70 protein-coding genes (1 of these 70 running past the window's edge) are annotated in these 83,011 nt (G+C 72.4%); 35 read left to right on the top strand and 35 right to left on the bottom strand.

Annotation, left to right across the window (positions count from 1 at the left end):
* The 5 genes from EU555_RS21085 to EU555_RS21065 form a co-directional block, all read right to left on the bottom strand.
* Positions 1–175: nucleotide-binding protein (locus EU555_RS21085; protein WP_167858624.1), on the bottom strand; the 175-nt coding region annotated here is incomplete at its 3' end.
* A gap of 159 nt (positions 176–334) precedes the next feature.
* Positions 335–1,153 (bottom strand): septum site-determining protein MinC, encoded by an 819-nt coding sequence (minC, locus tag EU555_RS21080; protein WP_135417193.1) that lies wholly within the window; start codon positions 1,151–1,153, stop codon positions 335–337.
* Positions 1,154–1,276: 123 nt separating this feature from the next.
* A complete protein-coding gene (locus EU555_RS21075; protein WP_135417192.1) occupies positions 1,277–1,672 on the bottom strand; it encodes a helix-turn-helix domain-containing protein in 396 nt (131 codons plus the stop codon).
* Positions 1,673–1,740: 68 nt separating this feature from the next.
* Complete coding sequence (locus EU555_RS21070) at positions 1,741–2,058, bottom strand: helix-turn-helix domain-containing transcriptional regulator (RefSeq protein ID WP_135417191.1); 318 nt, start codon at positions 2,056–2,058, stop codon at positions 1,741–1,743.
* On the bottom strand, positions 2,058–2,384 hold the full coding sequence (locus EU555_RS21065; protein WP_135417209.1) for a type II toxin-antitoxin system RelE/ParE family toxin: 327 nt from the start codon (positions 2,382–2,384) through the stop codon (positions 2,058–2,060). The genes EU555_RS21070 and EU555_RS21065 overlap by 1 nt, the downstream gene beginning before the upstream one ends.
* Positions 2,385–2,490: 106 nt before the next feature.
* On the opposite strand from EU555_RS21065, the gene EU555_RS21060 reads away from it, so the two are divergent.
* On the top strand, positions 2,491–2,826 hold the full coding sequence (locus EU555_RS21060; protein ID WP_135417190.1) for a hypothetical protein: 336 nt from the start codon (positions 2,491–2,493) through the stop codon (positions 2,824–2,826).
* Between the two features lie 4 nt (positions 2,827–2,830).
* Here EU555_RS21060 and EU555_RS21055 read toward each other — a convergent pair whose 3' ends face one another.
* Positions 2,831–3,841: an ABC transporter substrate-binding protein gene (locus EU555_RS21055; RefSeq protein ID WP_135417189.1), complete on the bottom strand. Its 1,011-nt coding sequence runs from the start codon at positions 3,839–3,841 to the stop codon at positions 2,831–2,833.
* A gap of 128 nt (positions 3,842–3,969) precedes the next feature.
* Positions 3,970–4,221 (bottom strand): DUF6356 family protein, encoded by a 252-nt coding sequence (locus EU555_RS21050; RefSeq protein WP_135417188.1) that lies wholly within the window; start codon positions 4,219–4,221, stop codon positions 3,970–3,972.
* 144 nt (positions 4,222–4,365) lie between these two features.
* Between EU555_RS21050 and EU555_RS21045 the strand changes: the two genes are divergently transcribed.
* Complete coding sequence (locus EU555_RS21045; RefSeq protein ID WP_135417187.1) at positions 4,366–4,827, top strand: Lrp/AsnC family transcriptional regulator; 462 nt, start codon at positions 4,366–4,368, stop codon at positions 4,825–4,827.
* A 101-nt stretch (positions 4,828–4,928) separates the two neighbouring features.
* Entirely contained in the window at positions 4,929–6,392 is a 1,464-nt protein-coding gene (locus tag EU555_RS21040; RefSeq protein WP_135417186.1) for an MDR family MFS transporter, read from the top strand.
* Positions 6,393–6,395: 3 nt separating this feature from the next.
* On the opposite strand, the gene EU555_RS21035 is transcribed toward EU555_RS21040, so the two are convergent.
* The 16 genes from EU555_RS21035 to EU555_RS20960 all read right to left on the bottom strand — a co-directional run bounded on the left by EU555_RS21035 (position 6,396) and on the right by EU555_RS20960 (position 27,593).
* Positions 6,396–7,355: a tyrosine recombinase XerC gene (locus tag EU555_RS21035; protein ID WP_135417185.1), complete on the bottom strand. Its 960-nt coding sequence runs from the start codon at positions 7,353–7,355 to the stop codon at positions 6,396–6,398.
* Between the two features lie 76 nt (positions 7,356–7,431).
* A complete protein-coding gene (locus EU555_RS21030) occupies positions 7,432–8,310 on the bottom strand; it encodes an aldose 1-epimerase family protein (protein ID WP_135417184.1) in 879 nt (292 codons plus the stop codon).
* Positions 8,311–8,370: 60 nt separating this feature from the next.
* Positions 8,371–10,035: a DEAD/DEAH box helicase gene (locus tag EU555_RS21025; protein WP_135417183.1), complete on the bottom strand. Its 1,665-nt coding sequence runs from the start codon at positions 10,033–10,035 to the stop codon at positions 8,371–8,373.
* A gap of 429 nt (positions 10,036–10,464) precedes the next feature.
* Positions 10,465–14,265: an ATP-binding protein gene (locus EU555_RS21020; RefSeq protein WP_135417182.1), complete on the bottom strand. Its 3,801-nt coding sequence runs from the start codon at positions 14,263–14,265 to the stop codon at positions 10,465–10,467.
* A gap of 95 nt (positions 14,266–14,360) precedes the next feature.
* Positions 14,361–14,912: a gluconokinase gene (locus EU555_RS21015; RefSeq protein ID WP_135417181.1), complete on the bottom strand. Its 552-nt coding sequence runs from the start codon at positions 14,910–14,912 to the stop codon at positions 14,361–14,363.
* A 334-nt stretch (positions 14,913–15,246) separates the two neighbouring features.
* On the bottom strand, positions 15,247–16,650 hold the full coding sequence (lpdA, locus tag EU555_RS21010; protein ID WP_135417180.1) for a dihydrolipoyl dehydrogenase: 1,404 nt from the start codon (positions 16,648–16,650) through the stop codon (positions 15,247–15,249).
* Between the two features lie 76 nt (positions 16,651–16,726).
* Entirely contained in the window at positions 16,727–17,479 is a 753-nt protein-coding gene (locus EU555_RS21005) for an SDR family oxidoreductase (protein WP_135417179.1), read from the bottom strand.
* 169 nt (positions 17,480–17,648) lie between these two features.
* Positions 17,649–18,920 carry a 2-oxoglutarate dehydrogenase complex dihydrolipoyllysine-residue succinyltransferase gene (odhB, locus tag EU555_RS21000; RefSeq protein WP_135417178.1) on the bottom strand — a complete coding sequence of 424 codons (1,272 nt, stop codon included), beginning with the start codon at positions 18,918–18,920 and terminating at the stop codon, positions 17,649–17,651.
* 31 nt (positions 18,921–18,951) lie between these two features.
* Positions 18,952–19,290: a YciI family protein gene (locus tag EU555_RS20995; RefSeq protein WP_135417177.1), complete on the bottom strand. Its 339-nt coding sequence runs from the start codon at positions 19,288–19,290 to the stop codon at positions 18,952–18,954.
* A 26-nt stretch (positions 19,291–19,316) separates the two neighbouring features.
* Positions 19,317–22,271 (bottom strand): 2-oxoglutarate dehydrogenase E1 component, encoded by a 2,955-nt coding sequence (locus EU555_RS20990; RefSeq protein ID WP_135417176.1) that lies wholly within the window; start codon positions 22,269–22,271, stop codon positions 19,317–19,319.
* 216 nt (positions 22,272–22,487) lie between these two features.
* Positions 22,488–23,372, bottom strand: coding sequence for a succinate--CoA ligase subunit alpha (gene sucD, locus EU555_RS20985; protein ID WP_135417175.1), 885 nt, complete (start codon positions 23,370–23,372; stop codon positions 22,488–22,490).
* A gap of 18 nt (positions 23,373–23,390) precedes the next feature.
* Complete coding sequence (locus EU555_RS20980; RefSeq protein WP_135417174.1) at positions 23,391–23,765, bottom strand: hypothetical protein; 375 nt, start codon at positions 23,763–23,765, stop codon at positions 23,391–23,393.
* 6 nt (positions 23,766–23,771) lie between these two features.
* Positions 23,772–24,968 carry an ADP-forming succinate--CoA ligase subunit beta gene (gene sucC / locus EU555_RS20975; RefSeq protein WP_135417173.1) on the bottom strand — a complete coding sequence of 399 codons (1,197 nt, stop codon included), beginning with the start codon at positions 24,966–24,968 and terminating at the stop codon, positions 23,772–23,774.
* A gap of 76 nt (positions 24,969–25,044) precedes the next feature.
* A complete protein-coding gene (gene mdh, locus EU555_RS20970) occupies positions 25,045–26,007 on the bottom strand; it encodes a malate dehydrogenase (protein WP_135417172.1) in 963 nt (320 codons plus the stop codon).
* A 250-nt stretch (positions 26,008–26,257) separates the two neighbouring features.
* Positions 26,258–26,944, bottom strand: a complete 687-nt coding sequence (locus EU555_RS20965) for a TetR/AcrR family transcriptional regulator (RefSeq protein ID WP_135417171.1) — start codon at positions 26,942–26,944, stop codon at positions 26,258–26,260.
* An 88-nt stretch (positions 26,945–27,032) separates the two neighbouring features.
* Positions 27,033–27,593 carry a DUF533 domain-containing protein gene (locus EU555_RS20960; RefSeq protein WP_135417170.1) on the bottom strand — a complete coding sequence of 187 codons (561 nt, stop codon included), beginning with the start codon at positions 27,591–27,593 and terminating at the stop codon, positions 27,033–27,035.
* A gap of 388 nt (positions 27,594–27,981) precedes the next feature.
* Here EU555_RS20960 and EU555_RS20955 point away from each other — a divergent pair, with 388 nt between their 5' ends.
* The 6 genes from EU555_RS20955 to EU555_RS20930 all read left to right on the top strand — a co-directional run bounded on the left by EU555_RS20955 (position 27,982) and on the right by EU555_RS20930 (position 35,340).
* On the top strand, positions 27,982–29,748 hold the full coding sequence (locus EU555_RS20955; RefSeq protein ID WP_135417169.1) for an SLC13 family permease: 1,767 nt from the start codon (positions 27,982–27,984) through the stop codon (positions 29,746–29,748).
* Positions 29,749–29,841: 93 nt separating this feature from the next.
* The gene (gene ccmI, locus EU555_RS37500; protein ID WP_135417168.1) at positions 29,842–30,993 is read left to right on the top strand and encodes a c-type cytochrome biogenesis protein CcmI; all 1,152 of its coding nucleotides are present in this window, start codon (positions 29,842–29,844) and stop codon (positions 30,991–30,993) included.
* Between the two features lie 197 nt (positions 30,994–31,190).
* The gene (gene ccmE / locus EU555_RS20945) at positions 31,191–31,691 is read left to right on the top strand and encodes a cytochrome c maturation protein CcmE (protein ID WP_135417167.1); all 501 of its coding nucleotides are present in this window, start codon (positions 31,191–31,193) and stop codon (positions 31,689–31,691) included.
* 168 nt (positions 31,692–31,859) lie between these two features.
* Complete coding sequence (locus EU555_RS20940) at positions 31,860–33,857, top strand: heme lyase CcmF/NrfE family subunit (RefSeq protein ID WP_135417208.1); 1,998 nt, start codon at positions 31,860–31,862, stop codon at positions 33,855–33,857.
* Positions 33,858–33,874: 17 nt separating this feature from the next.
* The gene (locus EU555_RS20935; RefSeq protein WP_135417166.1) at positions 33,875–34,342 is read left to right on the top strand and encodes a cytochrome c-type biogenesis protein; all 468 of its coding nucleotides are present in this window, start codon (positions 33,875–33,877) and stop codon (positions 34,340–34,342) included.
* Complete coding sequence (locus EU555_RS20930) at positions 34,339–35,340, top strand: P1 family peptidase (protein ID WP_135417165.1); 1,002 nt, start codon at positions 34,339–34,341, stop codon at positions 35,338–35,340. Before EU555_RS20935 ends, EU555_RS20930 begins: the two co-directional genes overlap by 4 nt.
* A 256-nt stretch (positions 35,341–35,596) precedes the next feature.
* Here EU555_RS20930 and EU555_RS20925 read toward each other — a convergent pair whose 3' ends face one another.
* On the bottom strand, positions 35,597–38,098 hold the full coding sequence (locus EU555_RS20925; RefSeq protein WP_135417164.1) for an esterase-like activity of phytase family protein: 2,502 nt from the start codon (positions 38,096–38,098) through the stop codon (positions 35,597–35,599).
* A 179-nt stretch (positions 38,099–38,277) separates the two neighbouring features.
* On the opposite strand from EU555_RS20925, the gene crcB reads away from it, so the two are divergent.
* The 4 genes from crcB to EU555_RS20905 all read left to right on the top strand — a co-directional run bounded on the left by crcB (position 38,278) and on the right by EU555_RS20905 (position 43,249).
* Positions 38,278–38,652 (top strand): fluoride efflux transporter CrcB, encoded by a 375-nt coding sequence (crcB, locus tag EU555_RS20920; RefSeq protein WP_205820967.1) that lies wholly within the window; start codon positions 38,278–38,280, stop codon positions 38,650–38,652.
* Positions 38,653–38,784: 132 nt separating this feature from the next.
* Complete coding sequence (locus EU555_RS20915; RefSeq protein ID WP_135417163.1) at positions 38,785–39,138, top strand: Rdx family protein; 354 nt, start codon at positions 38,785–38,787, stop codon at positions 39,136–39,138.
* Positions 39,139–39,195: 57 nt separating this feature from the next.
* Positions 39,196–41,796: a sensor histidine kinase gene (locus EU555_RS20910; RefSeq protein ID WP_135417162.1), complete on the top strand. Its 2,601-nt coding sequence runs from the start codon at positions 39,196–39,198 to the stop codon at positions 41,794–41,796.
* 139 nt (positions 41,797–41,935) lie between these two features.
* On the top strand, positions 41,936–43,249 hold the full coding sequence (locus EU555_RS20905) for an adenylate/guanylate cyclase domain-containing protein (RefSeq protein ID WP_135417161.1): 1,314 nt from the start codon (positions 41,936–41,938) through the stop codon (positions 43,247–43,249).
* Positions 43,250–43,279: 30 nt separating this feature from the next.
* Here the strand turns inward: EU555_RS20905 and EU555_RS20900 are convergent, their stop codons facing one another.
* Positions 43,280–43,618 (bottom strand): GcrA family cell cycle regulator, encoded by a 339-nt coding sequence (locus tag EU555_RS20900; RefSeq protein ID WP_245524407.1) that lies wholly within the window; start codon positions 43,616–43,618, stop codon positions 43,280–43,282.
* 250 nt (positions 43,619–43,868) lie between these two features.
* Here EU555_RS20900 and EU555_RS20895 point away from each other — a divergent pair, with 250 nt between their 5' ends.
* Entirely contained in the window at positions 43,869–45,515 is a 1,647-nt protein-coding gene (locus EU555_RS20895; protein WP_135417160.1) for an inorganic phosphate transporter, read from the top strand.
* 247 nt (positions 45,516–45,762) lie between these two features.
* Here the strand turns inward: EU555_RS20895 and EU555_RS20890 are convergent, their stop codons facing one another.
* The gene (locus EU555_RS20890) at positions 45,763–46,176 is read right to left on the bottom strand and encodes a group III truncated hemoglobin (protein ID WP_135417159.1); all 414 of its coding nucleotides are present in this window, start codon (positions 46,174–46,176) and stop codon (positions 45,763–45,765) included.
* Positions 46,177–46,382: 206 nt separating this feature from the next.
* Between EU555_RS20890 and EU555_RS20885 the strand changes: the two genes are divergently transcribed.
* Both EU555_RS20885 and EU555_RS36290 read left to right on the top strand, forming a co-directional pair.
* Positions 46,383–47,531: an oxidoreductase gene (locus tag EU555_RS20885; protein ID WP_135417158.1), complete on the top strand. Its 1,149-nt coding sequence runs from the start codon at positions 46,383–46,385 to the stop codon at positions 47,529–47,531.
* Positions 47,532–48,000: 469 nt separating this feature from the next.
* Positions 48,001–48,150 carry a hypothetical protein gene (locus EU555_RS36290; RefSeq protein WP_167858623.1) on the top strand — a complete coding sequence of 50 codons (150 nt, stop codon included), beginning with the start codon at positions 48,001–48,003 and terminating at the stop codon, positions 48,148–48,150.
* A gap of 71 nt (positions 48,151–48,221) precedes the next feature.
* Here EU555_RS36290 and atzD read toward each other — a convergent pair whose 3' ends face one another.
* Entirely contained in the window at positions 48,222–49,325 is a 1,104-nt protein-coding gene (gene atzD / locus EU555_RS20880) for a cyanuric acid amidohydrolase (RefSeq protein WP_135417157.1), read from the bottom strand.
* Positions 49,326–49,756: 431 nt separating this feature from the next.
* Here atzD and EU555_RS20875 point away from each other — a divergent pair, with 431 nt between their 5' ends.
* The 10 genes from EU555_RS20875 to EU555_RS20830 all read left to right on the top strand — a co-directional run bounded on the left by EU555_RS20875 (position 49,757) and on the right by EU555_RS20830 (position 62,969).
* Entirely contained in the window at positions 49,757–50,962 is a 1,206-nt protein-coding gene (locus tag EU555_RS20875) for a glycosyltransferase family protein (protein ID WP_135417156.1), read from the top strand.
* A gap of 19 nt (positions 50,963–50,981) precedes the next feature.
* Positions 50,982–52,226: a glycosyltransferase gene (locus EU555_RS20870; protein WP_135417155.1), complete on the top strand. Its 1,245-nt coding sequence runs from the start codon at positions 50,982–50,984 to the stop codon at positions 52,224–52,226.
* Positions 52,223–53,320, top strand: a complete 1,098-nt coding sequence (locus EU555_RS20865; RefSeq protein ID WP_135417154.1) for a glycosyltransferase family 4 protein — start codon at positions 52,223–52,225, stop codon at positions 53,318–53,320. Before EU555_RS20870 ends, EU555_RS20865 begins: the two co-directional genes overlap by 4 nt.
* On the top strand, positions 53,317–55,440 hold the full coding sequence (locus EU555_RS20860; protein WP_135417153.1) for a glycosyltransferase: 2,124 nt from the start codon (positions 53,317–53,319) through the stop codon (positions 55,438–55,440). Before EU555_RS20865 ends, EU555_RS20860 begins: the two co-directional genes overlap by 4 nt.
* Entirely contained in the window at positions 55,437–57,314 is a 1,878-nt protein-coding gene (locus EU555_RS20855; protein WP_135417152.1) for an ABC transporter ATP-binding protein, read from the top strand. The genes EU555_RS20860 and EU555_RS20855 overlap by 4 nt, the downstream gene beginning before the upstream one ends.
* A gap of 16 nt (positions 57,315–57,330) precedes the next feature.
* Positions 57,331–58,212, top strand: a complete 882-nt coding sequence (locus tag EU555_RS20850) for a hypothetical protein (RefSeq protein WP_135417151.1) — start codon at positions 57,331–57,333, stop codon at positions 58,210–58,212.
* 242 nt (positions 58,213–58,454) lie between these two features.
* Positions 58,455–60,287, top strand: coding sequence for an ABC transporter substrate-binding protein (locus EU555_RS20845; RefSeq protein ID WP_425375137.1), 1,833 nt, complete (start codon positions 58,455–58,457; stop codon positions 60,285–60,287).
* Positions 60,284–61,309: an ABC transporter permease gene (locus tag EU555_RS20840; protein ID WP_135417150.1), complete on the top strand. Its 1,026-nt coding sequence runs from the start codon at positions 60,284–60,286 to the stop codon at positions 61,307–61,309. Before EU555_RS20845 ends, EU555_RS20840 begins: the two co-directional genes overlap by 4 nt.
* On the top strand, positions 61,306–62,472 hold the full coding sequence (locus tag EU555_RS20835) for an ABC transporter permease (protein WP_135417149.1): 1,167 nt from the start codon (positions 61,306–61,308) through the stop codon (positions 62,470–62,472). Before EU555_RS20840 ends, EU555_RS20835 begins: the two co-directional genes overlap by 4 nt.
* Positions 62,473–62,474: 2 nt before the next feature.
* On the top strand, positions 62,475–62,969 hold the full coding sequence (locus EU555_RS20830; RefSeq protein ID WP_135417148.1) for an NUDIX hydrolase: 495 nt from the start codon (positions 62,475–62,477) through the stop codon (positions 62,967–62,969).
* Here EU555_RS20830 and EU555_RS20825 read toward each other — a convergent pair.
* The 4 genes from EU555_RS20825 to EU555_RS20810 form a co-directional block, all read right to left on the bottom strand.
* Complete coding sequence (locus tag EU555_RS20825; protein ID WP_135417147.1) at positions 62,966–63,160, bottom strand: hypothetical protein; 195 nt, start codon at positions 63,158–63,160, stop codon at positions 62,966–62,968. The two genes, EU555_RS20830 and EU555_RS20825, sit on opposite strands and share 4 nt — an antisense overlap.
* Before the next feature lie 605 nt (positions 63,161–63,765).
* Positions 63,766–64,056 carry a hypothetical protein gene (locus EU555_RS20820; RefSeq protein ID WP_135417146.1) on the bottom strand — a complete coding sequence of 97 codons (291 nt, stop codon included), beginning with the start codon at positions 64,054–64,056 and terminating at the stop codon, positions 63,766–63,768.
* A 167-nt stretch (positions 64,057–64,223) separates the two neighbouring features.
* The gene (locus tag EU555_RS20815) at positions 64,224–64,409 is read right to left on the bottom strand and encodes a YegP family protein (protein WP_099904877.1); all 186 of its coding nucleotides are present in this window, start codon (positions 64,407–64,409) and stop codon (positions 64,224–64,226) included.
* A 433-nt stretch (positions 64,410–64,842) separates the two neighbouring features.
* Positions 64,843–66,396, bottom strand: coding sequence for a DEAD/DEAH box helicase (locus EU555_RS20810; RefSeq protein WP_135417145.1), 1,554 nt, complete (start codon positions 66,394–66,396; stop codon positions 64,843–64,845).
* A gap of 324 nt (positions 66,397–66,720) precedes the next feature.
* On the opposite strand from EU555_RS20810, the gene EU555_RS20805 reads away from it, so the two are divergent.
* A complete protein-coding gene (locus EU555_RS20805; RefSeq protein WP_135417144.1) occupies positions 66,721–67,794 on the top strand; it encodes an NAD(P)H-dependent flavin oxidoreductase in 1,074 nt (357 codons plus the stop codon).
* A 38-nt stretch (positions 67,795–67,832) separates the two neighbouring features.
* Here EU555_RS20805 and EU555_RS20800 read toward each other — a convergent pair whose 3' ends face one another.
* Positions 67,833–68,798: a C45 family autoproteolytic acyltransferase/hydrolase gene (locus EU555_RS20800; RefSeq protein WP_135417143.1), complete on the bottom strand. Its 966-nt coding sequence runs from the start codon at positions 68,796–68,798 to the stop codon at positions 67,833–67,835.
* A gap of 243 nt (positions 68,799–69,041) precedes the next feature.
* On the opposite strand from EU555_RS20800, the gene EU555_RS20795 reads away from it, so the two are divergent.
* Complete coding sequence (locus tag EU555_RS20795) at positions 69,042–69,293, top strand: hypothetical protein (protein ID WP_135417142.1); 252 nt, start codon at positions 69,042–69,044, stop codon at positions 69,291–69,293.
* Positions 69,294–69,371: 78 nt separating this feature from the next.
* Here the strand turns inward: EU555_RS20795 and EU555_RS20790 are convergent, their stop codons facing one another.
* Both EU555_RS20790 and EU555_RS20785 read right to left on the bottom strand, forming a co-directional pair.
* Positions 69,372–70,823, bottom strand: coding sequence for an MFS transporter (locus EU555_RS20790; protein WP_135417141.1), 1,452 nt, complete (start codon positions 70,821–70,823; stop codon positions 69,372–69,374).
* A gap of 105 nt (positions 70,824–70,928) precedes the next feature.
* Positions 70,929–71,327, bottom strand: coding sequence for a PaaI family thioesterase (locus tag EU555_RS20785; protein ID WP_135417140.1), 399 nt, complete (start codon positions 71,325–71,327; stop codon positions 70,929–70,931).
* Positions 71,328–71,401: 74 nt separating this feature from the next.
* Between EU555_RS20785 and EU555_RS20780 the strand changes: the two genes are divergently transcribed.
* From EU555_RS20780 to EU555_RS20755, 6 genes are all read left to right on the top strand, one after another.
* Positions 71,402–72,103 carry a histidine phosphatase family protein gene (locus tag EU555_RS20780; protein WP_135417139.1) on the top strand — a complete coding sequence of 234 codons (702 nt, stop codon included), beginning with the start codon at positions 71,402–71,404 and terminating at the stop codon, positions 72,101–72,103.
* Positions 72,104–72,290: 187 nt separating this feature from the next.
* Positions 72,291–73,487, top strand: coding sequence for an ABC transporter substrate-binding protein (locus EU555_RS20775; protein ID WP_135417204.1), 1,197 nt, complete (start codon positions 72,291–72,293; stop codon positions 73,485–73,487).
* 115 nt (positions 73,488–73,602) lie between these two features.
* Entirely contained in the window at positions 73,603–74,631 is a 1,029-nt protein-coding gene (locus EU555_RS20770; protein WP_135417138.1) for a cyclase family protein, read from the top strand.
* A 7-nt stretch (positions 74,632–74,638) separates the two neighbouring features.
* Entirely contained in the window at positions 74,639–75,790 is a 1,152-nt protein-coding gene (locus EU555_RS20765; RefSeq protein ID WP_135417137.1) for an NADH:flavin oxidoreductase/NADH oxidase, read from the top strand.
* Between the two features lie 263 nt (positions 75,791–76,053).
* A complete protein-coding gene (locus EU555_RS20760) occupies positions 76,054–77,004 on the top strand; it encodes a 3-hydroxyacyl-CoA dehydrogenase family protein (RefSeq protein WP_135417136.1) in 951 nt (316 codons plus the stop codon).
* Positions 77,005–77,070: 66 nt separating this feature from the next.
* Positions 77,071–78,066, top strand: coding sequence for a glucokinase (locus EU555_RS20755; RefSeq protein ID WP_135417135.1), 996 nt, complete (start codon positions 77,071–77,073; stop codon positions 78,064–78,066).
* Positions 78,067–78,334: 268 nt separating this feature from the next.
* Here EU555_RS20755 and EU555_RS20750 read toward each other — a convergent pair whose 3' ends face one another.
* Positions 78,335–80,851 (bottom strand): glycogen/starch/alpha-glucan phosphorylase, encoded by a 2,517-nt coding sequence (locus EU555_RS20750; protein ID WP_245524405.1) that lies wholly within the window; start codon positions 80,849–80,851, stop codon positions 78,335–78,337.
* A 680-nt stretch (positions 80,852–81,531) separates the two neighbouring features.
* Here EU555_RS20750 and EU555_RS20745 point away from each other — a divergent pair.
* Positions 81,532–83,011, top strand: partial view of an alpha-amylase family glycosyl hydrolase gene (locus tag EU555_RS20745; RefSeq protein WP_135417203.1) — the 5' portion only. It continues 125 nt past the right edge of the window; 1,480 of the gene's 1,605 nt are visible here — the first part of the coding sequence; it begins with the start codon at positions 81,532–81,534; the stop codon falls past the right edge of the window.

Here is an 83,011-nt window from a genome sequence, read left to right as displayed (position 1 = left end):
CGTAGACGACGCGGCGCTCGGCGCCCATGATGAGGTCGAGGTTGCGCAGGCCGACGTCGAAGTCGACGACGCAGACGTTCTGGCCGGACTGGGCGAGGGCGGCCCCCAGGGCCGCCGTCGTGGTGGTCTTGCCCACCCCGCCCTTGCCCGACGTCACCACGATGATCTTGGCCATTACTGTGCTCCCCCCAGAGCGAAGGATGAGGCGGCGTCCGGGTCACGGTCCGGTCCGCGCGCGGATGGGGTTTCGGTGGTCTTGGGTGCCGGGCGGGTCGGGGCGTTCGCCCGCGGGACCCCGCCCGGTCGTGGTCGTGTCGCGCCCCGGCGGGGCTCTCTAGTCCAGGGTCGCCATGCGGAGGGTCTCGCCCTCCAGCCAGACCTGGACCGCCTTCTTGCGCAGCTTCGGGTCGGTGGTGTCGGCGGTGCGGAACAGGCCGTCGATGCCGATCAGCTCCGGCTCGAACCGGCGGCAGCAGATCCGGGCCCGGGGGTTGCCGCCCGCACCCGCGATGGCGCGGCCGCGCAGCGCCCCGTAGACGTGGATCGAGCCGCCGGCCAGGATCTCGGCGCCCGAGGCCACCGAGCCCATCACCGTCACGTCGCCCTCCGGGTGATAGACCGACTGGCCGGAGCGCAGGGGGGTCTCGAGGACGAGGGAGTTCGGCTTGCGGGGCTCCGGGGGTTTCGGCGCTTCGGGCTCCGGCGGAGCCGCCATCTCGGTCGGCCGGCCGCCGCTCAGGAGCGGCGGCAGCGCCGGGCCGAGCCAGGCCGGCTCGGCCTTCTCGACCCCCATGATGCGGATGCCGCGCTGCTTGAGCTCGTCGACGAGGCCGGCGATGTCGGGAGCCGTCTCGGCCCCGGCATCCTTGTCCTCGGCGGGCTCGGCCGCCTCGGGCCCGGCCAAGTCCCCCCGGAGGGAGTGTCCTCCCCGGGGGGAGTCCTTGGCCAGGCCCGAGACGTCCAGGATCACGGCGCGCTCGGAGAAGAGCGTCGGCGAGCGCTGCACCAGGGCATCCAGGTGCGAGAACCAGTCGCCGAGCGGCGTCTCCGGCGCGAGCACGAGCGCCCGGAAGGAGCGGCCGCGCAGCGGGAGGGAGGGGCGTGTGAGGCTGATGCTGGTCACGGCGGTTGACGAGTTGTTACCGACCGCCATGAAGCGCGCAGCGTGGTTACCGGATCGTTAATGCGGCCCGGCTCCGGCGAGAAATCGGCAAGAGGTGGGCCGGCGGGACACGGGGGAGCCCGGCTTCGGGGCACGTCCCTCAGGCCAGATCCCTCAGGCTACGTCCCGCGCCAGCCGGTAGGGCGCGGCCAGGACCGCGATGGGCAGATTCCAGGCGGCACTGACGGCGCGGATCTGGTCGAGGGTGAGGTGCCGCTTCCGGTTCAGGATCTCGGAGGCGCGGGACCGGGACCCGAGGAGGTCCGCCAGTTCCGCCTGCGACCGGCCCATATCCTCGATGGCGAAATGCAGAAGGTCGACAGGGTCGGCAGCCTCGACCGGGAAGTTCCGGGTCTCGTCATCCTCGACCAGGGTCGCCAGGACGTCGAGCGTATCGCCCTCGGGCGTGCCCGGTGCGCTGCCCCACAGACGCTCGATCTCCGCGAGAGCCTCGGCGTGGTCGGCGTCGGTGCGGATGGGACGGATGGGACGGATGGGACGGATGGTCATGGGAACGATCGAGAGCGGCTGTCGCAACAGGGTGATGGTTTCTACCAGTGATCAGGATTCGACCACGCTCATCGGTCGACCGAGACAGCCAGATTGATTCCGGCTGCCTTCTGCACGGTGGCCAGCACGCCAAACAGGTTGCTGGCGGTCGGATTACCCGCTGGGCTGAGCATCCGCATCAAGCTCTTGGATGACGAGCCTGTTGTCTCGGCCAGTTGTTCAAAACCGATCGTCGCGTTGATGTAGTCACGCAAGATCGCCTTGCCGGTATCGAGATCACCGGCGAGGAATTGGCCGATCGCTTCCGTCAACAGCGCGTCGCGGAAGGCTGGATCACGCTCGGCACGTGCCTTGACAGTTTCCTTGAAGCTACGGGTCAGGACCATCACCCCCCATCCTCTCGACGTTGCTTGTAGTCTCTCCAGCGCGTCTGCGCCTCGGAGATGTCGTCCTGTTGTCGGCGCTTGGTGGCGCCGCAAAGGAGAATGATCAGCTTGTCACCGTCGCGACCGAAATACAGCCGGTAGCCGGGCCCCCAGTCGATCCGGTATTCGTGGACGCCGCCTCCGACTGCCTTGGCGTTCGAGAGATTGCCCTGCTCCATGCGGCTCAGGGCGACGATGACCTTGGCCGCAGCCCGGCTATCCAGGCCATCGAACCAGCTTGCGAACGGGCTCCGTCCGCGAGCATCTATGAACTCCCGGATCTCCACCTGAAATGGTGCCATAAATGTTACCATTCAAGCCGCAGGCCCTTCTTCGGCGGCGACCCAGCGGAGTTGCACGTTCAGGGCCATCCCACCCCATGCGGGACGAGACATGATCCGGATCCTCGCCACCGCCGCGCTCCTCGGGCTCGCGGCCCTGCCGGCGCAGGCCCGCGGGCGGGCTCCCGTCGGTCCGGTCGTCCCCGGGCTGCCGGGCTACGATTGCCGGATGTGGTCGCCGTTCGACCATGATTCCGTCGGGCCGCAGCTGCGCCCCGGCGCCCGGCCGGTGCGGGCGGCGAACGGCTGGGGCCGCACCGCCTACGGCTACGGCACCGGCGGCGCCTCGGCCTCCGGGGCCGTCGCGTTCCCGGCCAACAGCGCGGCCGAATGCGACATCGGCGAGCTGACCGTCGGCCGCAAGGGGCTCGACATCCTGCCGCGCTGATGCGTCAGGTGCCCGGCTGGCCGTGCACCGCCTTGTAGAAGAAGTCCTTCCACTCCTTCGGGCGGTTCTTCAGCACGCCGGCCTTCACCAGGTGGTCGGCCTGCAGCATCGTGCCGTAGGGCGTGGTCGAGAACACGACGCCGGGCTGCTTCATCATGGCGACGAGCTCGTCGGGCTCGAACTTCTCCTTGGTGGCCCCGAGGTAGAGCTCGGCGGCGCGCTTCGGGTCGTCGCGGATGAGGGCGTTGGCCTCGTCGATGGCGGCCAGCACCGCGGCGGTGGTCTTCGGGTTCTGCTCCATGAACTTGCCGCGGCCGAACACGATGGCGTTGCTCAGAGGCCCCCCGACCACGTCGTAGGAGTTGAGCACGACGTGGATCTTCGGGTCCTTCAGCTCGATCTGCTGGTAGGGCGGCAGCGAGAAGTGGCTGTTGACCTCGCTGGTGCCGCCGAGGAGCGCGCCGACCGCGTCCGGATGGCCGAGCTGGATCGTGATCGGGTCGAGCTTGTTGCGGCCGGCCTCGCCGAGCTGACGCTCGGCGGCGATCTGCAGCATCACCGCCTGGGCCGAGACCTTCACGGTCGGCACCGCGATCCGGTCCTTGGCCGAGAAGTCGGCGAGGGTCTTCACCGCCGGGTTGCGGGTGACGAGGAGCATCGGCGCGCCGGCCGACGCCGCCAGGCCCTTCACCTCGCCACGGGTGCGGTCCCAGGCGAGCAGCAGGTTGGTGGCGCCGCTGGTGACAAAATCGACGTTGCCGGAGATGAGCGCGTCGACCGAGGCGCCGCCGCTCGTCAGCGTGACCCAGCTCACCTTGACCTCGCCGAGGCCGGCAGCCGCGACGTGCTTCTCGACCAGGCGCTGCTGCTCGGCCAGCACCATCGGCATGTAGATCAGGCCGGGCTGGCGGGTGAAGCGGACCTCGCCGGTCTCGGCCCGGACGGGCGCGGCGAGCGAGGTGACGAGGCCGAGCGCGACGGCCAGCGCGCCGGCGGCGCGCCTGAGGAACGGCATGGGCGATGACTCCCTGGTTCTCGGGCCCTGTCCGGACGCTCAGGTCGAGCGCCCGCCGGGACCGTATGGAGAGCCAGGGTCCGGAAATGCCCCGGAGACGTCAACCCGCGACGAAGGGAGGGGGAGTATCAGGCCGAGACGGCGGAGGCGGCGTCGGTCCGGTGCTGGGCCGCACGGGTGCGGTTCGCCACCATGCGGTCGTGCAGACGGTTGATCGTGCGCGAGCCGGTGCTGGTGAAGGCGAAGGGCAGGATCCCGTGCACCAGGCAGGCGAGCCCGCCGGCGATCATGCGCAGGCCGAAGCCCGTCGCGACGCCCATATGCTCGAAATAGGTCTCGCCGACGGAGGCGGGGTGCTCGGAGAAGGACAGCTTCGACATCGGTTTCCTCAAGGCCTCGTCGATCCCGAAAGGCAGCAAGAGAATCGCACGGCTCCCCAGGAGCCGGATTGCGAATTTGCCCCGATCTTCGTAAATTCGCGCAAGCCGATTGCGCGAGAGTGCGGAACCCTGGGAAATTTTCGCGTGGATGCGTTCGACCGGAAAATCCTGTTGTGCCTGCAGGAGAACGCGGCCGAGCCGCTCGAGGCGATCGCGGCCCGGGTCGGCCTGTCGGCCTCGCCGTGCTGGCGGCGGATCCAGAAGCTCGAGGCGCAGGGGGTGATCCAGCGGCGCGTGGCGCTCCTCGATCCCGACCGGATGCGGGTCGGCGTCACGGTCTTCGTCTCGGTGCGCACCAACCGGCACACCGCCGACTGGGCCGAGCGGTTCTGCGCCGCCGTGGTGACGATCCCCGAAGTGGTCGAGTTCTACCGGATGAGCGGCGAGACCGATTACCTCCTGCGTATCGTCGTGCCCGACATCGCGGCCTACGACCGGGTCTACAAGCGGCTGATCCAGTCGGTCGACCTCTACGACGTCAGTTCGGCCTTCGCGATGGAGCGGATCAAGTACACCACCGCACTGCCGGTGACTTACGCCGAGTAGGACACGACGGCGCGGGTCTGGCCTGCGCGCGGCACCGCTTGCTTTCCGGGCCGATCGGTATAGCTGCGCCGATCAGCCCCCGCCTGCCGAAAAGCCCCGCCATGACGACCTCCCGGACGACGCGCCGTCCCCTCGTGATCGCCGCCGTGATGGCCGCGATGGCGATGGTGGCGATCGAGGCCACCATCATCTCCACGGCGATGCCGGGCATCGTCGGCGAGCTCGGCGGGCTGTCGCTTTACGCCTGGGTCTTCTCCGGCTTCCTCCTGACCCAGACCGCCGCCACGATCGTGTTCGGCAAGCTCGCCGACATCCATGGGCGCAAGCCCGTGCTGCTGACCGGCATCGCGGTCTTCCTGGTCTCGTCGGTCCTGTGCGGCTTCGCCTGGTCGATGCCGGCGATGATCGCCTTCCGGCTGATCCAGGGCATCGGCGCCGGCGCGATCCAGCCGGTGTCGCTCACCATCGTGGGCGACCTCTACAGCGCCGAGGAGCGCGGCCGCATCCAGGGCTTCCTCGCCAGCGTCTGGGCGATCTCGGCGGTGGTCGGGCCGGTGGCGGGCGGCTTCATCATCGCGCACGCCTCGTGGTCGTGGATCTTCTGGATCAACCTGCCGGTCGGCCTGGTGGCGACCGCCCTGTTCGTCGCCTTCCTGCACGAGGGCGAGCGGCGCGAGCGCCGGCCCGTCGACGCGCCGGGCGCCGCCCTGTTCACCGTCACGGTGGCGGCCCTGATGGTCGGGCTGACGGAGGCCGGCGAGGGGCGCTGGACCGTCGTGGCGGTGGCGGCCGGGCTCGGCCTCGTCGCGGCCGTGCTGCTGGCCTTCCAGGAGCGCCGGACGACGGAGCCGGTGATCGACGCGTCGCTCTGGCGCCGCCGGCCGATCGCCGCCGCCAACGCCACCTCGCTGCTCGCCGGCATGGCGCTGATCGGGCTCACCACCTTCCTGCCGATGTACGTCCAGGGCGTGCTCGGGCAGACGCCGGTGGTGGCCGGCATGGCCCTCACCGTGATGGTGCTCGGCTGGCCGGTGGGGGCGACGCTGGCGGCGCGCAACATCCACCGCTTCGGCCTGCGGCGCATCCTGGTCTTCGGCAGCCTGCTGCTGCCGCTCGGGGCGCTGGCCTTCGTGACGCTGCAGCCCGGCAGCCCGCCGGCCCAGGCCGGCGCCGGCTCGCTGATCATGGGCTTCGGCATGGGGCTGCTGAGCAACGCCGCCCTGATGCTGATCCAGGAGATCGTGCCCTGGACCCAGCGCGGCAGCGCCACCGCCTCGAACATCTTCTCGCGCAACCTCGGCAGCACGCTCGGCGCCACGGTGTTCGGCGCGGTGCTCAACCACGGCCTCTCGGGCGCGGGCAGCGCCGTCACGGCCGACAGCCTGCAGCGGGCGCTCGCCGCCGGTGGCCTGGCCGGCGAGGCCGCGAGCGTGCGCGTGGTGCTGCAGCACGCCCTGCACCAGACCTTCTGGGCGGTGCTGCTGTTCTCGGCGCTCGCCTTCGCGGTCGCCCTGATGGTGCCGCACGTCACCCTCGGGCGCACCCGCGAGGCGCCGGCGGAGTAGGGCTCAGGAGGCGCGCGCCCGCGGATGGGCGGCGTCGAAGGCGTCGAGGAGGCGGGCGGCATCCACCTTGGTGTAGACCTGCGTGGTCGCCAGGGAGGCGTGGCCGAGAAGCTCCTGGATCGCCCGCAGGTCGCCCTGGCGGGCGAGGAGATGCGTGGCGAAGGAGTGGCGCAGGGCGTGCGGGGTCGCGCTCTCGGGCAGGCCCAGGGCCCCGCGCATCGACGCGACGGCGAGCTGCACGATGCGCGGCGAGAGCGGACCGCCCTTGGCGCCGACGAAGAGCGGTCCCTCCGGAGGCAGGGCATAGGGGCAGAGGGCGAGGTACTCGGCCACCGCGGCCTGGACCTGGGCGATCACCGGCACGCTGCGGGTCTTCTGGCCCTTGCCGATCACCGTCACCACGTCGGTCCCGGGGACCGGCGCGTCGCGCCGCGTCAGCCCCAGCGCCTCCGAGATGCGCAGGCCCGCGCCGTAGAGCAGCGCCAGCACCGCGGCGTCCCGGGCCAGCACCCAGGGCGGGCGATCCTCGCCGGCCCGGATGTCGGGGCTCGCCATCGCGACCGCGGCGGCGACGGGGAGCGGGCGCGGCAGGCGCCGCTCGACCTTGGGCGAGCGCACCGCCGACAGCGCCGCGACGCTGCCGTGGCCCTCGCGGTCGAGGTGGCGGGCGAAGGAGCGCAGGCCCGCGAGCGCCCGCATCAGGCTGCGCCCGCCGACGCCCTCCTGGCGCCGCGCCGCCATGAAGGCGCGCAGGTCGCGGGGCTTGAGGCGGATCAGGGCCGGGATGTCGGGATTGGCGCCGGTCCGGGCGAGATGGGCCAGGAACTGCCGCAGGTCGCGGCGGTAGGCCTCGACGGTGTTGGGCGACAGCCGCCGCTCCGCCGCGAGGCCGCCGAGCCAGGCGATGGCCGCCGCCCGCACGTCGGGCGCGCCGGGCAGGAGCAGGTCGGTGGCATCGGACATCGGGGCCGGGCTCCGGTCGCGGGGGGATCGGCCGGCGAGTAGGGCCCGGGTCCGGTTGACGGGCGGTTACGCGTCCTCAGGCCGGCGTGAAGCGCAGGGTCACGCCATGCCGGGCGCTCTGCCCCGGCGCGAGCAGGCGCTGCGAGTCGCGCTCCGCCAGCTCGCCGGAGAAGCCCGCCCAGTCGGCATGGCCGGTCCAGCATTCGAGCGACAGGAACGGCGCGGTCGGCTTGGTCCAGACCGCGAGATGGGGAAAGTCGTCGGCCTCGAGCGCGATAGCGGCGCCCGAGGGTGCGGTAAAGTGCATCGTCCGGCTCCGCGCGTTCAGGAACACCAGCGCCTCGGTGAACAGGTCCGGGTCGAGGGGCAGGGTATCGCCCAGGAGCGGCAGCGCCCGCTCGGTCCGCACCAGAAGGCCGCCGGCCCCGACCTCCGGCACCGCCGGCCGCTCCGGCTGATCGAAGCGCACCGCGTAGCCGCCCCCGGCGGCGCGCGTGCCGCCGGCGAAGGGCCAGGGGAAGGCCGGGTGGAAGCCGAGGCCGTAGGGCAGCGGCTCAGAGCCGGGATTATGGACCTCGCAGGCGAAGGCGAGCGCGCCGTCCCGCACCGTGGCGGTGATGTCGAGCCGGAAGGCGAAGGGGTAGGCCCGGCGGGTCTCCGGGGTGTCGGCGAGGCGCAACGCGACGCTGTCCTCGGCCTGCGCCACCACCGTGAAGCGGCTGTCGCGGGCGAAGCCGTGCTGCGCCATCGGGTAGGCCCGGCCCGCGACCGTCACGGCGCCCCCGGCGGAGGCGCCGACGACCGGGAAGAGCCAGGGCGCGTGCCGGTTCCAGTGCGCCGGATCGCCCTCCCACAGGTACTCGGTGCCGCCGACCCGCCAGGAGACCGGCTCGGCCCCATTGAGCGCGAGGCGGGCGGTGGTGTCGCGGTGACGGATCTCGACGGTATCGCTCATCGGGGCCTCGTTTCATCCGAGGCCCCTGTTACCGGCTGTCGGCCGGTCCGGGAATGGCCCTCACCCGCGCCGGGCGTTGCGCCGGGGCTGGCGGGGGCGGGGCAGGTCGGCCTCGCCGGCGAGCGGCTCGACCTGGAGGTCGGCCGGGCCGGTGCGGGGGAAGCTGTGGGCGAAGCGCTCGGCGGCGCCGCCGCGGACCTCGAACTTGGTCTCGCGGTCGAAGATGCGGATCGCGCCGATCTCCTCGCGGGTCACGTCGCCCCGGCGGCACAGCATCGGCAGCAGCCGGCGCGGGTCGGCATTGTCGCGCCGGCCGACATTGAGGCGGAACCACACGCTCGACCCGAACGGCGCCCGCGGCCCGTCCCGCGCCGGCGTCTCGCGCCGGGGCGCGAGGCCGCGGCCGGTGGCGAAGCCCGGATCGGTGACCTCCTCGGGAGAGGGCATGCGGGCGCGGTAGGCCCGCACCAGGGCGGCGGCGATGTCCTCCGGCGAGCGCTGGGCGAGCAGGGACTGGGCCATCGCCCGGTCCTCCTCCGTCGGCTCCTCGGTGACGAGGGGGTCCTGGAGCAGGCGCTCCTGGTCGAGGGCGCGGATCTCGTCGGCCGGCGGCGGGCCGGACCAGACCGGCACGACGTTCGCCCGCACCATCAGCTCCTCGGCCCGGCGGCGGCGCGACGGCGGTACCAGGAGCACGCTGATACCCTTGCGCCCGGCCCGGCCGGTGCGGCCGGAGCGGTGCTGCATCACCTCGGCGTCGTGGGGCAGCTCGGCGTGGATGACGAGGCCGAGGCCCGGCAGGTCGATGCCGCGGGCGGCGACGTCGGTGGCGACGCAGACCCGGGCGCGGCCGTCGCGCAGGGCCTGGAGGGCGGCGTTGCGCTCGCCCTGGCCGAGCTCGCCCGAGAGCGCCACCGCCTGGAAGCCGCGCTCGGTCAGCACCGCCTGGAGGTGGCGCACCGCGTTGCGGGTGTTGCAGAACACGATCGCGGTGCGCGCCTCGACCTGGCGCAGGGTGTTGACGACGACGAGCTCGGTCTCCCGCGGCAGGATCCGGAAGGCGCGGTACTCGATGTCGGCATGGCCCTTGGTCTCGCCGGCCACCGCGATGCGCAGGGCGTCGCGCTGATAGGCTTCCGCCAGCGCCACGATGCCCTTCGGCAGGGTGGCGGAGAAGAGCAGCGTGCGCCGCTCGGCCGGGGTGGTGCCGAGGATGAACTCGAGGTCCTCGCGGAAGCCGAGGTCGAGCATCTCGTCCGCCTCGTCGAGGACCGCGGCGCGAAGAGCCGTCGGGTCGAGGTTGCGCCGCTCGAGGTGGTCGCGCAGGCGGCCCGGCGTGCCGACCACGATATGGGCGCCATCCGCCAGCCAGCGGCTCTCGCGCCGCGGGTCCATGCCGCCGACGCAGGAGACGACGCGGGCGCCGGCCGGGCCGTAGAGCCAGGACAGCTCGCGGTGGACCTGGAGCGCGAGCTCGCGGGTCGGCGCGATCACGAGCGCGAGCGGGGCGCCGGGCGCCGCGAAGGTCTCGGCGTCGCCGAGCAGCGTGCGGGCGAGCGCGAGGCCGTAGGCGACGGTCTTGCCGGAGCCGGTCTGGGCCGAGACGACGAGGTCGCGCCCCTCGGTCTCGGGCTCGAGGACGGCGGCCTGGACCGGCGTCGGGTCTTCGTAGCCGCGGCCGGCGAGGGCCTGGGCGAGGGGGGCGGGCAGGGCAGGAAAAGGCACGTGAGATCGATCCCGGGTGAGGCGACGCGCGGGGATCGGATCGGCTCCGGAGGCAATGGGCCTCGACAGAGGGCCGGCCGCATGGCGGCGGGCGCTCGCGGCGCGCGGGGAATCCCTACGGTCTTTTCGTGGAGGAGGGTGCTGTTACAGGGGTTCGGGGCGCAGGTCCACCCCGGGGGCGCACGGCACGCGTCTGCGCATGGCGGCGTCGGCGTCCGATGCATGCACCGTCATGCATTCGAGATCGCGCCGGAGATTGAGCGCGTCCCCCAGCCATCCCATTTCAAGACATAGCGCGGGATCCCCTCTCCAGGCGATCCCAGGCCTGCCCGGGATCGCTGCAAGGTGTGGGAGAGGGGGTCCCGGGCCATACTTTCATGGATTGCCCGTTTTACATGGGATCCGAAGATCTGATCAGAGAGAAACGCATTACCCCTCGATCATCGCCCGGATCCGCCGGGCCAGCATCTCGATCGGGAAGGGCTTGGTGATCATCTGCATGCCGGGCGCCAGGAACCCCGCCATGGCGGCGTTCTCGGCGTAGCCGGTGATGAACAGCACCTTGAGGCCGGGGCGGTGCTCGCGGGCGGCGTCGGCGAGCTGGCGGCCGTTGAGGCCCGGCAGGCCGACATCGGTGACGAGGAGGTCGATGCGGGCGGACGAGCGCAGCACGGCGAGGCCCGACGGACCGTCCTCGGCCTCCAGCGCCCGGTAGCCGAGGTCGCGCAGCACGTCGACGATGAGGGCGCGCACCGCCGGCTCGTCCTCGACCACCAGCACGGTCTCGCCGCTGCCGGCGACCGGCGGCCCATCGAGGGCCTGCGCGGGAGTCTCGGCCTTGGCGAGGGGGCCGGCATGGCGCGGCAGGTAGAGGGCCACGGTGGTGCCGCGGCCGACCTCGGAGGTGATGGCGGCGTGGCCGTCGGACTGGCGGGCGAAGCCGTAGATCATCGACAGGCCGAGGCCCGTGCCCTGGCCCAGCGGCTTCGTGGTGAAGAACGGGTCGAAGGCGCGGCGCACCACCTCGGGCGGCATGCCGATGCCGGTATCGGTCACGGCGAGCCGGATGTAGGCGCCCGGCGCCACGTCGCCGTGGGCCGCCGCGAAGATCGCGTCGAGCTCGACGTTGCGGGTCTCGATGGTGAGCCGCCCGCCCTCCGGCATCGCGTCGCGGGCGTTGATGGCGAGGTTGAGGATCGCGCTCTCGAGCTGGTTGGCGTCGCAGAGCGTCGGCCACAGCGCGTCGGCGAGGCGGGTCTCGAGGGTGACGGTCTCGCCGAGCGTGCGGCGGACGAGGTCCTCCAGGGACGCCACCAGGGCGTTGGCGTCGACGGGGCGCGGATCGAGGGGCTGGCGCCGGGCGAAGGCGAGCAGCCGGTGGGTCAGCGCCGCGGCCCGGTGGGCCGAGGTGAGCGCCGCATCGATGTAGCGCGGGGCGACGTCGAGGCGGCCCTGGGAGAGCCGCGTCGACAGCATGTCCAGCGAGCCGACGATGCCGGTGAGCAGGTTGTTGAAGTCGTGCGCGATGCCGCCCGTCAGCTGGCCCACCGCCTCCATCTTCTGCGACTGGCGGAAGGCCTCCTCCAGCTCGCGCTGCGCGGTGACGTCGCGCCCGACCGCGTGCAGGTGCTCCTCCCCCGGCACCGCCGTCCAGGACAGGGTGCGGTAGGAGCCGTCGGCATGCCGGTAGCGGTTCTCGAACAGCAGCGTGGCCTGGCCGTCCTCGAGGCGCCGCGTCTCCGCAAGCGTGCGCGCGCGGTCGTCCGGATGCACGAGGTCGAGGAACGAGCCGCCGATCAGGGCGTCGATGTCCCAGCCCAGCACCGTCGTCCAGGCCGGGTTGAGGGCCGTCACGGTGCCGTCGAAGCGCGCGATGATCATCACGTCCCGCGACAGGCGCCACATCCGGTCGCGCTCGCGGGTGCGCTCGGCGACCTGGGCCTCCAGCGTCTCGTTGACCCGCCGCAGGGCATCGGCGGCCTCGCGCCGCACCCGGGCGAGGCGCAGGTTGGTCTCGACCCGGGCGAGCAGCTCGCGCGCGGAGAACGGCTTGATCAGGTAGTCGTCGGCGCCCGCGGCCAGCCCCTCGATGCGGGCCTCCTCGCCGGCCCGGGCCGAGAGCAGGATCACCGGGATGGCGCGCAAGGACGGGTCGGCCCGGAGCGCCGCGAGCAGGCCGAACCCGTCGAGCCCCGGCATCATCACGTCGGTGAGGACGAGGTCCGGGGCATGGCGCCGGGCGGCCGCGAGCGCCGCGGTGCCGTCGCCCACCGCCTCGACGTCGTGGCCGCTGTCGCCGAGCAGGCGCCGGACATAGGCCCGCATGTCGGTGTTGTCGTCGGCGAGCAGCACCCGGCCGGTGAGGCCGGCCAGCGTGGCCGGGCCTGGCGCCTCGCCGAGGTCTTGCGGCGGGGCGGCCTCGTCGCCGAGCCAGCGCGTCGCCTCCTCGACGAAGACGTGGGAGCGGGTCGCCGTCGAGATCCCGTCGCGCGCGGCGCGGATGCGGTCCTGCGGCAGGTGGGCCTGGCCCAGCGGCAGGCTCACCGTGAAGGTGCTGCCCTCCCCTAAGGTGCTCTCGACCCCGACCGTGCCGCCGTGGAGCCGGGCGAGCTCCTGCACGAGGGCGAGCCCGATGCCCGATCCCTCGAAGCTGCGCCCCTGCGCGCCCTCGACGCGGTGGAAGCGCTCGAACAGCCGCGGCAGCTCGGCCTCCGGGATGCCCAGGCCCGTATCCGCCACGGTGAGCCGCACCTGCCCGTCCTCGGCGTCCAGGCGCACGGCGATGCGGCCCTCAAGGGTAAACTTGAAGGCGTTGGAGACGAGGTTGAGGACGATCTTCTCCCACATCTCCGGGTCGACGAAGACCGGCTCCGGCAGGGCGGGACACTCGACGTCGAGGACGAGGCCGGCCTTGTCGGTGGCCGAGCGGAAGCTCGAGGCGAGTTCCGCGGTGAACCGGGCGAGGTCGAGGGGCTCGAAGGCGGCCTGGGTCCGGCCGGCCTCGAGGCGCGAGAAGTCGAGGAGCGCGTTGACGAGCTTCAGGAGCCGCAGGCCGTTGCGGTGGGCGAGTTCGACGAGGCGGCGGGTGTCCGGATCGATCGTGGCGGGCGAGGAGTCCAGCACCTCCGTCAGGGGACCCAGCATCAGGGTCAGCGGCGTGCGGAACTCGTGGCTGACGTTGGAGAAGAACACGGTCTTCTGCCGGTCGAGCTCGGCGAAGGCCTCGGCGCGCTTACGCTCGGCCTCGTAGGCGTTGGCGTTGCCTAAGCCCGTGGCGATCTGGCCGACGAACAGCGCGACGAAGCCGCGATATTCCTCGTCCACCGGCCGGAACGGGCTGAGCCCGGCGACGAACACCCCGGCCGGCCGGCTCTGGCCCTGCTGGGCGATCGGCAGCACCAGGGCGTGGGTGGGGGCCCGGTTCCAGGATCCCGCCGGCAGGTCGGCGAAGAGGGGCCCGAGCTCGGCCACCGGCACCACAACCGGCCCCTGGTCGGGGCCGAGGAGGCCGAGGGCCTGCGCCGCCGCCTCCGCCGCCCGCCCGGCGGCCGGGTGCTCCGGCCCGATCCCCGCCCGGGCGAGCAGGGCCGGCTCGTCGCCCGTCAGATAGGCGAGCGCCACCGGCAGGTCGCGGGTGCCCGCCCCGAGGCAGGCGGCGACGACCCCGCCGACCTCCGCCACCGTGCGGGCCGCCGCCATCCCGGCGCCGAGGTCGCGCAGGGATCGCAGGCGCCGCTCGCCGATCACCCGCTCGGTCTCCTCCGAGACGACGCAGAGCATGCCGGTGACGGTGCCGGTATCGTCGGCGAGCGGGCTGTACGAGAAGGTGTGATAGGTCTCCTCGCTGAAGCCGCGCCGCTCGAGGAAGAGCAGCAGCGCCTCGTCCCAGGTCGCCCGGCCGGTACTCAGCACCTGGGCGATGCGCGGGCCGATATCGGGCCAGATCTCGGCCCAGACCACGTCCGAGCGCGAGCCGAGCGCCCAGGCCTCCTTGACGCCCAGCGTCGGCTTGTAGGCGTCGTTGCAGAAGAAGGTGAGCTCCGATCCCCACGCCATCCACATGGCGAAGCGGGAGCCGAGCATGATCCGCACCGCCGTGGTGAGGGATTGCGGCCAGCCCTCGACCGGCCCCAAGGCCGTCGCCGCCCAGTCGCGGGCGCGCAGGCGGGCGCCCATCTCGCCGCCGCCCGGGAAAACGGTCTCGTACGAGGTGGGCGGATTACCGGGCATGGATGGCGTCCAGCATGCCCTGGCGATGGCACGGGCGCCGCGAACTGTCAAAAACCAGGCACAACGGGCATCGAAATCGCGGAGGACGGCGCGATTCAGGCGCCGCGCACGGTCTGTCCGGTCAGGGCGGCGGCGATCTCGGCCACGATCGCCTGCGGGGTGGCGCCGACCGAGACCACCAGCGGGCTCTCCTCGGCCGCGGGCTCCTGGAGGGTGCGGAACTGGCTGTCGAGCAGGCTGGTCGGCATGAAGTGGCCGTGGCGGGCGGCCATGCGCCGGCCGATCAGCGCGCGGTCGCCCTTGAGGTAGACGAGGCGCACGTCCGGCCGATCCCCGACCAGGATGTCGCGGTAGTCCCGCTTGAGGGCCGAGCAGGTCACGACCCCGTGCCGGCCTTCGGCACGGACCCGGTCGATCCAGGCCGCGATGGCGGCGAGCCAGGGCCGGCGATCCTCGTCGGTGAGCGGGGTGCCGGCCTGCATCTTCTCGACGTTGGCGGCCGGGTGGAAGTCGTCGCCGTCCTCGAACTCCCAGCCGAGCCGGCCGGCGAGCAGGCTCGCCACGGTGGTCTTGCCCGAGCCCGAGACGCCCATCACCACGACGACCGCCGGGGGAGTCGGGTTGCCGTTCGCTGCCGCACCGTCCATCGCCGTGGATCCTCCCCGTTATCGACTGATCCGCTCGGCCTGGATGCAGGATTGTCCTGCCTTGGGCGGACCGCCGTACTCGTACGATTCAGAACAGCACACACGGCGCCGAGCGCGTAACCCTCCCTCTCTGCGGGGGAGGGTGGTCCCGGCGTCAGCACGGGCCGGGACGAAGTCCCGCAAGAGGGGCAGCGCGACGCTTCTCCAGGGTGGCGCCCATCACAATGGTCGCGCGACCGCTTCGGAGGCGGTCTCCCCTCTCCCGCCCTGCTTCGCAGGGCACCCTCCCCCGCAGCGGGGGGAGGTTTCGGGCGCCAGCCTCCGAGGCCTTGCCTCACATGTGCAGCGCGCGCTTCTCCACCGCCAGCGCCGCCTCCTTCACCGCCTCGGTCAGGGTCGGGTGGGCGTGGCAGGTGCGGGCGATGTCTTCCGACGAGGCGCCGAACTCCATCGCCACCGCGACCTCCATGATGAGGTTGCCGGCGTCGGGCCCGACGATGTGGACGCCGAGCACCCGGTCGGTCGCGGCGTCCGCCAGCACCTTCACGAAGCCGTCGGTGGTGTGGTTCACCTTGGCGCGGCCGTTCGCCGTGAACGGGAACTTGCCGGTGTTGTAGGCGATCCCGTCCTTCTTCAGCTCCTCCTCGGACTTGCCGACCGAGGCGACCTCCGGCGTGGTGTAGACCACGTTCGGGATCACGCCGTAATTCACGTGGCCGGCCTTGCCGGCCAGGATCTCCGCCACCGCGACGCCCTCGTCCTCGGCCTTGTGGGCGAGCATCGGACCGGCGATCACGTCGCCGATGGCGTAGATGCCGGTGACGTTGGTGGCGTAGCGGTCGTCGGTCAGGATGCGGCCCTTGTTGTCGAGCTGGACCCCGACCGTCTCGAGCCCGAGGCCCGCGGTGTAGGGCACGCGGCCGATCGCCACGAGCACCACGTCGGCCTCCAGCGTCTCCGCGGCGCCGCCGGCGGCGGGCTCGACCGTGACCTTGGCGCCCTCGTTGGTGCGCTCGACGCCCGTGACCTTCTGGGACAGGCGAAAAGTGATGCCCTGCTTCGCGAGGATGCGCTGGAACTGCTTGCCGACCTCGCCGTCCATGCCCGGCAGGATGCGGTCGAGGTACTCGACCACCGTCACCTCGGCGCCGAGCCGCCGCCAGACCGAGCCGAGCTCGAGGCCGATCACCCCGGCGCCGATGACGACGAGCTTGCCCGGGACCTTCGCCAGCTCGAGGGCGCCGGTGGAGGAGACCACGACCTGCTCGTCGATGATGACGCCCGGCAGGTTGGCGACGTCCGAGCCCGTCGCGATCACGACGTTCTTGGCCTCGAGGATCTGGTTGCCGCCGTCCTCCGACAGCACTTCGACCCGGCCGGCACCGGCGAGCCGCCCGGTGCCCTGGAAGGCGTCGACGCCGTTCTTCTTGAGCAGGAACGCGACGCCCTTGGTGTTGCCGTCGACGCCCTCCTGCTTGAACGACATCATCTTGGCCAGGTCGAGCTGCGGCTCGCCGACCGTGATGCCCAGCACGGGGAGGTGCTTGGTGGCCTCCTCGAACGCCTCGGAGGCGTGCAGCAGGGCCTTCGACGGGATGCAGCCGACGTTGAGGCAGGTGCCGCCATGGGTCGGGCGCTTCTCGACCACGGCGGTCTTCAGGCCGAGCTGGGCGGCGCGGAGCGCGCAGACGTAGCCGCCGGGGCCGGTGCCGATGACGACGAGATCGTAGGAGGACATTCGGGACTCGCGGGGTTGGGAGCGGCGGACCCGGACGGCGCCGCCGCTGGATGAGTGAGCGGGTGTGAGGGAGCGGCTAGCGGCCGCCCGAGATCGTCAGGGTCGCGCCGGTGGCGTAGGAGGCCTCGTCCGAGAGGAGCCACAGCACCGCGGCCGCGACCTCGTCGGCGGAGCCGGCGCGCTTCATCGGCACCAGGGGGCTGAGGCGGTCGAGCCGGTCGGGCTGGCCGCCACTGGCGTGGATCTCGGTCTCGATCAGGCCCGGGGCGACGCCGTTGACGCGGATCCCCTCGGCCGCGACCTCGCCGGCCAGCCCGGTGGTGAAGGTGTCGATGGCGCCCTTCGAGGCGGCGTAGTCCACGTACTGGTTCGGCGCGCCGAGCCGCGCGGCGACCGACGAGATGTTGACGATGACGCCTCCGTGCCCGCCGTGGCGGGTCGACATCCGCCGCACCGCCTCGCCGGCGCACAGGAACGAGCCGATGACGTTGGTGGTCATCATCCGGTCGAGGCGCGCGAAGGTCATCTCGTCGACCCGCGCGGCGTAGTCGACGACGCCCGCATTGTTGACGAGGCCGCCGAGGGTCCCGAGGCCGTCGGCCGCCTTGAAGAGCGCCGGGATGTCGGCCTCGACCGCGACGTCGCTGCGGACGGCGAGCGCGGTGCCGCCATGGCCCTCGATCTCCCGCACCAGGGCGTCGGCGGCGTCCTTGGCGGCGACGTAGGAGAAGCAGACCCGCCAGCCGGCCCGCGCCGCCCGCAAACAGACGGCGCGGCCGATGCCGCGGCTGCCGCCCGTGACCACCAGGACCTTGTCGGTCTTGTCCATGATGCCGTGCTCCCTGGTGCGAGAGATCCCGAACAGTCGGGCCGTCCGATGCACTATCCTGGGACGATCAGGGCGCGGGTCTCCCCGCTCCGGTGTGGGAGAGGGGAGACCCGCGCCTTTCATTTCTCCGATCTGCCCCTCTCGGAGGAGGGGCAGCACTGGTTGACCTTCAGAGGTCGAGCACGAGGCGCGCCGGGTCCTCCAGGGCCTCCTTGACCCGCACCAGGAAGGTCACGGCCTCCTTCCCGTCGACGATGCGGTGGTCGTAGGACAGGGCGAGGTACATCATCGGCCGCGCCTCGATCTTGCCGTTCCGCACCACGGGACGCTCCTCGATGCGGTGCATGCCCAGGATGCCGGATTGCGGCGCGTTGAGGATCGGGGTCGACATCAGCGAGCCGTAGATGCCGCCGTTGGTGATCGTGAAGGTGCCGCCCTGCATGTCCTCGATCGACAGCTTGCCGTCGCGGGCCTTGCGGCCGAAGCCGGTGATGGCCTTCTCGATCCCGGCGATCGAGAGCTGGTCGGCGTCGCGCACCACCGGCACGACCAGCCCCTTGTCGGTGCCGACCGCGATGCCGACGTGATAGTAGTTCTTGTAGACGATGTCCTGGCCGTCGATCTCGGCGTTCACCGCCGGCACGTCCTTCAGGGCGCCGATCACCGCCTTGGTGAAGAAGCCCATGAAGCCGAGCTTGGCGCCGTGCTTCTTCTCGAACACGTCCTTGTACTGCTGGCGCAGGGCCATCACCGCGCCCATGTCGACGTCGTTGAACGTCGTCAGCATGGCGGCGGTGTTCTGCGCGTCCTTCAGGCGCCGGGCGATGGTCTGGCGCAGCTTGGTCATGCGCACCCGCTCCTCGCGGGAGGCATCGTCCGGCGCCGAGGGCGCGCGGGCGACCTGCGGCGTGGGCGCCGGGGCGGGCGAGGAGGCGCCCGACGAGATCGCCGAGAGCATGTCGCCCTTGGTCACGCGGCCGTCCTTGCCGCTGCCCTTGAGCGAGGAAGGGTCGACGCCGGATTCCTGCGCGAGCCGCGCGACCGCCGGGCCGTGATCGCCCGAGGCGTGACCCTTCGGGGCGGCATCGCCGTGGCTGCCGTAGGAGGCGGAGGAGGACTTGGCGGGCGCCTCGGCGGCGGCCTTCGGGGCTTCCTTGGGAGCCTCGGCCTTCGGGGCGGCGGCACCGTTGCCGGCGCCAGCGCCGCCCTCGACGATCGAGCCGAGGAGCGCGCCGGGCTCCACCGTCTCGCCGTCCTTGGCGACGATGTCGCCGAGCTGGCCCGAGGCCGGGGCGTTGACCTCCAGGGTGACCTTGTCGGTCTCGAGCTCGACCAGGGGCTCGTCGGCCTTCACGGTGTCGCCGGGCTTCTTGAACCAGCGGCCGATCGTGGCCTCGCTCACGGATTCGCCCAGGGTCGGGACGCGGATTTCGGTGGCCATGGCATCGCGCCCCGGAGCGGGGCGCCTCCTCTCACTGAGCGGGAATGGGGGACGTGGCGGGAACGGGGGCCGCGGCCGGCGCGAGGCTCAGCTGCGGCATCGGGTGGATCTCGTAGCGGAAGCCGAGGCCGGCGGCGGCGACCGGATCGGCCTGGGTGAAGGCCTGGGCCTCGCCGGCATCGGCGACGCTGATGAGGCCGAGGCCCCAGGCCCCGGCCGGATCGAGGACCGGGCCGACGGCCAGGACCGTGCGGCCGAGGGCGCCCTGCCAGTAAGCGGCGTGGGCGTGCATCGCCTCGGCCTCCCGGGGCGTCATGTCCCCGGGAAAGGTCGCCCGGGGGGCGACGAGGCGGCAGAAGAAGAAGGCCATGGTGACGTTCTCCCGTCCGGCGGGCGTCAGACCGCCAGGGCCTCGTTGAGGAAGGCCTGGAGCTGGTCGAGGTGCTTCGACATCAGGCCGACGGCGGTCGAGGCCGAGGCCGGGCGGCCGATGTAGCGCGGGCGCTTGGAGGCGGAGCCGGCCTGGTTGAGGACCCATTCGAGGTAAGGCTCGACGAAGGCCCACGAGCCCATGTTCTTGGGCTCCTCCTGGCACCACACCACCTCGGCGTTGCGGAAGCGCGAGATCTCCGTGGCGAGCGACTTCAGCGGGAACGGGTAGAGCTGCTCGACGCGCATCAGGTACACGTCGGAGATGCCGCGCTTCTCGCGCTCCTCGTAGAGGTCGTAATAGACCTTGCCCGAGCAGAGCACGACGCGCCGGACCTTGTCGTCCTTGGCCAGCTTGATGCTGTCCTGGGCCTTCTCGGCGTCGTCCCACAGCACCCGGTGGAAGGTCGAGCCCTCGGCGATGTCGGCGAGGGACGAGACCGCCCGCTTGTGGCGCAGGAGCGACTTCGGGGTCATCAGCACCAGCGGCTTGCGGAAGTCCCGCTTCAGCTGCCGGCGCAGGATGTGGAAGTAGTTCGAGGGCGTCGTGCAGTTGGCGACCTGCATGTTGTCCTCGGCGCACATCTGCAGGTAGCGCTCCAGTCGCGCCGAGGAGTGCTCCGGACCCTGGCCCTCGTAGCCGTGCGGCAGGAGCATCACCAGGCCAGACATGCGCAGCCACTTGCGCTCGCCGCTACTGATGAACTGGTCGACCACGACCTGCGCGCCGTTGGCGAAGTCGCCGAACTGCGCCTCCCACAGCACCAGGGAGTTCGGCTCGGCGAGCGAGTAGCCGTACTCGAAGCCGAGCACCGCCTCCTCCGAGAGCATCGAGTTGATGACCTCGTAACGGCTCTGGCCGTCCTTGATGTGGTTGAGGGGCGTGTAGCGCTCCTCGTTCTCCTGGTCGATCACCACCGAGTGGCGCTGCGAGAAGGTGCCGCGCTCGACGTCCTGGCCCGACAGGCGGACCCGGTGGCCTTCCGTGAGGAGCGAGCCGAAGGCCAGCGCCTCGGCGGTCGCCCAGTCGAGGCCCTCGCCGGTCTCGATCGCCTTGGCGCGGTTGTCGAGGAAGCGCCGGATGGTGCGGTGCAGGTGGAAGTCCGGCGGCACCGTGGTGATGGCTTTCCCGATCTCCCGCAGGGTCTCGGCCTGCACGCCGGTGCGGCCGCGGCGCGGGTCGTCCTCGTCCTCGCGCACCGCCTTCAAGCCCGACCAGCGGCCGTCGAGCCAGTCGGCCTTGTTGGCCTTATAGGCGGTGGCGATGTCGAACTCGCTGTCGAGGGTGGCGCGGAACTCGGCCTTGCGGTCGTCGAGCTCCTTCTGGCTCACCACGCCGCTCTCGATCAGCCTCTGGCCGTAGGTCTCGAGGGTCGAGGGGTGCTTGCGGATGATCTGGTACATCCGCGGCTGGGTGAAGGCCGGCTCGTCGCCCTCGTTGTGGCCGAAGCGGCGGTAGCAGAGCATGTCGATCACCACCGGCTTGTGGAACTTCTGCCGGTACTCGGTGGCGATCTTGGCCGCGAAGGTGACGGCCTCGGGGTCGTCGCCGTTGCAGTGGAAGATCGGCGCCTCGACCATCTTCGCCACGTCGGACGGGTAGGGCGAGGAGCGCGAGAAGCGCGGATCGGTGGTGAAGCCGATCTGGTTGTTGATGATGAAGTGGATCGAGCCGCCGGTGCGGTGGCCCTTCAGGCCCGACAGGCCGAAGCACTCCGCCACCACGCCCTGGCCCGCGAAGGCGGCGTCGCCGTGGATGAGGAGCGGCAGCACGGTGGTGCGCTGCTCGTCGCCGGTCTGGTCCTGCTTGGCGCGCACCTTGCCGAGCACCACCGGATCGACGATCTCGAGATGCGAGGGGTTGGCGGTCAGCGACAGGTGGACGGTGTTGCCGTCGAAGACCCGGTCGCTCGAGGCGCCGAGGTGATACTTCACGTCGCCCGAGCCCTCGACCTCCGCCGGCGAGGACGAGCCGCCCTTGAACTCGTGGAAGATCGCCCGGAAGGGCTTGCTCATCACGTTGGCGAGCACGTTGAGGCGGCCGCGATGGGCCATGCCCAGCACGATGTCGGTGACGCCGAGCGCACCGCCGCGCTTGATGATCTGCTCCAGCGCCGGAACCATCGCCTCCGAGCCGTCGAGGCCGAAGCGCTTGGTGCCGGTATACTTGAGGTCGAGGAACTTCTCGAAGCCGTCGGCCTCGATCAGCTTGTTGAGGATCGCCCGCCGCCCCTGCTCGGTGAACGAGATCTCCTTGTCCTTGCCCTCGATGCGCTCCTGGATCCAGGCCTTCTCGTCCGGATCGGAGATGTGCATGAACTCGACGCCCAGCGTCTGGCAGTAGGTCCGCTGCAGGATCGCGACGATCTCCCGGATGGTGCCGAACTCGAGGCCCAGCACGTTGTCGAGGAAGATCGGGCGGTCCCAGTCGGACTCGGCGAAGCCGTAATGCTGCGGGTGCAGCTCCTCGTGGTCGCCGCGCGGCTGCAGGCCGAGCGGATCGAGCTTGGCATGCAGGTGGCCGCGCATGCGGTAGGCGCGGATCAGCATGATCGCGCGGACCGAATCCTTGGTGGCCTGCTGCACGTCGGCCGGGGCTACGCCCGAGCCCTTGGCCTCCTGCTTGGCCTTGATCTTCTCGCCGACCGCCTTCTCGAGGGTCGCCCAGTTGCCGTCGAGCGCCGAGACGATCTCGCCGTTGGCGGCGACCGGCCAGTTGGGCTTGGCCCAGGACGCGCCCTCGGCGTTCTTGACGACGATCGCGCTCTCCTCCTTCAGGCTGGAGAAGAAGCTGCGCCACTCGGGATCCACCGCGTTGGGATCCCGGGTGTAGGTCGCGTACAGCTCCTCGATGTAGTCGGCGTTGCCTCCGTAGAGGAACGAGGTTCCGAGGAGGGCGTCGTTCGCGTCCTGGCGTGCCATGGCGATCTGCTATCCGCGCTGGTCGATCGGAGCGCCGGCTTCTCGGGCCCGGTTGGGGCGGGAGCGTGGCGGGCGATCGACGGTGGAGCGCCCGGGGACCGGACGCGGAGGGTGCGTTACGAACTCAGGAGAGGTGACGTTTGCTGGCGATGTGGGTGCGGGACCTCGATCCCGCACGCCACGCCTGCCATGCGCGAGGCGAAGGTCCGACGGGCTTCAGCCCTTCAGGACCTCGACCAGGGTCTTGCCGAGGCGCGCCGGCGACGGCGAGACGCGGATGCCGGCCTCCTCCATGGCGGCGATCTTGTCCTCGGCGCCGCCCTTGCCGCCCGAGATGATCGCGCCGGCGTGCCCCATGCGGCGGCCGGGGGGCGCCGTGCGGCCGGCGATGAAGCCGACCATCGGCTTCTTGCGGCCGCGCTTGGCCTCGTCACGAATGAACTGCGCCGCCTCTTCCTCGGCCGAGCCGCCGATCTCGCCGATCATCACGATCGACTCGGTCTTGTCGTCGGCCAGGAACATCTCGAGCATGTCGATGAACTCGGTGCCCTTGACCGGGTCGCCCCCGATGCCGACCGCGGTGGTCTGGCCGAGGCCCTCGTTCGAGGTCTGGAACACCGCCTCGTAGGTCAGGGTGCCGGAGCGCGACACGATGCCGACCGAGCCCGGGCGGAAGATGTTGGCCGGCATGATGCCGATCTTCGACTCGCCGGCGGTGACGATGCCGGGGCAGTTCGGGCCGATGAGCCGCGACTTCGAGCCCTCGAGCGAGCGCTTCACCCGCACCATGTCGAGGACGGGAATTCCTTCCGTGATGCAGACGATCAGCGGGATCTCGGCGTCGATCGCCTCGCAGATCGCGTCGGCGGCGCCCGGCGGCGGCACGTAGACCACCGAGGCGTCGGCGCCGGTGGCGGCCCGCGCCTCCTTCACGGTGTCGAACACCGGCAGGCCGAGATGGGTCGCGCCGCCCTTCCCCGGCGAGGTGCCGCCGACCATCTTGGTGCCGTAGGCGATCGCCTGCTCGGAGTGGAAGGTCCCGTTCTTGCCGGTGAAGCCCTGGCAGATGACCTTGGTGTTCTTGTCGATGAGGATGGACATTGAAGTCTGAACTCCGGATTAGGCGGCGTGCATCTGGCTGATTTTGTCGGAGAAGGACCGGACCAATCTCCAGACAGCAAAGAAGCTAACGATCGAAGATGGAAAGAGCACGAGGCTCAGAATAATCGTCGATCGCGCAGTGCTGTCGTTATCGATGGCCTCGTCCCCTAAGTACACGGGTGGAGCGTCTATCACGGCTGAACACTCGGCGAACATCCAGATCGGGAGCAAAGCCAGGACCACGAGCGTGATCCTTCCAGCCACGATCCCGACCCGGAGGCCGGCCAACCACCGGATCCCCCAGACGACACCCAGGACGATGGCGACCATGGATGCCATTAGGAGAGCGGGGAAGACGACCAGGAGGACGAACAACCCCACCTCGGCACTCATGCGCCGTCAGCCCTTGCGCACCGCCGCGACGATCTTCTGCGCCGCGTCGTCGAGGTCGTCGGCCGGGATCACGTTGAGGCCCGACGAGCGGATGATCTCCTTGCCCTTCTCGACGTTGGTGCCCTCGAGGCGCACCACCAGCGGGACCTGGAGGCCCACCGCCTTGACGGCCGCGATCACCCCGTTGGCGATCACGTCGCATTTCATGATGCCGCCGAAGATGTTGACCAGGATGCCCTTCACGTTCGGGTCGGCGGTGATGATCTTGAAGGCCGCGGTGACCTTCTCCTCCGAGGCGCCGCCGCCGACATCGAGGAAGTTCGCCGGCTCCTCGCCGTAGAGCTTGATGATGTCGAGGGTCGCCATGGCCAGGCCCGCCCCGTTCACCATGCAGCCGATGGTCCCGTCGAGCGCGATATAGGCGAGGTCGTACTTCGAGGCCTCGATCTCCTTCTCGTCCTCCTCGGTGACGTCGCGCAGCTGCACGATCTCCGGGTGGCGGTAGAGGCTGTTCGAATCGAACGAGATCTTGGCGTCCAGGCACTTCAGGTGCCCGTCCTTGGTGACGATGAGCGGGTTGATCTCCAGCATGCTCATGTCCTTGGCGGTGAACGCCCGGTAGAGCTTGGCGGTCAGATCCTCCGCCTCCTTGGCGAGCGCGCCGGTCAGGCCGAGCGCCTTGGCGACCGCGCGGCCGTGGTGGGACATCACGCCGGTGGCCGGATCGACCGAGAAGGTGATGATCTTCTCGGGCGTGTCGTGGGCGACCTGCTCGATGTCCATGCCGCCCTCGGTCGAGACCACGAAGGCGACCTTGCCGGTCTCGCGGTCGACGAGCATCGAGAGGTAGAACTCGGTCTCGATGTCCGAGCCGTCCTCGATGTAGAGGCGGTTGACCTGCTTGCCGGCCTCGCCGGTCTGCACCGTCACGAGGGTGCGGCCGAGCATCTGCTCGGAGAAGGCCTTGACCTCGTCGACCGACTTGGCGAGGCGCACGCCGCCCTTCTCGCCGGCCTCGGCTTCCTTGAACTTGCCCTTGCCGCGGCCGCCGGCGTGGATCTGGGACTTCACGACCCAGAGCGGGCCGCCGAGTTCCTTGGCGGCGGCCTCGGCCTCGCTGGCCTTGAAGATGGCGCGGCCGTTCGAGACCGGCAGGCCGAACTCCTTGAGGACGGCCTTGGCTTGATACTCGTGGATGTTCATGGGCGGAAAGCTTTCTTTGATCGGGCGGCCGGGGCGGGCGACGGCGGCGCGGACACCCCGCGCCGCCGATCAGGCCTTACGCCAGCGCGCCGTTGATGCCCTTGCAGGCCTCGACCAGGCCCTTCACGGAATTGACCGACTTCTCGAACATCGCCTTCTCCTCGCCGGAGAACGCGACCTCGACGATGCGCTCGACGCCGTTCTCGCCGATCACGATCGGCACGCCGATGAACAGGCCGTCGACGCCGTACTGGCCGGTAAGGTAGGCCGCGCAGGGCAGGACCCGCTTCTTGTCCTTGAGGTAGCTCTCCGCCATCGCGATGGCCGAGGCCGCCGGCGCGTAGAAGGCCGAGCCGGTCTTGAGCAGGTTGACGATCTCGCCGCCGCCTTTACGGGTCCGCTCGACCATGGCGTCGAGCTTCTCCTGGCTGGTCCAGCCCATCTTGACGAGGTCGGGCAGCGGCACACCGGCCACCGTCGAGTAGCGCACCAGCGGCACCATGTCGTCGCCGTGGCCGCCGAGCACGAAGGCGGTGACGTCCTCGACCGAGACCTGGAACTCCTCCGCCAGGAAGTGGCGGAAGCGGGCCGAGTCGAGGACGCCGGCCATGCCGACGATCTTCTTCGGGTCGAGGCCGGAGAACTTCTGCAGCGCCCACACCATCGCGTCGAGCGGGTTGGTGATGCAGATCACGAAGGCGTTCGGGGCGTGGGTCTTGATGCCCTGGCCGACCGCCTCCATCACCTTCAGGTTGATGCCGATCAGGTCGTCGCGGCTCATGCCGGGCTTGCGCGGCACGCCGGCGGTCACGATCACCACGTCGGCCCCGGCGATCGCGCTGTAGTCGCTGGCACCGCTGTACTTGGCGTCGAAGCCGTCGACCGGAGCGGACTCGGCGATGTCGAGGCCCTTGCCCTGCGGCACGCCGTCGGCGATGTCGAACAGCACGACGTCGCCCAGCTCCTTGAGGCCGGCGAGGTGCGCGAGCGTGCCGCCGATCTGTCCAGCGCCGATGAGCGCGATCTTCTTGCGTGCCATGTGAGAACCGATCCTTCGCGGTGTGGTGGAACCGTCGGGGGCCGGGGTCCGCTCGCGAGGAGCCCGCGCCGGCGGGTGCCTCTTTGGCGAAAAAAGCCGGAGCCGACAACCCGAAGGCCTCGCGCGAGGCGCCGAGCTGCCGTTACGGCCGCGCTCGCGGGAGGTCGGGTGATCGGATTTCAGATGTCTTATCAGGTACTTGTCCGGGCACGCACCGGAGCGTTACATTTCCGTCGCTTTGTCAGCGCCCCTAGAGGGTCCCGATACGCAGGATCCTGAGCATCGCCCGGATGATTGCCCCGAGGCGGGCCTCGATCAGGTCGCGCGGCACCTCGGCGTCGAGCTGGATCGAGACCGGGTGCAGGAAGCGATGGCTGGTGTCGAAGATGAAGGCCAGTCCCCGCTCGCGGTCGCGCAGCGAGAAGGTGCCGGCATTCATGCCCTCCTCGATCACCCGCTCGACGAGCTGGCGCAGGCGGCCGCGGTGGCGCCGCGCGATCGGCCTCGACTCGACGGTGGCGTCGCGGTGGACCGCGAACAGGTGAGGGTCGCGCGCCAGCACCTCGCGCTGCATCGAGGCGAGCGCGAGCAGCAGGCGCTCGAGCTTGTCGTCGGCGGGGTCCGGGGCGTCCGCGATGGCGCCGAGCTCGGCCTCGACCTCCCGCAGCCAGCGGCCCGCCACCGCGTCGACGAGGGCGGTCTTCGACGGGAAGTAGCGGTAGACGTTGGCGTGGGTCATGCCGGCTTCCGCCGCGACCCCGACCACGGTGACCTGCCGGTGGCCGAGGCGGCGCAGGTGGTCGGCCGCGATCGCGAGAAGCCGCGCATCCGCGGAAGGCGGCGCCGCCCGGGCGCGCGGCCCCGGCCCGGCCGGAAGCGGCCCGTCCGCCGGGTGCGTCTCGTCGCGGGGCTGGGCGCCGGGGCGGCTGCGGGGCATGAAGACTTCGGCTGACCGGGAGATCGTGCGGCGGTCGCGCCAGGGTAGCGGCGGGTCGGCGGCGCGAGAAGCCCCGCCGCACCGCGGGTCAGACCCGGTAGCGGCGGTGCAGGCTCGCCACCACGTCCTCGGCCAGTCCCAGGCGCTCGGCGAGGTAGGCCAGATACAGCTGGTTGACCCGGCGGCGCTGGTCGACGGCGAGGAGCGAGGCGATGTAGGCGTGGGCGCCGAGGTCGGCCTCCTGGATCGCATCGAGGAGGTCGCCGAGCGCCAGCGGCGCCGCGAGCGCCTTGTCGAGGCGCTGGCGCTCGGCCTCCGCGGCACTGATCCGGGCGAGCGCATCACGGACCGGTGCCGGGTCCTGCCGGCGCCCCTGCGCCAGGAAGGCCGCCGCCATCGCCTGGATCACGAGGTCGCGCTGGGCCGTCTCCAGCACCCGCAGGTTCAGGGTCAGCGGCACCAGGGTCTGGTGACGGTTCTGCAGGAAGGCGTGCAGCACCTTCTGGGCCAGGGCCTCGGTCACCACCGCGTCGGCGCGCCCTGCCCGCCGGTCGCGCCGCGAGGCCCGCGCCTGGGCGGCCGCTGGTTCCTCGGCCTCCTCGGCCGGGTCGCCGCGCCCGAAGGCGCGGGCGAGGAAGGCGAAGCTCACGCGGGGCTGCTCACGGTCGGGGTTTCTCGGGCGATCGGTCCGACACCAACGTACGGGCGCCCGCCGGGCTCCATCGGATCAGCCCCCGGCGATGGGGCGCAGGACCGGCCCGTCGAAGTCGAACGCGGCGATCGTGAGCCGGCCGGGCCTGTGGACGCGGTCTTCCATGATGAGGCTCCCCAGGGGCAGCTCGGAGCCTAGACGGCGCGCCCCGGCGCGGAAAGGCGGCCCTTCGCGCAACTCTCGTCCCACCCGGCCCTGGGCGGGGCGCCGCGCCACCCAATCTAGGGAGGCCCGATACCCCGCACCAGGATCATCGCCCCGGCATGACACGCCCCCGACCGTCCATCCGGAGTCCTCGCCGGAGTCCTCGCCGGAGCCCCCGCGCATGACCCTCGACCAGGGCCTCGCCTTCGGCCTCATCGGGGTCACCGTCCTGCTCTTCGTCTGGGGCCGGCTGCCCTACGACCTCGTGGCGCTGCTCGCGCTGGTCGCCGGCGTCGCCCTCGGGCTGGTGCCGGCCTCGAAGGCCTTCGACGGCTTCGCCGACGACGTGGTGATCATCGTGGCGAGCGCCCTGGTGATCTCGTCCGCGGTGTCCCGCTCCGGGGTCGTCGAGAGCGCGATGCGCCCGCTCCTGCCCTATCTGCGAAAGCCCCGCCAGCAGGTGCCGGCGCTGGCCGGCGCGGTGATGGGCCTGTCGGTCTTCACCAAGAACATCGGGGCGCTCGCCATCTTCATGCCGGTGGCGCTGCAGCTCGGGCGCAAGACCGGCACGCCGGCCTCGCTCCTCCTGATGCCGATGTCCTTCGCCTCGCTGATCGGCGGCCTCGTCACGCTGGTCGGCACCTCGACCAACATCATCGTCGCCAAGGTGCGGGCCGACGTCACCGGCCAGCCGTTCGGAATGTTCGACTTCACGCCGGTCGGCCTCGGCCTCGCGGTCGCGGGCCTCGCTTTCCTGAGCCTCAGCTACCGGCTGCTGCCGCGGGACCGGCGCCCGGCCGGCTCGCTCGCCGCCGCGTTCCGGATCGAGGCCTACACGACCGAGGCCTGCCTTCCGGCGGAATCGCCCCTCGTCGGCGCCACGGTGGGCGAGCTGGAAGCGCTCGGCGACGGCGACGTGACGGTGGCCACCATCATCCGCGAGCGCTTCCGCCGCTACGTGCCGGGCCCCGACTGGCAGCTTGCCGCCGACGACGTCCTGCTGCTCGACGGCGAGCCGGAGGATCTGGAGCGCCTGGTGGCGCGGGCCAAGCTCGTCCTCGTCGGCAGCCAGAAGATCGAAGGCGACGTCGCGGTGATCGAGGCGGTGATCCCGGACGGCTCGGCGCTGGCCGGCACCACGGCTGCGGGAGTCGATCTCGCCGGCCGCCACGGCACGGCCCTGCTGGCGGTGAGCCGCAGCGGCGCGGCGATCACCCGGCGCATCGGCAGCGTGCGCCTGCGCGCCGGGGACGTCGTGGTCCTGCGCGCCGAGCCCGACCGGCTCGCCGACGTGCTCGCCGAGTTCGGCCTCTTGCCGCTCGCCGAGCGCAAGCTGGCGCTCGGCCACAGCCGCCGCAGCTACATTCCGATCGCGGTCCTGGCCGGCGCGATGGCGCTGGTCGCGCTCCACCTCGTGCCGGTCGCGATGGCGTTCTTCGGCGCCGCGGTGCTGCTGCTGGTCCTGCGGGTGATGACCATGCACGAGGCCTACGAGACCATCGAGTGGCCGGTGATCGTGCTGCTGGGGGCGCTCATCCCGGTGAGCGACGCGGTGCGCGCCACCGGCGGCACCGACCTGATCGCCGGCGCGCTCTCGCACGCGATGCAGACCGTGCCGCCCATGCTGGCGATCGGGCTGCTGCTCGTCGCCGCCATGGCGGTGACGCCGTTCCTCAACAACGCCGCGACGGTGCTGGTGATGGGGCCGATCGGCGCCAGCCTGGCCCAGAAGCTCGGGCTCGACCCGGACCCGTTCCTGATGGCGGTGTCGGTGGGGGCGGCCTGCGACTTCCTCACCCCGATCGGCCACCAGTGCAACACCCTGGTGATGGGCCCGGGCGGCTACCGCTTCGGCGACTATGCCCGCCTCGGCCTGCCGCTTTCCCTCACGGTGATCGTGATCGGCACGCTGCTCATCAGCCTGTTCTGGCCGGTCGCACCGCGCTGAAGGGGCGGGCAGGGTCCGGGATGGCCGGCGCGTGACACCGTGTCGCCACGTCGGCGAATCGTGTCGCTCCGGCCCGGGCGATACAGAAGTGGCATGACGGCGATCTGGTTCATCTTCGCGCTCATGACCGGCCTGGCGGTGCTCGCCCTGCTGTGGCCGATGTCGCGCCGCCCGGCGCTGGCGGCGGCCGTGCCGGAGGGCGAGGCGCGGATCGCCACCGAGACCGGCTTCTACCGCGACCAGCTGCGCGAGATCGACCGCGACGCCGCCCGCGGGCTCCTGGCCGAGCCTGAGGCCGAGGCCGCGCGGGCGGAAGCCGCGCGCCGCCTCCTGCGGGCGAGCCGCGAGCCCGGCCGGCCGGCCGGGGCTTTCGGCGAGCCGGCCCTGCGCCGCCGCCGCGCGGCCTCCGCCTTCGCCCTCTCGACGGTGCCGCTCGTCGCGCTCCTCATCTACGGCCTATACGGCTCGCCGGACCTGCCGGCCCAGCCGCAGGCCGAGCGCCTGGCCCATGCGCGGGCGGCCGGCAACGACCTCGCGGCGGCGGTGACGCAGATCGAGGCCCATCTCGCCAAGGCGCCGGAGGACGGCCGCGGCTGGACGGTGCTGGCCCCGGTCTACCTGCGCCTCGGCCGCGTCGAGGACGCGATCAAGGCCTACGAGAATTCCCTGCGGATCCTCGGCGACGATCCCGGGCGGCTCGCCGATTACGGCGAGGCCCTGGTGGCGGCGGGCGACGGCGTCGTGTCCTCCAAGGCCCGCGACGCCTTCGAGCGGGCGCTCAAGCAGGATTCCAAGGCGGTCAAGCCCCAGTTCTACCTCGCCCGCGCCGCCGAGCAGGACGGCAACCGCGGTGAGGCCCGCACCCGCTACGCGGCGATGGCCGCCGCGGCCCCGCCCGAGGCGCCCTGGCTGCCGATGGTGCGGGACAGCCTCGCGCGCCTCGACGGCACCGCGCCCGCGGCCGCGCCGGCCACCGGTCCCGCCATCGGCGAGGAGCAGCGCGGGATGATCCGCGGCATGGTCGAGGGTCTGGCCCAGCGCCTCGCCGAGAAGGGCGGCACGCCGGAGGAATGGGCCCGGCTGGTGCGCTCCTTCATGGTGCTGGGCGAGCGGCCGAAGGCGGAAGCGGCTCTGGCGCAGGCGCGCACCGCCCTCGGCGGGGATGCGGGCCGGCTCGCGCCGGTGGAGGAGGTGGCGCGGGAGACGGGACTGGGCGAGGCGGCGGGTGCGAAGGCGGCGCCTTGAGGATCGCGGCGGACGAGCGCATGAACCCTCCCCCCTCTGCGGGGGAGGGTTCGGGTGCGCCTCACCCTGCCGCGCCGCCAAAGCTCTGCTATAGATAGACAACCAACAGAGCCGGTCCCGCGCCGGCCACCCCCGGGAGACGCCTCTCATGCCCCTCGCCACCCCCCTCCCCCATCGCTGGCCGTAAGATCCCCGCCATGACGCGCCGGCGCCGCCGTTCCGTCCTCATCCTCGTCTGCGGCGTCGTGCTGGCCGCCGCTCTCGGGCTCGTCCTCTCGGCGATGCGCGACACCATCGTGTTCTTCCGCTCGCCCACCGAGGTCGCGAGCCAGAAGGTCGCGCCGGGCACGCGCTTCCGCCTCGGCGGCCTGGTCGAGGCCGGCTCGCTCAAGCGCGAGGCCGACGGCAAGGTCGCGTTCAGCGTCACCGATACCGGCTCGACGGTGGCGGTGCGCTACCGCGGCCTGCTGCCCGACCTCTTCCGCGAGGGCCAGGGCGTGGTGACCGAGGGCGTGCTGGAGCCGGACGGGACCTTCCGCGCCGACACGGTGCTGGCCAAGCACGACGAGACCTACATGCCGCGGGAGGTCGCGGACGCCCTCAAGGCGCAGGGGCGCTGGCAGGAGGGCGGCGCGGCGGCGCAAGGGCAGCCCGGACAAGGGCAGCCCGGACCGGTCTCGCGCACGGCGGTGAAATAGTCCCGCCCCGTGCGGCGGAAGGTCTTGCGGCGGAAGGTCTTGGCGGCGCACAGGACGAAGCGGATTACGATGCCGCCGCGATCCGCCGCGGCAGGAGGCCGGGCCGGGAGGGCCGTCGACCGATCTCCCGTCCCGATGGACTTAAACGCTTACCGAAAGGTCGCCCTGGTGCTGATCGAGGTTGGTCACTACGCCCTCGCCCTGGCGCTCGCCCTGTCGCTGACGCAGATGGTGATGCCGGTCTGGGCGAGCCGCGCCGGCGACCCGGTCCTGCGCGGCGTCGCGGTGCCGGCCGCGCTCGCCACCTTCGCGTGCATCGCCTTCGCCTTCGCGGCGCTCACCTACGCCCACGTCACCTCGGACTTCTCGGTCCAGAACGTCGTCGAGAACTCGCACTCGATGAAGCCGCTGATCTACAAGATCTCCGGCGTCTGGGGGAACCACGAGGGCTCGATGATGCTCTGGGTGCTGATCCTGGCGCTGTTCGGCGCCGTGGTGGCGCTCGCCCGCAATGCCGTGCCGCCGACCCTGCGGGCCAACACGCTCGGCGTGCAGGCCGCGATCACGGCGGTGTTCCTGCTCTTCATCCTGACGACCTCGAACCCGTTCGCCCGGCTGAACCCGGCCCCGATGGAGGGGCGCGACCTCAACCCGCTGCTCCAGGATCCGGGCCTCGCGATCCATCCGCCGCTGCTCTATCTCGGCTATGTCGGCTTCTCGATCACCTTCGCGTTCGCCATCGCGGCCCTGATCGAGGGGAGGATCGACGCCGCCTGGGCTCGCGCCGTGCGGCCCTGGACCCTGGCGGCCTGGTGCTTCCTCACCGTCGGCATCGCCATGGGCTCGTACTGGGCCTATTACGAGCTCGGCTGGGGCGGCTGGTGGTTCTGGGATCCGGTCGAGAACGCCTCGCTGATGCCGTGGCTCGCCGGCACGGCGCTCGTCCACTCCACCGTCGTGATGGAGAAGCGCGACGCCCTCAAGGTCTGGACGGTGCTGCTGGCCATCCTGACCTTCTCGCTGTCGCTGCTCGGCACCTTCCTGGTGCGCTCCGGCGTACTCACCTCGGTCCACACCTTCGCCACCGATCCGGCGCGGGGCACCTTCATCCTCGGCATCCTGGTGCTGTTCATCGGCGGGTCGCTGGCGCTCTACGCCTGGCGCGCGCCCACCTTGCGCCAGGGCGGCCTGTTCGCGCCGATCTCCCGCGAGGGGGCGCTGGTGATGAACAACCTCTTCCTGTCGGCGGCCTGCGCCACCGTGCTCGTCGGCACGCTCTATCCCCTGGCGCTGGAATCGCTGACGGGGGAAAAGATCTCGGTCGGGCCGCCCTTCTTCAACCTGACCTTCCTGCCGCTCGCGGTGCCGCTGCTCCTCGTGGTGCCGTTCGGCCAGACGCTCTCCTGGAAGCGCGGCGACCTCGCGGCGGCGAGCCAGCGGCTGTTCGTCGGCTTCGCGCTCGCGCTGGCTGTGACCCTGATCGCGATCGCCGTCACCTGGGGCGGGCCGGTCGGGGCGCCGCTCGGCATCGGGCTCGGCGCCTACCTGATCCTGGGCGCCGCCCTCGAGATCGTCACCCGGGCCAAGGGCAAGACCCTCAGTCTGTCGCTTCGCCGCGCCGCCGGCCTGCCGCGCTCGGCTTGGGGCACCGCGCTGGCGCATGCCGGCGTCGGCGTCACGGTGATCGGCATCGCGGCGCAGGCCTGGAGCGTCGAATCCCTCGCCACCCTGCCCCGCGGCGGGGAGCTGCGCGCCGGCCCCTACGTCGCGGTGCTGGAGGGTGTCCTGCCCCGCACCGGTCCGAACTACACCGAGACCGTGGCCCACCTGACCATCCGCGAGGGCGGCGACCCGGTCGGCGTGCTCCAGCCGGGCAAGCGCTTCTACGCCTCGCGCAACATGTCGGTCAGCGAGGCCGGCCTCCTGACGGTCGGGGCGAGCCAGGTCTATGCCAGCGTCGGCGAGACCGGGGCCGACGGCAGCGTCGGCATCCGCCTCTACTACAAGCCCCTGGTGCTGCTGATCTGGCTCGGCGCCGTGGTGATGGCGCTCGGCGGCGGCCTCTCCCTCACCGACCGGCGCTTCCGGGTCGGCGCCCCGGCGCTCAAGCCCGCGGCCCGCGACGCGGCCGGCCCGGTGCCGCCCCACTCGGTCCCTGCAGAGTAGGACGATCAGTAGCCCCGATGCGCGCGCTCCGTTCCGCCCTTCTCGCCCTGGCACTGCTGATGCCGGCCGCCGCCGGCGCGGTGCAGCCCGAGGAGGTGATGAAGGATCCGGGCCTCGAATCGCGGGCCCGGTCGATCTCGGCCGGCCTGCGCTGCCTCGTCTGCCAGAACCAGTCGATCGACGATTCCGACGCGCCGCTCGCCCGCGACCTGCGGCTGATCGTGCGCGAGCGCCTGCGTCAGGGCGACAGCGACGGCGCGGTGGTCGATTACGTGGTTCAGCGCTACGGCGAGTTCGTGCTGCTGCGCCCGGTGCTGGCCTGGCACACCGCCTTCCTGTGGCTCACGCCTGCGCTCGTGGTCGGCCTCGGCGGCCTCGCGCTCTTCGTCGCCGCCCGGCGTCGCAAGCCCGCCCCGCCCCGCGCGCTCTCGGCCGCCGAGGAAGCCGCGGTCGCCGACCTGATGCGCCGGGCCGGGCCGCGGTGAGCGGCAGCCTCACCGACATCGCGGGCATCCGCGTCGGCCACGCCGAGGACACCCGCGCGCTCTCCGGCGTCACCGCGATCCTGTTCGACGCGCCCACGGTCGCCGCGGTCGACATCCGGGGCGGCGGGCCCGGCACCCGGGAGACCGACCTCCTCGATCCCGAGCGCACGGTGCCGGGGATCGACGCCCTCGTCCTCTCCGGCGGCTCGGTCTTCGGGCTCGACGCCGCCTCCGGCGTCGTCGCCCGGCTCGCCGAGACGGGACGGGGCTTCGCGGTCGGCCCGGCCCGGGTGCCGATCGTGCCGGCGGCGATCCTGTTCGACCTCCTCAACGGCGGCGACAAGGACTGGGGCTCCTTGTCGCCCTACCGCGACCTCGGCTACGCCGCCGCGGCGAGCGCCAGCGCCGGGCCGGTGGCGATGGGCTCGGTCGGGGCCGGGCTCGGGGCCCGCACCGCGACCCTCAAGGGGGGCCTGGGCAGCGCCAGCGCCCCGGTCGAGGGTACGGCTGCCCGCGTCGCCGCCCTGGTGGCGGTGAACGCGCTCGGGCGGGTCACGGTCGGGGACGGGCCGCATTTCTGGGCCGCGCCCTTCGAGGTCGGCGACGAGTTCGGGGGCCTGGGGCCGGCGCGGACGATCCCGCCCGACGCCTTCGCCTGGCCGATGAAGCCGATGCCCGGCGCCAACACCACGCTCGCGGTCGTCGCCACCGACGCCCGCCTGACCAAGGCGGAAGCCCGCCGCCTCGCCGTGATGGCGCAGGACGGCCTCGCCCGGGCGATCGTGCCGGCCCACACCCCCCTCGACGGCGACCTCGTCTTCGCCGCCGCCACCGGCACGGTGCCGCTCACCGACCCGGTCGGCGACCTCGCGCGGCTGGGCGACGCGGCGGCGCGGGTGCTGGCGCGGGCGGTGGCGCTCGGCGTCTACCATGCGAGCGCCCTGCCGGTGGCGGGGGCGCAAGGAGCGTGGTGGGACCGGTTCGGAGGGCGGGGGTAAGACAGCGCGGTCTCCGACGGGCATCGGGCTTGCCGAAGCCTGGAAGACTATATGTGCAGAAATTCGAGTCTCCGCGTCATTCCGGGGCTCGCCGACGGCGATAACCCGGGATCCATAAACGCTGATATTGAAGAATGAGGCGTTCGGTGTTCCGCTTCGTGCTGTAACGTCGGCGGTTATGGATCCTGGGTTCTGCTGCGCGGCCCCGGAATGACGATGAAGGATGTCAGTTTCTTCGACTGTCTCGGACAGACGCTCAGAACTGATACCGCAGCCCCGCCGTGACCCCGTGCGCCACCCCGGCCCGGGTGCCGATCGCGGCCTGGTAGTCCACCCGCCAGCCGAGGCGGTCGGTCAGGCTGCCCTGGAGGCCGAAGCCGGCGGTGACGAAGTCGGATGTGAGGAAGGGGATCGCGGCGGTGGCCACCGCCAGCGGGCTCTGGACGCTGGCCAGGCGGAAGAGGCCGCCGCTCTGCTGCGGCCCGAGGCCGAGATTGTAGGCCGCCCGCACCGACGGGATGACGCCGCCGAACCCGGTATAGGCGAGTTCGGCGCCGAAGCGGGCGGTGGTCTGGAGCACGCTGAGGCCGCCATAGGCCACGTTGTTGCCCGCCGCCCCCTGCTCGGTGAAGCCGCCGATCCGGGCCGAGAGGTGGGAGAGGCCTGCGAACGGCGTCAGCCGGACCGCGTCGCGGTCGAGGATCAGGCCGGCCTCGCCGTCGAGGGCCAGCGCCGAGCCGGAGGCCTTGGCGTCGGCGGTCAGGCCGTAGGCGGCCGGGCGGCGGATGTCCGAGAAGTCGATGAGCGGCGCGCCGCCGACGATGGCGTGCGCATAGAAGGCAGGGCCGTAATAGCCGCCATAGGCCGCGACCGTGAAGGCGCTCTGGTCCTGGCGGAAGCCCTGGCCGCGGGAGAGCGAGCCGCCACCCCCGCCGACCGCGAGGCCGGCCCGCCACGGGCCGGTGAGCGGCAGGTCGAAGCCGGCCGAGCCCTGCGCGATGGTGCGCTCGACCGTGAGGCCGCCGTTGCGCGGCAGGTCGGCGAAGACGAAATCGCCTCCGACCCAGAGCGCCGGGCCGCCGGTGCCCCAGGCCGCCGGGCCCGGCAGGCCGGCGCCGCGGCGCAGGGCCGAGAGGTGGTCCTGCACGCTGCGCGTCGCGGAGGCCGCGACGCCGAGCGCGCCGGCGCCGAGGCTCTGCAGCACCGTCGGCGCCGTCGCCTTCATCACGGCGAGCGAGAGCGGATCGACGTAAGTGGGCAGGGTCAGCCGGTAGGCCAGGATGACGCTGTCGTTGGTGATGCCGGCGTCGTAGGCCTGGCCGTTGATGACGCCCTGGCGGGTCAGGAAGTCGTTGTCGTTGCCGACGAGCAGGAAGTAGTCGTTGGGCGCCCGCTCGCTCAGCACCGGCACGAGCCCCATCGCCTCCCACTTCTCGGACAGCGTGGTCTGGGTCGCCGGGCTGGTGGTCAGGTTCATCCCGAAGCGGTTGAGCTGCACCGGGTTGAGGATGTTGACGACCTCGGTGGTCTGCACCGGGGTGATGCCGGCGCGCAAGCTGCCGTTCGGCGCGAGCGGCGTCGTGCCGTCATAGGCGCTGCCGGCGATGTTGGTCGCGCTCGCGGTGTCGACGAGGAGCACGCTCTTGTAGACGATCGGCGTGGTGGTGCCGGTGCCCAGCCCGTTCGAGTCGCGCGACAGGACCAGGAACTGGGTGTCGTTGAGCGCCAGCATCTCGCTCTGAGCCGCGGTGCGGTTCGACGCGGTGCCGTTGCCGTTCTGCTGGTAGACCGGCAGCTGCAGCACGTATTCGCGGGTCGGCGCCGCCGGCGTCGGGGTGCCGGAGATGTCGTAGTAGAGGATGCGGGTGTTGGCGCGCTGCTGCTGGTTCGGGCCCGAATCCTGCAGCGTCGCGCTCTGCAGGATGGTGACGAGGCCGCGCCCGTCGGGCGTGAGCGCCAGCGCCTCGAGGCCCTGGTTGTTGCGCCGGCCCGTATCGGGCGGGTTGAGCGAGTTGAAGTTGAGCTGCCCGTTCGTCACCGGCTGGAGCGCCGCCGGGATGCCGATCAGGCCCTGCAGCCGGCCGTCGCGGCTGAAGTAGTAGATGGTCGGGCCGTACTCGTCGCTGACGTAGAACGAGCCGTCGAGGCGCCGCGCCAGGCCCTCGGCGTCGAGGCTGATGCGCCCGGCGCTCGGGCCGGTGGCGGCCGAGGGCAGCACGGAGCCTGCCTGCGTCGTGGTGCCGGCGCCCGGATCGAGGCCGCTGAAGCGCTGGCCCCTGGCATCGGTGAGCACGATGCCGCTGTCCGGCGTCAGGGTGATCTGGCGCTGCGAGCCCGTCGCCTGCGGCAGGGCGGCGCTGCCCGTGTAGGGCGTGAAGCTCAAGGTGAAGCGGTTGAGGCGGCCGGCATAGTCGCTGAACAGGCCGCCATCCGGGTTGTTGTAGCCGCGGTCCGGCAGCGTGTAGAGCGTGCCCGTATAGGTGTCGCCGTTGCGCCGCCAGGTCGAGAGGTCGACGGCGAGCGAGGAGAACGAGCCGAGCGTGTCGCCGAGGAAGTCCCGGGTGGTCGCCGACAGGCGGGCCACGCCCTGGAGGCCCTGGTTGACGATGGTGGCGCCGCTCGCCGTGACCGAGACCGGCCCGTCGACGGCCTGCAGGTTGGGCACCCGCGCCTCGATCGACTGGGCCTGTGCGGCGAGGCTCGCCCCCGCGACGAGGCCGCCGGCCGCGAACGCGGTCCGGATGATGGTGCTGGTCACGATTCGCCCCCGGCTGTCGTTGCGGCAGATTTGGGGCTGGTCCGTAACAGTCTCGTGTCGGAGTGTGGCTTTTCTGCATCGACGGGAACCCGCTGCGGCGCGCGGGCCACGGTTGCGCCTCGAACGATCGCGCCGTACGCCGCCGCGTGCCAGAACGGCCGCGCAAGGCGCGGAGGCGGATGGTGAGCTACCTGGTGGTCTTTCTCGGGGCCGGCCTCGGCGGGGCGCTGCGCCACGGCGTCAATCTCTGGGCCGCGCGGGCGGGCAGCGGCTTCCCGTTCGGCACGATGGCGATCAACATCGTCGGCTCGGTGCTGATGGGGGTGCTCACCGGCTGGTTCGCCGCCCGGGGCGGGGTGCCGCAGGCCTGGCGGCTCTTCCTCACCACCGGAATTCTTGGCGGCTTCACCACCTTCTCGACCTTCTCCCTCGAGGCTTTCCTGCTGTGGGAGCGCGGCGCCCACGCGGCGGCTCTCGCCTATGTGGCGGTCTCGGTGGCGGCCGGCATCGCCGGCGTCGCGGTGAGCCTCCTGGTCCTGCGCCAGCTCGCCTGAGCCCGGCGGGGATCGCCTGAAGCGCTCGCCCTCGTGTTGCGTGGGATCGTCGCTCCCCGGCCGGTGACGCTGCGGCTCGTCGCCGAGCGTGGTTGACAAGCGGGCGGGATCCGGGCCGGAGTCGCGGCCGAGATGAGCGACACCGATCCCCCTCCGGATTCCGAGGCCAGCGCGCTCCCCGCGCCGGCTCAGACCGGCTCGGCGCGAGGACGCGCGCCCCGGATCGCCATCACCTACTGCACGCAGTGCAACTGGCTGCTGCGGGCCGGCTGGATGGCGCAGGAGCTGCTCTCGACCTTCCGGGAGGCGTTGGGCGAGGTGGCGCTGATCCCCGGGACCGGCGGCGCCTTCGCGATCACCTGCGACGACGCCCTGATCTGGGAGCGCAAGCGCGACGGCGGGTTTCCCGACATCAAGACGCTCAAGCAGCGGGTGCGCGACCGGATCGAGCCCGGCCGCGACCTCGGCCACATCGACAGGGCGTGACGCCTTGACCATGCCGCGTCGCCCGCGCGCACCAGGACCGATGCCGGGATTGCTCGCATGATCCGCCGCCGGCTCAACGCCCTGCGACGGGACGGGCTGTCGACGCAGGTCTACCTCGTCGCCCTGGCGATCGCGCTGATCGGGCCGGGGCTGCTCTTCACCGCCGTGCTGCTCGGCCGCTACGCCGCCCTGGAGCGGATCCGCTTCGAGCAGGATGCCCGCGAGAGCGTGCGCGGCATCGCGCTCAGCATCGACCGCGACATGGCCGGGCTGGTCTCGGTGCTGCAGACCCTGGCGGCCTCGCCGCGGCCGCAGCGCGAGGACTTCGGCGAGGGCGGACTCGACGGGTTCGAGCGCCAGGCTCGGGCCGTGAAGGAGACGACCGGCCTCGACCTCTCGCTGCGCCGGGCCGACGGGACCCAGCTCGTCAACACCGCCCTGCCCCCCGGCGCGCCGCTGCCGCAGGATCCGCGCGCCGAGGATGCCGAGGTCCTGGCGACGCAGCGCCCGGTGATCGGCGGCGTGCGGGCGGGCGGCGGCGGCCGGCCGCCGACCTACGACGTGGCGGTGCCGGTGATGGCCGAGGGCGCCCCGCTCTACGTGCTCAGCGTGACGGTGCCGGTGGCGCGGCTGCACCAGATCCTGGTCCACGACCTCGCGCCCGGCTGGACCACCGGGATCATCGACCGCAACGGCCTGCTGCTCGCCCGGTCGGAGGATCATGCGAGCCTGGCCGGCCAGCCGATGCAGGCCAGCTTGCGCAGCCACCCGAGCGCGGCGGCCGACATCTGGGAGGGGATCGACCGGCGCCGGCGGCCGGTCCTCTACGTCGAGACCACCGTCAAGGGGACGGGCTGGACCGTCGGCGCCAGCATCCCCAAGCAGCGGGTCGAGGCGCCCCTGCGCCGCTGGGTCCTGGCCTTCGGCGGATTCGGGCTCCTGGCGCTCGCGGTGTCGTCGGTCCTGGCGGTGCGGCTGTGGGCGCGGGTGGCCGAACCCCTGCGCCAGCTCGCTGGCGCGGGCGGAGCCCTCGCCGCCGGCCAGCCGGTGCCGCGGGTCTCGTCCCCGATCCGCGAGATCCGCCAGCTCGCCGACGCGCTTGCCGACGCCTCGCAGAGCCTGCGCCGGCGCATCGCCGAGCGCGACCAGGCCCTCGACCAGCAGAGCCGCAGCCTCGCCGCCCTGCGGGAGAGCGAGGCGCGCTTCCGCCACATGGCCGATTCCGCCCCGGCGCTGATCTGGATGACGGATGCCGAGGGCGAGGTCGTCTTCGTCAACCTGCACTACGGTTACCTGTTCGGCCGCTCGACCGAGACGCTGGCGGGGGGCCGCTGGCGCGAGATCATCCACCCGGACGACCTGCCGGGCTTCGAGGCCGCCTTCGCGGCGGCCTTCGCGGAGCGCCGTCCGTTCCGCTACGAGACCCGCGTGACCGACAAGCACGGCGCGACGCGCTGGATCCTGTGCGAGGGCGTCGCGCGCCTCGACGATCACGGCCGCTTCCTCGGCTATACCGGCTGCAACGTCGACATCACCGAGGCGAAGGCCGCCGAGGCCGCCTTGCGCGAGGGCGAGGAGCGCCTGCGCCTGGCGCTCGCCGCAGGGCGGCTCGGCACCTGGGAGATCGACCTCGCCTCGGGCCAGCACCGCCTCTCGGCCCGCTCCGCCGAGATCTTCGGGGCCGCGCCGCTCTCCCGCGAGGCCTGGACCCGCACCGTGCACCCGGAGGACCGGGCCCGGATCGAGGCGGCGCTCGCCGACCTGCTGGCCGGGGTGGCCGAGTACCGCACCGAGTTCCGGATCCGGCCGGACGCGGCGTCTCCGCGATGGGCCGGCGCCCGCTGGGTCAGCGCCCAGGCGATCGTGCAGCGCGATGCCGGCGGCCGCTCCCGCCGGGTGATCGGCATCCACCAGGAGGTGACCGAGCGCAAGCGCGCCGAGGAGCACCTGCGCCTCCTGGTGCACGAGCTGAACCACCGGGTGAAGAACACCCTCGCCACCGTGCAGTCGATCGCGATGCAGAGCCTGCGCGGCCTCGGCGGGCCGGCGGTGGAAGGTGCCAGGATCGACGCCGCCAAGGCGGCCTTCGAGGCCCGGCTGATCGCGCTCGCCCGCGTCCACGACGTGCTCACCCGCGAGAGCTGGGAGGGGGCGGAGCTGGCCGAGGTGGTCAAGGATGCGCTCGCCCCCCTCGACGGGCCGGGTGTCGCCCCGCCGGACGGCCGGGGGACGCCGCCGCGCTTCGTGGTCGATGGCCCGCCCGTGCGCCTGCCGCCCCGCATCGCCCTCTCGATCGCCATGGCGCTGCACGAGCTCGCCACCAACGCCGTCAAGTACGGCGCCCTCTCGGTACCGTCGGGCCAGGTCGCCCTGTCGTGGAATGTCGCGGAGGGGCGGCTCTCGCTGCGCTGGCAGGAGCGCGGCGGACCGCCGGTCGTCCCCCCGAGCCGCACCGGCTTCGGCTCCCGGCTGATCGAGCGCAGCCTCGCCCGCGAGCTCGACGGCACGGTGAGCCTGACCTTCCCGCCCGAGGGCGTGGTCTGCACCATCGTGGCGCCGCTCGACGAGGCGCCGGCCGACGCGCCGGAGGCCGGGCCGCCGGAGATCGCGGACGGGAGACCGGGACGGGACGGGCGCCGGGCGGCCGGCAGCGCCTGACGTCCGGGCCAGTGAGTCAGGCCGACGCGGGCGGGGCTCGGCGCGGGCGTAGGCCGGCCGGTCGATTGCAGCCGGCAGCGTCGTGCCCATATTGCCCGGAGCCGCAGGCCCGTCCGCGCCCGGCGCCGGACGACCCCGCATGACCTCGGACATCACCCCTGCGGCCCGCCCGCGGCGTCCGCTCCTCGCGCGGCTCGGCCTCGTGCGCACCCGGGCCGCGCTGACCACCGTCGGGGCGGCGCTGCTGCTGCTGGTCGGCTCCGCCAACGGCCTGCTGCTCGTCTGGCAGAGCAGCGTGCAGCACCGCATCACCCACACGCTCTCGGTCAACCGGATCCTGATGCAGGTGCTGGCCGACCTGCTCGACAGCGAGACGGGGCAGCGCGGCTACCTCCTGACCGGCGACCCGGCCTTCCTGGTGCCCTACACGGCGGGGCTCGCCCGGGTCGCCGCGGAGCTGCCGCTGCTCGAGGCCGAGCTGCGCAGCGCCGCGAGCCAGGAGAACCGGATCGCCGCCCTGAAGCCCGCCATCGCCCGCAAGTTCGCCGAGCTCGACCGGACCCTCGCCCTCGACCGCGCCGGCGACCGCGAGGGCGCGCTCGCCCTGGTGCGGGCCGGCGAGGGCAAGGCGGAGATGGACGGGATCCGCCGGATCATCGAGGCGATACGCGCCGAGGAGGACGCGCTTCTGCTGGGCTACCAGCGGCACGACCACCGGATCGAGACGATGGTGGGGATCGGCAGCATCGTGTCGGTCGGCATCATGGCGCTGCTCGCGGTCCTGGCGCTACGCGAGGCCGCCCGGCGGGCGGCCCTGTCGCGCTTCCTGCCCGCGGAGCTGGCGCCGCTGCTCGAGCGCGGCGGCAGCCTGGCGCAGGGCGGCGGCCTGCGGTTCGGCGAGCGGCGCCATGCGGCGATCGCCTTCGTGGACATGCGCGGCTCGACCGCGATCGCCGAGCGGGCCGATCCCGAGACGGTGGCGATCCTGATGACGGGCTTTCGCCGCTGCGTCGCCCAGGCCGCCCGGGAGACCGGCGGCGTGATCGACAAGTTCATGGGCGACGGCGCCCTGGTGGTGTTCGGCGTGCCGGAGGCGCGGGCGAACGCCGCCGCCAGCGCCCTCGCCTTCGCGGGGAGACTGGAAACCCTGGTCGCCCGCTGGAACGCCGACTCGGCGCAAGCACCCGTGCGGATCGGGATCGGGGTGCATTGCGGCGAGGTGTTCGTCGGCGTGGTCGGGGACGACGACCGGCTCGAATTCACCGTGCTGGGGGACGCGGTCAACGTCGCGGCGCGGCTCGAACAGGCGACGAAGACCTTCGGGACGACGATTCTGGTGTCGCAGGCCGCCCTCGACGCGGCGCGGGCCTCCGGCACGGAGTGGCACGAGGTCAGCCGCTCGGCCCTGCGGGGCCGGCAGGAGGCTTTCCCGATCTACGGCCGTGCGGCGTGAGACCGCCGGCGGCTCAGCGCAGCCGGCAGTTCAGCGCAGGCGGCCCGGGCGGGTCGGCTCGAACACGATCCGGCGGTGGAAGGCGCACCAGCTCTTGCCGTCCTGGACCGGCGCGCCGCAGCAGACCGCGCGGTCGTTCGGCTCGCCGATGATGAACTTGCACACGAAGGCGCCCGACTGGGCGAACGGAACCCGAAGGTTCGGGGAGGGCTCCTCGACGGCGTCTGCGGTCACGATATGCGACATGCGCACGAGCTGGTTCATCGGGTACTGACTCGCTGGCCTTCCGTCACCCTCGACCAGAAGGGCACCGGGCCGGTTCGTTGCGGGCGGATCCTTCGCCGGGCTGACGCCGGATTCCTGGCCCATGAGAGCCGCGCTCCTGGTGACCCGTGCGCACACGCGTCGCAGGGGCAGCGGTGATGTTACGAATTTGGGGTTGCGTCGCGCAGAACGCAAGCCCCCTAAGCATTTACCGGCCGTTTTCGCCGCCCCGACTTTGTCCGCGGCGGCCCGGGCCGGCTCCGGCGGCGTCATTCCCGCGTCATCGACTTGCCATCCACACGCCCTATCCTTGATCGAACAGACGCCGCCGGCGCGTCCGCCGAGGAGCCTCCGCATGTCCGATGCCGCCCTCGTTGCCGGCCGCGCCGGCGCGGCGCATGGTCACGTCCATGGGCGTCCCCGCCTCGACCACGGCGTGCATCCGGCGGCCATCGCGGGGTTCCTGGCGGTGCTGGCCGCGGGCCTCGCCTATGCGGGCTACAACCTCGTCGCCGACATGCACCAGGCCGGGCAGCCGCCGCTCGCCATCGGGGCCTTCGCGCTGCTCGGGCTCGCGCTGCTGATCGCCCTCGCCTTCGAGTTCGTGAACGGCTTCCACGACACCGCCAACGCGGTGGCGACCGTGATCTACACCCACTCGATGCCGCCGCTCACCGCGGTGATCTGGTCGGGCACCTTCAACTTCCTCGGCGTCATGGCCTCGACCGGAGCGGTGGCCTACAGCGTCGTGACGCTGCTGCCCGTCGAGCTGATCCTGCAGGTGGGCTCGGGGGCCGGCTACGCGATGATCTTCGCGCTCCTGCTCGCCGCGATCGTGTGGAACCTCGGCACCTGGGCGCTCGGCCTGCCGAACTCCTCCTCGCACGCGCTCATCGGCTCGATCATCGGCGTCGGCCTCGCCAACCAGCTGATGGCGCCGGGCCACGCCGCCTCCGGCGTGGCCTGGGGGCAGGCCGCCAGCGTGCTCGAATCGCTGCTGTTCAGCCCGCTCGTCGGCTTCGTCTGCGCGGCCGGCCTGCTCCTCGTGCTCAAGCGCCTGGTGCGCCGGCCCGACCTCTACCGCGCCCCGGAGGGCGAGGCGCCGCCGCCGGCCTGGATCCGCGGCCTCCTGATCCTGACCTGCACCGGCGTGTCCTTCGCCCATGGCGGCAACGACGGCCAGAAGGGCATGGGGCTGATCATGCTGATCCTGATCGGCGCCGCCCCGACGGCCTACGCGCTCAACCGCACCATGCCGGATTCGAGCACCCCGGCCTTCGTGCAGGGCTCGCAAGGCGCGAGCCGGGTGTTTCGCGACCATGCCGGCTCCGCGACGGTGCCGGACGCCGCCGGGGCGCGGGCCAGGGTCGGCGAGGCCCTGAAGGCCGAGGCGCCGTCGAAGGCCCTCGACGCGCCGGAGGTCCACGCCGCGCTCGCCGGCCTCTCGGACGACATCGCCGCCCAGGTGCAGAATTACGGCGCCATCCGCCACGTGCCGGCGGAGGCGACGCAGAACCTGCGCAACGACATGTACCTCGCCAGCGACGCGGTCCGCCTGCTCACCGGCGAGACATCGCCGTTCAGCCAGGACGAGAAGAAGACGCTCAAGGACTACCAGCGCACCCTCGACGACGGCACCCGCTACATCCCGACCTGGGTCAAGGTCGTGGTCGCCCTGGCGCTCGGCCTCGGCACGATGGTGGGCTGGAAGCGGATCGTCGTCACGGTCGGCGAGCGCATCGGCAAGCAGCACCTGACCTACGCGCAAGGCGCCTCCGCCGAGGCGGTCGCCGCCGGCACGATCGGGCTGGCCGAGGCCTACGGCCTGCCGGTCTCGACCACCCACATCCTGTCGAGCGGCGTCGCCGGCACGATGTGGGCCAACGGCACCGGCCTGCAGAGGGCGACGGTGCGCAACCTGGCCCTGGCCTGGATCCTGACCCTCCCGGCCGCGATCACCCTGGCGGGCGGGCTGTACTGGCTGCTGCGGCACGTGTTCTGAGGGCGCGGCCGTCTGCCGGCTGGTCCGGCGGCCGGGCGGGCGGGTCTCGTGCAACGGCTGCTTGCCGTTGCGCGTCAGTCCCTTCAGAGCCGGGAGCTGGTGATCCTCACGGTACACGACAGTGCGGTTAGGAGGCAGCGTCAGTCCCTCCTGCCCGCCCTCCTGCCCGCGACCTCATCCTGAGGTTTGAGGGTCGGAGGTCCGTGACCGCCGATCGATCGGCCGGGTCGCGGACCGTGGTTGATCCTCACCGGCCAGGCGCATCGGCAGCCGGATCGGCCGCCCCCGCGTCCTCGGGCCGGAAGAACAGGCCGGCCTGGAGGCTGGCGCCGATCCGCTCGGCCCGCTCCTGCAGGGCGGCGGCCTCCTCCGGGGCGAAGTGCGAAGCGGCCGTGTCCCGGAACAGGGTAAGCCAGCGGGCGAAGTGCTCCGGCCGCAGCACGCCGAGCGCCTGGTGGCGGCCGAAGGGATTGCCCCGATAGCGGCCCGTCCTGAAGAGGACCGAGGACCAGAACGCCTCGATCACCGCCATGTGCCGCGGCCAGTCGGCGTCCGGGATCGCCGCTGCGAAGACCGGGCCGATGAGCGGGTCGCTGCGCACCCGGGCGTAGAAGGCCGCCAGGAAGGGGCCGAGGCTGCCGTCGTCCAGAATCCGAGCCATGTCCGTGAGATGCCGACCGGCCCGAACCTGCGCAAGGGACGCAGGCTGACCTGCCGCCGCCCCTGGTAGGCGGTTATGCCATGGGCCATCCATGTCATGGTCCATTCACGTCATGGGCCATCAAAGCAGGCCATCCCATCCGTCACGCGCGAGACCTGTCGAGGTGGCGCAGGTCTCGCGCCAAGTGTCCCTGTCCGGAGGTCTCGATGCCCGACCTGTTCAGCCCGTTCACCCTCAAGGACGTCACCTTGCGCAACCGCATCGTCATGTCGCCGATGACGATGTACCGCTCGCCGCCGGACGGCACGGTCAGCGACTTCCATCTGATGCTGATCGGTTCGCGGGCCGCGGGCGGATTCGGGCTGGTCTTCCCCGAGCAGATCGCCATCCAGCCCGACGGGCGCACGTCCACATCCTGCGCCGGGCTGTGGGACGACGCGCAGATCGAGGGGCTGGCGCGCATCAACCGGCTCGTCAAGGACATGGGCGCGGTGCCGGCGATCCAGCTCGGGCATACCGGCCGCAAGGGCAGCGAGAACCGCCCCTGGGACGTCCCGCGCCAGCAATTCGCGCCCGACCACCCGGAGGGCTGGCAGGTGCGCGGGCCCTCCGCCCTGGCTTACGGCGGACGCTTCCTGCATCCGGTGCAGGAGATGTCGGTGGAGGAGATCCACGAGGTCCATGCCGCCTACGCGGCCGCGGCGCGTCGCGCTGCCGAGGCGGGGTTCGAGTGGCTCGAGCTGCATTTCGCGCACGGCTATCTCGGCGCGAGCTTCTTCTCGCCGATCGCGAACAAGCGGACGGACGCCTATGGCGGGTCGCTCGAGAACCGCGTCCGCTTCCACCTCGAGGCGATCGACGCCGTGAAGGCGGTCTGGCCGGAGCGCCTGCCCCTGACGATGCGCCTGGGCTCCGACGACCTGCACCCGGCGGGCGTGCAGTTCGACGAATCCGTGGCCGCGATCGGCCTGATGAAGGCGCGCGGGCTCGACCTCGCCGATTTGTCCGTCGGGCTCAACACCGACGACATGCGCGCGCCGCCGTTCAAGGAGCTCGCCTTCATGGTCGAGCGCGGGGCGCGGGTGCGCCGCGCATGCGGCCTCCCCGTCGGGGTGAGCTGGAACCTCGGCGTTCCGGCCGAGGCCGACCGGGTGATCCGGGATGAGCTGGTCGACCTCGTCTTTCTGGGCCGGCCCGCGCTCGCCAACCCGCACTGGCCGGTCTGGGCCGCCCGCGAGCTCGGGCACCCGGACCCGTTCTCGCTCGTGCCGGAGGACTGGGCGTGGTGGCTGCGCAACTCCCGCGCCAGCCCGGAGGCCATCGGCTGGCCGCCGGTGCCCGCGCGGCCGGAATAGCCGGGCGCCGCGAACGCCTCCCGGCCGCGACGGCGGCCGCTCCCGCGCAGGAGCCTCAGGCCAGGTTCTGACCTCAGGCCCGGTCGGGCTCCTCGCCCGGGAGGCCGCCGGGCAGGTGGGCCGCGAGCGCCTTCAGCGAGCGGCGCGCGGAGCGGTGCAGGATGAACACGCCGCCCGGCTCCCTCCCGGAAGGGGCGGTGGGTGGGCGTATCGTCGACGAGCACGTCGCCCGGGTGGCAGTGGCGGCGCTTGTCGACGGCCATGCAGCCGACGCCCTCGAGCGACTCGCCGCGGTCCAGGACCGCTGCCGGTCGGAGTACCGCACCATGCTCGACGCGGTGCTGGCGCGCGGGCGCCCGACGGCGATCTGCACCGTCTACGACCCGCGCTACCCCGACCCGGTCCGGCGGCGCCTGGCCGCGACGGCGCTCGCGATCCTTAACGACGTCGTGACCCGGGAGGCAGCCGCGTGCGCGCCCTCCTCGACCTGCGGGTGGTGTGCGGCGCGGATGCCGACTTCGCCAACCCGATCGAGCCCTCGGTCCAGGGCGGGGAGAAGATCGCGGCCGCCGTCGCGGCGTTCCTGGGCGGGGAGGCCGGGGCGGGGCGTTCCTGGTAGACCCGAGGAGGACGTTGACACGATCGAGCGCCGGGCCGAGCCGCATTCCGTCGAGGCCGACGAGCCGCCCCTCAGCCCCCCACCCGCCCGATCACCGCCACCGGCCCGCCCCCGTCCGGTCCCTGGTGCTCGGCCCCGCCCGAGACGAAGAGATCCGTCCGGCCGATCGCCGCGGCCGCGACGCCGCCGACGAGGGCCCGGGCGTGGCGGGTGGCGTTGATGTCGCTGTCGTCGTTCATGATGTGGCGGCGCCCGCGGATCAGGCCGTCGGTCGAGGGCTCGGCCTTGGCGAGCAGGGCGACGACGCGCTCCGCCGCCTCGGGCGGGAGCTGGCCGGCGGCCGGCAGGCCGAGATCCTGGAGCGCGCCCTGGATCGCCGGGAGATCGATGCCGTCGCGCATGACCCGGTGGGCAATGCGTAAGGGGCCGCTCCAGCCAGGCGCGTTGCCGAGCACGATGACCTCGTTGCGCATCAGCTCGATCCCCGCCGAGGCGCTGGCGCGGCCCGAGAAGAGGTCGGTGCGGGTGCCGATCACCGAATCGTCGAGCGCGGCCTGCGGGATCTCGCCGAGCGCCAGCCCGATCCCGAGGGCCGAGGCGCCGCGGGACAGGCCCATCGACGCGTAGGTGTCGTGGGTGGCGACGCCCTCGCCCCGGGACGCCGCCTCCTGGATGCGGGCGCTGGTGAGGAGCGGGCACTTCACCTGCACGAAGTGCACGTCGGCCGCATCCGTCAGGCCCGCCGCCGCCATGGCGCGGGCGACCGCCGCGGCGGTCGCCCGCGCCTGCGCCATCCGGCCGATCTCCTCCGGCCGGAAATCCTCCGTGAAGGCGGTGCCGACCGCGAGAGCCCGGCCACCGGAATCCGGCCCCTCGCGGCGGGCGAGGATCAGCAGGTGGGGCGACAGCCCGCCCTCGGTGCCGCCGGACATCACCAGGGCGACCCGGGCGCCGACCGCGGCCGGGGATACCCTAAGCCGACGGCCGAGGGCGGCCTCGAGCGCCATCACGGCGAGCGGCCGGGTGAAGTCGTTGACGCAGCCGTTGCCCTCGGTCTTGCCGAACACCGCGACGATCTCCTCCGCCGCGACGGCGCCGGATTCGATCAGCGCGTCCAGGCCCGACACGTCGGCGGGGTGCCGGGTCGGCACGCGGAAGACCAGGCATTCGGGCATCGGACGTCCTTCTTGTCTCTCTCGCTCGATGCTCTCGCAGGCGGACCGGCCGGACGAAAGCCGGGCTGCATCGCGGCGCCAGCCCCTAGGCCGGCCCCTTGCAAGTGCGTCGCCAGAATCGCCATTCCCAAGGCCGTCGTCGCCAAACCGTGTTGCGGGAGCGATGCCGCGCTGCCACAAGCCTGGCCATAACCGCCCGAGGCCGGTTTCGCCCGGGTAGCCGGGCCGGGGGCGGATGCGCTATCCTGAAGGTCCCGCGCCCGGGAGGTCCACGACCCGATGCCGATACCGTTGAGCCGCCACCGGCCCGCCGTGTCCGCACGGAGCGCCCTCCCCCCGCAGGTCCCGACCTGCGCCAGGCCCCTCGTCTCCGCCGGGACGTCCGTGTCCGCCCGGACCCGCGTGTCCGCCCGGACCTCCGTGTCCGCAGGATGAGCTTCGTCGCTCCCGTGCCCGGCGGCTTTCCGCAGCGGGTGCTGATCTACTCGCACGACACGTTCGGGCTCGGCCACCTGCGCCGGGCGCGGGCGATCGCGCATGCCCTGGTGGCGGGGGCGCCGGAGCGGCGGGTGGTGATCCTCTCGGGCTCGCCGGTGAGCCACGCCTTCCGGTTCGCCCCCGGGGTGACCTGCCGGCGCCTGCCGGGCGTGACCAAGCTCGCGAGCGGCGAGTACCAGAGCCTCGGCCCCCGGCACCGCCTCGACGAGGTCGTGGCGACCCGCGCCGCCCTGATCCGCCACGTCGCCGAGCGCTTCGCCCCCGACCTCTTCCTCGTCGACAAGGAGCCGGCGGGCTTCCACGGCGAGGTGCTGCCGGCGCTCCACCGCCTCAAGGCCCGGGGCTGCCGGCTGGTGCTCGGCCTGCGCGACGTCCTCGACGACCCGGCGCTGCTGGCGCCGGAGTGGGAGCGCAAGGGCGCGCTCGCGGTGCTGCCGCTCTACGACGCGCTCTGGGTCTACGGCCTGGAGGAGATCTACGCGCCCCTCGACGGGCTGGCGCTGCCGGCCGGCATCGCGGGGCGGCTCACCTATACCGGGTACCTGCGCCGCGAGGCGCCGGACGCCCCGGACCCCGACGACGCCCCGGCGGCGCCGTTCCTCCTCGTCACCCCGGGCGGGGGCGGCGACGGGGTCGAGCTCGTCGAGGCGGTGGTGCGGGCCTACGAGACGGAACGCCTGGAGCATCCGGCGCTCGTCGTGTTCGGGCCGTTCTTCCCGGCCGCCGAGCAGGCGGCGCTCGATGCCCGCATCGCCGCCCATCCGCTGCTGGCCTCCCTCGGTTTCGACGCCCGGCTCGAGCGGCTGATGCGCCGGGCCGCCGGCGTGGTGGCGATGGGGGGCTACAACACCTTCTGCGAGATCCTGTCCTTCGACCGCCCGGCCCTGATCCTGCCGCGGGTGCGGCCCCGGCGCGAGCAGCTGATCCGGGCCCGCGCCGCGGCCCGGCTCGGCCTCGTCGACGTCCTGGAGCCCGGCGAGACCGGCGCGACCGAGATCACCGGCATGGCGGCGGCGCTCGCCGCCCTGCCCCACCGGCCGCCGCCCTCCTCGCGGCCGATCCCCGGCCTCCTCGACGGCCTGCCGGCGATCCGCCGCCTCGCCGCCGCCGCGGGCGCCGCCTGCGTGGCGGCCGAGTAGGCGAGCCCCCTCCCGCCGCATGCCCCCGCTCCGCATCGCCGTCCTCGTCAAGGGCTACCCGCGCCTGTCCGAGACCTTCATCGCCCAGGAGCTGCTCGGGCTCGAGGCGCGGGGCTTCGACCTGACGATCTGGTCCCTCCGGCAGCCGCATGACGGCGCCGTGCACCCGATGCACCGGCAGATCCGCGCGCCCGTCGCCTACCTGCCCGAATACCTCTACCGGGCGCCGCTGCGGGTGCTGCGCGGCGCCCTCGCGGCGCTGGGCCGGCCGGGCCTGTGGGCGCTCCTGCGCCTCGTCCGCCGCGACCTCGCCCGCGATTGCACGCCCAACCGCGTCCGGCGCCTCGGCCAGGCCCTGGTCCTCGCCCGCGAGCTGCCGGCGGAGATCGGCCACATCCACGTCCACTACCTGCACACCCCGGCCTCGGTGGCGCGCTACGCCGCGCTCCTGACCGGGCGGAGCTGGAGCGCCTCGGCCCACGCCAAGGACATCTGGACCACGCCGGACTGGGAGCTCGCCGAGAAGCTCGACGATCCGCGTCTGTCCTTCGCGGTGACCTGCACGGCCGCCGGCGCGGCCCGGCTGCGGGAGGTCGCGACGGATCCGGACCGGGTCTCCCTCGTCTATCACGGCCTCGACCTGTCGCGGTTCCCGGAGGCCCCGGCGGCGCGCCCGCCCCGGGACGGGGCGGATCCGGCCGATCCCTTGCGGCTCGTCACGGTCGGCCGGGCGGTGGCGAAGAAGGGCTTCGACGACCTCCTCGACGCGCTGGCCGCCCTGCCGCCGGACCTGCACTGGCGCCTCGCCCATGTCGGCGGCGGCGAGGCCCTGGCCTCCCTGCGGGCGAAGGCCGCCTCCCTCGGCCTGTCACAGAAGGTGATCTTTCTCGGCGCGAAGCCCCAGCCCGAGGTGGTGGCGCTCCTGCGCGAGGCCGACCTGTTCGTGCTGCCGTCGAAGCGCGCGCCCTCCGGCGACCGCGACGGGCTGCCCAACGTGATCATGGAGGCCGCCTCCCAGGGGCTCGCCGTCGTCGCCACCGACTTCGCCGGGATTCCCGAGTTCCTGCGCGACGGCGTCGAGGGGCGGCTGGTGCCGCCGGGCGACTGGGGGGCGCTCTCGAACGCCATCAACCTGCTCGCCCGCGATCCGGCCGAGCGCGCCCGCCTCGCCGGCGCGGCGCTCGCCCGCCTGCGGGCCGAGTTCGGCGCGGAAGCCGGGTTCGACACGGTCGCCCGCCTCCTCGGGCGGGCCGCCGGGCGATGAGGCGCGTCGCCTTCTACGCTCCCCTCAAGGCCCCCGACCACCCGGTGCCGTCGGGCGAGCGCACGGTGGCGCGGCTGCTGCTGCGGGCGCTCGCCGCCGCCGGCTTCGCGCCCGAGGTCGCCAGCTCCTTGCGCAGCCGCGACCCCGACGGGTCGCGGCATGCGGCCCTGCGGGCGCAAGGAGAGGCCGAGGCCGCGCGCCTGATCGCGCAGCTCCGCGCCGCGCCGCCCGACCTCTGGTTCACCTACCACCTCTACTACAAGGCGCCGGACTGGATCGGCCCGGCGGTCTCCTCTGCCCTCGGCCTGCCCTACGTGGTCGCGGAGGGCTCGCGGGCGGGCAAGCGCGCGGACGGCCCCCACGCGCTGGGCCATGCCGGCGCCGAGGCGGCCCTCGATGCCGCCAGCCTGGTCCTGGTGATGAACCGCCGCGACCGGCCGGCCCTGGAGGCGGCGCGACCGCGGGGGCAGGTGCTCGCCGACCTGCCGCCCTTCCTCGACCTGGCCGAGTGGCCCTCGCAACCGCCCGGGCGCCCGGCCGGATCCTTGCGCCTCCTCACCGTCGCGATGATGCGCGCGGGCGACAAGCTCGCCTCCTACCGCCTGCTGGCCGAGGCCCTGGCGCTCCTCGGCGACCGGCCCTGGAGCCTCGACATCGCCGGCGACGGGCCGGCCGCGGACGCGGTGGCGGCCCTGCTCGCGCCGTTCGGCCCCCGCGTGCGCCGGCACGGCGCCCTGCCGCCCGCCGGTCTCTCGGCGCTCTACGCCGCCGCCGACCTCCTGGTCTGGCCCGCCGTCAACGAGGCCTGGGGCATGGCGCTCCTCGAGGCGCAGGCCCATGGCTGCCCGGTGGTCGCCGGCGGCTATGGCGGCGTGCCGGAGGTGGTGCGGGACGGCGTCACCGGCCGGGTGACGGAGCCGGGCGACGCCGCGGCGCTCGCGCGCGCGATCCGCGACCTCGCCGCGGCGCCCGCGCAGCGCGCGGCGATGCGGGACGCCGCCCTCGCCTTCGCCCGCGGCGAGCGCGGCCTCGAGGCGGCGGCCGCGGCCCTGCGCGCGGCGCTCACGCCCCTCGTCCGGGAGCCTCGCGCATGAGCCGGATCCTGATCGCCGTCACCCATCTCCTCGGGGCGGGGCACCTGACCCGGGCGGCGGCGCTCGCCCGCGCCTTCGCGGGCGCCGGCCACGCCGTCACCCTGGTCTCGGGCGGCCTGCCGGCCGGCCTGCCGGCGGCGCTCGCCCGCCTCGACGGCATCCGCCTGGTGCAGCTGCCGCCCGTGCGCATCACCGGCACCGCCTTCACGGCGCTCCTCGACCCGGACGGCGCGCCGGTGACGCCCGAGCGCCTGGCCGCCCGCCGCGACGCGCTGCTCGCCGCCTTCGCGGAGGCCGCGCCCGAGGCGGTGATCACCGAACTCTACCCGTTCGGCCGCCGGGTGCTGGCGCCGGAATTCGAGGCCCTGGTCGCAGCCGTGCAGGCGGCCCGCCCCCGCCCCCTGCTCCTCGCCTCGATCCGCGACATCCTGGCGACCCCGAGCCGCCCCGAGCGGATCGCCGCGACGCAGGCGCGGCTCGCGGCGTACGACGCCGTGCTGGTCCACGGCGATCCCGCCTTCCTGCCGCTCGAAGCCTCGTGGCCGGTCGAGGCCGAGGTCGCGCGCCGCCTGCGCTACACCGGCTACGTCGACGAGGCCGAGGCGGGGCTGAGGCCGAGCGGTCCCAGGGCCGGCCTCGTGGTCTCGGGCGGCTCCAGCGCCGCCGGGCTGCCGCTGCAGGAGGCGGCGGTCGCGGCCGCGGCCCTGACGCCCGGCCTGTCCTGGCGCATCCTCGTCGGCCGCGCCGTGCCGGAGCCGGCCTTCGCCGCCCTGCAGGCGGCCGCGCCGGCGAATGCCGTCGTCGAGCGGGCCCGGCCGGATTTCCGCGCACTCCTGGGGGAGGCCGCCCTGTCGGTGAGCCAGGCCGGCTACAACACGGTGCTGGACCTCCTGCAGAGCGGCTGCCCGGCCCTGCTGGTGCCGTTCGAGGCCGGCCACGAGACCGAGCAGCGCCTGCGCGCCGAGACCCTGGCGGCGCACGGGCTCGCGCGGGTGCTGCCCGAGAGCGCCCTGACGGCAGAGAGCCTGGCTGCTGCCGTGCTTTCCGCTCCCCCTCCCGCCACCGGACATGCCATCGCCCGCGACGGGGCGCGGCGGAGCGTGGCGATCGTGGAGGAGATGCTGGAGGGGGCTGAGACGGGTCTCCAACGTTCCAAGCCGACGCACTCCCCCTCCCCCTTGTGGGGAGGGGCTAGGGGTGGGGGTGGTGCCGCGTGTGGCTCAGCGGTGCCTCCTGCACCACCCCCACCCCTGACCCCTCCCCACAAGGGGGAGGGGAAAGTGCTATACCTCCACGCGTCCCCCGACTTCACCCTCCTCACCGAGGCCCTCGCCCGCGCCGCGGACGCGGGCCGCACCGTTGATCTCTGGTGGCGCGACGACGACGCGACGGCCCACACCCCCGCCCTCGACCGCCTGCTCGCGCTGGCGGCCCGGACCGGCTGGCCGGTGGCCCTGGCGGCGGTGCCGGGGCGGGCCGAGCCGTCGCTGGCGGCGCGCCTCACGGACGAGGCGGGGATCGACCTCCTGGTCCACGGCCTGACCCACGCCAACCGCGCGCCCGCCAACGCCAGAAAGGCGGAGTTCGGCCCGCATCGGCCGCTGGCGGCGCTGCGATCCGACGCCGCGGAGGCGCTGCGCCTCGCCCAGGCCCGTCTCGGCCCCCGCCTGCTGCCGGTCCTGGTGCCGCCCTGGAACCGCATCGCCCCGGAGCTGCCCGAGGCCCTGCCGGCGCTCGGTTACCGCGGCCTGTCCGCCGCCGCGCCCCATCCGGCCGTCGCGGGCCTTGCCCAGGCGCACGCGGCCGTCGATCCGGTCGCCTGGCGCGCCGGCGGCGGGCTCGCCGATCCGGAGATCGTCATCGCCCGCGCCGCCCGGGCCGTGCAGGAAGGCGGGCCGGTCGGGCTCCTCACCCATCACCTGGTGCAGGACGACGCCACCTGGGATTTCTGCGAGCGGCTCCTCGATCGGCTCGCGGCCGACGCTGCGACACATCGGGCCGGGAGAATATCGCGCGCCGCCGCTTTGTTTGCGCCCGCGGCGTCGCCCGTGTCACAAACGGACCCTATCTTCCGGGAAGATCCGGGAACGCCCCGAGAGGACAGCACGGCATCAGGATGACGTCACCGCTCCTGTCGATCCGCGACCTCACGGTCGACTTCTCGACCGATACCGGCTCGTTCCGGGCGGTCGACGGCCTGTCCCTCGACGTGCCGGCGGGCCGCACCGTGGCCCTCGTGGGCGAATCGGGCTCGGGCAAGTCGGTGACCGCGCAGGCGATCCTGCAGATCCTGCCCAAGGTCGCCCGGATCACCGGCGGAGCGATCCGGCTCCAGGATCCTGCCGGCCCCCCCGGCGGCACCGACATCGCGGCGCTCAAGGCTGACTCCTCCCGCATGCAGGCGTTGCGGGGCGGGCGCATCGCGATGATCTTCCAGGAGCCGATGACCTCGCTGTCGCCGCTCCACACCGTCGGCGATCAGGTCACCGAGGCCCTGCGCCTGCATGCCGACGTCTCGGCCGACGCCGCGAAGGCCCGGGCGATCGAGGTGTTCGACCGCGTCGGCTTCCCCGATCCCAGGCGGGCGCTCGTCACCTATCCGTTCGAGCTGTCGGGGGGGCTTCGCCAGCGCGCGATGATCGCGATGGCGCTGATCACGAAGCCCGCCCTCCTCATCGCCGACGAGCCGACCACGGCGCTGGACGTCACCACCCAGGCGCAGATCCTGGAGCTGATGCGCGAATTGCAGGCCGAGACCGGCATGGCGATGCTGCTCATCACCCACGATCTCGGCGTCGTCGCCAACATGGCCGACGACGTGGTGGTGCTCTATCGCGGCCGGGTGATGGAGGCGGGCTCGCGGGAAGAGATCTTCCGCCGCCCCGGCCACCCCTACCTCAAGGCCTTGATGCGGGCGGTGCCGCGCTTCCACATGGCGCCCGGCGAGCGCCTGACCCCGATCCGCGAGGTGAAGAGCGCGGTGCTCGCCCGCAAGGCCGGCGAGCCGCACCGGCCCGATCCGGCCGGGCCGCTCTTGGCCATCGAGGGGGTGCGCAAGTCCTTCACCCTGCGCTCGGGGTGGTTCAAGGGCAAGGTCCGCACCATCAACGCCGTCAACGGCGTGTCGCTCAAGCTGCATCCGGGCCGGACGCTCGGCCTCGTCGGCGAATCGGGTTGCGGGAAGACGACGCTCTCGAAGGTGGTGATGCGGGCCCTGCGGCCGGATTCCGGCACCGTGACCTTCGACGACGGATCGGGACGCGGGCCGCGCGACGTCTTCGCCCTCAAGGACCGGGAGCTGAAGGATTTCCGCCGCGCGGTCCAGTTCGTGTTCCAGGACCCGTTCTCGTCGCTCAACCCGCGCATGACGGTCTACGAACTCCTGACCGAGCCCCTGCGCATCCACGGCGTCGGCACCTCCGACGAGCGCTACGAGCGGGCCAAGGAGCTGCTCGACATGGTCGGGCTCGACAAGGGGTCGCTGCGCCGCTACCCGCACGCCTTCTCGGGCGGCCAGCGCCAGCGCCTCGGCATCGCCCGGGCGCTGGCCTTGAAGCCCCGGGTGCTGCTCTGCGACGAGCCGGTCTCGGCCCTCGACGTCTCGGTCCAGGCCCAGGTGCTCAACCTGCTGAAAGACCTGCAGGCGAGCCTCGGCGTCTCCTACCTGTTCGTGTCGCACAACCTCGCGGTGGTCGACTACATCGCCGACACGATCGCGGTGATGTGCCGGGGCTACATCGTCGAGGAGGCCCCGAAGGCGGCGCTCTTCCGGAATCCCGCCCATCCCTACACGCGGGCGCTGCTGGCCGCTGTGCCGGAGCCCGACCTCGACCACCCCCTCGACCTCAAGCTCCTGATGAGCGACCGCTTCTCCGACCCGGCGAGCTGGCCCGAGCCCTACCGCCTCGCCGGCGGCGAGGCCGGCGCCATGACCGAGATCGAGCCCGGGCATTTCGTCCGGGTCGCCGGGCCGATGCTCCGGCAGGCCGCCTGAACCCTCAGAGACTTCGATGCCCCACGGCGCCGCCCTCCGCCCCCACCCCTTCGTCGAGCGGCTGCGCCGCCGCTTCCTCGGCCGCCTGTTCGACCGCCTCGGCTACGACCTCGTCCCGGCGGTGTCGGACTGGACCCACCGCCCGCTCTCGGGCCCGGAGACCGACGCCCTGATTGCGGCGGCGGCGGAGCGGCTCGACCACGACCTCGCGCGGGCCGGGCTCGCCCTGCCGGGCGGCGCCGGCCCGGCGGTCGCGACCTTCTGGGACCTGATCGCGTCGGCGCCCGTGGCGCAGAAGCGGGGCGGCAACGGCTTCAACGGCGCGCTCCAGCTCTATGGGCTGATGCGGGCGCTCAACCCCGAGGTGATCGTCGAGTCGGGGGTGTTTCGCGGGCTGACGACCTGGGTGATGCGCCAGGCCTGCCCTCAGGCCGAGATCTTCTGCTTCGATCCCGACCTCTCGGGCCTGCGCTACCGCGACCCGCGCGCGCATTACCACGCCGGCGACTGGTCGGCGGCGCGCCTGCCGCGCCTCGACCCGGACCGGGCGGTCGGCTTCTTCGACGACCATATCAGCCAGGCCCGCCGGGTGCTGGAAGCCCGCGAGCGCGGCCTGACCCGGCTGATCTTCGACGACGACGCCGCGGCGCACCGGCTCCACGCCCACGGGGGACCCGCCTTTCCGACCATCGCGATGCTGACCGCGCCCCGCTCCGGCGAGCCGGTGCGCTGGCGCCGCAACGGCCGCGAGTTCGTCTACCGGCCCGACGACCCGGAAGCCGATGCTGCCCGCGCGGCCATCGCGGCCACCCACGCCTTCGACGACCTGCACGCCGCGACCGGCTACTCGCCCACCCGCCTGACCTGGGTGCGCCTGCACGGGAGGGACGGGACATGACCTGGCTCGGACGCCGTTTCACATCCGCCGCCCCTGAACCCTCCCCCCTCTGCGGGGGAGGGAGCCCCATGGAGTGGGGCGGGAGAGGGGACGCCGCTTCCGGAGTGGTCGTGCGCATGATGAAGGGCGCCACAACCGGCACCGTCGCGCTGCCCCTCTCCCGCCCCGCGCACGAGTGCTTCGCACTCGCAGCGGGGCACCCTCCCCCGCAGAGGAGGGAGGGTTGGGCGGGCGCCTTGCTCGTGCTGCTGCTCTCTCTTGCCCCGGCGCTGGCCGCCGAGCCCTCCGACCGCCTGCCCAAGCAGCCCCTGGTCGTCGATCCCGCCGCGCAGGGGCGCCAGATCGGCAAGCCCGGCGGCGAGATCGCCACCCTGGTCGCCCGCGCCCGCGACATCCGCTACATCTCGACCTACAGCTACACCCGCCTCGTCGGCTACGACGCGAAGCTGACGCTGCAGCCCGACATCCTGCAAACATTCGAGAACGACGGCGACAAGGTCTTCACCTTCACCTTGCGCGACGGGCACCGCTGGTCCGACGGGCAGCCCTTCACCGCGGAGGACATCCGCTACTGGTGGGAGGACGTCGCCCTCAGCAAGGACCTGAGCCCCTCCGGCCCGCCGGAATTCATGCTGGTCGACGGCCAGCCGCCGCGCTTCGAGGTGATCGACCCGCTCCACGTCCGCTTCACCTGGGACAAGCCGAATCCCCGCTTCCTGCCGGAGCTCGCCTCCCCGCGCGATCCCTTCGCCTACCGGCCGGCGCATTACCTGAAGAAATTCCACGCCAAGTACACCCCGAAGGCCGAGCTCGAGCCGCTGGTCAAGCAGCAGAAGGTCAAGGGCTGGGCGGCTTTGCACAACCGGCTCGACGCGATGTTCGAGCAGACCAACCCCGACCTGCCGACGCTCCAGCCCTGGCGCGTCACCAACACCGCGCCGGCGGCCCGCTTCGTCTTCGTGCGCAACCCCTATTACCACCGCGTCGACACCAACGGGCAGCAACTGCCCTATCTGGACAAGGTCAACATGGACGTGGCGGCAAGCGGGCTCCTCGCCGCCAAGGCCAATGCGGGCGAAGCCGACCTGCTCTTCCGCGGCCTCAACATGGAGGACATCCCGATCCTGCGGGAGGGCGAGCGCGCCAAGGGCTACCGCACCCATCTCTGGCCCACCGCCCGCGGCTCGGAACTGGCGCTCTACCCGAACCTCACGGTGACCGACCCGGTCTGGCGCAGGCTCAACCGCGACCTGCGCTACCGCCGCGCCCTGTCGCTCGCCATCGACCGGCGCACCCTCAACAACGCCCTGCTGTTCGGGCTCGGCACCGAGGGCAACGACACCGTGGTCGAGGCAAGCCCCCTCTACCGGCCCGAATACCGCACCCTCCATGCCGGCTACGACCCGGCCGAGGCGTCCCGCCTCCTCGACGAGGTCGGGCTGACGCAGCGCAACGGCGCCGGCATCCGCCTGCTGCCGGACGGGCGCGAGCTCGAGATCGTGGTCGAGACCGACGGCGAGAGCAGCATGCTCACCGACGGGCTGACGCTCGTCTCGGAATTCTGGCGCGAGGTCGGGGTCAAGCTCTTCGTCAAGCCGCAGGACCGCACGGTCCTGAGGAACCGCGCCTATTCGGGCGCCGCCGTGATGGTGGCGGCCCAAGGCCTCGACCTCGCGATGCCGACCGCCGAGATGTCGCCCGACGAGATCGCCCCGGTCCACCAGGACACCTACGCCTGGCCGAAATGGGGCCAGTACGTCGAGACCAAGGGCAAGGAGGGCGAGGCCTGCGACGTGCCCGAGGCGAAGGCGCTGATCGACCTCAACGCCCGCTGGATGGCGACCGGCGACAATGCCGAGCAGGCGCGGATCTGGGCCGAGATGCTGAAGAACCGGGCGGAGAACCAGTGGGTGATCGGCACCGTCTCGGGCGCGCTGCAGCCGGTCGTCGCCAAGACCCGGCTGCGCAACGTGCCCGACAAGGCGACCTACAGCTGGAAGCCGACGGCCTTGATCGGGATCTACCGCATGGACGAGTTCTACTGGGGGCCGAACCCGAAGGAGGCCGCGCGGTGATCCGCTACCTCGCCCGCCGCGTCGTGACGATGGCGGTCACGCTCCTGATCATCTCGGCCCTGGTCTTCGTCATCATCAAGCTGCCGCCGGGGGACTTCCTCACCAACCAGATCGCCGAGCTGCGCTCGCAGGGCGAGGCGGCCTCCGTCGCCAAGGCGCAGTTCCTGATGCAGCAATACGGCCTCGACCGCCCGGTCTGGGAGCAGTACCTGCGGTGGATCGGGCTATGGCCCAATCCCGAGGGCGCCTTCAACGGCCTGATCCAGGGCAACTGGGGCTGGTCGTTCGAGTACGACCGCCCGGTGCGCGAGGTGGTCGGCGACGCGCTCTGGCTCACCCTCGTCGTCAACCTGGCGGTGGTGATCTTCGTCCACCTGGTGTCGATCCCGATCGCGATCTACTCGGCGACGCGGCAATACTCGATCGGCGACTACGTCGCGACCTTCATCGGCTATATCGGGCTCGCGACCCCGTCCTTCCTGCTGGCGCTGGTGATGCTGTTCTACGCCAACCGCTGGTTCGAGGTCTCGATCGGCGGGCTCTACGACAGCGCCTATTCGGGCCAGCCCTGGAGCTGGGAGAAGATCCGCTCGCTTCTCGCCCACCTCGTCGTCCCGACGCTGGTGATCGGGTTAGGGGGCACCGCCGCGATGATCCGGCGGATGCGCGCCAACCTCCTCGACGAGCTGGGCAAGCAATACGTCGTCACCGCCCGCGCCAAGGGCCTGCCGCCGACCCGGGCGCTCCTGAAATATCCGTTCCGGATGTCGCTCAACCCGTTCATCGCCGATATCGGCAACCTCCTGCCCCACCTCGTCTCGGGCTCGGTGCTGGTGTCGCTGGTGCTGAGCCTGCCCACCGTCGGGCCGATCCTGCTCGCCGCCCTGAAAAGCCAGGACCAGTTCCTGGCGGGCTTCATCCTGATGTTCGTGGCGATGCTCACGGTGATCGGCATGCTGATCTCCGATCTCCTGCTCGCCTGGCTCGATCCGCGCATCCGCCTCGGGGGAGACGGTCGATGAGTCTGGAGCTGCGGGACCGGCCGCACCACTTCGTCGACGCCACCCCCTTCGATCCCGGCCGCACCGAGCCGGTGGGGGCGGAGAGCGACGCCGTCGACCGCGCCTCGTCCTGGCGCCTGACCTGGTGGAAATTCCGCAAGCACCGGGTGGCGGTGGCGGCGGGGCTGATCCTGATCGCCTTCTACGCCCTGATCCCGTTCGTCGAGGTGATCGCGCCCTACAACCCGGCCAAGCGCCACGGCGACTACCTCTACGCGCCGCCCCAGTCGGTGCACCTGTTCCACGAGGGCCGCCTCATCGGGCCCTACACCCATCCCTACCACTTCACCTTCAACATCGAGACCTTCCACCGCGACTACACGGTGGACCGCAGCAAGGTGCAGCGCCTGCGCTTCTTCTGCCGCGGCGAAGCCTACGCCTTCTGGGGCATGATCGACACCGACTGGCACCTCGTCTGCCCGCCGGAGGACGGCACGATGTTCCTCATGGGCACCGACCGGCTCGGGCGCGACCTCTTCTCGCGCATCGTCTCGGGGGCGCGGATCTCGCTCACCGTCGGCCTCGTCGGCATCGCGGTGTCCTTCGCCCTCGGACTGTTCTTCGGCGGGCTCGCCGGCTATCTCGGCGGCTGGGTCGACAACGTGATCCAGCGCCTGATCGAGATCCTGCGCTCCCTGCCCGAGCTGCCGCTCTGGCTCGCCCTGTCGGCGGCCCTGCCGCCGAACTGGAGCCCGATCCTGGTCTTCTTCGGCATCACGCTGATCCTCGGGCTCCTCGACTGGCCGGGCCTCGCCCGCGCGGTGCGCTCGAAGCTGCTCGCCTTGCGCGAGGAGGATTACGTCCGCGCCGCCGAGCTGATGGGCGCCTCCAAGACCCGGATCATCGCCCGGCACCTGATCCCGAACTTCATGAGCCACCTGATCGCCTCGGCGACGCTGTCGATCCCCTCGATGATCCTCGGCGAGACGGCCCTGTCGTTCCTCGGCCTGGGCCTGCGCCCGCCGGTGACGAGCTGGGGCGTGCTGCTGAACGAGGCGCAGAACCTCGCGGCGGTGCAGCTCCATCCCTGGCTGCTCGCGCCGATCCTGCCCGTGGTGATCGTGGTTCTGGCCTTCAACTTCCTCGGCGACGGCCTGCGCGACGCGGCCGACCCGTACCACTAGCCATGCGCGAGCGCCCGGCATCCCGGCTCCTCGTCCTCGACGGCGAGGAGCGCCTGCTCCTGTTCCGCTTCGTCTTCCGCACCGGGGCGCTCGCCGGCGAGGATTATTGGGCGACGCCGGGCGGTGCCGTCGAACCCGGGGAGAGCTTCGGGGAGGCCGCCATTCGGGAATTGCGCGAGGAGACCGGCCTGACCTGCCCGGAGACGGCGCCGGAGATCGGCGAGCGCGTGTTCACGATGCAGCTGGCGGACGGCGAGTGGGTGCGGGCGCGGGAGCGCTTCTTCGCCGTCCGGCCCGGGTCCGACCGCCTGTCCCGCGACGGCTGGACGCCGAACGAGGTCGAGGTCCTGGCCGACCATCGTTGGTGGCCGCGGGCGGCGCTGGCGGCGGCCGACGTGCAAATCTATCCGGAGGATATCCTGGTGCTCTACGACGCGGCGGTCGCCGCCCTCGAGGGTCCCGCGGAGCCCGCGGGACCGGGTGGTGCCCGCGGTTAGGCGCGGGTGAGCTCGGCGTCGAGCGAGGCCAGTTCGGTGCGTGCCTGGGAGATCAGGCGGGCGTGCTGGAGCTGGAGGGCGCGGCTGTTGGCACCGAGGCCCGCCGAGGAGCGGATCTCGGCGAGGACCCGCTCGTAATCCTGGATCTGCGCTTCGACGCGCCGGCGGCGTTCCGCGAGGGTGTGCGGCATTCCGGTTCCCCTTGGTTGGTGGGCGGACGCGCTCCCGCAGGAGCGGTCACCATGGTCCAAGCCTGGCCGCCGGAACGGCCAAGCTCTGACGAGCATGGTCATCTATGGGGCGAGAATGCGGCAGACCCGCCACGGGTGAGGCGTCGGTCGGGCCGCCGTCCTGAGCGCGGGCCGCCATGCGGGCGGGGGTCGGTGTCGTCCCGCTCGGACCGATGCGGCCCGCCGCAATCCTTCCGGCATCGCGCTGGATCACGAACGGGCGGTTCTTCGCCGGGACCACTGTGTCCTACGACGTCCGTGGCGAGGACCGGGTCGACACGGCCGGGCGCCCGCGCGACGAGGCGATCGCCCGCAACCTCGACATCGTCAGCGCCGACGCGGCGCGGCCCGGCCGGCACGCGACCGACAGGGCCGAGTTCGTCGATGCCCCGAAGCGGGTGTCTCGGTGCTGGGCAACGCCGGATGCACGACGGCTCGTCCCTCGGGCAGGCGAGGCGCGGCGAGCAATCCACGAGTGCGCGGCCACGACACGGCGCGGACGGGCCAAGCCGGTGGACGTCGCCGAGGCCGGAGGCCGCCCGGACGAGCGGCCTCCAGAGGGCGGGTCAGTACCCGCGATAGAAGCCCCGCGGGCCGTGGCCCCAGCCGCGGTGACCGCCCCAGTAGTGATGACGGCGGAACCCGTAGGCGCGGCCGTAGGGCGGGCCGAAATGGCGGCGGTAGCCGTAGCCGGGGCCGCCCCAGTGGCGGTGGCGGCCGTAATAGCCGTACTGGGCCCAGCTGATGGGCGCCGACGCAGCGGCGGTCTCGCTCAACGGAGCGGCGGTCGCGCCCTGCGGCATGGCGGCGGCACCGCCCAGAATCAGGCCAGCGGCCAGCATCACGGTCTTCAGCACGTCGTCGGTCCCTCGCTCATGCGGGCGCCCGGAGGCGCATGCCTCCGGATTGGAAGCGTGGACGGCTGAAACGCACGGGGAGTGGAAAGCGTTGCGCCGCTTGCGTCACACGGTGAACGGTTCGTGGCCGACCGGAAGGAGCCGGGTCCCGGCCGCGAACGGCGCCGTCAGGCCATCTTGAGGGTCATGTCGACGACCCGGGCGTTGGCGGCCCCCTTCACCAGGGCGATGCCGTGCTCGCAATCCTCGCGGCGAGCGTAGCCCTCGCCCGAATCGGCCACCACCTCGCCGTTCTCGGCCCGCAGCCGCCAGCGCCACTCGCCCTTGCCGTCCCGGTAGAGTTCGAAGCGCATCGGGGTCTCCTTTTCCTCCCACGGAAGATGGTGTGGCGCGCCCGTGCGGCAACGGCGCGCGGCCGTCATCGCGAGGCTTGGCACCGAGCCTCCGACGCAGCCTGGCCGTTTTTGCCATGCTGTCCCGGGTCGAGGAGGTCGCGATGAAGAACCGGATCGAGGCACAGGCCTGCACGGGCCATGCGAGCGACACCGCAGGCGATCCGGTCCCGAGCGAGCAGTAGCACGCGGGCCGGCTCGGCGCGTTGCAGATCCTGGTGGATAAGGGGATGCGCAGCGGCGTGAGCGGCCGCACGCCCGACGACATTCGCGTCTCGGCCGGGTGAAGCTCGCCGTCGCGGGCAGGTGCCAGTAATCCGTAAAAAATGCGAGAAGCCCGCGCTCCTTTTGTGGAACGCGGGCTTCTCGGTTCATTCAACCTGGATCAGGCGATTCAGCGCGGCGCGCGGTCGAGCCAGCCGATGGCGCGGCCGTCGCGGTTGCCGCCGCCCGCCGGGCGCTGCTGGCGATTGCCGTCGGGGCGCGGACCGCCCTGGGGACGCGGCTGCCCTTGCGGACGGCCCTGGCCCTGCGGGCGAGCCTGCCGGCCCTCCTGCGGCCCGCCGCGGACGTCCTGACCACCGCGGCCGTCATGGGCGCGGGGCTCATGGGCGCGCGGCTCGCGGTGCTCCTGCGGCCGGCCGGCACCGTGGCGCGGCTGACCCTGCCGGTTGCCGCCGGGCTGGCCCTGGCGCTGGCCGGGCTGCTGGCCGCGGCCGCCGCCGGGACGCTGGCCGCGCGGGCCGGGCTGGCGCCGGTCGCGCTCGGCCTCGGCGACGGCCTGGGCGGCCTCCTCGCGGCTCGGGGGCACGAAGCCCTCGGGGATCGCCATGACCGGCACCTTCTGGCGGGTCAGGCGCTCGATGTCGCGCAGGTACGCCCGCTCCTCGTCGTTGCAGAACGAGATTGCTAGGCCGTCGGCGCCGGCGCGGGCGGTGCGGCCGATGCGGTGGACATAGGCCTCCGGCACGTTCGGCAGGTCGAAGTTGACGACGTGCGACACGCCCTCGACGTCGATGCCGCGGGCCGCGATGTCGGTCGCGACCAGCACCCGGCAGGTGCCGGCCCGGAAGGCGGCGAGCGCCCGCTCGCGCTGCGGCTGCGACTTGTTGCCGTGGATCGCCGCGGAGCCGATGCCGTCGCGCTCCAGGCCGCGCACGACCCGGTCGGCGCCGTGCTTGGTGCGGGTGAAGACCAGCACCCGGTCGATCGATGCGTCGCGCAGGATCGTGCCGAGCAGCGCCTGCTTCGAGCCGGTTGGCACGAAGACGACCTTCTGGTCGACCCGCTCGGCGGTGGTGGCGACCGGGGTCACCGCGACCTGCACGGGGTTCTTCAGGTACTGGTCGGCGAGGCCGGCGATGTTCTTCGGCATGGTGGCCGAGAAGAACAGGCTCTGGCGCTGGGCCGGCAGCAGCTTCACGATGCGCTTCAGCGCGTGGATGAAGCCGAGGTCGAGCATCTGGTCGGCCTCGTCGAGGACCAGGTACTCGACGCCGTCGAGGGTCAGCGAGCGGCGGTCGATCAGGTCGAGGAGCCGGCCCGGGGTGGCCACCAGCACGTCGACGCCGTTGGCGAGCGCCCGCTCCTGGCGGCCGATGGTGACGCCGCCGAACACCACCGTGGTGGTGAGCTTCAGGAACTGGCCGTACTCCTTGAAGCTGTCGGCGATCTGGCTGGCGAGCTCGCGGGTGGGGGCGAGCACCAGCACGCGGCAGCCGCGGCGCGGGGCGTGCTTGGCCGGAGCCTCGCTGGCGAGACGGTGCAGGATCGGCAGAGCGAAGGAGGCGGTCTTGCCGGTGCCGGTCTGGGCGATGCCGCACAGGTCCTTGCCCTGCATGGCCGGCGGGATCGCCTGCGCCTGGATCGGGGTCGGCGTGACGTAGCCGGCCTGGGCGAGCGCCTTCAGGATCGGCGCCGCGAGGCCGAAATCGGTGAATTGAGTCACAGTGTTCTTCTTGGGATTTGGCAGCGGGATCGCCGCAAGGCGCGCGCAACGCACGGCCCTCATCGCGATCCGATGTCGGGAGACCGCCCGCGTGATGGAGCGATCCGGAGGGACGAGCGATTAAGAGAGGGCCGGGCCTGCCGCGCAGGTGCCGCGGCGAAATCCGTCACGCAGCCCTCTCGAGCGGACCATGGTCGGCCGCTGACGCTGCAATCCGCCATATGGCGTTGTGCGGGTGCGAAGTCAATCGGCTGAGCGTGCGGCGCTTGCGCGGGACGGCGCACGGTTGATACCGGAGACGAGCATTTCCCGGAGCCCGCCGCCATGCCCGCCCTCCACCCCGCCCTCGCCCGCGCGGAGGCCTTCGCGGCCTCGTACGGCCTGCGCCGGCCCCTGCTCCTCGCCCCGATGGCGGGGGCCTGCCCGCCGGCGCTCTCGGTCGCGGTGATGCGGGAAGGCGGGCTCGGGGCCTGCGGGGCGCTGCTGATGCAGCCGGCGGCGATCCGGGCCTGGGCGGATGCGGTGCGGGAGGCCGGCCCCTACCAGATCAACCTGTGGATCCCCGATCCCGCCCCGGCCCGCGACCCCGCCCACGAGGCGTCGCTCCGCGCCTTCCTGGGCGGGTTCGGCCCGGCGGTGGCGCCGGAAGCCGGGGACGCGACGCCGCCGGACTTCGCCGCCCAGTGCGAGGCCCTGCTCGAGGCCCGGCCCCCCATCGTGTCCTCGGTGATGGGGCTCTACCCGCCGGACTTCGTCGCGCGGCTGAAGGCGCACGGCATCGCCTGGTGGGCCAACATCTCGACGGTAGCGGAGGCGCTCGCGGCGCAAGCCGCCGGGGCCGACGCGGTGGTGGCGCAGGGCGCCGAGGCCGGCGGGCATCGCGGCTGCTTCGACGCCGCGCAGGCCGAGACCGGGATGGTCGGGCTGATGGCCCTGCTGCCGGCGGTCGTCGATGCGGTGCGGATCCCGGTCGTCGCCACCGGCGGCATCGCCGATGCCCGGGGAGCCGCCGCGGCGCTGCTGCTCGGCGCCAGCGCCGTGCAGGTCGGCACCGGCTTCCTGCGCTGCCCCGAGGCCGGGATCGCGCCCGCCTGGGCCGAGGCGCTCGGCCGCGCCCGCCCCGAGGACACCCGCCTGACCCGCGCCTTCAGCGGCCGCACCGGCCGCAGCCTCGCCACCGCCTACGTGGCGGCCGCCGCGGGGCCGGACGCGCCGGCTCCCGCCCCCTACCCGGTCCAGCGCGGCCTGACGCAGGGGATGCGCGAGGCGGCCGTGCGGGAGGGCGACGTCGCGCGCATGCAGGCCTGGGCCGGGCAGGCGGCGGGGCTCGCCCGGGCGGTGCCGGCGGGCGAGGTGGTGCGGGGGATCTGGGACGGGGTCGGGCACATGCTGCGATAGGGGCGGCACGCACCGGCGCGGTCACGCCACGGGCCGCCTCACCGCTCCAGCGCGCCGTAATCGTGGGTGTAGGCACCCTCCTCGAACCGGTCGAAGCTCTGGCTCCAGCTTCGGCCGGGCCAGAGGTAGTCGACGCGGCCCGCCGCCGGCCGGTACACGGCGGTGTAGGCCGTGGTGAAGCTGGCCTTTCGCGAGTAGAGCGGCGGTTCGAAGAAGCGGGCCGTCAGCGTCGACAGGGTGGCGGACGGCGCGGCGAGCGCCTCCTCCAGCAGGCGCTGGCGCAGGGCCGAGCGCGAGGCGGGCGAGGCCCGCTCCTGGTGGTTCGTGCAGGCCATCTGGCGGGTCACGGCGGGCTCGCGCCGGGGCCCGAGGAAGACCGTGGCGTGGTCGCCCCACCTGTCGAGGAGCGTGACGTTGTGGAGCTGCGCGGCCGGGAGGCGGCAGAGGGCGTCCACCGCCTCGCGGACCGAGGCGCAGGTCTCCAGCACGTAGCGCAGCATCAGGATGATGGCGAAGCCTTGCCCACGCCGGGCGATGCCCCCGAGGGTGCAGCTGGCAACCAACCCGTCGTCGTTCATCCCGTCGAGGCAGCCGCCCCAGGGCCGCTGACCCATCGCGATCACGCGCCGCCCGGACCACGCGGTCAGCTCGATCCGGCCGGTGATGACGGGCAGGGGAAAGTCGTAGTTGCGCACGAGCGCCGGACCGTCCTCGCCCAGCCACACCGCCTGGCTGCATCCCTGGCGGTGCGCCGCCGGGCGATAATGGCTGAGGATGCGGTGGGCGAGGTCGTCGTCGCCGACCATGCCGCAGGCCTCGTCGTAGTGCGGGACGAGTTCGGGCATGTGGCGCGCGAGGGCGGCCCGGCACGCGGCGGGGGAGGGCAGCGCGGGCGCGCCCTCGCCGATGTACCACCGCGCGGCTTCGTCCCGCCCCTCCCGGAAGCGCGCGAGCCAGTCCGCGCCGGGGCGGTCCTCACGGTGAGCGGTGAACGTCTTCTCCATGGCGCACCGCGTACCAGCCCGTGCGGTGCCGGCGACATGCGGCGATCCGCCCTTGGCGGGCGGCGCGGCGGCGGTCCCTGTCGCCAGAGGCGTCACGACGTCCTCCCCAGGCGGCAACATCCCGCTCACCCCTGACACAAAGGAAGGATCAAGGATTGGCTGATATCCAGTTGGCCCCGACGAACCGTCACCGTGCGCGAAACCTGCCCGGCGAACGGCCCGAACCGTGAGGGAGGCGTCGTCATGGGCTCGCCGATCGGGTCAACCTATACGAATCCGGTGACGGTCAACGGATATGCGTGCTGGAACTGCACGGACGTCGAGAAGGCGAAGCAGTTCGTCAATCCCGCCGCCCGCTCCGACGGCGTCGGGACGGCCGACCGGACTGCGGCGCAGGGCGCGGACCAGGGCCCGGACGGGACCGGCACCCGCCCCGCCTTGTCCGCGGCGGATCGTGCGGCGGGTCTCGGGCGGTTGGTCGACCGCCTCGTGTAGCGGGACGTCGTTGCGTGTCCCGCCGGCAGGAAGCGGCCCGCCCTCATGCCTTGAACCCCCCGGCCGGCCGCGGCCCGCCTATTCGGCCGCCGCCAGGGGCTTCGCCACGTCCTCGAGCGACTTGCGCTCGGCGGCCACGCCCCAGATCCCCGCCACCGCGCCAGCCGCGATCATCAGCACGGAGGCGAGCAGGTAGCCGCCCAGGATCGCCGTGCGGGAATGGCCCTCGATCAGGATGCCGAACAGGGCCGGCCCCACCGCCCCGACCGAGGTACCGACCGCGTAGAACAGCGCGATGGCCAGGGCCCGGATCTCGAGGGGAAACACCTCGCTCACCGTGAGATAGGCCGAGCTCGCCGCCGCCGAGGCGAAGAAGAACACCGCCATCCAGCATAAGGTGAGGGTCGTCGCGGTGACGAGCTCCTGCTGGAACGCGAGCCCGCTCAAGGCCAGCAGCACGCCCGACATCCCGTAGGTGAGGGCGATCATCGGCTTGCGGCCGACCGTGTCGAACAGCCGCCCGAGCAGCACCGGTCCCAGGAAGTTGCCGGCCGCGAAGGGCAGGATGTACCAGCCGACGCCGTCCGCCGGCACCCGGTAGAAGTCGATCAGGATCAGCGCGTAGGTGAAGAAGATCGCGTTGTAGAAGAAGGCCTGGGCCGACATCAGGGCGAGGCCGACCCAGGCCCGCTGCCGGTAGGCCTTCAGGGCGGAGAAGACCTCCGCGAGCGGGGTGTGGCTGCGCTGGCGCAGCCGCGCCTTCGGGAACGGCCCCTCGCTCAGGGCGTGGCCTTCTGCGCGGAAGCGCGCCTCGATCCCGGTCACCAGCGCCTCGGCCTCCTGCGACCGGCCATGGGTCATCAGCCAGCGCGGGCTCTCGGGGATCCAGGTGCGTAAGGCGAGGATGATGAGGCCCAGGAAGGCGCCGAGCCCGAAGGCGACGCGCCAGCCCGTATCCGGCCCGAACAGGGCCGGATCGAGCACGATCAGCGAGGTGCCGGCGCCGAGCACCGCCCCGAGCCAGAAGCTGCCGTTGATGACGAGGTCGGTCCAGCCCCGGGCCCGGGCCGGGATCAGCTCCTGGATCGTCGAGTTGATCGCCGTGTACTCGCCGCCGATGCCGGCCCCGGTGAGGAAGCGGAAGAGGCAGAAGCTCCACAGGTTCCAGGACAGGCCGGTGGCGGCAGTGGCCGCGAGATAGACCGCCAGCGTGATGAAGAAGAGTTTCTTCCGGCCCAGCCGGTCGGTGAGCCAGCCGAAGCCGACCGCCCCCAGCACTGCGCCGGCGAGGTAGCTCGAGGTGGCGAGCCCGATCTCGGCATTGGAGAAGTGCAGCGTCGGGCTCGCCTTGAGGGCGCCGGCGAGCGCGCCGGCGAGCGTCACCTCGAGCCCGTCGAGCACCCAGGTGATGCCGAGGGCCAGCACCACCAGGGTGTGGAACCGGCCCCAGGGCAGCCGGTCGAGCCGGGCCGAGACGTCGGTCTCGATCACGTCGCCGGGGGCGGCGCGGGTCTCGCGGGGAGGCGTCATCGGGGCCTTTCTGGCGCGCGGGCCGGACCATGTCCCGGGAAGATGGTTCCCGGGCCCGCGACGGGAACCCGCAACAGGCCGGAAACATTCGGCCGGCGCGAGGCCCTACCCCTTCGCGCCGACCGGCTTGAACACGCCCGTGGAGGTCGCCACCACCCGCCCGGCCTCGTCGCGGATCTCGGCGTCGCAGAACAGGATCGACTGGCCGGCCCGCGCCACCCGCCCCTCGGCCAGGAGCACGCCGTGGCCGGGCGAGAGGAAGCGCGTCTGCATGTCCAGCGTCACCACCGGCCGGCCGGCGGTGAGCCGGGCCACCGTGCCCATGGCGATGTCGAGGAGGGTGCAGAGGATGCCGCCATGGGCGATGCCGAGGTTGTTGCCGTGCTGCGGCCCGAGCGCGAGGCGCAGGCGCGTGCACCCGTCGACGACGCCCAAGGCCTCGATGCCGCAGAGCCGGGCGAACGGAATGTTCGCCCCGAAGATCAAGTCGTCCGCCTCGTCCATCCATCCGCTCCGTCGTGACGGCCGCAGCTATGGGGAGAGTTCGCCGGCCTGGCAATTCGGGCTATGAGGGGGCCATGAGCGACCAGACCCCGCGCGACCAGACCCCCTCCCCCTTCGTCCGCACCCGCTGGTGGTGGGTGCGCCACGCGCCCGTGCGGGGCGATGGCGGCCGCATCTATGGCGGCAGCGACATCCCGTGCGATTGCGGCGACGCCCACGTCTTCTCCGGCCTCGCGCCGGTTCTGCCCCGCGGCGCGGTCTGGGTCGCGAGCCATCTCGGCCGCACGCACCAGACCGCCGAGGCCCTGTGGCAGGCCGGCGACTTCACGGTGGACGGTACCGTCCCCCACCTCACCGCCCTGCCGGCGCTGGCCGAGCAGAATCTCGGCGCCTGGCAGGGCCGGGACCGGGCCCGCTTCTTCGCCGAGCGCCAGCCGCTCGCCGCGAGCTACTGGTTCGCCCCCGCCGACGAGCGCCCCCCGGGCGGCGAGAGCTTCTCCGAGCTCTGCGAGCGGGTGAACGCCGCGATCGCCGAGCTCACCGCCGAGCATAGCGGCCGCGACATCGTGGCGGTCGCCCATGGCGGCACGATCCGGGCCGCGATCGCGCTCGCGCTGAACCTTCCCCCCCAGGGCGGCCTCGCCTTCGCGATCGAGAACTGCTCGCTCACCCGCCTCGATCATTACGACAGCCCGGACGGGGCCGGCTGGCGCGTCGGGATGGTGAACGCGCAGCCCTGGCTCGGGGCCGGCGAGGGGGCCGGGCCGGCGGCGTGAGCGGGGGGCATACCGCGTTTACAGCACCGCCCCGCTTCCCCCGCGGTTGACAACCGGGTCCCCTTGTCCGGACCATGCACGCGGGCGCCCTCGACGGCGTACCGCACGAACGAACGTCTTCGACGAAGGACGGACCCGGGTGAGGATAGCGCTTCTGGCGGCGGCTCTGGCCGTCGCTTTGCCTGGCATGGCTTGGCAAGGGATGGCTCGCGCGCAGCAGGCGCCGGCCGCGAATTCACAAAAGGTTTCCGACGGGGTCGTGCGCCTCGGCTTCCTGCTCGACATGTCGGGGCCTTACGCCGACGTGACCGGGCCCGGGAGCGCCGCGGCGGCCCGCATGGCGGTGGAGGATTTCGGCGGCAAGGTGCTGGGCGCCCCCGTCGAGGTCGTGGTCGCCGACCACCAGAACAAGCCCGACATCGCGGCGGCGACGGCGCGAGCCTGGTTCGATACGGCTGGGGTCGACGCGATCCTGGACGTGGCGGCCTCCGCCACCGCGCTCGCCGCCGCCGACATCGCCAGGGCCAAGAACAAGGTGATCGTGTTCAACGGGCCGGGCGCGGTGCGGCTCACCAACGAGGCCTGCTCCCCCGTCTCCGTGCACTGGGCCTACGACACCTACGCGCTCGCCAATTCCACCGCGCTCGCCACCGTCAAGGCCGGGGGCGATTCGTGGTTCTTCGTCACCGCCGACTACGCCTTCGGCCAGGACCTCGAGCGCGACGCCGGCGCGGTGGTGAAGGCCAATGGCGGCAAGGTGCTGGGCGGGGTGCGGGTGCCGCTCAACACCGCGGACTTCTCGTCCTTCCTGCTCCAGGCGCAGGGCTCGGGCGCCAAGGTGGTCGGGCTCGCCAATGCGGGCGCCGACACCACCAACGCGATCAAGCAGGCCTCCGAGTTCGGCCTGACGCAAGGAGGCCAGAAGCTCGCCGGTTTGCTGGTCTACATCAGCGACGTCCACAGCCTGGGCCTCAAGGCAACGCAGGGCATGCTGCTGACCGAAGGCTTCTACTGGGACCTCAACGACGAGACGAGGGGATGGTCGAAGCGCTACTTCGAGCGCGTCGGCAAGATGCCGAACATGTCCCAGGCCGGCGTCTACTCGACGGTGATGCACTACCTGAAGGCCGTCCAGAAGGTCGGCACCGACGAGACCTCCGCCGTGATGACGGCGATGCGCGAGACGCCGGTCGACGATTTCTACGCCCGCGGCGGGCGCATCCGGGAGGACGGCCGCATGATCCACGACATGTACCTGTTCGAGGTCAAGAAGCCGGAGGACTCGAAGGGCCCCTGGGACCTGTACCGGCTCGTCGCGACCATTCCGGGCGAGCAGGCCTTCCAGCCGCTCTCCGCCTCCCGCTGCCCCCTGGTGAAGAAATGACCCCGATGGCCGGAACACTTCGACCGAACGGCCCCCGGCCATCGGCAAGCGCGACTGCGCGCCGCCGCGCGTGCGGCGGACCGCCCTCGCGGCGTCAGCAGCGAGGGCCACACGCATGACGCTCCGCTGGCGCCGCCGCCCGGAGGGCTCGACCTGGGGCGATTTCGGCCCCGACGACGAGCTCGGCCGGCTCAACCTCCTGACCCCCGAGAAGGTGCGCCAGGGTGCGGCCGAGGTGCGGGAGGGCCTGACCTTCTGCCTCAGCCTGCCCCTCGACTTTCCGGGCGGCAACGTGCTCAACCCCCGCCGCCACCCGCCGCAGGTCCGCCCGACCGTGCGGGCGAGCGGCCGGCCGAACATGAACTTCCTCGTCTGCGAGGAGGTGCCGGACGCCACCGACGTCATCAGCGACGACCTCGCGGTGCTGCACCTGCAATACTCGACGCAGTGGGACAGCCTCGCCCATGTCGGCTCGCTGTTCGACGTCGAGGGGGACGGCACCCCGCGGCCGGTCTACTACAACGGCTTCCGGGCCGGCTCCGACATCACCGGGCCGACGACGCCCGCGGAGGCGGGCGCGCCGTCCCGCGCCCAGGCCCTCGGCATCGAGCGCCTGGCCGAGCGCGGCATGCAGGGCCGCGGCGTGATGATCGACCTCCACGCCCATCTCGGCGACGCCCGGGTGGCGGTGGGCTACGACCAGTTGCGGCGCATCCTCGATGCCGACGGCGTCGCGGTCGAGCCCGGCGACATGGTCTGCCTGCACACGGGCTTCGCCGAGCGGCTGCTCGGCATGAACCGCAACCCCGACCCGGCGGTCGTCCACGACCTCTGCGCCGGCCTCGACGGGCGCGACCGGAAGCTCCTGAACTGGATCACCGATTCGGGGATGGCCGCCCTCATCGCCGACAACTACGCCGTCGAGGTCCACCCGGCGCTGCCCGGCGACGGCTGCTGCGCCACCCTGCCGCTGCACGAGCACTGCCTGTTCCGTCTCGGGGTCAATCTCGGCGAGCTGTGGCACCTCACCCCGCTCGCGACCTGGCTGCGGGCGAACGGGCGCCACCGCTTCCTCCTGACCGCGCCCCCCTTGCGGCTGCCCGGCGCGGTCGGCTCGCCGACGACGCCGATCGCGACCGTGTGAGGACCGCATGACCGCACGGCTCTTCACCCCCGTCTCGTTGCGGGAGGTCCGCCTCCGCAACCGCGTCGTGATCCCGCCGATGTGCCAGTACTCGGCGAAGGGTGGGATCGCGGGCGACTACCACCTCGTCCATTACGGCCGCTTCGCCCTCGGGGGCGCCGGGCTGGTGATCCTGGAGGCGACCGCGGTGGTGCCGGAGGGGCGCATCACCCACGGCGATCTCGGGATCTGGTCGGACGTCCACGGCCAGGCCCTGGCCCGGATCGCCGCCTTCCTGAAGGCGCAAGGGGCGGTGGCCGGATTGCAGCTCGCGCATGCCGGCCGCAAGGCCAGCATGCAGCGGCCTTGGGAGGGCAACGGGCCGCTCTCTGCGGACGAGATCGCCCGCGGCGAGGCGCCGTGGCCGATCGTGGCGCCGAGCGCGATCCCCCTCGACGAGGGCTGGCTGATGCCGGCGGAACTCACCCCCGCCGACCTCGACGGCCTCACCGCCGCCTTCGTGGCGGCGGCGCGGCGGGCGCATGAGGCGGGCTTCGAGGTGATCGAGCTCCACGCCGCCCACGGCTACCTGCTCCACACCTTCCTGTCGCCGCTGACCAACCGGCGCGCGGATTCCTTCGGCGGCGAGCGGGCGGGGCGGATGCGGTTTCCCCTCGGCGTCGCCCGGGCCCTGCGGCAGGCCTGGCCGGCGGAGAAACCCCTCTTCGTGCGGGTCTCGGCGGTCGACGGGCTCGAGGGCGGCCTGTCCCTCGACGACACCCTCGCCTTCGCGGGCGAGTTGCGGGCGCTCGGCATCGACGTCCTCGACTGCTCCTCGGGCGGGCTCGCCGGCTCGGCCACCGCCGCCCGGATCCGGCGCGACTACGGCTTCCAGGTCGGCTTCGCCGAGGCCGTGAAGCGGGAGACGGGGCTGTCCACCATGGCGGTCGGCCTGATCGTCGATCCGCGCCAGGCGGAGGCGATCGTGGCGGAGGGCCGCGCCGACCTCGTGGCGGTCGGGCGCGAGGCCTTGGCCGATCCGAACTGGGCGGTCCGGGCGAGCCGGGCCCTCGACGCGGCGGAGAAGCCGGGATTCGCGGCCTGGCCGGAGCAGGCGGGGTGGTGGCTGGAGCGGCGCGAGCGGGACATCGCGCGGCTGGGGCCGTGGCGGCCGGCGTAGAGGCCGGAGAGCCGGCTTCGCTCACCCACGACCTCATCCTGAGGTGTCAGTCGATGAACATCGACTGACCTCGAAGGAGGTCTCAAGAAGCCTCAGGTCCATCTGGAGCCCTCCTTCGAGGCTCAGCGATCTCCGATCGCCGGCACCTCAGGACGAGGTTGCGGAGTGCATGAGCCAATGTTTCGCCGGCTATCAACGACGTCCTGGCCGGTATCCAGGCGTTACGGTTGGCGAAGATCGAAACGATCGGACGGGAGAACCACATGAGCGAGATCGCGGTCGTCGGAGCCGGCTTGATGGGGCATGGCATCGCCCTGGTGCTGGCGCTCGGCGGACACCGGGTGCGGCTGACCGACAGCCGGCCGGAGACCCTGGAGCGGGTGCCGGGGCTGATCGCCTCGGCCCTCGACACCCTGCGCGAGGCCGGCGCCGTCGCGCCCGAGTGGACGCCGGAGCGGGTGGCGGAGGTGATTCGCCTCGAGCCCGACCTCGCCAGGACCGTGGCGGGGGCGAGCCTCGTCATCGAGGCGATCACCGAGAACCCGGAGGCCAAGCGCGCGCTGTTCGCCGAGCTCGACCGGCTCTGCGAGCCCGAGACCCGGATCGCCAGCAACACCAGCTACCTCGACGTCTTCCCGTTGATCCCGGAGGCGCGCCAGGCCCGCGCCCTGGTGATGCACTGGTACACCCCGCCCTACATCGTCGACCTCGTCGACGTGGTGCCGGGGCCGCAGACCGATCCGGCGGTGATCGAGGAGGCGCGCCAGCTCGTCCTCGGCCTCGGCCAGGTGCCGATCGTGCTCAAGCGGTTCATCCCGGGCTACGTCGCCAACCGGATCCAGTCGGCGATCTCGGCCGAGGTCTACCACCTCCTCGACGAGGGCGTGGCGTCGGCGCGCGAGATCGACGACGCGATCATCCACGGCCTGGCCCTGCGCATCCCGATCCTCGGCCACCTCGCCAAGGCGGACTTCACCGGCATCGAATTGCTGCGCCACGCGCTCGCCAATGCGAGCTACAGCCCGCCGCCGGCCCGCACCCGCTCGGAGTCGATCGACGACCTGGTGGCGCAGGGGCGCACCGGCGTGATGGCCGGCAAGGGCTTCTTCGACTGGGGCGGCCGCGACCCGGCCGAGCTGTTCCGCGACCGCGACCGGCGCCTGCTCGCCCTCAAGCGCGCGATGAAGGATGTCGGCCGGATGGAGGGCGCCTGACGCCCTGTCGACCGGAGCCGCCGCGACGCTATAACCGAAAGCCTTGAGCGCTCCGGAGGCGATGCGGTGGCCCAGTTCGAGTTCCCGGTCCTGTTCGGCGACATCGGTGGCACCAACGCGCGCTTCGCCGTGCAGGAGACGCCCGGGGCCGCCCCGGTGGTGCTCACCCACGACAAGACCGCTGCCCATCCCGACCCGAGCGCGGCGATCCGCGCCGCGCTCGCGACGAGCGCGGTGGCCCCGCCCCGCTCCGCCATCCTGGCGGTGGCGGCCCGGGTCGACGGGCCGGCGGTCCACCTCACCAACGCCCATTGGGTGATCGAGGGCGAGCGGATCGGCCGCGATTTCGGCCTCGCGAGCTGCCGGATCGTCAACGATTACGTGCCGGTGGCGGCCGGCGCCGCCGCCCTCGACCCGGCCGGGCGCGACCGCTCGATCCTGGCCCCGGTCGGCCCGGTCCTGTCGCCGAAAGGCGGGGCGCGGCTGGTGCTCGGCCCCGGCACCGGCTTCGGCGCCGCGGCTCTGGTGCCCTACGGCAAGCAGCTCGCCATCGTGTCGACCGAGGCCGGCCACACCGATTTCGGGCCGAGCGACGCCGAGGAGGCCGCGTTCTGGCCGCAGCTCGCCCGGATCGAGGGCCGGATCACCGTCGAATCCCTGCTCTCCGGCCCCGGCCTCACCCGGCTCCATGCCGGTCTCGGCGGCGGCGAGAGGGACGCGAAGGACATCACCGAACGCGGAATGTCGGGGGACGATCCGGCAGCGCAGCGGACGCTCCGGGTGTTCTCCAGGCTGCTCGGGCGCGTCTGCGGCGACCTCGCCCTCACCTTCCTGGCGACCGGCGGCGTCTATATCGGCGGCGGCATCGCGCCCCGGATCCTCGACGTGCTCAACGACGGCACCTTCCGGGCCGCCTTCGAGCACAAGCCGCCCTTCTCCGACCGGATGCGGCAGATCCCGACCTGCGTCATCACCATCGCCGACCCGGCCCTCACCGGCCTCTCCGCATTGGCCTGCCACCCGGACCGGTTCGCCTATGACGGGCAGTTCTGGACGGCGTGAGCGCGTGATGACGGGGATCCGTGCAGGTCAAAGGCCCCGTTCACCCCCACCCGCGACCTCATCCTGAGGTGCCGAAGCAAAGCGTAGGCCTCGAAGGAGGTTTCCAGATGTCTCGGTGCTTCCTGGAGCCCTCCTTCGAGGCACGCTGCGCGTGCACCTCAGGATGAGGTCGTGGATAGGATGAACTGGAATTTTCCTCGGGATTGGCATGGACGACAAAGCCCCGCGGCGCGGGCCGCGGGGCTTCATCGTCGTCAGGTCAGGGCCGTCAGGCCACCCGCACCCGCCAGATCTCCTCGGCGTATTCCCGCATCGTGCGGTCGGAGGAGAACCACGCCGTGCGGGCGGTGTTGAGGATCGCCGCGCGCCACCAGGCGCGAGGCCGGCGCCAGGCCGCGTCGACCTCGCGCTGCGCCCGCCAGTAATCGTCGAAATCGGCGGTGAGCAGGAAGCGGTCGGAGTGGGTCAGCTCGTCGACGAGGGGGCGGAAGCGGCCCGGCTCGGCCGGCGAGAACCCGCCCGCCGCGATCATGTCGAGGGCGGCGCGCAGGCGGGGCGAGGCCGCGATGGCGCGTCCCGCATAGCCCGGCTCGGCCTTCACCCGCTGCACGCCCTCCGCGTCGAGGCCGAAGATGAAGATGTTCTCAGGGCCGACGTGGTCCTTGATCTCGATATTGGCGCCGTCGAGCGTGCCGATGGTGAGCGCGCCGTTGAGCGCGAGCTTCATGTTGCCGGTGCCCGAGGCCTCGAGGCCGGCGGTCGAGATCTGCTCCGACAGGTCGGCGGCCGGGATGATCGATTCGGCGAGGCTCACCGAGTAGTTCGGCACGAAGGCGACGGTCAGGCGGCCGGCCACGTCCGGATCGGCGTTGACGCGCTTGGCGACGTCGCTGGCGAGCCGGATGATCAGCTTGGCCTGGTGGTAGCTCGGCGCCGCCTTGCCGGCGAACAGCTTGACCCGGGGCGTCCAGTCGCGGTGCGGCTCGGCCTTGATCGCCTGGTAGAGCGCGACCGTCTCCAGGATGTTGAGGAGCTGGCGCTTGTACTCGTGGATGCGCTTGATCTGGACGTCGTACAGCGCCTCCGGATCGAGGGCGATGCCGGTGCGGTCCTCGACCACCCGGGCGAGGGCCTCCTTGCGCTCGCGACGCACGGCCGCGTAGCGCGCCTGGAAGGCGGCATCGTCGGCGAGGGCGGCCAGGCCCTCGAGATGGCGCGGATCGTCGAGCACCTTCGTGCCGACCGCCTCGACGGCGAGCCGCGTCAGGCCCGGATTGGCGTTGTGGAGCCAGCGCCGGAAGGTGATGCCGTTGGTCTTGTTGACGATCTTGTCGGTGTCGAGGGCGTGGAGCGGCGCGAACACCGTCTGGCGCATCAGCTCGGTGTGCAGCGCCGAGACGCCGTTGACCCGCCGGGCGCCGAGGAAGGCGAGGTGCCCCATCCGCACCCGCTTGCCGTGGCTCTCGTCGATCAGCGAGACCTCGGCGAGCTGCGCCAGGGACGCGCCGTGCTTCGACACCTCCTCGAGATGCATCCAGTTGATGAGATAGATGATCTGCATGTGGCGCGGCAGCAGCCGCTCCATCAGCTCCACCGGCCAGGTCTCGAGGGCCTCCGGCATCAGGGTGTGGTTGGTGTAGCCGAGCGTCTGGGTGGTGACGTGCCAGGCATCCTCCCAGGACAGGCCGTGGACGTCGACGAGGAGCCGCATCAGCTCCGGCACCGCGATGGCCGGGTGGGTGTCGTTGAGCTGGATCGCGGCGTGATCGGGCAGCGAGCGCAGGTCGCCGCGCTCGGCGACGTGACGGCGCACCAAGTCCTGGAGCGAGGCCGAGGTGAAGAAGAATTCCTGGCGCAGGCGCAGCTCCTGGCCGGCCGGCGTGCCGTCGCTGGGGTAGAGCACCCGCGAGATCGCCTCGGCCCGCGCACGGTCGGCGACCGCCCCGACATGGTCGCCGGCATTGAAGCGGGCGAGGTCCACGGGCTCGACCGCGCGGGCGGCCCAGAGGCGCAGCGCGTTGACGTGCTTGGCGCCGCGGCCGATCACCGGGGTGTCGTAGGGCACGGCGCGCACGGTCTCGGCCGGGCGCCAGACGCGGCGCAGCGTCCCGTCGGGCTGGACGCTCATCGCGACGTCGCCGCCGAAGCCGACCTCGCAGGCGGCCTCCGCCCGCTCGAACTCCCAGGGGTTGCCTTCCGCGAGCCAGGTCTCCGGCACCTCGCGCTGCACCCCGTCCTCGATCACCTGCCGGAAGAGGCCGTGATCGTAGCGGATGCCGTAGCCGTAGGCGGGAATGGCGAGGCTCGCCATGCTCTCCATGAAGCAGGCGGCGAGCCGCCCGAGGCCGCCATTGCCGAGCGCCGCGTCGGGCTCGGCGCCCGCAACCAGGTCGAGGTCGACGTCGAGGCCGGCCAGCGCCGCCCGCACGGTCTCGGCGACGCCGAGATTGCCCATCGCGTCGGAGAGCAGGCGCCCGATCAGGAACTCGAGCGAGAGATAGTGCACGCGCTTCGGGGGCACGGTGCCGGCCGACGCCGCGGAGGCGGCCACGGCCCGGTCGCGCAAGGCCAGCGCGGTGGCGGCGAACCAGTCGCGGTCGCGCGCCGTCGCGGGCGTCTTGCCGAGGCCGTAGACGAGCCTGGCGAGGATCGCCTCACGCATCGTCGCGACCTCGTCGCCCGCGGGCGCGGCCTGCGCCGCCTGCGGCATCCAGGAGCGCGGCGTCTCCGCGTCCCGCGGGGTCTCGTCGCGCTGGCGACCGGATAGAATTGCTTCGTTCAGCACCTTGGAACCCCCTTCGCCACCGCAGGTCTCTCGTCGCTGCATCGCGATCTGTGTCGCGTGCGTTGCAGCTAACCTTCGGCCACGGCAGCATCGTGTGGCTGTGGAGCGGCGATGTCGAGACGCCGAGACCAGATTTGGAACGCGTCTTTCCGCGTGTTGCTGTCCCGACACGTCTCACGCAAACAAGACTTGATTTTGGCGAAGCGGCCTGAAGCGAGTGTGAACGCGCGCCTCGCCGCCCGCATGCCGGACCTTAGGGTTAAGACTTGGGCCGGCTTACCCCAGCGGAAGGGTTAAGCCTTGGGTCTGAGCCCCGGATCGCGGCGCACCGCCCTTTCGGCGGATTCGTCTGGCTCGGGCGCGAACGCGCCCCCTCCCCGCCAGCGTGTCGCGGCACCCGCATGACGGCAGCCAGGTCATGATGGCAGCCATGTGATGCAGGATTGCCACGCTAAGGTCCCGCGCGCAGGGGCGCGGGAACCGGATGCAGTGGCGCGTCTTCCCCGCAGGGCGCCGCCGCGGGCGCTGATATAAGGGCCGCCGCCCACCCGCTCAACCCCGGCGCCGGTCGCGGCGCCTGCCAGGAACCCAGCGTGCAGGAGCCCAGCATGACCGAGGACGCGACCCGTGGACGCTCGCCCGCGGCGCCTTCGACCGTGGCCGCAGGGCCCGAGCGCCTGCTGGCGGGCGAGCTGTGGTGGAAGGCCGGGATCGTCTACCAGGTCTATCCGCGCTCGTTCCAGGACACGGACGGCGACGGGGTCGGCGACCTGAAGGGCATCGTCGCCCGGCTCGACTACCTCGCCTGGCTCGGCGTCGACGCCCTGTGGCTGTCGCCGGTCTGCCGCTCGCCGATGGCGGATTACGGCTACGACGTCTCGGATTACCGCGACATCGACCCGCTCTTCGGCACGCTCGCCGATTTCGACGCCCTGGTGGCCGAGGCGCATCGCCGCCGCCTGCGGGTGATCATGGACTTCGTGCCCAACCACACCTCGCAGGAGCATCCCTGGTTCCGCGAGGCCCGCGCCTCCCGCCACAACCCGAAGCGCGACTGGTACATCTGGCGCGATCCCGCTCCCGACGGCGGACCGCCCAACAACTGGATCAGCAATTTCGGCGGCCCGGCCTGGACCCTCGATCCGGCGACGGGCCAGTACTACTACCACGCCTTCCTGCGCGAGCAGCCGGACCTCAACTGGCGCAACCCGGCGGTGCGCGCCGCGATGCTCGACGTGCTGCGGTTCTGGCTCGACCGCGGCGTCGACGGGTTCCGGGTCGACGTGATCTGGCACCTGATGAAGGACGAGCATTTCCGCGACAACCCGGTCAACCCGGACTACGTGGCCGGCGAGCCCGAGATCAACAGCCTGGTCCAGCTCCACTCCGCCGACCAGCCCGAGGTGATGCATGTCATCGCCGAGATGCGGGCGGTGCTCGAGGACTACGACGCGCGGGTGCTGATCGGCGAGATCTACCTGCCGCTGGAGCGGCTCGTCGCCTATTACGGCGTCGACCTGTCGGGCGCCCACCTGCCGTTCAACTTCCAGCTGCTCCAGACGCCCTGGCACGCGGCGGCCGTGGCGGCCCTGGTGGCCGAGTACGAGGCGGCCCTGCCCGAAGGCGGCTGGCCGAACTGGGTGCTCGGCAACCACGACCGGCCGCGCATCGCCGCCCGGGTCGGCGACGCGCAGGCGCGCGTCGCGGCGGTGCTGCTCCTGACCTTACGCGGCACCCCGACGCTGTATTACGGCGACGAGATCGGGCTCGGCGCCGTGCCGATCCCGCCGGAGCGGGTGCGCGACCCCTGGGAGCACAACGAGCCCGGCCTCGGCCGCGACCCGGAGCGCACGCCGATGCAGTGGGCGCCCGGCCCGCATGCCGGCTTCTCCACCGTCGAGCCCTGGCTGCCCCTCGACCCGCAGGCCCAGACCCGCAACGTCGAGGTTCTGCGCGACGACCCGACCTCGATCCTGACCCTGCACCGCCGCCTGATCGCGCTGCGGCGCGAGCATCCGGCGCTGAGCGTCGGGGCCTACCGGGCGGTGTCGGTCGCAGGCGACGTCCTCGTCTACGAGCGCCGGCACGGCGACGAGGTCGTCCGGGTCGCCCTCAATTTCGGGCACGAAGCTTGCTTCACCGACGTGCCGGCCGAGTCGG

The organism is Methylobacterium nonmethylotrophicum, from assembly GCF_004745635.1.
Lineage (GTDB): Bacteria > Pseudomonadota > Alphaproteobacteria > Rhizobiales > Beijerinckiaceae > Methylobacterium > Methylobacterium nonmethylotrophicum.
The sequence above is the reverse complement of the archived record's forward strand: the minus strand, read 5'-3'. Positions and strand labels throughout refer to the sequence as shown.

What these genes read in the sequence shown, in the direction of transcription:
- minC (WP_135417193.1), bottom strand. Translation starts at nt 1,153, where the DNA reads ATGGCGGTCGGTAACAACTCGTCAACCGCCGTGACCAGCATCAGCCTC.
- EU555_RS21075 (WP_135417192.1), bottom strand. Translation starts at nt 1,672, where the DNA reads ATGACCATCCGTCCCATCCGTCCCATCCGTCCCATCCGCACCGACGCC.
- EU555_RS21070 (WP_135417191.1), bottom strand. Translation starts at nt 2,058, where the DNA reads ATGGTCCTGACCCGTAGCTTCAAGGAAACTGTCAAGGCACGTGCCGAG.
- EU555_RS21060 (WP_135417190.1), top strand. Translation starts at nt 2,491, where the DNA reads ATGATCCGGATCCTCGCCACCGCCGCGCTCCTCGGGCTCGCGGCCCTG.
- EU555_RS21055 (WP_135417189.1), bottom strand. Translation starts at nt 3,841, where the DNA reads ATGCCGTTCCTCAGGCGCGCCGCCGGCGCGCTGGCCGTCGCGCTCGGC.
- EU555_RS21050 (WP_135417188.1), bottom strand. Translation starts at nt 4,221, where the DNA reads ATGTCGAAGCTGTCCTTCTCCGAGCACCCCGCCTCCGTCGGCGAGACC.
- EU555_RS21040 (WP_135417186.1), top strand. Translation starts at nt 4,929, where the DNA reads ATGACGACCTCCCGGACGACGCGCCGTCCCCTCGTGATCGCCGCCGTG.
- EU555_RS21035 (WP_135417185.1), bottom strand. Translation starts at nt 7,355, where the DNA reads ATGTCCGATGCCACCGACCTGCTCCTGCCCGGCGCGCCCGACGTGCGG.
- EU555_RS21030 (WP_135417184.1), bottom strand. Translation starts at nt 8,310, where the DNA reads ATGAGCGATACCGTCGAGATCCGTCACCGCGACACCACCGCCCGCCTC.
- EU555_RS21020 (WP_135417182.1), bottom strand. Translation starts at nt 14,265, where the DNA reads ATGCCCGGTAATCCGCCCACCTCGTACGAGACCGTTTTCCCGGGCGGC.
- EU555_RS21015 (WP_135417181.1), bottom strand. Translation starts at nt 14,912, where the DNA reads ATGGACGGTGCGGCAGCGAACGGCAACCCGACTCCCCCGGCGGTCGTC.
- lpdA (WP_135417180.1), bottom strand. Translation starts at nt 16,650, where the DNA reads ATGTCCTCCTACGATCTCGTCGTCATCGGCACCGGCCCCGGCGGCTAC.
- EU555_RS21005 (WP_135417179.1), bottom strand. Translation starts at nt 17,479, where the DNA reads ATGGACAAGACCGACAAGGTCCTGGTGGTCACGGGCGGCAGCCGCGGC.
- odhB (WP_135417178.1), bottom strand. Translation starts at nt 18,920, where the DNA reads ATGGCCACCGAAATCCGCGTCCCGACCCTGGGCGAATCCGTGAGCGAG.
- EU555_RS20995 (WP_135417177.1), bottom strand. Translation starts at nt 19,290, where the DNA reads ATGGCCTTCTTCTTCTGCCGCCTCGTCGCCCCCCGGGCGACCTTTCCC.
- EU555_RS20990 (WP_135417176.1), bottom strand. Translation starts at nt 22,271, where the DNA reads ATGGCACGCCAGGACGCGAACGACGCCCTCCTCGGAACCTCGTTCCTC.
- sucD (WP_135417175.1), bottom strand. Translation starts at nt 23,372, where the DNA reads ATGTCCATCCTCATCGACAAGAACACCAAGGTCATCTGCCAGGGCTTC.
- EU555_RS20980 (WP_135417174.1), bottom strand. Translation starts at nt 23,765, where the DNA reads ATGAGTGCCGAGGTGGGGTTGTTCGTCCTCCTGGTCGTCTTCCCCGCT.
- sucC (WP_135417173.1), bottom strand. Translation starts at nt 24,968, where the DNA reads ATGAACATCCACGAGTATCAAGCCAAGGCCGTCCTCAAGGAGTTCGGC.
- mdh (WP_135417172.1), bottom strand. Translation starts at nt 26,007, where the DNA reads ATGGCACGCAAGAAGATCGCGCTCATCGGCGCTGGACAGATCGGCGGC.
- EU555_RS20965 (WP_135417171.1), bottom strand. Translation starts at nt 26,944, where the DNA reads ATGCCCCGCAGCCGCCCCGGCGCCCAGCCCCGCGACGAGACGCACCCG.
- EU555_RS20955 (WP_135417169.1), top strand. Translation starts at nt 27,982, where the DNA reads ATGACCCTCGACCAGGGCCTCGCCTTCGGCCTCATCGGGGTCACCGTC.
- ccmI (WP_135417168.1), top strand. Translation starts at nt 29,842, where the DNA reads ATGACGGCGATCTGGTTCATCTTCGCGCTCATGACCGGCCTGGCGGTG.
- ccmE (WP_135417167.1), top strand. Translation starts at nt 31,191, where the DNA reads ATGACGCGCCGGCGCCGCCGTTCCGTCCTCATCCTCGTCTGCGGCGTC.
- EU555_RS20935 (WP_135417166.1), top strand. Translation starts at nt 33,875, where the DNA reads ATGCGCGCGCTCCGTTCCGCCCTTCTCGCCCTGGCACTGCTGATGCCG.
- crcB (WP_205820967.1), top strand. Translation starts at nt 38,278, where the DNA reads ATGGTGAGCTACCTGGTGGTCTTTCTCGGGGCCGGCCTCGGCGGGGCG.
- EU555_RS20915 (WP_135417163.1), top strand. Translation starts at nt 38,785, where the DNA reads ATGAGCGACACCGATCCCCCTCCGGATTCCGAGGCCAGCGCGCTCCCC.
- EU555_RS20910 (WP_135417162.1), top strand. Translation starts at nt 39,196, where the DNA reads ATGATCCGCCGCCGGCTCAACGCCCTGCGACGGGACGGGCTGTCGACG.
- EU555_RS20905 (WP_135417161.1), top strand. Translation starts at nt 41,936, where the DNA reads ATGACCTCGGACATCACCCCTGCGGCCCGCCCGCGGCGTCCGCTCCTC.
- EU555_RS20900 (WP_245524407.1), bottom strand. Translation starts at nt 43,618, where the DNA reads ATGGGCCAGGAATCCGGCGTCAGCCCGGCGAAGGATCCGCCCGCAACG.
- EU555_RS20895 (WP_135417160.1), top strand. Translation starts at nt 43,869, where the DNA reads ATGTCCGATGCCGCCCTCGTTGCCGGCCGCGCCGGCGCGGCGCATGGT.
- EU555_RS20890 (WP_135417159.1), bottom strand. Translation starts at nt 46,176, where the DNA reads ATGGCTCGGATTCTGGACGACGGCAGCCTCGGCCCCTTCCTGGCGGCC.
- EU555_RS20885 (WP_135417158.1), top strand. Translation starts at nt 46,383, where the DNA reads ATGCCCGACCTGTTCAGCCCGTTCACCCTCAAGGACGTCACCTTGCGC.
- atzD (WP_135417157.1), bottom strand. Translation starts at nt 49,325, where the DNA reads ATGCCCGAATGCCTGGTCTTCCGCGTGCCGACCCGGCACCCCGCCGAC.
- EU555_RS20875 (WP_135417156.1), top strand. Translation starts at nt 49,757, where the DNA reads ATGAGCTTCGTCGCTCCCGTGCCCGGCGGCTTTCCGCAGCGGGTGCTG.
- EU555_RS20870 (WP_135417155.1), top strand. Translation starts at nt 50,982, where the DNA reads ATGCCCCCGCTCCGCATCGCCGTCCTCGTCAAGGGCTACCCGCGCCTG.
- EU555_RS20865 (WP_135417154.1), top strand. Translation starts at nt 52,223, where the DNA reads ATGAGGCGCGTCGCCTTCTACGCTCCCCTCAAGGCCCCCGACCACCCG.
- EU555_RS20860 (WP_135417153.1), top strand. Translation starts at nt 53,317, where the DNA reads ATGAGCCGGATCCTGATCGCCGTCACCCATCTCCTCGGGGCGGGGCAC.
- EU555_RS20855 (WP_135417152.1), top strand. Translation starts at nt 55,437, where the DNA reads ATGACGTCACCGCTCCTGTCGATCCGCGACCTCACGGTCGACTTCTCG.
- EU555_RS20850 (WP_135417151.1), top strand. Translation starts at nt 57,331, where the DNA reads ATGCCCCACGGCGCCGCCCTCCGCCCCCACCCCTTCGTCGAGCGGCTG.
- EU555_RS20835 (WP_135417149.1), top strand. Translation starts at nt 61,306, where the DNA reads ATGAGTCTGGAGCTGCGGGACCGGCCGCACCACTTCGTCGACGCCACC.
- EU555_RS20830 (WP_135417148.1), top strand. Translation starts at nt 62,475, where the DNA reads ATGCGCGAGCGCCCGGCATCCCGGCTCCTCGTCCTCGACGGCGAGGAG.
- EU555_RS20825 (WP_135417147.1), bottom strand. Translation starts at nt 63,160, where the DNA reads ATGCCGCACACCCTCGCGGAACGCCGCCGGCGCGTCGAAGCGCAGATC.
- EU555_RS20815 (WP_099904877.1), bottom strand. Translation starts at nt 64,409, where the DNA reads ATGCGCTTCGAACTCTACCGGGACGGCAAGGGCGAGTGGCGCTGGCGG.
- EU555_RS20805 (WP_135417144.1), top strand. Translation starts at nt 66,721, where the DNA reads ATGCCCGCCCTCCACCCCGCCCTCGCCCGCGCGGAGGCCTTCGCGGCC.
- EU555_RS20800 (WP_135417143.1), bottom strand. Translation starts at nt 68,798, where the DNA reads ATGGAGAAGACGTTCACCGCTCACCGTGAGGACCGCCCCGGCGCGGAC.
- EU555_RS20795 (WP_135417142.1), top strand. Translation starts at nt 69,042, where the DNA reads ATGGGCTCGCCGATCGGGTCAACCTATACGAATCCGGTGACGGTCAAC.
- EU555_RS20790 (WP_135417141.1), bottom strand. Translation starts at nt 70,823, where the DNA reads ATGACGCCTCCCCGCGAGACCCGCGCCGCCCCCGGCGACGTGATCGAG.
- EU555_RS20785 (WP_135417140.1), bottom strand. Translation starts at nt 71,327, where the DNA reads ATGGACGAGGCGGACGACTTGATCTTCGGGGCGAACATTCCGTTCGCC.
- EU555_RS20780 (WP_135417139.1), top strand. Translation starts at nt 71,402, where the DNA reads ATGAGCGACCAGACCCCGCGCGACCAGACCCCCTCCCCCTTCGTCCGC.
- EU555_RS20775 (WP_135417204.1), top strand. Translation starts at nt 72,291, where the DNA reads ATGGCTTGGCAAGGGATGGCTCGCGCGCAGCAGGCGCCGGCCGCGAAT.
- EU555_RS20770 (WP_135417138.1), top strand. Translation starts at nt 73,603, where the DNA reads ATGACGCTCCGCTGGCGCCGCCGCCCGGAGGGCTCGACCTGGGGCGAT.
- EU555_RS20765 (WP_135417137.1), top strand. Translation starts at nt 74,639, where the DNA reads ATGACCGCACGGCTCTTCACCCCCGTCTCGTTGCGGGAGGTCCGCCTC.
- EU555_RS20760 (WP_135417136.1), top strand. Translation starts at nt 76,054, where the DNA reads ATGAGCGAGATCGCGGTCGTCGGAGCCGGCTTGATGGGGCATGGCATC.